Below are 115,343 nucleotides of genomic sequence, written 5' to 3'. Positions count from 1 at the left end.
CTTATATTCGTCATTTCTCTCGTAATGGCTTCCAGGGCGGCAGGAGAACTGCCGTACGGGTTTTCGTTGGAGGCCAGCTTGATGACTTGTTCAAGCCCCAGTTCACATTTCACTTCTTCAATCGGTTTGCCCGGTTGGTACACAGGCAGATTGACAATCTGGGATTTCGGTTTCAACCCGACCGCCTCCTGTTATTGAAATAATGTTAGACACGAATCAGCGTGCACCTCATGTGTCCAAAAGATGTCCTTCAGGACATCTCTATCCCTTTAATTGTGCCACAAAGTTGCGAATTTGCAACAGTCCCGCTGCACGCGTATCCGGATTTTCAAGCAGAGGAATCGCATCTTCCACCTGACGAACAATGGCACTACCTACAACAACGCCATCGCAGATGCGGGAGAAATGTGCCACCTGCTCATGACTGGAGATACCAAAGCCTACCGCTACAGGAAGGTCTGTCAGACTTTTCACCGTCTCAATAAAGCTCTCTACGCCATCAAAGAAAGAAGCTCTCTCTCCGGTTACCCCAAGGGATGATACACAATAGATAAAGCCCCTCGCGCCCGTTACAATCCGCTCAATCCGGGCATTAGATGTAGGTGCAACAAGCGGCACCAGATGCACACCAGCACGATTTGCGCGTTCTCGCATCTCTTCCGCTTCCTCAATCGGCAGGTCCGGAATGATCATGCCACTAATATCGTGTTTGACCAATTCATCAAAGAATACATCCAGGCCTGTCTGCAATACCGGATTATAATAGGTGAACAGAACAAACGGCAGTTTCACACCTGCCTTACGAGCTTTTGCAGCGGTTTCCATCACAGTACGAATGGTAATCTGGCTTTTCAGCGCACGTTCGGAAGCGCGCTGAATGACTGGGCCATCTGCAAGCGGATCGGAATAGGGAACACCCAGTTCCAAAATATCCGCTCCAGCCTGTTCAAGCTCCTTGATGATATCAATCGTTGTATCCACATCCGGGTCTCCCACGGTTAAAAATGGAATAAGTGCCGTGCGATTCTGTTCCTTCAATTGCTGGAAGGTCTGGTCCATCAGATTCATCCCAAGTCACCTCCCGTGTATTTCATGATCGATTCAACATCCTTGTCTCCACGTCCCGACAGACAAATGACTACAATATCATTTGCTGTAAGTTCAGGCGCCAGTTTGACAACTTGGGCAACCGCATGTGCAGACTCCAGAGCAGGAATGATTCCCTCCGTCCGACATAGGAGTTGCAGGGCATCCAGTGCTTCCTGATCCGTGATCGGTACATATTTTGCCCGTTCAATATCCTTGAGATAGGAATGCTCCGGACCAACACCCGGATAATCAAGTCCGGCCGAGATGGAATGCGCTGGCTGAACCTGTCCATACTCATCCTGCAACAGGTAACTCATAGATCCCTGGAATACACCATGCGTACCTTTGGTCATCGTTGCAGCGTGATACTCGGTTTCGACCCCTTTGCCTGCGGCTTCAACACCAACAAGCTTCACATCCTGATCACCGATAAATGGATAGAACATACCGATCGCATTACTTCCTCCACCAACAGCGGCTACAATTACATCCGGCAAACGCCCTTCGATCTCCTGAATCTGACGACGGGTCTCATCACCAATCACACGTTGGAAATTCCGCACCATCATCGGATATGGATGAGGACCAACCACTGATCCGAGCACATAGAACGTATCCTCTACATTGCTGACCCAGTAGCGAAGTGCTTCATTACCAGCATCCTTCAGTGTCCGTGTTCCGGACGTCACCGGAATTACTTCTGCTCCGAGCAGCTTCATCCGAAATACGTTTAACTGCTGACGCTCTGTATCTTCTTCGCCCATAAATACTTTGCATTCCAGTCCAAGCAATGCGGCTACGGTTGCGGTCGCAACGCCATGTTGACCTGCACCCGTTTCGGCAATAACTTTCTTTTTGCCCATCCGTTTGGCAAGCAAACCTTGTCCAATGGCGTTATTAATTTTGTGCGCGCCTGTATGATTGAGATCTTCACGTTTCAGATAAATTTTCGGTCCGCCCAATCGGCGTGACAATTGCTCTGCATGATACAATGGCGTTTCACGTCCAGAATACTCGCTTAGCAGATAGTTCAGTTCCTTGTTAAATTCCTCATCTTCAGAGAAGTGGCTGTATGCCTCCTCCAACTCAATAAGTGCGTTCATTAGTGTCTCAGGTACAAAGCGGCCTCCGAAGTGACCGAAACGCCCGTGTTGATCCGGCAATTGATGTGTCATGCCTGCTTCACCCTTTCTACGAATGCTGTAATTTTGGCAATATCCTTCACACCTTCAGTCTCCACGCCGCTGGATACATCGACGCCGAAAGGTGCATATGTCTGTATTAGTTGTTGTACATTGTCCGGCTGCAACCCTCCTGCAACGAACAGAGCAATTCCGCGACTTTTCGCCCATTCAGCATAGGCAGGGATTCGCTCCCAGGCAAACGTTTTCCCGGAGCCCCCTCCATATAGAGGATCATGGGTATCAAGCAATATCGCATCCACGTATTTATCATAAGTATCAAGAGCCCTTATGGCTGCATCATCAGCTTCCGGTCCCGTTTCATCTTTGGGAAAAGAAAAAACTTTGAACACTGCGGCATTCCACCGCTGCTTCACCTGCTGGCAAAATTCCACAGTCTCCTGTCCATGCAGTTGAATAACATCCAGCTGAGCAATGTCCATAATGTGTTCCAGTTCTTCGAGCGTAGGATTCACAAATACACCCGCAAGCTTCGGCCGATCATAGGTAGACCATTCGAACAACACCGTTCTTAATGCAGCAGCCTGCTCGGGTTCGATTCGGCGGCGTGATTTGGCAAAAACAACACCAATGTAATCCACAGGCAAGTTTATCATCGATTTTAGCACTTCAACGTCCTGAAGTCCACATATTTTTACGGCCGCTGGCAGCGGGTTTCTCAGTTCTGACATACTGTCGCCTGTGCCATCGTGTATGGAAGTATTCATCATTTGGGTCCCATCAGATCATATACAGCCGCCTCGACATCATCCTTGCGCATGAGATGCTCACCTACGAGAATACCATGAACACCGGCCTGGATCAGAGGTACTGTTGATTCTGGTCCGTCAATACCACTTTCGCTAATCAAGGTAACGCCACTTGGAATCAATTCCATCAAATCCAGTGTCGTGTTCAGGCTGGTTTCGAATGTTTTCAAATTACGATTGTTGATGCCCACAAGTGTTGCCTGCGGAATCTCCAATACCTGCTCCAGTTCTGTTCGATCATGGACTTCAATCAAGGCATCCAGCCCCAAACTTTTGGCAAATTCCAGATATTGACGAATCTGTTCAGGTGTCAGAATACTGGCAATCAACAGTATCGCATCCGCACCCAGTAATCTTGCCTCGGCAATCTGTCGTTCATCTATAATAAAATCCTTGCGCAATAGCGGAATGTTCACTGCTTGATGGATAGCCTGCAAGTACTCGTTGCTGCCTTGAAAATACGACACATCTGTTAATACGGAGATGCAGTCTGCACCCGCTCGCTCATAAGCAGCAGCAATCTCTACCGGATGAAAATCCGGACGAATTAACCCTTTGGATGGCGAAGCCTTCTTCACTTCAGCAATAAGGCCGAGTTTGCGATTGCGTCCGCTCGATAGTGCTTGTTCAAACCCCCGAGTTGCGGGTAGTTGTTCGATTTTTTGGATAGCTTCATCCATGCGAAATGTCTGTGCAAGAACTTCAACTTCTTTATGTTTGGTTGCAACGATTCGATCAAGATACATGACTATACGCCTCCGTTGTATGAATTAACTGTTCAAGCTTCCCGGCAGCTTTGCCCGAATCTACCGCTTCTGCGGCAAGTGTCACCCCTTCAGCAATGCTATCTGCAAGACCGGATACATAGATGCACGCTCCGGCGTTCAACAGAACGACATCGCGGTAGGCACTCTGCTCACCCTGGAAGATCCTCTTAATAATTTCGGCATTCTGTGCCGCATCTCCTCCAAGTACCGCTTCAAGCGGGTGCAGAGACAAACCCATATCACGTGGATCAATATCATAGGTGTGCACTTCACCATTGCGAAGTTCAGACACCTGAGTTGGTGCCGAGATACTGATTTCATCCAGACCATCATGGCTGGCCACAACCAACGCTCTTTTGAGACCAAGACGATTCAGTACTTCAGCAATCATCGGCGTCCGGGAACGATCATACAGGCCAAGCAATTGGCGATCTGCTCCCGCAGGATTCGTTAACGGTCCGAGCATATTGAAAATGGTACGAACCCCCAGCTCTTTTCTTGGTCCTGCCGCATGTCGCATGGAAGGGTGATATACTTGGGCAAAACAGAAGCAGATTCCGATATCATCCAGACATTGTCTGGCCTGCTCACCGTTCAGATGGATATTTACACCCAGTGCCTCTAATACATCTGCACTACCCGCTTTGCCTGAAGCTGAACGGTTGCCATGTTTGGCGACCCGAACCGAGACGGCCGAAGCAATGATGGCGGATGCTGTGGAAATGTTGAATTTGTGAATACCCGATCCACCTGTTCCACAAGTGTCCAGCAAGCCGCTGCCATCCGTTAGAATTCGTCCGCCCTGACCACGCATGGCTTCAGCAAAACCGGTGATCTCATCTACCGTTTCACCCTTCATCCGTAGCGCCATCAGCAAACCTCCGATTTGAGCCGGCGTTGCCTCACCTCTCATGATCGAGTACATCAAATCTCTTGCTTCGGCTTGCTCCAGATGGCTGCCCTCTAGAATCTTCGCCAGGCCATTTTTCATGCCTTCCTCACGAGTAATCTCAGCAATAGGGGTTACAGGGTTCTCATTCATTATTGGGTTTATGTTCATCTCCGGTCTCTCCTCTCTCAGTTCTTAGCGGCCGCTGGTGTGACAAAGTAGTCTGCATTCGCCAGTCTCAACGTGCTGTCCTTTTCTTTGGCAGGAAACATTGCTTCTGCTGTTCGAATCGCCTTGAGCAATGCTTTAGCTTTGTTAACCGTTTCCTCATATTCATTCTCAGGCACAGAATCCCATACGATTCCCGCTCCGGCCTGTACATACGCTTTTCCTTTTTTAAAAATAATCGTACGAATCGTAATACAGGAGTCCATGTTACCCGAGAAACCAAGGTATCCGATTGCTCCTGCATAAGCTCCACGTGCCTCTTTCTCCAGTTCCGCGATAATCTCCATTGCACGCAGTTTCGGTGCTCCGGATACAGTACCCGCTGGCAAGCAAGAGAGGAATGCATCGAAGAAATCCTTATCTTCTCTAAGCTCGCCCGTAACGTTGGATACCATGTGCATAACGTGAGAATACCGTTCAATCTCCATGAACATGTCACACTTCACACTGCCGAAACTGGATACCCGGCCCAGATCGTTACGCCCCAGATCAACCAGCATCAGATGCTCCGCGCGTTCCTTCTCATCCTGGAGCAGATCAGCAGCGAGTGCACGATCTTCCGCTTCTGTTGCCCCTCTTGGACGTGTACCTGCAATCGGTCGTGTCTCCACACGATTCCCGTCCACCTTGACCAGCGCTTCTGGCGAAGTACCCACGATAATCTCATCATCCATTTTGAGGTAGTACATATAAGGTGATGGATTCAGGGTCCGAAGCACACGATACACGTGAAGCGGAGAAACTTCCGTATCAATGTGGAAACGCTGGGATAATACCACTTGAAAAATATCACCTGCGCGAATGTAATCTTTGGCTTGCTCCACATTACCGATAAACTGCTCTTTCGTGAGGTTGGAGCGAATATCCCCCAGTTCCACGTCTCCCGGAATGGAACGCGGATTCAGGTTCTCTCCTGGTCCTTGCTGCTGCAAACGTTCTGCCGCCTGCTCCAGCTTCTCCGAAGTCACTGCATACGCTTGGCGTATCTCATCATCCGTTGCACCGTCCTTGACGTGTACATTACCAACGAGCAACATCTGCTGCTTCACATGGTCAAAGACGATAATCTGGTCACAGAACATAAAGCGAATGTCATCCATATTCAGGTCATCCAGCGCGTGGGCTGGAAGCTTCTCATAATAGGACAGCAGGTCATATCCGAAGAAACCAATTGCCCCACCTGTGAATGGTGGCAGTTCATCATCTTTTGGACTGCGGTACTTACGCAGCAGTGCTTTCAGTTCTTCGATCGGTTTGCCTGGCAATTCACGGGTTTTCCCTGCTTCTTCTACAACAATCCGGCCTTTCTTGGCCGAAATCATCAGGAACGGATCTGTACCGATGAACGAGTATCTCGCCCATTGGATACCGCCCTCTACACTTTCCAACAGGAATGCCCGGTCGTTGTCAGCATAACGGCGGAATATTCGAATCGGAGTCTCCATATCTGCCAGAATCCGTTTGACTACCGGAATCAGATTATACTCATTCGACATTTTCAGTACTTGATTAACGTTTGGCGTTATCATCAGATCACGTCCTTTCAGATTTAGGTAGAAGAAAAGGTTATATGTACAAAAAAACCTCTACCATCAGGTAGAGGTTTGGTTATAAGCTGTATTTAACAGGGTGATGCTTCATAAATAACAAGTCCCTATACTTCGCTGTCGGATTATTCACAGGTCGCTGAATTGATGCATCTCACATCATCCAAATCGGGAAAATAAATTAGTTATAACACTTCAACTACTCATTCCAATATTACGTAAAATATAGGAGAGTGCATTGATTGTGTTTGTACCAAAATATATCAAAACAAAAGATGTCCTATGACACGTTTGTTTTCCCTATTCCTGTTACCTATTCCGTAGCACGACGTACCGTGAATCAGTTGACCGGTTTCTGTTGCCCCGGTTACCACCCACTGGACTCTGCTATATACTCCACTAGCTCAGCTGCTCTCAGCTCAATCTCAACTCTACTCAACTGGTTCTCACTATACATCATTATGATCGGTTTGACAACCCACTACTTAAGAGCCGGAAGGTGCTGCCAAATCGGGACGTAATGCCTGTGCACCGTTCAGATACACATGGTTGATTTCATTCTGAGCTTTGTTTGTATTCACATGCACCATGAAACGAATGCACTGCGCCAAGGCACCTTTAACAGGAACCTCCAGTGCACACATTAGTGGTACGAGTTCCCAACCATCCAGTTGACGAATAGCTTTTGCCGGGAAAGCAGCATCCAGATCCCCAGTTAACGTAATCCACACACTGCAGATATCTTCCGGTTGGATCTCATTGCGATCCACGATCTCCTGCAACAATACAGCCGTTTCCTTCAAAATCTGTTCTTCGTTGTTCTGCGTGACTGTTGTAGCCCCGCGAATTCCCCGTGTGACCATTGCTGTTATTCTCCCTTCCTGAGCATTTCAATGACGTCCCGAACTTCCGACACAGGTACGTCCTTCACAATTCTTGCAGCTCCAATCCGATCAGGAATGATAAACACCATATGACCTTCACGGAACTTTTTGTCATGCATCATCGCTTCCATTAATGCATCCGTGTCGAGATGCGCAGGCATCGTTGTTGGAAGGCGAAGTGAACGCAACATGCGGACCGTATCTTCATAGAGCCCTGCTGGCGCACCAAGCTTCTCACCAAGCAATGCTGATCCAGCCATACCGATCGAGATCGCTTCTCCGTGCAGGAATTCTCCATAACCGGCAATCGCTTCAATGGCATGACCAATCGTATGTCCCAGGTTCAACAACGCACGTTCTCCATTTTCACGTTCGTCTCTGGATACAATCTCTGCCTTAATGCCACATCCACGTTCCAAGCCGTATCCAAGTGCTTCCGGATTAAGCGCAAGCAGTTCTTCCGCATGTTCCTCACACCAATGTGCAAAAGCCTCATCACGGATCAGCCCGTGCTTCAGCATCTCTGACAACCCTGCCGATACATCTCGTGGCGGCAAGGATTGAAGTGTGTCCACATCATAGAGCACTAGCTCGGGCTGGTGGAATGCACCAATCATATTTTTGGCCAGCGGATGATTGACAGCCACCTTGCCGCCTACACTGCTGTCATGCGCCAAAATCGTTGTAGGTACTTGAACAAACTTGATTCCACGCATATATGTAGCGGCAACAAAACCAGCCAGATCACCTACGACACCACCACCTAAGGCCAGAATCGCAGAACTCCGATCCAGTTTGCCTTCGATCGCAACGGTCATCATATCCTGGTACACCGAAAGGGATTTCGACGTTTCACCAGAGGGTACAACCGCCGATACGACTGTATAACCAGCCGTACGCAGCGTTTGCTCCAAACCTGACAAGTATTTGGGAGCCACATTTTCATCTGTAATGATGAGCAACGGACTTTTTTTGGTCAACCCATATTGCTCAAAATATTGAGGGGCTTGTGCCAATAGACCGCTGCCAATCAGAATCGGATATGAGCGTTCCTCCAACTGTACCGTCAGCTGACGCATATTAGTAATTCTCCAGTTGAGCATTATAACTAGCAACATTAGCACGGATCTCTTCCATGGAATCCCCGCCGAATTTCTCCAGGAATGCTTTGGCAATTTCCCACGCTACAACATGCTCCATAACCACACTCGCTGCTGGTACAGCACAAGCGTCCGAGCGCTCAACCTGAGCCGTAAATGCTTCTTTTGTATCAATATCGACACTTTGCAGTGGCTTATACAACGTTGGGATCGGCTTCATCACACCACGTACAACGACTGGCATACCGTTTGTCATACCACCTTCGAATCCACCCAGACGGTTGGTTGCCCGGTGGTAGCCGCGCTCATCCGTATGCATGATTTCATCATGCACCTGTGATCCTCGAATGACTCCGGCTTCGAATCCGATACCAATCTCTACACCTTTGAATGCATTAATGGACATTACGCCTTGAGCGATTCGTGCATCCAGTTTGCGATCGTATTGAACATAACTACCCAGACCAATAGGTACACCTTCAACGATACATTCCACTATTCCTCCGATGGAATCGCCTTCTTGTTTAATCTGGTCGATGTAGGCTTCCATCTTCTTCTCTGTCTCAGCATCCGTAACACGTACAGAGGAAGCTTCTGTCACTGCGATCAGTTCATCAATCGGAAGGTCCTGATATGGAGCTTCGATCTCTCCAATGCGAAGTACACGTCCAGCTACCTTGATTCCGAATTCAGCCAGGAATTGACGAGCAATGGCACCACATGCCACACGTACCGTTGTCTCACGTGCACTGGAGCGCTCCAGTACGTTACGCAAGTCTTTAAGATTATACTTGAGTCCACCGTTCAGATCAGCGTGTCCGGGACGTGGACGATGAACGCGACGTTTCTCTTCGTCACTGCCTTCAATCGGCTCAATATTCATAATATTCTGCCAATGTTTCCAGTCGTTATTTTGAACAACCAGCGCTACCGGAGCACCTGTTGTATATCCGTGACGGATACCACCAACGAAATTCGCCTGATCCTTCTCAATCTGCATCCGGCGTCCACGGCCATATCCCTTTTGGCGGCGGTGAAGCTGGAAATTCAGTTCTTCAAAATCAATCGTCAAATTACTTGGCAATCCTTCAATAATAGCGGTCAATTGGGGTCCGTGCGTCTCCCCTGCGGTTAAATAGCGTAAACTCATAATACGTTCCCCCTTTAAACTGTTAAACTTCACATTGCTAAAATCCCATAATTTCTTTGCTTATTATAGTATAGCTGACCGGCTTTGACAAGAAAGTCGGCTCTTTCTTGTACTTGGTATACAAATAACCGCCTGAACACATGTACATGTGCTTCAGACGGCTGAACAACCATTATCATTATTTTTTCCGATAGAAGAATGTCTCTGCTGTCTCCAGACCATATTGTCCCGGGGAGAAGATCTGCTCCGTACTGCCCACAAACAAAATACCGCCTGGACGCAAACTTGCTGCAAATTTGTGATACAACAGGTTTTTGGCTTCCTCGGTAAAATAGATCATGACATTTCGGCACACAATCAGATCGTACCCATCGTCAAAACGGTCCACCAGCAAATTTTGTTTCATGAACTTGATCGAATTTTTGAGTTGCTCATCAATACGGTATACCAAGCCATCCTGCTTGAAGTAACGGTTCGCCGTTTCCTTTGGCACATCCTTAAGCGAGCGTTCCATATAACGCCCTTCCTTGGCTTTGGCCAATGCACCTTCATCCAGATCACTTGCCGTAATGGAGCTGTCCTTCAAAATGCCCATCGTGTCCAAAATCATGGCAAGTGTATAAGGTTCTTCACCTGTTGAACAGGCCGCACTCCAAACTTTAGCACGACGCTTGGACCCCAGCAGCTCAGGCAGGATCTCGTCCCGCAGCACTTCCCAACGATTGGGATTACGCCAGAATTCCGACACGTTAATCGTCATACGATCAAGGAATTCGTAAAACAATGATTTATCTTTCTGCATAGCTTCAAAAAAGTTAGAAAATGTATGAAACCCGTTTTTGTTGCGAAGTGTGGTCAGCCTTCTTTTCATCTGGCCTTCCTTGTATTGAGCAAGATCAATGCCTGTGCTCTCTTTGATTTTACGAATGAATCCGGTGTAATCCGGGTCTAGTAGTTGTTCTTGCTCCAGCATCGTGTATCACCCTTTTGGCTAATAATTACAACCAGGCTGCGATGCTCTTGTCGTATACCACCAGTTCATCTGAAGCAAAGAAATTTGCTGCTTCACGGGAAGCACTTTCCGGTGAATCTGCCCCATGAATCAGATTATGTGGTGTGTGGCTGGCGAAGTCTCCGCGAATGGTACCCGGAGCTGCTTCCTTCACATTGGTTTTTCCGATGACGATGCGCGCAAGCGCCACAATATCGTCGCCTTCCCACACCATGGCAAATACAGGCCCAGATGTGATAAAACGAACCAGATCATCGAAAAATGGTTTACCCTCATGTTCAGCATAATGGCGTTTTGCCTGATCCTCAGACATCTGCACCAATTTGCCTGCCACCAACTTAAATCCTTTGTCTTCCAGACGGCTAATAATTCGACCGATCAATCCACGCTGCACACCATCCGGCTTCACCATCAAAAATGTACGATCCATCAGCTCACTCCTCACTCACGGTTCAAAGTTAATCACTATGTAAACGCAATCCCTCTGATTGTAACATACATGTCCAAATCCTCCCAATGAGGAATCTCACAGTTCTGTTCAACTTTGGGTATGAGTAATCTGAGAGTCGAAGGTCATACATTGTTTAATGCGTACGTTTAACCACAAAATGAGCGATATCACGCAGGTTTTTGGTCGTCTTGATGTTAGGTAGCTGATCGAGAGCATCGAGCGCTTTCTTCATATATCGGTCAGCAAGGGCTTCTGCTTTAGCAATTCCTTGACTTTGTCGAATCATTCCAATTGCATCCGATGCACTTGCCCGTCCTTCTTCATGCTGGACACGGGAAATCTCCTTAAGCAAAGGTTCCCGCAGATCGGATTCTTCCAGGGCATAAAGTACAGGAAGAGTAATATTTCCTTGCTTCATGTCACTGCCAGGTGGCTTCCCAAGTTGTTTCTCGGTACCTACCAGATCAAGTACATCATCTTGAATCTGGAAGGCCATCCCCACATTGTATCCGTACGTATACAGCAGGGAAGATACATGCTCAGGCGCACGTGTAGCCAATGCCCCTAACTGACAGCTAACTGCAATCAGAAGTGCTGTTTTGCGGCGAATCCGCAGCAGATAGTTACGAACACTTTGTCCCGTATTGAAAAAGTCGCGAATTTGCTCCATCTCACCAATGGACATTTGTACCATAGCTTTGGCAAGAATACGATGAATCGCTGGATCGGATAATCCGGCAGTCATTTCAAGTGCCTTACCGTAGATATAGTCTCCAGTGTACATGGCAATCCGGTTATCCCATTTTGACTTCACCGTGGGTTTGCCTCGGCGTGTCTCCGCATTATCAATGACATCATCATGAACGAGGGATGCCGAATGGATGAGTTCCAGCGGAACCGCAACCAGCTTCAGACGTTCAATGTCGTATGTACCAAATTTCCCACCAAGTAACACAAAAACGGGCCGCAACCGTTTTCCTCCTGCTTTGAGCAAATGAAGTGACGTTTCACTCAGCAGCTTCTGTTCTCCTCGAACACTGCGATACAACTCTTTCTCAATGTAATCCATGTCCTTTTTTAACAACCCGAAAATATCCAATAGTTTCATTCGTTCACCCGTATCAGCGTATTGTCAGTCCATAAATTCATGCTTACCTTCCCCTCCAGCAAGTCGGGCCTGCAGGCATTACGAGAAACCCGGCTTACCGTTCTTGCTTGTGTTGTTCTATAAGGTAATCTAACGTGTTTTTCTTCTCCGAATGTCATAGCCAACACCCGAAAATTAAACTCTGCGACTTGTTCTGAAACAAAATACAGAAGTTGCCGGAGCATGGGTCAAGACTGTGGTTCATGAAGACTCACCATCAGTGCTCACCAATACCCCGGGATTCGGGGGACAAATAAACCGAGCAACACTTTGGCAAAAAACAGCCTTGTATCGAACTCAGTCGTTATCCCCGTTCATCCGGTTCTCCCCATCTTGTAAACAGTTGATGTGGGATGCGCAAGCTATCCAGCACTTTACCCACTAAAAACAGAATCAACTCATCCATAGTCTGAGGTTTGTAATAAAAAGCAGGCATAGCCGGTATCATTCGTACACCAAGACGAGAAAGCTTCAGCATGTTCTCCAGATGGATTGCATGAAGAGGCGTCTCACGTGGTACGAGAATCAATGTTCTTCCCTCTTTCATCATAACATCCGCTGCGCGAGACATCAGATTATCCGACGATCCCTGCGCGATGGACGAAAGAGTTCCCATCGAACATGGCATGATAATCATGCCGTCGGCCAGATAAGAACCACTTGCAATGGAGGCCCCTATATCACTCACAGGATGATAGATCAGAGAACCGGCACGGTTGCCGAATTTTTCTTCCAGCACCGCGTCCCGATTCGTCACATCCCAGTCCAATTCTTCTTTCAGTACACGCCACCCTGCATTGGATATGACCAGATGAACGTTATATTCCAAATCAAGCAGCGTTTCAATTAATCGAATGCCATATATGCTGCCACTCGCTCCGGTAATTCCGACAACCAGTCGTTTATTGTCCGGCTGCTGCACCATTTATTTCACCGCCAGATCAATCAGAGTGAACGTAAACACAATTAAACTAAGCAAACTGTTCATGGTAAAAAATGCCGTTTGAACACGGCTCATATCATTAGGCGATACAATATAGTGTTGATAGAACAGAATTCCATACGTCACCAACATGCCTGCGCCATACCACCAGCTCAGATCTGTCATCAACAATAACGCAAGAAAACCAATTGCAGTAATCACATGGAAGAACTTAGCGATCTGCAAGGATTTAACCAGGCCAAAACGGGAAGGTATGGAGTGAAGACCCTCTCCCTGATCAAATTCCAGATCCTGACATGCATAGATAATATCAAAGCCCGCTGTCCAGAACACAATCGTAACGTACAGCACAATCGCTGTCCAATCCATCGTTCCTGTTACTGCTACCCAGCCACCAAGTGGTGCCAAACCAATCGTCATTCCGAGAACAATGTGGCATAACCATGTGAATCGTTTGGTGTACGAATACAGTACCAACATAAACACAGCTATAGGCAACAGCTGCATCGATAATACATTAAGATTGGATGAGGCCCAGAATAACAATATAAATGAGATAATGACAAATATAACAACTTCCCCATTTTTCAACAGTCCTGCCGGGATGGCTCTCATCGCGGTACGCGGGTTTTTGCCATCAATCGCTTGGTCAATAATTCGGTTCAAACCAAAAGCCGCACTACGTGCACCGATCATCGCAAGCAATACCCACATGATCTGCATCCAGCTTGGGAAGGTATCATTCACTACCATGGAGCCGAGGATCGCCCCCATAAATGCAAAAGGTAAAGCAAAAAGCGTGTGTTCAATCTTGATCATTTCTAAAAAGATGCGAATTTTCCTAAACATGCTGATTCTCCTTGGTTCCAATATGCAGTGCCGCGATACCTCCGGTCAGAGGGTAGGCCTGCACTTGTTGTAATCCAGTTTCTGCAAAAATGTCTGCCAGTTCCTGCCTTCCCGGGAAAATGGCCAGTGAGTCCGGCAGCCATTTGTACTGCTCAAAACTTTTAGCAAACACTTTGGCAAGATTCGGTAAAACCTTCTCAAAATAAAAATAATAAATGCCTTTGAACGGCTGCCATGTTGGCTTGGACAATTCCAGGCACACAACCATACCACCCGGTTTGACCACACGTTTCATTTCAGACAACACTTGTCTGAGATCAGGTACATTACGCAACCCAAACCCGATCGTCACATAATCAAACGAATTGTCTTCAAAAGGAAGTGACATGGCATTTCCCTGTGTCAGGGTAATCTGTTTTTGACGTTGCACCGCATTGATCTTTGTCTGGCCGACCTCCAGCATGTTGCTACTGAAATCAAGTCCGTGCATGTGCCCCGTTTCACTTGCCTCTGCCATAGCAAGCGTCCAGTCACATGTGCCGCAGCACAAATCAAGACCGGTATCGCCTTTGGACATATTCATCTTTTTCATGGTGAATTTACGCCAAGCCTTATGCCTGCGGAAACTTAAAATATCATTCATGACATCATATTTTCCGGCTATACTCTGAAAAACCGAATGGACATATTCTTCTTTCGGTTTGGTCTCTCCGCTCCCCATTCGTCTGTCTCCCCCTCAATCTTCCCTTACTGCCGCATGTGAAGGCTGCAAATATGCCAAGTAAGGCTCTAGAATTGCATGTATCTCATGCAAGCCCATCCGCCCTTCCTCATCTTGCAACAACAGTTGAATGCGGTGTGTACACTCGCGAAGCTTGTCCAGCAAAACCTCGCCAACCCTATGCTTCAGCACCATAGCGTTCCATGCACGTGCATCCAATTCAGATTGACGCAACACATTGCGCTCATCGTCATTACCATGCTCGTATATGTGCCAGTATGCATAGCTGTGAAGATATTGTTGTTGGTCATTCATCCGCTTCAGTTCTTCCACGATCGTTTCGCAGGAGCTGAATTCGGTCAACAGGCTGTTCCATAATGACTCTTCCTTATGTTGAATCATGCCTGTAAATGAAAGAAACAGCTGCATTCTCAGCTGTACCGTTTCACGCAAGTATTCGTCAGCCGAAACGAGAAGCTTCTTCATCCGTTCATACAGCGTCATCTTGCGTGCGTTCACTCCGGATACAGCACCACTGAGTTTGCCAATCATTTCAATTCTGCCCGCTTGGGCAAGCAATTGATAAAAACGGCTACTTAAATAATCCCCGGCGAGTACATTCAACTGACGTGAACGCATCTCCTGCTCTTTCCGCTCACCGGAAATGGTATCGATTCGATCATGCGTATCCATGGCCAACTGAACGAGCGAAGTTGCAAGAGCATATAACTCTTGATGCACCTTTTCGTCTGTGCGGCCCACAAATACCTGCAACAGACGTGCTCGGCTATCCGGAAATGATGGGATTTCCGTATGTTGTCGAATCATGTCGTAATCCGTATATTTCTTTGCTAGTTGGGGTACGCGATATGAATTCATTCTCAGCCTCCGAGCCTTAACATTGTTAAACCTTTTCTGCACTACAATCTTATATATTATAGCATATGTTGAACGGGCACGCACTGAATCCTGCTATTCTATTACCCCTGACTTGTCATTTCGAATTGCTTCTTCCACAGTTCGGTCTCCATCAAATGAAACCAGTCCTTCAATTCATCTGAAAAGGCCGCACTTTTCCAGTTCCGTAATGTTTCAATCGCATACAGAGGCCACTCTCCACGCCGAATATCAGCAGCAAGTAACAGATGTCGTTTATGCATCCATTCATCTTCTGCCATCACACGCAGCAGCACCTGATCCACGTTATCCAGACTCCGAAAGCCAAGATCCGCCACAGCTGCCATGTTCTCATAGATTTCAGTGTAACTTGTACCCGTGCCTTTAACTTTGAGGTCCAGTGTCAAAATGGACTGTTTCCATTCCACTCTTGCAATGGGCGTTGATAGTTGCATGGAGCTTAGCACATCAACCAGATTGTCATTCGTTAGCTGAACTGGATGATGTGATGCAGAGGCAGGCTGTACGTTGTCCCCGCCCCATGTACGCATATGTAAGGTTTGTATCGCAACAAGCAGAAAGACCGCCGCAACCGTTGCCAGCATTGAAGCAGTAACAATCATCCGCGGTTTCATATACGCCTCCCTGCCTTTACCTGTTAGTGTAGTCTGTCCGGTAAAGGCTCATACCTCATTGTACAATGAAAAAAAGCAGGCTATGCCTGCAATCTTCATTTGAATGTATTCAATCTGTCCATTACTCCGATTCAATCTGTCCATGCTTGGTAATCAGCGTGGCTTTGCCCCGGATTTTAATAGCTGAAGTATGGGTGGTAAATTGGGCAAACATCACTTCACCCTTGTCCAATTTCTCGGTGTGGTGAAAACGTGTATCCTGACCTCGGGTTAATCCGATCACCTGGACACCATTTTCCTCTGCCTTAATTACAATATAATCATTGCCGGTTGGATGATCCATCACGCATGTCCCCTTCTTTAGTTCGATAGCGTTAATGATGATTAAGATTGTTTCATTTGTCAACCTGCGCCTTATACGAATGAACCGCAAGAATCATCGTTAAAGGGCAAAAGAAAAGGCCGTGAACAAGTCACGGTCTTTTTGTCGACATATGGAATATGTAGAAATCTTATTTAATTCCGTCTTTGAGCGCTTTACCTGGTTTGAATGCAGGAATTTTGCTCGCAGGAATTTCGATTTCTTCACCTGTTTGCGGGTTGCGTCCTTTACGTGCAGAGCGCTCGCGAACTTCGAAGTTCCCAAAACCAACCAATTGTACTTTATCTCCGCTTTGAAGAGCCTCAGAGATTGCTTCGAATACGGCATCAACCGCTTTCGTTACATCTTTCTTGGACAATTCAGTCGCTTCAGATACGTGTGTAATCAAGTCTGATTTGTTCATTTGTTTTTCACCTCCTGTATCAATGTCCTGAATGTTATACTGTGTTTCCGTTTTATAGCGAAATATACGTTCATACGCAAAAAATCTACGTACATCTTGAGCGCTGAACACAAATCTCCGCCTGCGGTCAACAGTCATTTTCGGCAGAATGTCGTCTGAAACCACGGGCATTTCAGACGCCGAACAAATTTCATACTAATACAGACAGCCCACAATTTCAAGTCCGGTTGCGGTTTAAGACGTAAAATGTAACCGCCAGGGCAAGCACGAGAACCCCACCTTTTACAATATCATGTGTGAAATACTGTACGTTCATCATTGTTAAACCGTTCACAAGTACACCAATCAGAACCGAACCAATGAAGGTTCCGATGACATTTGGTTTACCCGCACCAAACACAGAGAAACCGACAAATACTGCAGCTACGGATTCCATTAACAACGGTGATCCCGCATCAATTTGCCCAGATCCTACTTTGGAGGCATAGATGATACCCCCGATTGCTGCAAACACTCCAGCGGCTACATAGGCGAGTGTACGCACCTTTTTCACCTTGATTCCAGACAACCGTGCAGCTTCCTCATTACCACCTGTAATGTACATCTGGCGCCCATATTTCGTATACGTCAAAAAGATATGCACACCTATTACCGCAATAAGTAGCATGATAACCGATATCGGCATACCAAGCCATTTACCCTGCCCTATTAGCAGGAATGTCGGGTCCATCTCTCCCGCAGCTTTGCTCCCATCAGGGAACTGCATGTGATTGTAAATGGTATATCCCTGTGCATACGTTTTGTGAATACCTCCGATAATGTACATCGTGGCAAGGGTGGCGAGCAAATCCGGAATACGCAATTTTACAATGAGCAAAGCGTTAAGTAAACCAATAACAGCGCCAATGATTAGTGGCACAATAATTACAATTGCCAGTGGTTGTTGATACCAAATCATTAACGAAGCAGTAACAACGGTAGTTAATGAGACAGTCGCCCCAACCGAGAGATCGAATCCATCAACAATGAGAGATAACGTAACACCGATCGCTACAAAAGTAACGATAGAGATCGAGCCCAAAATATCGGTCAAGTTACTGTACGTAAAGAAATAAGGCAATTTAATGCCGAAAAATGCGATAACACCTATTATGACTATAATCGCCCCGTAACGGAACGCAAAATCCAGTGATTTATCCTTCATGATTGCACCTCTTGTCCACCGCTTGCATAGTATAGCAGCTGTTCTTGGTTAGTCTCGCCTCGTTTGAACTCTTTTACGATAACACCTTCGCACATGACAGCGATTCGGTCACCAATTCCCATGCCTTCATCCAGTTCACAGGTGAAATAGATTACACCCTTGCCCGCCAAAGCCAGTTCATTAATGATGCGGAAAATGTCACTTTTTGCCCCAATATCTACGCCTTTGGTTGGCTCATCAAATATAAATACATCCGCATCCGCATTAAGCCATTTACCAATGGCTACCTTTTGTTGGTTACCACCGCTTAGATATTTCACTTCCTGTTTCACGGACGATGTTTTAATTCCAAGCTGTTTCACCAATGACTCTGCGTTTAGACGTTCCCTCTTACGGCTTACGAAACCTAATGTACTAAGACGACTTAGCAAAGGTAGACTTAAATTTCGTTCCACGTTCTCCTGAATCAGGATTCCTTGTTTACGCCGCTCCTCCGGTACAGAAACAATCCCCAGAGCCGCCGCATCCGCAGGCTGAGATAGGCGGAGATTACGGTTGTTAAGCCGGATCTCGCCTCCCTCCAGCCGATCTGCACCAATCAGCAAACGAGAGCTTTCCGTTTTACCCGCGCCTACCAGACCCACCACAGCGAGGACTTCACCTCGGCTTACAGAGAGGTTAACACCTTTAACCTTCACTCCACGACGAAGCCCACGCGCCTCCAAAAGCAGTTCCCCCACGGGCGCTTCCGTCTTTGGAAATTCTTCTTCAAATGGTTTGCCTAACATCTGAGTAACCAAATCATTGATCGTCAGTCCCTTTGCTTCACCAGTAAATACATGTTGTCCATCTCTCATAACCGTAACGCGATCACAGTGACCCGTCACTTCCGCAAGACGATGGGTAATGAAAATGCAGGCTACGCCCCGCTCCTTCAGCAGATGTACAATACGGAAAAATGCATCCGTTTCTTCCTGACTCAGCGGTGCAGTAGGCTCGTCAAAAATGATGACCTTGGCATCCTGAATCAAAATCCGTGCCAGCAAAATCATCTGTTTTTCTGCAAGTGTCAGATCGGCCACTTTTTGGTGAACGGATATGTCCGCCCCTAATTGCTTCAATGCCTCAACCGCGCGCTGTTGCAGCTTCCGTGGACTTTTCCACCAACCTCCAGCAGATGAAGCCAACTGATCCAACATAATGTTCTCCGCAGCCGTCAGCTGTGGCACCAGTGCCGCATCCACTTCCTGATAGACACAGTGAATCCCACTTGCCTTCGCGTCTCCCGGAGAACTCAAATGAAGCGCTTGTCCACTTAACTGAATCGTTCCCTGATCCAATGGATAGGCACCGGACAAAATTTTCATTAACGTGCTTTTACCGGCACCATTGGCACCCAGCAGCGCATGAATCTCCCCACCTTTTACAGAGAAATCCACATCCTTCAGTGCAGGAATACCTGAAAACTGCTTGTGGATATGTTCCATTTGAAGCAGAATCGGTGCAGTGCTCATGATGTTAACCTCCAATCGTTCCCATACGGGAGTATCCCATTTCTCATCCAGACTTGCACATCATCTTCATTATGGTGGAAAAAGCGCGCCTTGCGGCGCGCTTCCCTTACGCTGCTTATTTAGCAGTAATTCCGTATTCACTCATCCAGTCCTTGATTCCTTGTGTGCTGCCACCCCAACCTTCAACGAACTCAGACAGCTCCGAAGTGGAGATTTGTTTATCCGGCAGAGCTTCGCGTTGAACATAGACCGGGTTAAGAACAACTGCATCTTCCGTCTCGTCCCCGTTCAATTTCTGATAAGCATAACGTACCTGGACGCGACCAATATCTGTTGGATCCACAGCCGCAGAAGCAACCCAAGGATTTTTCGGGTCCTGAATCATTTGCAGATCCTCGTCACTCATATCGATACCATACACTTTGATCTCATCACGTCCAGCTTGTTGAATCGCACGTGCTGCACCTTTGGCGAACTCATCCCATGCAGTCCATACAGCTGTAATCTCACCTTTAGGATATTGCTTGAGAATAGCTTCCATTTTGGCTTGTGTATCCAGCGCCGGATTCTGTGCAGAACCAAATGTAGCTATTTCCTTGATGTCCGGATTTGCTTTCATGAATTCACCGTATGCAATCTGACGGCGTTCCATCGGTGCGAAACCAGCTACCCATACTTTGACAATATTACCTTGTCCATTGATATCTTTTTTCATTTGCTCCAGCGTCAGTTCAGCCATCTTCTGGTCATCCTGCGACAGGAATGTGGCTCCTGGAACACTGATAGCTGCGTCAAACACGACCACTGGAATATTCTGTTCTACTGCCTTCTTCACGCCTGGCTCTAATAGGGAATCCCCATGATCCGTGAGAATGGCATCAAATTTCTGGTTAATAGCGCTATCAAGCAAGGATACCATTTTTGCTTTGTCATTATCGGCAACAAACGTTGTCAGTTCTCCACCGAATTTTTCGATTTCTTCTTTTACACCCTGTACATATTGCTGCGAGAAAGTACCTGTATTAAACTCCATAATAAGTGCGATCCGTTTGCCGCTTAGAGGGCCTGTAACTGCTTCCGTTTTTGGTGTATCATCTGATGCGCCCGAAGCCGGAGTGGCTGCCGGTTCTTTTTTGATTCCGCAAGCGGACAGCGCCAATGTAAATACTAATAACACACTCAACCATACCCATTTAGTCTCTTTTCTTTTCATCTCTGTATCCCCCTGTCCACTCTCTGTGATCTCGATCACAATAGTTGAATATTAATATAACGGCTAATCCCTAGTATGTAAATGGGTTTTAGCAATTTAAAGCTAAAACTCGCTAAGTTTTTTCGAAAGAACTATTCTTCCTATCCATTTCATCCAAAATAAAGAAATCATATAAAAAAGACCGCGAGGGGATGCCCCCTTACGGTCTTTTGATGTTTTACAGAATGATAGCGATCAAGCCGCCCGAACCTTCGTTAATGATTCTTCCCAGCGTCTCTTGCAATTTGTATCTTGCATTATCCGGCATCATGGCAATCTTGCCCTGGATACCTTCTCGCACGATGGAGTGCAGTGAACGACCAAACATGTCTGAATCCCATACCTTGATCGGATCGTTCTCGAAGTCCTGCATCAGGTATCTCACCAGTTCCTCACTTTGTTTCTCCGTACCGATAATTGGTGCGAATTCAGATTCTACATCAACCCGGATCATGTGAATGGACGGTGCCGTTGCTTTCAGACGTACGCCAAATTTGGTGCCCTGACGAATGAGCTCAGGTTCATCCAGAGCCATCTCGGCGAGAGATGGAGCAGCAATGCCATATCCGGTCGTTTTGACCATCTCCAGCGCTTCTGCGAAGCGGTCGTATTCTCTCTTCGCATGCGAGAATTCCTGCATCAATTGCAGCAGATGATCCTTACCGCGAATCTCGATGCCAACCACTTCCACGAGAATCTGATCATACAGTTCATCCGGCGCGTACAGGTCAATTTCGGCTACACCTTGCCCCATATTCATGCCACTCAGGCCTGCGCGATCAATGAATTCATATTCCATGAACTGTGCGACAACCCGATCCACGTCACGAAGTCTGCGAATGTCCTTAACGGTATCCCGTACGGAATTTTCGTAGTTGCTACGCAGCCAGTGAGTCTCATTGAGTACCATAACCCAGCTCGGCAAGTTTACATTCACTTCATGCACAGGGAACTCATAGAGCACTTCACGAAGTACACCCGTCACATCATCTTCCGTCATGGTCGCTGCACTGAGTGTCATCACCGGAATATCGTATTTGGCAGCAAGCTCACTGCGCAATTGCAGGGCTTCTTCACTGCGAGGACGAGTAGAGTTGATGACCAGTACAAACGGTTTACCCACTTCTTTTAATTCCGCAATGACCCGTTCTTCGGATTCCACATAGGAACTGCGGGCAATTTCGGCGATTGTGCCGTCTGTTGTTACCACAACACCCAGTGTGGAATGCTCCTGAATGACTTTGCGAGTACCAATCTCGGCGGCTTCCTGGAACGGAATTGGTTCCTCGAACCAAGGCGTGGAGATCATGCGTGGACCATTCTCATCCTCGTATCCCTTGGCTCCTTCCACCGCGTAACCTACACAATCCACAAGGCGCACATTGACATCGAGTCCTTCTGCCACCTTAATCTGGACTGCGTTATTTGGTACGAATTTTGGTTCGGTAGTCATGATTGTTTTACCTGCTGCACTCTGTGGAAGTTCATCCACCGCTCGACCACGGTCAGCCTCGTTAGTGATGTTTGGCAACACAATGGTTTCCATGAATCGTTTAATAAATGTTGATTTTCCCGTCCGGACTGCGCCGACAACCCCGAGATAAATATCCCCTCCGGTCCGCTCAGCTATGTCCTTAAAAATGTCCACTTTCTCCAATGAAATCCCCTCCCTAAATTACTCCGAAGGAAAAATGCTAAAGAGCATCCGCTTCGTTTTTTCAATCAGAAGACTGAAATCCCTGCAACGGTAGAGCCGCCTTTGTGAGTGCCCGGAAGTCGTCCGCCGCCGAACGTTGCATTCTGATGAAACCGGCGAGAGCGGCGTTAACTCGTACATGCAATTGGACTAGTATCATCTTATGTATCCGTATGCGGCAATATGACGCGTATTTTTGTTTTTTTATCTTAAGGTGATGACATTAGGAGAATCCCCCGATCTCGGACTGCGCGTCTTTATTTCAATCTACTTTATGTGATCCGCGAAGCTTTTATGACGGTTATTGCTCATACTGACAAAAGAAAAAAGAGATATCCCTTATTTGGAATATCTCTTTTTGAACCATTAGAGCCATGGTGGTCATACAGCTAAATCATTTGAATTGCAACCATGCTTATTTTATGGGCTGGGCAACCGGCGCATTATTTTTCCAAGCGTAGAAAACCGATTTTACAGGTACGAAGTAGGAGTGTTCCACCAGCAAATCCCGAACATCTTCAGTCTCTGCTGGAGACACGTCAGACTTTTCCACTGCCTGCATAATATCAAAAGCATAATCTACATAGACCTTGCCTTCGTCATCCATCATAAACGGTAACGCCTGACCTGAATATACACTATTCAGCGTAATGGATGGAGTACCTGCCTGAGCAGCCTGCTCCATATTCACAGCATATAACCCCGGATACAGTTCTTCCCCGCTTGGCAGCTTATTGTTATGTACGGACTTATATTGATTAACCAATCGTTGCACATCGTTTACTTTCTGTACGGTCAGAAGATCCATCACTTTAATGGTCGGATTCACTTCTTCGTCCTGAATAAGGAAGTAAGCGCTCCCACCACTTTCAAAAGCAGTCCCCGGTATTTCATCCAGATACCCCAGTTGTTTCAACTTGGGCAGGTCCACTCTGAACTTCTCATATTTTGGCGTTTCCATATCTGCATTGATGATTGGCAAAATCCCCTCATCTTGCTGAAATGCCTCGACCGCACTCTGGATGCGGCTCACGCTTTCCCGATAGGCTATCTTAGGGTCTGAATTGCTCTGGGATGGATACATACAACCACTTGCTGTAAAAGCAAACAACAGGAATAACAGCAGACCGCCCGTCTGATGTTTCAGACGCTGCCGTCTGCTTCCTTCCACACATTTTGGCTTGTTTCTAATCATTCGTGTCCTCCTTGAATAACTCATTAGAGAATCAATGTCATAACGCTCAGAACCAGTCGTCTTCCTGTTGTTGACGTTCCAGTTGTTTCCGAATGGCTGCCTTCAGCGGGTCCTCTGGAACATGAACCGATAGAGATCCACACACCTTGGCCTGACAGGACAGTCGTGTACCTGCTTCCAACAGTGAACCTAGCTTGCGCTTTTCTGCATCTGTTGGTGGATACAGTTCCGTCCGATGTTCTTCATCCACGTTCACTTTGCACATCAGGCAAGCCGCTTTGCCATCACATCGGGTCGTAATCTTGACTCCAGCACGTCGTGCTGCATGCAGAAGTGTTGCCCCTGGTTTGAGCACTATCGATTTGTTCATAGGTAAAAAAGTAACTTTATAGTCCATCATTTTCCTCCCTCAACCTACTGGGGCCATGTAAAGCCAACAAGCTCTTCCACTTCGGCTCTGAAGCGGCTTGTCCAGACATTCTGTTGACTTAACAGCATCATTATAGGTTGATGTGCATCTGGCTGCTCGCGCATCTGTTTCGCAATGGGGACATAACGATCTTCACGACCTCGTAGCAGATTAAACAAAAGCTCATGCGCAAGCGGCATCAGTCGCAGGCTATATGAACCCACTTGTGCTACTGGTGCATGCGGAGCAAGTACATGTTCAATCTCAATACGGTACCAACTTTTGCGAGCCCATATTTCGAAACCACCAACCAGTTCCAGCGCACATTCACCCACCTGATAGTGGCTCAGCAGAGAAGCATACGGTCCTGTCTTATCCACTGTAGGCTCGTCAAGCATTCCCCCCGGAGCGCTACGGTGAAGTTCTTTAGCAGCAGCAACATCCGCATAGATATCAATATCTCTCGGAGCCTGTTGCAACTCCACTCCTTGAAGCAGCAACCCACAACTTCCTCCAAGTAACCATGTCTGTGGCTGTGTGTTCCAGGCTTTGGCCGTTTCCAGCAAAGCCGCGTGTAATTCCGGATAACGCTCTGTCCGACCCTCCGTATCATGCGGCCCCATAGGCTCACACTCCCCTCATCCGTGTTCATTGTGTCAGTTCTTATGATGTGCTTATGCGGATGTTATCCTTCAGGCATGGGAAATCAGGTCAGAGAAGCGATTCCACCGAACAAGCCAATCAGCATAATCAAAAATGCAATCAGAGAAAGAATCCCCCGTACAATACCTTTTGTTTTGGCACGAGCAAACGTAATCAGGAATACAGATAGTCCCATAATGAGGATGGCCACCAATGACAGCCACATCTTGTCCATTGCGCTCATAATCCAGCAGTCTCCCCTTCAGTCCGATATTCATCACTGACACTGTGACAATTGCAACCATTATAACACGAAATTCAGCTCAACTTTCCAAAAAAAAGACAAAAAAGCAAGCCGGCAGAAGCCGACTCGTCTTTTTGTCTTACTGGATCACCTGCACATGCAGGTGTGATCTATTATTTTTTCATCATCATTTTCATTAACGATTCCATACTGCTCGGATTCAATCCGCTTTTCTTGACCGCACTCACAATATCCTTAACCGTATCCTCAGATACCGGAACTTTCGCCATGGCGGATACTTGTTTGATCAATTGGCGCAACTGAGCTTCATTCTGAATCGTCGTTGGTTTCACCGTGCTTGCCAATTTCTTAACGGCACCTTCCGTTATCGTTTTACCCGTTTTCTTGTTGATTGCATTCAGTGCATCTTTGGAAATGTTGTTACCCATTCGTCTCCCCTCCTCCGGCAATACTCATGTGTATAGTATGAGTCTGCTACAGAAAAGGTGAATAAGCTTCTTATTTCACAAGGTACGTTTAGGCTGATTACAATCAGGAATGCCACTGCTCCCAGGTTTCAAGCTTCATGACTTCCATTTCAGTCTTCGGGTCACGTCCCATCAAGGCTTCAACCGCATCACGCGGCTGTCTCTCCTGGAATAAAACGTGATATAACTGATCCGCAATTGGCATTTGTACACCGTATTTTTGTGAGATGAAATAGGCAGCTTGCGTAGTTCGAATGCCTTCTACCACCATGCCCATGGACTTCAGAACATCATCCAGCTTCTGTCCCTGGCCTAACATGGAACCTGCTCTCCAGTTCCGACTGTGCTGACTTGTAGCCGTTACAACCAGATCCCCGATTCCAGCAAGTCCCGAAAACGTTAGCGGATTTGCTCCCATCTCAACACCAATACGTGTGATCTCTGCCAAACCGCGTGTTAGCAAAGCGGCTTTGGCATTATCACCAAATTGAAGACCATCGGACATACCTGCACCAAGAGCAATGATATTTTTGAATGCACCAGCCAGCTCAACACCGATCATATCCCGATTCGTGTAAACCCGGAAATAAGCATTCATAAACAAAGCTTGGGCAGATTCGGCAGATGCCTTATCCAGTGAAGCTACAACCACTGTCGTTGGACAACGCTTCACCACTTCTTCCGCATGGCTTGGGCCAGAAAGAACAACCACACGTCCTTCTTCACATTCAAGCTCTTCTGAAATGACTGTGGACATCCGTTTGAGGCTTTCTGTCTCAAAACCTTTGGTTGCATGAATGACTAACATCTCAGGCTTGTAATAAGCCTTAAGCTGGTTCGTAACTGCACGCATGGCTGATGAAGGCGCAACAATTAACACAGCTATAGCGCCTTCCACCGCAGCTTCCATATCAGTTGTTGCTTGAATCCGTGGTGAAAGCTCCGCATCCGGAAGATAGCGAGTATTAGTGTGCTTGTTATTGATTTCGTTAGCCTGGTCTTCACCACGTGTCCACATCATCACATCCAACTGATTGGCGGCGAGTACACTGGCGAGAGCTGTTCCCCAGCTCCCAGCGACTAGAACAGCAACTTTTTTAGACAACTCGTTTACCCCCTCCAGGGTTTTTCGATCCCAATTTATTTTCCTGTCCTTTGGCGAGCTTCGCAATATTGGTACGATGTCTCCAGAACGCAAACAGACAAATAATCAGACTCCCCCAGAAGATATTCATTGAATATCCGGGTAATACCATGATAAAGATGGGTGTAAATGCTACAAAAATCAGAGAGCCCAATGAAACATAGCGTGTCAATACAATAGACAGAATGGCGATCACCCCAGCACATAACGCAGGCAGGAAAGCAAGACTTACCAGAACACCAATGGCTGTGGCAACGCCTTTTCCTCCACGAAAATGGAAGTAAAGCGGCCAGTTATGTCCTGCAATGGCTGCTATACCACTGAGTGCAGGAATCCAGGCAGAACCGTTACTCAGCCAGATTCCAATCCATACAGCTGCAACACCCTTAAGTACATCAAGTAACAGAACAGCAATTGCTGGTCCTTTACCCAAAATACGCAATGTATTGGTAGCTCCCGCGTTTCCGCTTCCGTGCTGACGAATATCGATCCCCCGTATCGCTTTGGCAAGGAGGACACTAAAGCTGATCGAACCGAGCAGATAACTCAGTACAATCGCTGCGATTTGTAAAATCACACACTTCTCCCCTAACTTTCGTCGGACTTCTTCCGAGTAAATATGCGAATTGGTGTTCCTTCGAAGTCAAACGCTGCACGGATTTTATTCTCCAGGTAGCGCTCATATGAGAAGTGCATCAATTCCGGATCGTTCACAAAAACAACCATGGTCGGTGGCTTAACGGCAACCTGAGTCACATAGTTAATTCTCATTCTCCGTCCTTTATCCGTTGGCGGAGGGTTAATTGCAACCGCATCAGACACCACATCGTTAAGTAGATGTGTTTGTACACGTAACGAGTGTTGATCTGCTACCCTTTTCACAACCGGCAACAATTTTTGTAAGCGTTGTTTTGTGAGGGCTGACAAGAATACGACTGGAGCATAAGTCATAAACAGGAAGTGATCCCGAATTTTTCTCTCAAACTCTTTCATCGTTTTGTCATGCTTCTCTACCACGTCCCATTTGTTCACAACAAACAATGACGCTTTACCAGCTTCGAATGCATATCCTGCAATATGCTTGTCCTGTTCAATAATGCCTTCTTCACCATTAATGACAATCAGAACAACATCTGCACGCTCAATCGCACGCATCGCACGCATTACACTGTATTTCTCAGTTGTTTCATATACTTTACCACGCTTACGCATACCTGCTGTATCAATCAGCACGTAACGTTGGCCGTCTTTTTCAAAAGGTGTATCAATTGCATCCCGGGTCGTTCCAGCCACGTCACTTACAATGACACGTTCTTCACCCAGAATAGCGTTCACCAGTGAAGATTTACCCACATTCGGACGTCCGATCAGAGCTACACGAATGACATCTTCATCGTAAGTCTCTTCCTCAAGTTCTGGCAACTTCTCCACAATTGCATCAAGCAAGTCACCTACACCTGTACCGTGACTTCCGGATACGCCGATGGGATCACCGAAACCAAATCCATAAAACTCATAAATGAGCTCACTTCGTCCGATATTATCCACTTTGTTAACGGCTACAACAATAGGCTTGCCTGAGCGGTAGAGCATCTCTGCTACCTCTTCATCCGATTGCGTAATACCTGCTTTTGCATCACACATGAATACAATAACATCCGCTTCTTCAATAGCGAGCTCTGCTTGCATCCGAATCGATTTTAAGATTACATCTTCACCATCAATTTCGATACCACCTGTATCAATGATACTAAATGGTTTACCGTTCCATTCACCGATTCCATATATACGGTCACGGGTAATGCCCGGCTTGTCTTCCACAATGGCCAGTCTGTCGCCGATGATCCGATTGAAAATGGTGGATTTACCCACGTTCGGTCGTCCGACAATTGCCACAACGGGTCTTGCCATACATTCCACTCCTCCTGTCCATACTTACGATACTCATCATAGCAAAAAAGATATATCTTGGCTAACGTTTCATGCCAAATTACTCGCAATAAAAACAATCGGCGAACCCGCCTTGGGCTCGCCGATCTTGCTTTTGTTATTCAGCAAAATATGCAGTATATAACTTAGAACCATGCATTGTTAACTTATTTGAATTTGCTGAGTTTGTCTCCAAACAGTTCGCCAAGCGTAGTGCTCATACCTTGATTGTTCAAGGAAACGTTTGGATTGTTGATTTCTTCACGCGGAGCGTTGTTTCTTGAAGGTCTTTCTGATTTTTGTGGTTGAGCTGGAGCTTCTTCTGTTTCTTTGATGCTCAAGCTTACACGTTGCTCAGAAGGGTTCATGTCCAAGATTTTAACTTGAACTTCTTGTCCTTCTTTCAGCACTTCATGAGGAGTGCCGATGTGCTTGTGGGAGATTTGCGAGATATGCACAAGTCCCTCAACACCAGGAGCGATTTCAACAAATGCACCGAAGTCTACCAGACGTTTTACAACACCTGTTACGATATCGCTGGAATTGAATTTTTCGCTTGCTGTTTCCCAAGGACCTGGTTGAACAGCTTTCATGCTCAGGCTGATTTTGCCTTTTTCAGGGTCAACTTTCAGCACTTTCACACTAACTTTATCACCTTCAGACAGTACGTCGGATGGTTTTTCAACGTGTGTCCAAGCCAGCTCGGATACGTGAACCAAACCGTCAACTCCGCCCACATCAACAAATGCACCGAATTGAGTCAAACGTTGTACTGTACCTTCGATCACTTGACCTTCTTGCAAACCAGCCATTACTGTAGCTTTGTTTGCTTCGAATTCTTGCTCCAGTACGTCTTTTTGGGAAAGGATCACTTTGTTGTTCTCACGGTCGATCTCTTTCACTTTAACACGCAGTGTGCGTCCTTTGTAGTCGCTGAAGTCTTCAACGAAATGGCGTTCAACCATGGAAGCCGGGATAAATCCACGTACGCCCACGTCTGCTACCAGACCGCCTTTAACAACATCACCTACAACAACTTCGAATACGTCTTGGTCTTCAAAATGCTTTTGCAATTGATCCCATGCGTTTTCGCTGTCGATTGCACGTTTGGACAGAACGAGTTTTTCTTTCTCGTCGTCGATGCTAAGAACTTTAGCTTCAACTTCTTGTCCAACTTCTACTGCGTCAGACGCGCTGTCAACATGTAATGAAGACAGTTCACGAATTGGAATGACACCGTCATATTTATATCCAATGCTCACATAGGCTTGGTTATCTTCCAATTTGACGATGGTTCCTTTTACGGTATCTCCTTTTTTCAAGGAAACGAATTGATCCAACTCATCTTGGGTTGCTTCTTGATTTTTCATTTCTTCCGACATGTCAAATACCCTCCTCAATTCAAAAACCCCATTATATTCAAACCTGCCTGTAGCAGAGTTCAAAACACTTTCATCACTGAGTGCTCAAACTTTAGTCTCCCTCAAAAATATGGAAACATGCACTCAGCTACCGACGAAGCCATTACTTGCTTGGCACGCCCGTTTGCACCATCTCGTTAATCTTGGACATAATCTTTTCAGTCGCCTTCTCCAGAGCTTCTCCAGATGGGTCTTCCTTGAACTCGTCCAAACTTACTGGTGCTCCATATACAACTTTCATCTTACGAAAAACTTTGTAGTTACCGATAATAGCAGTAGGAATAACTGTAGCGCCACTGCGGAGAGCAAAACTCGCTGCCCCTTTTTTGCCGATACCTCCATCATTGTGACGGCTTCCCGAGGGGAAGATTCCAAGCACTTGACCATCACGCAAAATATTGAGTGAGGTTTTGATGGATTCCTTGCTGACACCTCCACGTTTAACAGGGAAAGCGCCCACGGCTTTAATAATTCGGCCGAGTACCGGAATTTCAAACAATTCGCTTTTGGCCATGAAACGCACCTGACGGCGAAGTTTGATACCAACGGTTGGAGGATCGAAGTTACTAATATGATTGGAACATAAAAGTACGCCGCCTTCTTTCGGAATATTCTCCCGTCCAACGGCCTCCAAGCGGAAAAGAATGGTATAAATGATCCGCAGTAATGTGCTGCAAAATGTGTAAATCATAGACCGATCTCTCCTCTGACCATTGTGCAATAAGATACGATTTTGTCAACCACTTCATGAATGTTCATCTCCGTTGTATCAAGGACAATAGCATCCTCAGCACAACGCAATGGGGAAATTTCCCGATTCTCATCCAATCTGTCACGGGTGGCAATGTCTCGCTCCAGCTGTTGCAACGTCAGTCCTTCAGAGGGGTCCAGTTCTTTGAAGCGGCGAAGCGCACGCTCTTCCACACTGGCAGTCATGAAGATTTTCACTTCCGCATCGGGCAATACTGTCGTTCCGATATCGCGTCCATCCATGACGACGCCCTTGCGCAAAGCCATTTGCCGCTGAGTATCCACTAATTGCGTACGCAGCCCCTCGATTTGCGCATATCGGGACACGATTCCCGTCACTTCACGGGAGCGGATTTCCGAGGTTACTTCTTCCCCATTACAGAACACTTTCTGTCCGTCGGGATCCGGTTGTAAATCAATGACCAGCTTTTGGGCTTCCTGAAGTACCTGTGTCACATCTTCCGGTGTAATACCTTTCCGAAGCATATGCAAGGTTACCGCACGGTACATTGCGCCTGTGTCGACGTATACATACGCGAGCGCCTCTGCAACCAATCGGGCCACCGTGCTTTTCCCGGCACCGGCAGGTCCGTCAATTGCAACGTTCATTTTCCCGTTCTCTGATGTGTTCTGGCTTGCCAACGGGGCATTCCTCCTCAAACGATAAACCTCAATAAAAAAACAGGCATTGCCTGCATCGTGAAAATTATACCACACTCTACACATGGATGCAAAAACAGACAAATCAACGACGGTTGTAATCATTCATCGTTTGCACTTCAATTGGCGTTCCTTCCAGGCGGTCAATGGTGGTCAAATTCTTTTTGAAGCCTGGTACCAACAGCAGCAATTGATATACCACAAGCAGGATTAGAAGGGCTGCAATCAGAATCGTAACCTTTCGTTCCATTCGCCTGGAGAAAACATAATAAAGTCGTTCATATCTGCGAGTTGCATGACGACGATTCAAGGCAATACCTCCGTTTTTTCATTACGGTACCCGCAGTTCCCTCTCTTTATGCCACAACATTCCTATTTCGTGCGATAGTCAAGTTGCCGCTCAAAACAAAACTTGATAATTTTCTGGCGCTCCGAATCTGAAATCTGCATAAATTTGAGCATGCATAGCTGTCTGCCGGTTTCCAGGGTTTTGATCCGCACAACTTCAGCTTCAAAATTCACATGTTCAATGGTTGAATTCCGGTAGGGAACCAGCAACCAGCATTTCAATTTTTGACCTTCAGCTATTGAGAAACCTGTTTCGCCGTAGATGGACAATCCACCACCGCCAATATCTTCAGTCAATCCGACAGCACGGGTCAGATCTTCACTCTGGATGGCCAATTCGAGGTTTGCATGAACACGAAGAAAGCTACGCCGTTGTATTTTGGATATATCGCTCGGAAGCGGTTTGCGGATACGGACAAGACGGACCACATCTTCCTCAAATCCCGTGATATAGGTATTAAAATAATGCCGGACCCCATCCTCCGTAATATATGAAATGGACAATTCATCTCCGAAAAAGAGCCTTTTCAGACGGCTGCTTCCTTGTTGCATTGGGACCTCAATCAGAAAACTGCTGTCATCCATATCTGCAATGCGTGATTTGTACTCTTTGTGTTCCTCTTTTTCATCTGCAGAAGCAATCTGGATGTATAAAATTTCATTTATTTTCGGAAACAAGCTGTTCACCGCCACTTTATGTATTTATCTTCGTATGTACAAGGACTATTATACCATGACCTTTCTCACATTGAACAAGAAAAAAACAGACCACATCGTGGTCTGCCGCAGTTATTCGCTCAACTTCAAATTCAAATTATCCATCTTTTTATGAGGTTGCATTGACCGGTTTGATCTCTTCAACCGCTTCTTCTATTCCTGTATTCGCATTAATGTATATCCGGTAACGAGAACCGTTAATTTTCCCTCCGAATTCATAACACAATACTTCTTTGCTGTAATCATTCTCAATCAGGGATTTGCGAACATAATTTTCTTCGAACTCCGAATTAAGCTTTTTCCGCGCCTGTTGCTCCGTAAGAGTTGCTTTCGGAATTTTGCGCATGTCATTATGTTCGTAAACAAAGTCACTCGCCTGGAAGCCGGTTACTTCGCCTGTATCCAAACCTACACGAACTGACATTTTCTCGGGATAAATCAAGGTGTCCCCTTGCTTACGCACATAAGTAAGGTTACCCAGATTACCATATTCATCGTAGTTTACAGCCTTCATATCCTTATAGCCTTTGTTCATTAGAAATTGATCTGCTTTAGCCATGGCATTCTGACGAGACACTTTTTTGGTTCCGATTGGACGCGTATCACTGTAAGAGATCAGCATTCCGCCATTACGGGTGAAATCCATCATCAGTTTGCCATTGTTGGCATGATCAATCGTGGCAGTGTAGGACTCCCAGTCTGTTCCTTTGCCGTTCTCCTGCACTTGAATTTTGTTACGATCCGCATCAGAGAATTTTGCAGCCTTGCTCTGAATCTGTTCTTTGGTCACCGGCAAGCCGTCCAGTTTCTTGACTGATCGTTTTGCATAGATGTTGGATACGGAAGGACCCCAATCAAGCTCCGGGTATTCCTGTACCTTTTTGTTTACAGTACGAAAACCATCAACGATCGTGTTGTCCATGGTTTGCTCTTGTGTTGCCATGGCAGTCTCTGCATCCATCCAGCGCAATCGGTCCGTCAGGACTTTCTGCTGCACATCCTGCAGATTCTTGGTAATCTCGGATGAATTCTGATACAGCTTTTTCAGGTTGCCCATTTCCTTCTCACTTAGCGGTTCGTTCGTCAAGTCACGCATCGACGCCCGATAGGCAAAGTTGGAAATACGCGAGAGAAACTCCTCTGTCTCGTTAAATGGTAGCATGGTGAGTGGCAGTTGGTTGATCTCATTCTGCGCTTCACTGGTGAGTCGCCATACATTCATCAGACCTTTGCGATGCATCCCCTGTGATGTAGAGTGAACTGCCAAGGTGTTACCAATCTCCGAATGCAATTTGTCCATATGAAAAGATAAATCGTGAAAGGCACGCTGATATTGATTCTCTGCCTTGATCAGAATTGCATTCTTCTCCTGATTCTCCTGATAGCCCCACACGAGCGCACCGACCAGTAGAACCGCAAATATCGGAAACATAACTGAACTTAATCGTTTATACATCGGTAGAGTCTCCTTTCTTCTAAACCACTACCTCTATTGTGGATCGAAGAAAGATCTCTTATGCATGCGATTTCCAGTCCTTACACAAGCAGGCTGCTAAAGTACTGTCTGGGTCCTCCTTTTAATTCAGCTGGACCCCAGTTGCCATGCCCTCTTCTTCAATTTCGAACTGGTCTCTGTTATCACATAGGCACTGCTTGAATCCCGTCTCAATCCGGCCCCGATCTTTCTTGCCTCGTAATGTAAATCGTTCACCGCATTGTTTGCATCTGATTTTAATTTTAATTCTCATCACAACGATCTCCGTTTCTGTCGGTCATTCCCCGGGAGTTTATCTGTAAAAATAAAAACACACCGGAGTCATAGGCGCAATATGCGCTTTATGTCCACCAGTGTGTCCGTATTTTTATAATTTAACCTCTTCCTCCCGCTTCACAAAACGAAAAGGAGAACGGTTATTAGCTCGTGTGATTTTACCCATTGCCCCATACCACAGGCCCGCCATTAGCGGCGCTATAAACCACAACCAATGATTCACCATGGTGTTCATGATGACATCGTACAATGCATGCCAGAAAAAAGGTAACACCAGAGAAAGAAACAGATACCACCGCTTTTTCTTACCACCGATAAACTTGGCTTTACCCATATAATAACCCATGATTACCGCAAACATAGCGTGCCCTGAAACAGGGAGCAGTGCCCGAAGGAACATGGCTGAGACGGATGCATTCCCCGCAAAGGCATACAACACATTCTCAACAGTGGCAAATCCAAGTGAAACAGCGACTGCATATAAGATCCCGTCATACGGCTCATCAAATTCGGTGTGATTATAGATGATATGATAAAGTACGAACCATTTAACGAATTCCTCCACACCACCTGAGATCATAATGGCCTCAAGATAAGGATTATCCCCGAGCCACATCATCATGCCACGCTGAATAATCATCACAGGCAGTACCATCAGAATACCCATGAGGAAAACCCGCAGTACCATATGAAGTGGCTCATAATCATAACGGTCTTTCAGGTAAAAGTATGTTAACAAGGCGAGACCCGGAGCAACTGCTGCCGCTAAGACCGAAAACAAAAGCACCGAAATTCCCTCCTCTGACTAAAGACGCGATTACAACTAGAGATTAATCCTGGCGTTTGAAGTGGGTGCAGATAACATCAATCGCTTGTGCAGGAATAACAACCTTACCATACTCTTCCATGACTGCTGGAGTAACTGAGGAGCCTTCGCCAAATTCAGCAAGCAAGGCAATCAATGCCGCATGTTTGGTGGAATCTACCTCATCTGGCTCCAAATGCAAGAACCACTTGTCTTTATAGGAATAAAGTCTCCCAGCATCCGTAACATGCTGACGCAACATATGTGCAGCTTCAATGAGCACTTCAAAGTCCTTGAATGCATAAACAATGGAATCGCTTTGCTCGAGTGTAACTTCCATTTCATATACTTCTTCAGGAAGATCATCTTCATGACCTAAACCATATTGTTGCGGATCATATTTTCCACGTGTGACAATGACAACCATCCCTTGAGCGGGAAGTGCGAATACTTCGACAGCGAGTGGACCTGTGGCATCAAATCCAAGTTCGGAATAGGCCTGATCCATCATTTCAGTGAACAGTTCATGAACCTTAGGTATTTCCTGCCACATATCTTCTTTTTGTATTCCGCGCTCGCTCAGATCGTCAAAGGTCAGGAAAATCCGTATCTTATCGTGACTTAGTCGTTCTATTTTCATACAGGATCTCCCCTTTATAAGCAAGTCTTATAACAGATTATGAAGCACAAAACAATATGTGCTGAAAATAAATCTATGTAGTTATGTTATCATTTTATACCTCTAAATGCACGAAGTAAAATCGACAAAAAAAGAATCATTCCACAGCAAATCAAGACTGTGGATGATTCTAATTGGAGGTTTTGGTTTATAAACCCGGTACTGTTGTGTTTGTTTGGCTTAAAATTTGCTCAACTTCATGCTTCACATCGGGATTGGTGCGAATAAAATCTTTGAGCATGCTCATATTCGCTTCTTTTTCCTGCGGTGTGATTGCTCTTGCGGTCTTTGCTGCCGGATTTTTGTGGGATTCACCATGTTGATTTTGCTTGCTTGTGAACCCGTCCATACCCGGGAAAGTCATTTCCATCATCTTATGTTTTGCCTGATCCATCATATTTCTTGATGAACCCGATGACATCATGGGCAATTTGCCTTTGGACAGCCATGAACTGGCTGCAACACCAATGACAATGCCCCAAAAAAAGGATGAAGCCTTCATTACACCAACCTCCTTCAAGTGTTAAAATCATATTTAGTGTTTGCGGTAGTGAGCGATCTCATTCCGTATAATTACAGGAAAGCGAGTTGAAATCATGTTTAGACATACCGCCGCATTGATCATTGCTGCAAGTTTGCTGTTGTCAGCTTGTGGGACAGCGGAAGAAAAAACATCTGATAATTCCACACCAGCGGGCGAATCAACTACCACGGTTCAAGAAGAGCAAGGTAACTCTAACCCAACTGAAACAGGAGAACCCGGAACTGGTGTGCCCGAGTCTTCAACGGAAGATTCAACTGCGACAGAAGAAGAACCTGAATCTTCGGAGAAGGTTTCTACAGAAGAGAAAGTGGAAAAGACGTATCATATGAATGAAAATTATTATATTAAACCAAACGATGAAGCGAGCCCAAGCAAAGTGGTCTTGTTAACTTTTGATGATGGACCCAAAGAAGAAAAAATGATTACTTCACTGATCGACACTTTAGATAAACATAACGCTAAAGCGATATTTTTCGTCAATGGATATCGGGTGAAAAGCCATCCGGAATTACTCAAACTCATACATGATCGGGGTCAGATTGTAGGCAATCATGCCTGGGATCATGAGGATCTCAAAAAAATGTCCAACGCTGAGGCGGCAAAACAGGTTACAGATGTCCAAAAAATAGTGAAGGATACCATTGGTGAGGAACCGCAATTCTTCCGTCCACCTTTTGGTTCGGGAAATGATGCACTGAAGGCTGCTGTGAAGAAAAATGGCATGTTATACATGACTTGGTCTAATGGTTCTCTCGATTGGGATAAAAGCACCAAAGACAACCCGGAAAAAGTCATCCAAAATGTACTCGATCAGTTAAATCCCGGAAGCAATATTTTGATGCACGAGTTGCCATGGACGGTTGAAGCATTGGATGAGTTGCTGACCAAGCTCGAAAAGAAAGGTTATTCCTTTGTTGATCCGCGTGCAATTGAATTGGAAGCTCGTTAAATTGTAATTTTGCGCATTAAAATAAAACAGCCTTGATCCAATGGATCAAGGCTGTTTCTCTGTGAGTGCTTTTTCCGCGGGCACTCTTAACGTGATGATATGCATCTCCGCAGGACAACTTAGTCGGAGAGGAAGATGATTTGTACCGTATCCTCTGCTAACAAGCATTTTGCCTTCTTGGTGAATGTCCTCCGGACTTCGCTTCAGGGAGTACCACCCGTTCGATACCGGACGATACGCTTTGCTCAGGAACACAGGTCCGAAAAATGGCAAAACCAATTGTCCGCCATGTGTATGACCACTTAATATAAGATCTGCATTTTCTTCCAAGCGAAGGGCCTGCAAAGGATCATGGACGATAGCAATTTTGCAAAAACGGTTACCGATCTGCTGTAGTAATACATCGCCCTGTTTGGAACGATAGTCTATGCCGATCAGGCTCAATCTGTCGTTGCCCCTTTGCAGATATTCTACATTATCCTGCAGGAGCCTAACGTCCGATTCCCGAAGGATTCGCGCAAGTTGAGCGGTACCAGCCCTCTTGTCATGGTTGCCATACACCGTAAATGAAGGAGCAATGTTCGATAAAATTTTCATGTTATGTCTAACTAAAGACCATGAGATTCCTTTTTCCGCAACATCCCCACCGATGAGAACCCAGTCCACCTTGTTTTTAACGTTTGCCAGATCCTTCTGCTTCAGCTTGCGCTTGTGCGTGTCGGATACATACAAAATCATGGCCCCGTCAAAGGATGTTGGCAGATTAGGCACTTCAACCTCTTCTTCAATCATTTGATGAATATGGGCTTCACGCCACATATGAAAAAGTAGTAAAACTCCCATCAAAATGATTAAACCTGCGAGTAAAAGCATTACCACGGCAAGGGAAGGAACGTATTCAGAGCGGGTGCCCCTTCAACCCCCCACCAAACCAGACTAATCGTTAACATGACAAAAATAAAAATGAGTGAATTCACAAACCTCTTGCTCAATTTTAACCGACGTGAAGGATGTAATTCTGTCCGTGTAGGAAGCGAACCCGCTTCGGGGATCGATTCTTCCGTTGAATTTGGCGTTTTTTTGGAGCGTGATGGTGCCCTTTGAGGAAGTACTGGACTTTCCAGTTTTTCTGTATAAGGCTTGCGCTGTGATCTAGGTAAAGAAACGGAAGTAATTGGTGTGATTCCGCCAACCTCAGCAGCTGCTGCCGTTTCAGCAACGATGCTTACTTGAGAAGCCACCTGACGCTCGGATTTCTCTTTTTTATCCGATTGACGATGGCGCTGACTGCCATATGTCTTCATTCTACTTAATGGCTGATTCATGATCCCCTCCGAAAACGTATCGCTAATCCGGACACCAAATCAATAATAAAGTGACATAATATAGGTGCCCATAATGTGCCGGACTGCAAGTAAATCCAACCCAATCCATAACTTGAGACAAACACCCAGCCTGTTGGAATCCAGTGGCGCAAATAACGAATATGGATAACTGCAAATAAAATACTTGTCCAGTAAGGACCGATGGCATGTTGGATGGCTCCACGGAATAATAATTCCTCACACACAGCAACAATGGCTGCTATACATACAATGTGCCAGATCGGACGCCCACGGAACAACATCTCGTTAATTCCACCGTCATCCATGCTTTCCTGAGGTATAACATACGACAGTACCAAGTCCATAACAAGCATTATTCCTGCAAGACCCAGACCCCACCATATAAATTGGTAATTGTCAGGCCATGCGAGTACATCTAACAAGTTTCGTTTCTGCAATAAGATCCACACAACTCCGATAATCAGTGTCAGACCTTGTGTAAAGTATAGATTGATTAAAAGCAAACGCTCGGTAAGCTGCTGTGGCTCAGCCTTCTGAATCTTGAACTTGGGAAACTTGAATTTTTTCATCGGATGCGTCTGTCCTCTTGAGTTAAATTTGATGGATAACAATTACGTTGTCCAATCGGATAGTATACTAAATGATAGCCAAAAAACCAATTAGGTTCAAGGCCTGCCCCAAGTCCTGGTTAGATGTCCGTGCCATTACTTCATTAAAGCAGTAAAATTCAGTTCACCAAACAGCTTACTTTCCATCTTCTTGTGGTAGGTATATTAACTATTGTATTACTTATGGTGACTCTGTTTATGTGTGAATCTAAAGACATCTGCAAAACATTTTAAAACATTTAAGCCTATTGACATGCTCATGTCAGCCATGATACATTATGAAAAAATTAGTCACGTTAAACACGATGATGGAAAAAAGATGTTGCTTCGTCTTACAGAGAGCCGGTGGTAGGTGTGAATCGGTGGCAGGCAAATGGTCTTGAGCGCTCCTGAGTTATTGCATTGAAATTGGAGTAGGTGCAATCGGTTTAGACCCGTTATCCTCTTCGGTCTTCATTGACCGCTAAGACTGTCGTTGCGAAACGGCGGTGAATTAGGGTGGTACCACGACAACTCTCGTCCCTTATTGCGCAAGCAGTATGTGGATTGAGAGTTTTTTGATTTATTTTAAAGGATATCTGTGGGATCACTCTATTTGCTTCACCTTCCCCCTCTGTTGCGACACCGCGTTGTTGGGCGGAAGAATCAACCTGGTTTTAAGGAATACCTCTTCGCTGAGGTCAGACCTTGACGATATAGATACACATACCTAAGGAGGAAGAAACCATGTACAAAGTGTTAGTGTCGGACCCAATCAGTGATCTGGGGATCCAGCAACTGGTGGATGCAAATGATGTTGTTGTTGAGAAGAAAACCGGTCTTAGTGAAGATGAACTTGTTGCCATTATTGGTGATTATGATGCCCTCTTGGTTCGCAGCCAGACTCGTGTTACAGATCGTATTATGACGGCTGGTACCAACCTTAAGGTGATCGGACGTGCAGGTGTTGGTGTAGATAACATTGATCTGGAAGCTGCTACACAGCGCGGTATCATCGTTATTAATGCACCTGATGGCAATACCATCACAACCTGTGAGCACACGTTTGCCATGATGATGGCATTGGCACGACACATTCCTCAGGCATACGCTAAGACAATTCAGGGTACGTGGGATCGTAAAACCTTCCTGGGTGTGGAATTAAGAAATAAAACGCTCGGTGTACTGGGTATGGGACGGATCGGTAGTGAAGTTGCCAAGCGCGCCAAAGCATTCGGAATGGACATTCTTGCTTACGACCCGTTCCTCACGGAGGAGCGTGCCGAGAAGCTGCAAGTGAAGCTGGCTAGTGTAGATGATATCATTCGCAATGCGGACTTCATGACCGTTCACACGCCATTAACACCGGAAACACGGCACATGATTTCACGTCCACAATTCGAAGTGATGAAAAAAGGCATGCGTATCATCAACTGTGCTCGTGGTGGAGTTGTAGATGAGATGGCACTTGTCGAAGCCATTGATCAAGGTATTGTTGCTGGTGCAGCATTTGACGTATTCGAAAGCGAGCCGCCAGCCGCTGATCACCCGTTCCTGAATCACCCAAGCATTATCGTTACGCCTCACCTTGGTGCGTCCACAGTAGAAGCACAAGAGAACGTGGCTATCGATGTGTCGGAACAGGTGCTTCACATTTTGCGTAACGAACCGTTTAAAAACGCAGTTAACATGCCGGCTGTTGCACCAACCGTGATGAACAAATTGCAACCGTATTTCAAACTGGGTGAAACGTTGGGTAGTTTTGCAGCACAGATTACACAAAATGCAGTGCAGGAGATTCGGATCGACTATGCTGGTGAACTTTCTGAAGTAGATACTTCTCCTCTCACACGTTACATTGTGAAAGGGATTCTCGCCAGACATTTGGGTGGGGAAGCCAACATCGTCAACTCCATGCATCTGGCCAAAATCCGTGATCTGAATGTGGTTGTAAGCCAAACCTCAACAACTAAAGGATTTACTAACCTGATTACCGTAACATTGGTTACAACTCAGGATGCTGAGGAACGTCGTGTAGCAGGTACATTGCTTGCAGGTTATGGAGAACGTATTGTTCGTCTGGACAAATTCCCGGTAGATATCGCACCGGAAAGTCATCAAATTTTGATCTCCCACAACGATAAACCAGGTATTATCGGACGTGTAGGAACCCTGCTTGGACAAAACGATGTCAACATCGCATCCATGCAGGTTGGACGTAAAATTATTGGTGGTGCAGCGATCATGATTCTGACCGTAGATAAAGCTGTTCCAAAAGATGTGCTTGTGCAGCTTGCTGCGCTGCCTGAAATCAATACTGCTGTTGAAATTGTTCTGGAATAATCAAATATATTTTTAAATGTATAAGGAAAGACGGGACCCTAGTGGTTCCCGTCTTTTTTTCGTGTACCCGCTGAAATATCGGTGAAGAAGTTTGCAAACAAAATATTTGTGGAATTGGAAAAGGGGTGCCCATCACCCCCATATGAACTCCGCTTCTTTTGGCCAATGGAAATAGTCTTAATACGTAATCGAACTATTAACTTAACTGAATAATGTTTAGTGTAGACCCCGGAGGAGACAGAACGGCTGCGCCAACAAGCCCGAATAATTGTAACTGTATTGTAGAACCAGCGGTAACGGTAACCATAAAGTCAGACTGCAGCTGACTGAGAGAAAGTACTGGAGATACTACACTCGCTGGAATTGCTGCACCGTTAAGTAAAACCCGAGATTGGATAGCAAGTGCAGCTGTCAGATTTATTTTGTATGAGATATAGTAACGACCTGCATTGGTCAGTGTGAAGGTGTCATTAGCCCCATTGACGGTTATACCTGTGCCAATATTTTGGTTATTCGGTAATGGAACAAGTGTACCACCCAATATTACAACAATTGTACCATTAGTGTTCTCAGCAAAAGCCGAATTAGATGTTACAGATGTTCCGGTTGCACCGGTTGCACCGGTTGCTCCAGTAACTCCTGTACTTCCGGTACTTCCGGTTACACCGACTCCCGTTGCTCCCGTTATACCTGTGGCTCCTGTTCCACCAGTCGCGCCTGTTACTCCGGTACTTCCCGTTATGCCAACTCCTGTGGCTCCCGTTATACCTGTGGCTCCGGTTTCACCAGTGACACCAGTTACTCCAGTACTTCCCGTTACGCCAACTCCTGTGGCTCCCGTTATACCTGTGGCTCCGGTTTCACCAGTGACACCAGTTACTCCAGTACTTCCCGTTACGCCAACTCCTGTTATACCTGTGGCTCCTGTTCCTCCAGTCGCACCAGTTACTCCAGTACTTCCCGTTATGCCAACTCCTGTGGCTCCCGTTATACCTGTGGCTCCGGTTTCACCAGTGACACCAGTTACTCCAGTACTTCCTGTTATGCCCACTCCCGTGGCTCCAGTTACACCTGTCGCTCCTGTTCCCCCAGTCGCACCAGTTGCTCCAGTACTTCCTGTTATGCCCACTCCCGTTACACCTGTCGCTCCGGTTTCACCAGTCGCACCAGTAACTCCAGTACTTCCCGTTATGCCGACTCCTGTTGCCCCGGTTATACCTGTCGCTCCGGTTTCACCAGTGACACCAGTAAACCCAGTGCTTCCCGTTATGCCGACTCCCGTGGCTCCGGTTATACCTGTGGCTCCTGTTCCACCCGTGACACCAGTTGCTCCGGTACTTCCCGTTACGCCTACTCCCGTGGCGCCCGTTATACCTGTTGCTCCGGTTTCACCAGTGACACCAGAAACTCCGGTACTTCCTGTTACGCCGACTCCTGTGGCTCCTGTTATACCTGTGACTCCTGTTCCACCCGTGACACCAGTTGCTCCGGTACTTCCCGTTACGCCCACTCCCGTTGCACCGGTTATACCTGTGACTCCGGTCTCCCCCGTGACACCAGTTGCTCCGGTACTTCCGGTTATGCCGACTCCCGTTGCTCCTGTCACACCTGTTACGCTTACTCCCGTTGCGCCAGTCAATCCCGTTACGCCTGTTGATCCTGTTTCCCCTGTAGCACCAGTACTACCTGTTACACTTACTCCTGTGGCTCCTGTGATCCCCGTCGCCCCAGTCAACCCTGCAACACCAGTCGCTCCTGTTTCACCAGTTGCCCCGGTTCCTCCAGTTACTCCTGTTGATCCTGTTACGCTTAGTCCCGTGGCTCCTGTAATTCCCGTCGCCCCGGTCAACCCTGTAAGACCAGTCGCTCCTGTTTCACCAGTACTTCCCGTTACTCCAACTCCAGTTGCACCCGTCACACCTGTCGCTCCTGCTCCAGCGATCAACGTGTAATCTGGTGAAGTCCCCGGCGTTCCCGTTGGTGATGCTACATTTGCAATATACGTACTGCCATTGAACGTTACAACCTGACCCGCTGGATATGTCGGGGCTACAGCTGGATCGAATGGTACAATACCACTTAAACCTACACCTGTCGCTCCTGTTTCGCCGGATGCTCCGGTACTTCCTGTTACTCCAACACCAGTTGCACCCGTTGCTCCTGCGCCCGCAAGCAATGTGTAATCCGGTGAAGTCCCCGGCGTTCCGGTTGGCGATCCCACATTTGCAATATACGTACTGCCGTTGAACGTTACAACCTGACCCGCTGGATATGTCGGGGCTACAACTGGATCGAATGGTACGATACCACTTAAACCTACGCCTGTCGCTCCTGTTACGCCGGATGCTCCGGTGCTTCCTGTTACTCCAACACCAGTTGCACCGGTCACACCGGTCACACCGGTCACACCTGTCGCTCCTGCGCCCGCAAGCAATGTGTAATCCGGCGATGTGCCCGGCGTTCCCGTTGGTGAGGCCACATTCGCAATATACGTACTACTGTTGAACGTTACAACCTGACCCGCTGGATACGTTGGGGATACGGCTGGATCAAATGGTACAATGCCACTCAAACCTACGCCTGTCGCTCCTGTTTCACCAGTTGCCCCAGTTCCTCCAGTTCCTCCTGTTGATCCCGTTACGCTTAGTCCCGTGGCTCCTGTAATTCCAGTCGTCCCGGTTAACCCTGTAACACCAGTCGCTCCTGTTTCACCAGTACTTCCCGTTACTCCAACTCCAGTTGCACCCGTCACACCTGTCGCTCCTGCTCCAGCGATCAACGTGTAATCTGGTGAAGTCCCCGGCGTTCCCGTTGGTGATGCTACATTTGCAATATACGTACTGCCATTGAACGTTACAACCTGACCCGCTGGATATGTCGGGGCTACAGCTGGATCGAATGGCACGATACCACTTAAACCTACACCTGTCGCTCCTGTTACGCCCGATGCTCCTGTCACTCCGGTACTTCCTGTTACTCCAACTCCAGTTGCACCGGTCACACCAGTCGCTCCTGTTACGCCCGATGCTCCTGTAGCTCCGGTACTTCCCGTTCCACCAATGCCGGTTGCTCCTGTAACTCCCGTTGCTCCTGCGCCCGCAAGCAATGTGTAATCCGGTGAAGTCCCCGGCGTTCCGGTTGGTGACACGACATTAGTTATATACGTATTGCCGTTGAACGTTACAACCTGACCCACTGGATACGTTGGGGCTACGGCTGGATCGAATGGCACGATACCACTTAAACCTACCCCTGTTGCTCCCGTTACCCCTGATGCTCCCGTTACCCCTGATGCTCCTGTGACTCCTGTAGGTCCTGCACCTGCAAGCAATGTATAGTCTGGCGAAGTACCTGGCGTACCCGTAGGAGAAGCCACAGTCGTTATATACGTGCTGCCATTAAAGGTAACGACCTGGCCGGCTGGGTATGTTGGAGCTACTGCAGGGTCAAACGGAACCGCACCATTGAGACCGATGCCCGTAGCTCCGGTCACACCTGTAACTCCTGATCCTGCTAACAGCGTATAGTCTGGAGAACTTCCTGGCGTACCCGTTGGCGAAGTGACATTTGTAATATAAGTACTGCCACCAAACGTGACGATCTGTCCAGCTGGATATGTTGGTGCTAATGCGGGATCGAATGGCACGATGCCACTTAATCCTGCACCTGTGGCTCCAGTTGCACCAGTCGCCCCCGCAGCAGCGATTAATGTGTAATCCGATGAAGATCCTGGTGTTCCTAGAGGACCAGCTACACTCGTAATGTAAGTACTACCGTTATACGTAATTACTTGACCTGCTGGATAACCCGGGGCGAGCGCTGGATTAAATGCCACGGCTCCTGTCAAACCAGCTCCGGTTGCTCCCGTTGCTCCAGTCGTCCCACCCGACAGCAAAAGAGTGTAGTCTGGAGAACTTCCGGGTGTACCCAAGGGGCCATTTACATTAGCAACATAAAGACTACCCTCGTAGCTTACTACTTGACCTTGAGCATAAGTTGGTCCCAGTGCAGGATCAAATGCAGTAATATTGTTCAAACCCACACCAGGTGCTCCTGCCGGACCCTGTGCTCCCTGTGGACCAACTGGGCCAACCGGTCCTACTGGTCCAATTCCTCCTGGTGTGCCAGTAGCCCCTTTCACTCCAGGGACTCCTGGGACACCAGGTACCCCCGGGACTCCTGGCACTCCCTGTGGCCCGGCTGGTCCGGTAATTCCTCCAGTTCCAAGAGTTGTCGTCGCCCGGCTTAACGATATGGAGATCGATCGAATTAATCCCACAAGTTTATCTTTTTCTGCAGGTGGTACTTCAAGAAGCAGCGTCACACTTAACAAGTCATCCAGTAAGTTTTGCAAGTTACCTGCGAGATTAATAAGAGGAACAGGAACAACCTCTGAACCTGCAATCGTTAATTCCAATACGGCTTGTAATTCTGCCTTTACTCCGGCACGAAATCCGGATTGATTTACAAAAGTAAGTAACTGGCGTAATCCATTCTGTAATGACAGTATATTGGCTGAAGTCGGCTGACTGATTGCAGCAGGAATAGCCACAGCCAAAGAACGCAGTATGGATTCAAACTGCTCCAGTTCGCTTGTGGTTATTGGAATAAACGGAGAGCCTGCTCTAAAAGATCTGCCTTCCAAGAAAGCTTTAATATTGACCCTTTTTCGATCATCGGACATGCTTAACTCAATCCTCCTCTATCTTGCTTGCTTTTCAAGCTTATGTTACATAGGAAGGAAAATTATCTTGGACACTCTTTTTAGTCAAAAAAAGACCATTCTTGTTCCACGTTGAACAAGATTAAACGGTAGTCTTCAACAAAAAAACACCCTCCATAAGAGGGTGTTTCCGCACTTTTTGTATGAAATTCAGGCTATTTCGATGAATCCAAAGGAAATTGCAAAATAAACTCTGTTCCTTCGCCAAGCACACTATTGACGGTAATCATGCCTTGATGCGCATCAACAATATTTTTCACAATCGCTAAACCAAGCCCCGTACCTGCACTTTCTCCCCGAACACGAGCCTTGTCAGCTTTGTAGAATCGTTCGAAAATAAATGGCAAGTCAGATGAAGGGATACCTACACCCTGATCCTTCACAGAAACTCTGACAAATGGAGCACGAAGATAAGTGACCCGCTCTGCTGAGATCATTACATTTTTGCCAGTAGGTGTATGTCTGAACGCATTATCCAGCAAATTCGTAAATACTTGCTCAAGTCGATCCTCATCTGCCTGTTGAAGTTCAATTGTTGGCTGTTCGAACTCAAAGTGCAGTTGAATTCCCTGTTCTTTTGAACGCACCGAGAACTTCCGATATACACGTTCGAGTAGTTCTCCGAGGTCAACTTCCTTCATCACCATGTCCGTGTGTCCAGCTTCCATCCGCGCAAGATCAAGCAAGTCTTTAACCAGTCTGCCCATCCGTAGAGACTCATCATGAATGACTTGGATCAGTTCTTCGCTCTCTTCCGGTGAGGTTGCCATACCGTCCAAAAGGGCTTCACTGTAGCCTTGCATCATGGATAGCGGAGTTCGTATCTCATGAGATACGTTAGCCACGAAATCACGCCGCATTTTCTCCAGACGCACTTCTTCTGTTACATCTCTTAAAACAGCCACAGCCCCTCTGACAACACTGTCAGCGTACAACGGTGCCATCTGAACAGACCAGACACCTTGCTGTACGTGAACATTGGAGTTCTGGTCCCCGCCTTGCTCCATCACCATTCTGAACAAAGGAAGAAGGGGCTCAGGTACATCCCGCGAAGTCTTGTCAGACTGCTCGGATTCTTGTCCTTCGTCCATTTTCGCCCAATCGAGATCATACCATGCCTGCATGATCTTCTCTCCAGGCGGATTCGTCAGAATAACTTTGCCTTCACCATCGAATGTAACAACAGCATCAGTCATGCTGCGAAGCACACTCGCCAAATGTTCCTTCTCATGGTTAAGGTTTCGAATATTATCTTCCAGTTGGGCAGCCATATGATTAAATGTGTTGGCAAGTTCACCAATCTCATCACTCGTTACCAGGGAGAGACGTGTTCCGTAGTTCCCTTTGCGAATCGCATTGGCTGCCTGAATCAATTGCTGCATAGGCTGCGTTATTTTGGTGAATAGAAACAATGCAAAAAACGTGGTTAAACTGAATCCGATAATACAGATATAGGTGAACAACCGCTTAATATCTCTGGATTCGGATTCTGCAAAGTTCGTATCAATGTAGGGCAGCAAAAAGAGACCCAGCGCTATAAGTACACAACCCACAAGGCAGATAATAGTGATCCATAACTTCCCGACCAGTGATCTCCAGAAACTAAAACTACTTCGGTACTTCCAGTTTATAACCCACACCCCACACCGTCGTAATCATGGCCGCCGATTCAGGCGATACCTTGTTAAGTTTCTCGCGAAGACGCTTCACGTGCGTATCCACGGTACGAAGATCGCCAAAGAATTCGTAATTCCATACATCTTTGAGCAATTCTTCTCTGGAGAAAACTTTGTCGGGAGATGTTGCCAGGTAGTGCAGCAATTCATATTCTTTTGGTGTAAGACTAATCTCTTCGCCACCAGCGGTTACCCGGTGGGCATCATGCTCAATAACCAGATGCGGGAACACGATGTTGTTACTCGAATTGCTCTCCTTGGAGAGATAAGCTGTCGCGGAAGCTCGACGCAAAATCGCTTTGACACGATAAATCACTTCACGCGGGCTGAATGGTTTTACAACATAATCATCAGCGCCAACTTCGAAGCCTTGAACCCGGTTAATCTCTTCACCTTTTGCAGTGAGCATCAAAACCGGCGTTGATTTCACCTGACGAAGACGGGTACACACTTCAACTCCATCCATACCCGGCAACATCACATCAAGCAAAATCAGACCGTAGTCCCCTGCTGTTGCTTTACGCAGCGCAGTTTCCCCATCCTCAGCTTCATCGATTTCATAACCTTCTTTTTCAAGATACATTTTCAAAAGCCTGCGGATTCTCTCTTCGTCATCCACGACCAATATTCGATTCTCATGTTCAGCCATGCCTCTCCAGCCCCTTTGCAATAACTCCTCATCACTTCTATTATGTTCGATCTGGCGAACAATATTTGAATACCCTTCAATAAAAAGGTACATTTGTGTTTCCCGCTTCTAAACTCAACCTTTGCAATACGAGTCTGTCCTAGTCAGCTCCAGCATAAGAATGTAATCCGGCAATGATCAGATTCACTCCAACCAGCGTAAACATAACCACCAGGAAGCCAAGAACTGCAAGCCATGCAGACTTCTGACCTTGCCAACCTCTGGATAAACGCAAATGCAGATACACACTATAATATAGCCATGTAATCAATGCCCACACCTCTTTGGGGTCCCAACCCCAAAAGCGACTCCAGGCAATCTGAGCCCAGATCATGGCAAAAATTAATGCTCCCAGCGTAAATATCGGAAAACCAATGGCAATCGCGCGATAACTTATCTCATCCAGATCATCAGCATCGATTCCATCCATCATTGGCTGTAACGCTTGTCCAAGTGGTCTGCGCACAAGAAGTCGTACAATTCCATACAGGATCAGACCTACAATAAGTGACCAAACCACCGTATTCAGCTTGCGCCCGGCATTTACCCCGTTCATCCAGGAAGGCGTCTCAAGTAAAGGTTTTTTCATGCCAAGAAACGGTGTCATGCTCTCCACTTCGCTATTATATGGTGCAAAAATCGGAGGCATGCGATAAATCACTTTCTCTATTGTACTATTTTCCTGTACCTCTGTGTCAATGCTGACCGTTTTCTGTACAAAAACCGCCTCGTAACCAGCTGTACGAAAGGCAAATACCGTTCCTATGAATCCGATGACTACAACGATCGTAACTAGGGTGAATTCAACCCATCCTCGTTGACGTCTTGAAGACTTGTCTTTACCACTGAAATCAACAGTACGGAGCAAATACATGAACCCTGCGGCAAAACCCACGGCGAAGAATGCTTCACCAAGCGCGGCCAACGTCACGTGAATTTTCAGCCAGATGGACTGAAGCGCCGGGATTAATGGCTGTACCTCCTGAGGAAATACAGCGGCATACGCCATAATAATAATGGTAAGTGGTAACGCAAACAAACCCAGTAATGACTTGCGGTATATGGCATATACAACAATAAATGCAACCATAATCATCATGGACAGAAAAGACATGAACTCATACATGTTACTAACCGGGATATGTCCTGCCCCAGCCCATCGGGTTACAAAAAATACGAAATGCGCCGCCAAGGCGACAGTCGAAGCGATAAAAGCTCTTTTACCCCAGCGATTCATATGGTCCAGAGGATCACGATTACTCCATTTTTTGCCCATGACCGCGACAGCATATAACAAGAATGCAGCACAATAGAGAAAGAAAGATACGATAAATGCGTCGCTGCTGAAATCCAATAATCTCATGCCTGATTCCCCCCGTTATCCAACGACTTCTCTTCCACTTCCAAATTCATCTGTTTCAAGACGGCCGCAACTTCACGCCTGAAGCCAAACCAGTTTTTGTTGGTATGTCCACCCAAGGTGAGCTGTTTATCATCAAAACGAATCCAGATGCGGCGATGATGCCAATAAAAACCCATGACCAGACCCAACATAACAATACCGGCTCCTACCCACACAAAAGGCATTGCCTTATCCACTCTTATATTGAGATAACTTACGGACTGAATAATATCGACCTTGTCCATGCTGTCTACTTCCAGCTGTAAAGGAATCTCAGCTCCAATCAGCTGTTGGTTAATTGCATCCTGTTGAAACCGTTGTTTATCAATCTGCTTCGCAAAGTACAGATATTGTATCCCCTCTTCGGGCAGATCCGGTCCCTTGATGAGAAAGAGAAAAGCAGGTGCATTAGGTGAAGGCGATTTTGATTTGGGCTGACCATTCTCATCCAATCCAAAGTCCATAAACTTTTCTTTTACCGTGAGCTTATAAGGACCAGCTTCAAATGTTCTTTGGGTATCTACCATATCGATCTTAATTGGCCCATATACTTCACCCGTCTTTGTATTGACCAGATCAGGCGTTACGGACCGAATGGTGGGTGTTAGATCATAATCAAACTGATATGCTTTCAGACCGTTATAATTCAATGGATGATTCACGCGTACATCATGTCTGGCTACCTCAGCTAACTGAGGTTTCTTCGAGAGATCCGAACAATCTGCTGTACATTCATACAAAACAACTTTTGTTTCGAACAGTTTTGGAACGGTCTTGTTCAGGTTACGGAATTGCTCGGGTACTTCGTCCTCACTGTAGAATTCAACATTAAACTGTTCATTTTGCAGATACATCGATGTATTCGGGATCTTTTTGATCTCACCTTCAGGAAAAGCGACGTGCTCGTCCAAATTCAGACCTGGAAGACCTCGTGCGAGCACCGCCAGCAAAAATATAATGAGTCCAATATGGATGACATATGGGCCCCATCGACTGAATCGCTGTTTCTCGGCGAGTAATGCATCCCCCTGGGTGTGCACGCGGTATCCTTTCTTTTTCAACGGCGTAACCGCTTTCTTAATCCAGTCTTCTGGTGCCTCTTCGATGGTACCTTGGTACACGAGACGCTGTCTTGTCAAAAATTGCGTATGCTTACGTATTCTCTGTTTATTCAGTGCTTTGTAGAGCGGTAGGACGCGATCCAGACTGCATATCACCAATGATGCCCCAATCAGCACCAGCAGTAGAATAAACCACCAGGATTCATATGTATGGGATAAACCCAACAGATAATAGATATGACCCAACTGACCGTATGTTTCTTTGTAGTACACGGAGGGATCGATATTCAGAAATGTACTTTCTTGCGGATAGATCGTGCCAAGCATAGAACCTACAAGCGTAAAAACAATCATATAGACGGCAATTTTAACGGAAGAAAAAAAGTTCCATATGCGGTCAATGATATTAGGATTACTACGCTGTGAACGGCGCGCCATGCCATCATAACGCATTTCCAACACTTCATCCGATTTAGCTTCAGACTCCAGCAGCGGTTTCCCACATGCTTCACATAGTACAGTGCCTACCGGATTCTGGTGTCCGCACTCACATTTGGTATTTTGGAACACGAATAGACCTCCTGTCAGGGCTGCTTCGCCAGTTGCGAAATTTGAGCGTCAAGTGTGTCCAAATCAAGTTGCCCGATATGAATGGTAGAGATTTTGCCCGTGTCGGATACAAAAAATGTCGTTGGCATGGGAGAGATCCCAAAATCACGAACCGAGTTTTTGTCCCGGTCAAGCATGATTGGAAACGTAACGCCAACCTGCCGTACAAAATTATCCACGGTCATCTGGTCTTCTCCAACATTAATCCCGACAAATTGTACTCCCTGGTCCTTCCATTTGTCAGCTTGCGCCTGAAGTGCAGGCATTTCTTTAACACAAGGTTCACACCATGTGCCCCAGAAATTGATCACCATCGCTTTTCCTTTGTACTCATCAGACGTATGAACTTGACCATCCAGGCCCAGCAGTTCAAAAGAAGGAGATTTGTCCCCTTCCTTTGGCTTGCCATTCGAGCCGGATACCGATGTGGTAATCGCATATCCGCCCAACACCAGGATCAATAACAAAATGACGATTTGCACCGTTCTTCTTGATTTCCCCATGTGCTGCTCCCCTTTTAAGTGACTGTAGCATTCGCATCTTATTGGTATAAGACAACTGTGAACATCCTATGAACAATTATAGCGAATTTCGTCACAAAACTGCGGCGGTTTTATGAAAATTATGTGTCCTCACATTACCTTTTTTTCATTTTTTTGGCTGGCTCTGATTGTGCGAGGGTAATCAGGTTGTTGACTTCCTCTTTGGTCAGATGACGTGTCAGACCACGTTTCAGGTTTTGTAGCAAAATACCACCAAACGAAATCCGTTTCAGGCGGGTTACCGGATGGTTGATTGCCTCGAACATACGTCTAACCTGACGGTTACGTCCTTCATAGATCGTAATGGAAATGACCGACTCATTAGCCGCTGTATCCACATCTTTGTACTCTACCTCTGCAGGAGCAGTCATGCCGTCATCCAGCATAATGCCTGTCTTTAATTTCTCCAAAGCTGTACCATGTGGCACACCTTTAACCGTTGCATGATACGTTTTGGGTACGTGATGCTTAGGATGCGTCAGCAAATGTGCAAACTCACCATCATTGGTAAGGATCAATAAGCCCTCTGTGTCATAATCCAGACGACCTACAGGATATACGCGTTCCTTGACACCTTTCAGGTAGTCGGATACAATTTTCCGACCTTCCGGGTCAGATGCACTTGTGATTACGCCTTTTGGCTTGTTTAACATCAAGTACACTTTTTTCTCACTACGGATCGGTTTTCCATTAACCGTAATCATATCCTCTTCGGGGTTCGCTTTTGTACCCAGTTCGGTTACGACCTCCCCGTTAACTTCTACTTTGCCGGACAGGATTAGTTCCTCGCTCTTGCGGCGGGATGCAATGCCTGCCTGTGCGATAATTTTTTGTAATCTTTCCATGTTTGTCATGTCACCTCACACTAATGATACCCATCACGCAAGGAAATCACAAGGATAATCCATGGATTTTGTAAACTGGAGACACGAATATCCATTTCTGGCTACCTTCCTCCCCCAGATTGCCGCAAAAAAAAGCCTACCTTTACACGACCTGTTGAACACAGATGGCGTAAAGATAAGCCTTTTCCTCAAATCATTTAATTGGAAACTTTGCCGGCAACTGCAACCTGTTTTTTGGCAGGTGTGGTACTCTCTTTAATGAAAGTCTGCAATGTCTTGGAAGTAATATAATAGGTACGTCCACCGTACACAAATGTCATCATACCAATGACCCGGTTGTTCTGATCCAGAACAGGGCCACCTGAATTACCTTGGGCCATGGATTTCACAATACTGCCAATTCCCTTTTTACCTGGAACGTCCAAAGCTTGGGAACTAAACACTCTGCTTTTGGCTATCGTATTGAAGGTAGAAGGAAAATCTTCATCCAGGATGACAAGATCACCAGCAGGATTTTTGGGGAATCCAATCGTATAGACGACCTGGTTATCCCTTGCGTTTGTAAATGTGACCGGTTGGGCATCTATTTCCTTGTCCAGCTTCAGCAGTGCCATATCTGTCACCGGGTCTGTCTTAATAATTTTTGCCTTTACAGGCTTACCCAAGGAACCCGGACTCGCAACAGTCAGTGTACCTTCATCACCATCAGACAGTTCAGCAAAACTCTGAACGACATGATAATTCGTGAGTACTTCATCCTTTGAGATCAATATTGAGGTACCAACATCATAATATACCATATCGGGTTCATCCTGCTTAACCAAACGTACATTCACGACTGGAAAAGAATCCGCTGTGACTGCCATTTGTGCACGCAGCTGTTTATCGAAGTAACCTGTAAAATGTATCGTCTGAACGGCTTGAGCTGCCGCCAGCCCCGTTGACCCTGCGAGCATTGCAATAGCAAGCACGCCTGACATTCCGACACGGAGCATTCGTTTCCAACTCTTCTGCATGTCTCACTCTCCTCCGCTATTATTCTAGCATATCTAATATATCGGAAGGAAAGGAGATATCTTTTAACCAAAAACGAGCAAACAAATGGCGAGCGCAGCAATAAAACCAACGACATCGGAAAACAACCCTACTTTGAGTGCATATCGACCGTTCCGTATGCCTACAGCCCCAAAATAAACAGTCAGCACATATAACGTGGTGTCTGTACTCCCCTGAATCGTAGATGCCATACGTCCAATCATGGAGTCAGGGCCATGGGTTTTGATCAGATCGGTTGTAAACGCCAGAGAGCCAGTCCCCGTTAAAGGACGCAGTATTCCGAGTGGCAACACTTCGCCTGGAACACCCATCCAGGACACCAGCGGAGCAAACAGACTAATCACAAAATCCAGTGCACCCGAGGCACGAAATACGCTGATTGCGACCATCATGCCCACGAGATGCGGAATAATACTGATTGCAGTGGAGAAACCATCCTTGGCCCCATCAACAAAGGATTCGTAAACCGGGACCTTTTTGGTAAACGCATATAATGGAACAAACGCGATAATAACCGGGATGGCCCAGACGGAAATCCAGTTGATGAAGGTTAACAAAGGTGCTCATCCTTTCATGCCGGGATTGCCACTTTTCTGTATGCGCGGCGGTTTGTGTAAAGCCCTGTTTCGATACCAGCGATCGGCGATTATAGCAGCAAGTGTAGCGATAATGGTAGCCATCAATGTTGTTCCCACAATCTCTGTTGCATTGGCGGAATGATAGTTTAAGCGGATGGCGATCAGCGTTGTCGGAATAATGGTAATGCTAGCCGTATTCAGAGCCAGTAAGGTGCACATCGCAGGAGAAGCGGTTTGTTTGTCCGGATTAAGCTCCTGCAGCTGTTGCATGGCTTTGATTCCCATCGGTGTAGCCGCATTTCCTAGTCCCAGCAAATTGGCACTCATATTGGAGAGAATATAACCCATCGCCGGATGATTTTTGGGCACATCCGGGAACAGGAAGCCCACAACCGGACCGAGCAGCTTGGCAATCCGAGCCAGGAGACCCGCATCTTCAGCCATTTTCATCATGCCCATCCAGAACACAAGCACACTAATCAGTCCAAAACAGACCGTGACTCCCGTTGCCGCCCCATCAAAAGCGGCTTGCGTGACCACTTCGATATTGCCGTTGACGGCTGCAAAAACAAATCCGATTAAAATCATGAGCAGCCAAATTAGATTAATCATGGATTATATCCTCCCTTCAATGGCGATTTAGCTAAGGAGACAACAGATGGCTTAACACGGCGCGCCATGCAGCTGCCCAGGAAGAGACATCACCGATTCCACCCAGCGTTGCATCTTCTGTCTTCGGTTCAGGAGGAATATAACTGCCTTTGCGATACACGGGAATTGAGCCCACAAGTTTGCCGTCAAGCTGCATATCAATGCGACCTGCCAATCCGAACGAAGGATCTGTCGATTGTTCCTTGCCTTCCGTTTCCGACTGTCCTCGATTTTCGTGTAGGATCAATTTCTTAGTCAATGAGCCTTGTTCACTTTTAGCCAGTGGGTACCAGAATCCCCGACCCGTAACGACATCTGTATTTTGCACAGGCTGTTCTTGCTTCGCGACCTCTACCAACGGGAAGTATTCAAACCCAAAATCAAGCATCCGAGCATGATCGTTCCAATCGTTTCCGTCGTTCAGCGTTACCGCGGCGAGCTGCTGTCCATTACGTGTAGCGGAACTGACCAAACATCTGAAAGCTTTTTTTGTGTAGCCGGTTTTCACTCCATCCGCACCTTCATACATCCGCAGCATTTTATTTTTATTGTGCCAAGAGTATTCCCAGCTTTCATTGGGGTTCGGTGCGGATTTGTCCTCCGTGGCTACGATTCGTTTGAACACCGGATTGTGCAATGCATATGCCGTTAATCGGGCCAAGTCATTGGCTGTAGAATAGTGACCTTCTGCATCCAGTCCATGAGGGTTCATAAAATGAGAATGCGTCAGACCGATTTGCTCCGCCTTTTTGTTCATTAACAGGACAAAGCCTTCTTCCGATCCACCGACATGTTCTGCGATCGCAGAGGCCGCATCATTGCCTGAACGAAGCATTAGCCCGTACAACATGTTTTCAAGCGTCATCTCTTCACCTAACTTGAGATAGAGAGAAGATCCTTCTTTGGCAAAAGCCGTGGGAGACACTTTCACTTTATCATCCAGCTTGCTGTGTTCGATCGCTACGATCGCTGTCATGATTTTGGTCAAGCTGGCAATTCGCAGTTCTTTATCCCCATCCTTGCTGTATAAGATCCTGCCTGATGTGACATCAATGAGAGCAGCGCTTTGCGCATGTGTAGACGGACCTTGAATCGTTGCCTGGGCTTGAGTTGCCCCTAATGAAGACAGCAAGAAGACAGGGATAAGCATGCATGCAATGACTTTCGTTATTTTTCGCATCAATTCATTCCTCCGGGTCACTTGGAATCTTGTACTATCTTATGTCCGGACAACTTGGAGTATGTCCCATAGGGCAAAAACAGCAAAAATCCCTCACGCTTGGATGCGGGAGGGACGTTATGTATGAGACATTATATAAGATATGAAGTGCTTAGCTTAGACGACAATCAAGCCTGATCCTTTTTATCCAGCATTTTAGCTACTTTTCGCATAATTCTAGAGACTCTCATCTGGCTAATGTCTTCCATATCTGCGGTCTGGGTTTGATTAAACCCTTCAACACGATGCTTCAGTACAGTCACTTCTTTCTCACTAAGCTTGCGCTTGACCGAATCAATAACCGCATCAACGTATAACTTGTCCAAAATATCTTCTTCAATATTCTCCCCGCTATAGATGGTATCCATCAACGTCACGGATTGAGTTTGTTGATCATCAGCACCTACAGGCTCATCCAGGTATTTCACACCTTTACCCACTTGAAGTGCTTTATTGATCTTCTCTTCTTCCTCATCAAGCAACAATGCGATTTCATGTGCTGGTGGGAGGTAGCCCATATCGTGCTCAAGTCGATTGATTCGGTTAATTAATTCCGTAGCTGTGCGAGTTGGACGAATAATGCTTGCACTATCTCTCAGAAAACATCTGATTTCTCTGACAATCGCAGTAACACTAAACGAACTGAATTTTACGCCACGCCCCGTATCAAATGCTTTAACCGCTTTGATGAATCCCAGACGGCCCAGTTGAAGAATATCATCCTTCTCCACACAATGATTCTTAATAATCATTTCGGGCTTTCCAATATACTTATGAACAGAATGCCAAATCAAGTTCTCATTGACCAAAATACAATCCCCGAGGAAATGCTCATCGAGCTTACAACGTTCAATATTTTCTACGTCATCCATTGTGTAGTGCTTCTTATCTACCTGCAAATTCGTGCTAATATGTTCTGGAAATTTTCCCATTTGGATCTCCCTATGTAAAATTGATAACCGATATTATAGTATTCAAACTCTATTGTTAACTGATGTCTATTGACCTTTTTTGATTATTCCAAGCATCTTGTTATGATGTTCCTTCACTTGATTGTAGTACCAGGGGCGAGCCTTTCCCTTATCTACATTGCCCTCTCCCTGATTGTACGCAATGGTTGCTGTACGAAGATTTCCGTCGTACTTATGCATAAGATATTCAAAGTATATAATGCTTGTCCTGATATTCGTTTCAGGCTGATGTAGCTCCTGTTTACTCACTCCATACGATTTCGCTGTGCTCGGAAGAATCTGAAGTAAACCAATCGCTCCATGGGATGATACACTTTCCTCTAACATCCTGCTCTCTTGCCACATCATAGCCAGAATCCAGACGGAATCGATATCCGTATCCTTCGAATATTGAACTACCCACCTCACATACTTCAGCAGCTTTGCCCGGCTCACTGTTTTCTCATGGTGGAGTTCTATATACTGTTCAAGCATATCCGTCATTTGTATGTGCGCAGGAGCAACCGATTTAACTTGTTTTTGTTGTTTTTCTTGCTTCATTAGTTTTATTGGCTTTACCTGCTCTGCTTCCGTTGCTTGGTATTGTGAAGCTAATACCACCACCGCAACAACAATACCTATTACTCTTTCTAAAGTGAGCAACAGATTCGCCCACCTCCTTACTGAAAGCCTCTATATTATAGAAGGAATAATCTCATACCTAAGTTAGGATTGGTCTTGTTCACTTGGCTGATATACAATGATTGCGGCAAATTCCAACGTCTTACTGGTTGGTTCAACGGTGGAGGTAAACTCCAGTCCGGTGACGAACGTGTGCGGCTTGGATAACATCCATGCGTTGATTAATTCTTCCACACCTGCAGCGCTAGCGGACACAAACGTTTTTACAGCTAAATCCGAGGCGTAGTTTAACACCTTCATTGCTCTTCACCAGATGAGTCTTGTTCCTCTTCCTTTTTCTCTTCAATGAGTTGATTAAACTCCTCTTCGGTCAGTTCATGAATCTCCAATTCGTAAGCACTTGTCAGAATGTACCCCATACCATCCGTTAAATGAACGTTATAAAATGTTTGTAGTTCTTCATGGAAGGTACCCTCTTCGTAGTTGAATCCAATAATGGCTTTTTCGTAACCAGCTACACGACCAGCAAACCATACGTTCGCTTTTGTTGTTGCGCCAGTTGGCGTCTGGATTTCATGCATATTGGTCGGCGCGTGGATATACTTTCCAATCATACTGGATACGATTTCTTCCGTTAATTTATCATCTTTTGCTTTGATCATATGTGTCATTGAATTATTCCTCCATTAGTTAAAGTCTCGCGAATATGCTTGCCCTTACATTCTCTATACGTGTTATCGGAGCGGCAGTTAAATTGGAGCCGCAGATGAAGTATTGGTTCCGCTGCTTAGGACCATATAGTTCGTCCGCATATGGTGTACAGCCACGTCCAGATCAGCCACTCGTTTGGAGACAAAATCTTCGATGACAGGCTCCAATGGCCTGAAACCTACACTCAAGATCGGTTTTTTATGTATATACGCATGATGCATGATCACAATATCAGTAGAGGTCAAATGATCCATATCCAGATTAACCAAGACAGCATCAGCCTGTAACACTACTTTCTCAATGATCAAGGCATACTCCCTGTTGCTTAAATCAGAAGCTGTCGAAGAATCATGACTTGCCCAAGCGATATCCGAATACCCCTCTAGACGTTCCACAGAAAATCCTAAAACCACCACACTAAGCATCCTTGTTCCGCCTTTCTTTCTGTACTAATCTCTCTATACGACATAAAAAAGCACCCAGTTAAGGGTGCTCTCTCTGTTCTATGTAGGTTACTGAATCTATCTTCATCAAACTTAGGCTATTAATTGCCACTTATGACTACAATGCTTCGTATTTCTCACGAATCGCTTTCCATAACTGGGATATACGTGCCTTGGATACACCTAGCATTCCTGCAATCTCTACAAATTCATACCCCGAAGTCCGAAGCTTAAAGATTTGTTTCTCTCGTTCGTTCAGCCTCATATTTTCCATAATATCTGTTACAAACTCAAAATTCTCATAAGCAAACCCAGCATGACCAAGCGCTAATGCGATGTCTGAGCTTTCCGATTCATCGCCACCACCCTGATCCGTGCACATGATCTGTACAGCGTTAACCACACTCAGATTTTTCTCAGACATGCACTTGCGGTACATGTCCTTAATTTTATTTTCGATAAGATGATCAACAAACGTCGACATTTTGGCCTTTTCTGCATCATACTTGTCCAGGGAATTAACTAATTTGATCATAATCTCCTGGGTCACATCTTCTTTCTCCATCCCGGCAAACGTTTTACCTCTAAGCTTGTGACGACACTTCTCCTGAGCTTTGTTCAGGAACATGTCTATATCCCCAATCTCAAATAAATCATCAAAACCCATAGCAGTTGTAGCAGACATTATTCATTTCCCCCATTAACTATTTAATTATCAGTAATCGTATTCTTTCTTCACAATCTAGTCGCTATCCAGCATGATCTTACTCTACCTTCCCGCTTTTGCTCCCGAAATCTCATATACCATATGTAGTCTTGTTACACACAATTGAAGCTAATGAGCCTAATTACACACAAACAATCAAGAAATCTCCCTTTGATCCGCCTCCCCATTCCCATCCTATTACATTCAGAATAACAAATGCGAACTAATGTTCGCAACATTTATTTATTTCGTTCGCTTATATGCCTTTTACTGACTATATACGAAGTATACAGTGAAAGGTAAAGCAGCATTTTTTACAAACAAAAAGACCAACACAGAGCGCACCACTGGAAAATACCAAAATGGTGGAATGTGTCGGTCTTGGTCTGACATCTATTTCGTCCCAATTACCGAAGATATGGCCTTCAAGTTCTTTAACAAGGTTATAGGCTTCGTCAAGATTATTAATCTATTCGATCGCCATAAGGGTAGTATAAGGAAATATGTAGGATATTGTCAACAACAAAATTAGTTCCTAAGAACCTGTCCAGTATTCAAACGTTAGTTAATAGGTCTTAAGGCATGTTAATCTCATCATTTTTCAGCAGCACTTCAACATCCTTGTTCATCTTGAAGACTGTAATCTGCTCTGCAAAATCATGACCAAAAAATGTTGTTTCGATGTCTTCGATCTTCAGACCCATGTTGATATAGGAGAAAACGGGGTTGAAATCTTCTCTCATCATATGTGCTAGCTTCATCTTGTATTCGGCGAAAATTTGACTTGAGTGTGATTGCATATGTTCCAGCATGAATGCTTCAGGCTTGGTAAATTTTGCTGTAAACTTTAAGATGATAAAATGATTCATGATAGAGACTCTGGTATCTACCGGCCCGCGCTCAGTAAAATCTTTTCTTATTCTGGATGCCAACTTTGCGAGCTCTCTTTCCAAGTCTTTTATCTCAATGTCCCATCCCTCCTTGCCAATCATCCTGACCCCTTCTACTGCCCCTGAACATATGAATTCAACCTAGTTTAATCAAAACTGCTTGTACAAGACAAGTTTCAATGGATGCATTAAATCATGTCACTCTCAACTTTTCATGAAAAAGGAATAGACCCCAGAACTAGGCTTGGGGTATATCACTTTATTAACTATATTTTATAATTATTCAAATAAACTAGCACTTGGTGCTGAAAAGCTAACATTAGTTAGCTTATACGCTTAATTTATCATTTCATTGGTGAGCTCTATTTTGAGCAGGCTAAACGCAACCAGGTTTAAAACGACATTGGCACCGTAGTCTCTTTCGATCAAATCGAACGCTTCTTCCGTTGCTCCAACCAGATCCTCCTTATCCGAGGTCATCTCCGTAGTGACAATTTCCTCATCATTCAGTGCAAAGGTCAGCCTGTACAGCATCTGTATTCCCCTCCTTAGAGGTCAATTCAATATTTCGCACATCAGTAAGATCAATGATATGAACCACATCGTCTGTATCTTCCAACGTAATCGATTTCCCCTCGTTCTTGTGTTTGGTGAAAAGTCGGCGATATTCTTGCTTAACCTCATCCGAAGTTAACGGGATTTCGCGTACGACCTTATCCGAATCTTTCTCTTTCTGTTGTAATCTAGGATTATCTTCCATCCAGTTCACCGTTTTTTTCTTCCCACTTCCCTTGAAATAGAAATGAGCAGTAAGTTCAATATTCATCGTACACTACCTCCCGGAATAATTACGTTCTCATACTACTTTCTCTATACGTCTTGATCAGGTAATTGTTAATGCTAATCTTCAATGTAGATGTGGATTTCATAAATTATTTCGTTGTTAAAAGGAAAAAAGGACAGCATATGCTATCCTTCCGTATTAGTATTTCTTAACCGCTATACGATTGCCGTATGAGTCATATATATATTGGAAGTTAGTTTGAACAGGTGTTGTTCCCAACCTGATGATGGACTTGGCCACCAATCTTCCCTCATCATCATACTGATAGATGACATCAACCAAAGTAGGAAGCTGCACGAAGTCTAGACCATCATATCGATATATCTCACCAATCGAAATGACCAAGAAGGAATCATCCTGTGCATAACCTTCTGGAGAAGCCGGCATGGTAAGTACAGGTTCTCTAACAAGCTGCTCGGTGTAGTTGTCTGTAACGACTTGTCGAATAACTCTTCCCTGCATGTCAAAAGCAAAATATGTAACTACATCTGTATAATCTACCAAATCGCTGATCGATTCCCACGGATCAATGACATTCAGGCGTTTTCGTTCACCCCAAGTCATGCTCACATGTGTTTCTCCATCGCTGATCATATCGGCACTATGTGTGTCAGGATGTGTGTAATAATTGGCCTCAAGCTCGATGTTGGACAACTTTTCACGTTCGTTCAGAGTCATGATAACGTTATGACTTCCATCTGTTAACATATCAGCACTGTGTGTATCCGGATGGCTATAGATCACCGTTTTGGTACCATTAAGATTAATCGTTCCATTCTCAGGATGGTTCGAAACTCGATCACCACCCACCTTTACATATTTCCCACCGCTGTATGTATAGGTCGTTGATTCATTTTGATTGCTTGAGTCTTGGCGTACCAGATATAATCTTCCTGCTTCACCTACGGTTGGAAGTTCTGTTTTCAGTCTGACCGAGACCACGTTTCCTACTGACACTGCGTCCAGTCTGCCATCAAGTGAGGCATAAGAATCCCTGGCTTGTTTAACTTCACGTTCTACTTTGGCAGCTTTGCTGTATGAAACAATATCCATGTGGTGGTCCTCCTCTCACCTTGTAGTCAAACCAACGACCTCAATATCGAAGTTGGCAACATCTGTACCCAGATTTTTTAACGACAAGTGAAGTGTTGAAGTCCCATCTACGTCCTCATATGGCAAATCAATCATATCGTAAATCCCTTCCATAAAATTTCCCGTCGAGTATTGGGCATTGTTGAAATAGAGAACCTCTGGATGTGGACCCGCACTGTTCAAAACATGAACTTCCACATTCGTCTCTCTGGACGGAATGACCCTAATCGTTTTGATCATGAATCGAGGATGTTCCATGGGAATATCAATCATTGCCTTCGCCCCACCGCCAACATACTCTACTCTTTGGGCAAACGATACCGGCAATAGCACTTTTCTCATCTCCTCCATCAGTTTCCATGTCCTGTTCAAGAGCCTTCCCTCCTTCTAGGAATATGTGTATCCGGATACCGTCGTGGACGAAGATGACTATCAGATGTGTTTCCACTTCCGCTGTAGGACCAATCCCCCCACGTTTTCCCCACTAACCCAGCCTGCTGGACAGGAATCTTGACCTTAATACACCAATCGAGCCCCGCATAATTTTGTTTCACTTTGAGGCCTCTTATGGTATCACGAATTAAACCTACTCCACTGGACTGGGTCAAAAATTTATGCTTGAGTATCATATTTTTTTCATTAGGAACTCCCACTCTGGTTCGTGGCCCATAAATATACTTATCCGTAACGTATCCAATCAATTGATCATTATGGTTGTCCAGCATCCTCCATGTACCCCAACGGTAGATGTCAATTAATTCAGCCGTAGTGGATAACGTTCCTAATGAATAGACTATTTCCTTACCTTCAATGGTGACCGGAACAGCATCAAGATCGTATCCAATGCCATGGAGAACTGCCGCCTTACTCTGGGTATAGAGAGAACCGCTCTCGGCGGTCCCTACAACTTTCCCTTGATGTATAGCCATGTCCATCACCACCTTAATTCATCAGGACAGCAACCGTAGCGCCTGATAAAAAGCTCTGTCCACCAATCGACAGCGAGTATACCTTATATGTTTTAGTGCCCACTTTGATCTCATCTCCATGGGAAACCCCAGCAGAAGGTACCGCATAGATATCAATAAGTTCGCCTCTAGGGCCTTCCACACCATTACACATAATAACTGGAGCAAGATGATAAAGAGACCCCCACCCTGGATTAACAGGAAGCATGGCAGAGTAAGCATCATAAATGTTATTCACCATCTGTTTATCTTTATCACGCAACGTCCGAATACCATTATCCCCGTTGTAGCTGAGGCCAACACTCAAACTCGAGGAATCTGTCTCTGTGGCATACCTGTTCAGAATTCCGAAGTAACCCAGATTGGATATACCGGTAACCGAGTTCACATCCCCCTGCAAATAAATAATAATCCGGTTTGGTTGTACTGAAACTTGGTAATCGATTAATAGATTCGTATCAACGGCACTTGTATGACATAGGAAGTCCTTATTCACTTCGGCTCTGCCCAAAGGAATACTACCATCTGTTGCCATCACATCTTCAGCCACACTCACGGTCAATTTGTTTCCCGTAGTTCCCTTCGTGTTTCCAACCTCAAGTCTGAAGAACAGTTTATCTGAACCTGTTGTTCCCACTGATTTGAGCACGATCACACTCGCTGTCTCGTAAAATACGGACCAGGGAGATCCCGCAATCGTTTTAAAACCTTGAACAATATTCGCGAATAATTCATTCATCTTAACTTTGCCTGTGAAATTAACCATTCCTCATAAACACCTCCTATATTTGGAAAAGTAACGCTCTTTGTCCACCACCAAGCAGTCTGGCACCATGGAAGAACTTCGGCCTTGAATACACAGGAGCTAGGTTCGAATTGTAGTAATAACGTCCATAGTCTGTATTCGGATAATCCTGATCTACGACATGAAACACGTAATACTTGCCATCATTGCCAAGATCGAGGATCGATCCGTCCGGGTGCTGCGCACTGTTTTTAAATACAATGGAACGCATACCCTTGAATTCACCCCTAGCTCCTTCAGATGGATGATAGACCATAAAAGGTGTAACATAGTATCTTGAACCTACACCTGGAGAAGGGATGGACTCTGTCCCAAAATTGTACAGTGCGTACTCCGTTCCATTCCGTGAAGTCATCACGACACCTCTCGGTGTATCATATTGATCTGATATGTTGTTATCCGAAGCGGATAAAGGCATATGTGGAAAAACGCCATAAAATTTATTGGCAATCGCCGGGTCCTCTTGCTCTAATGGCTGGCATTTACCTAGGAATATTCGTACCGGGTAAGCTCTTTCCGGATAGTTCAGACTCTCTCCATGGATAAACAGGATATCCTCATTCGTAATTACAGACCACTTATAGTTCACATTATACTGTACGTTATGACACAAAAATGGCGTTTCCGTCATGAATTTATCTGTGTCCACTGGCGAATTTACGAATAGATCTGGTGATGCCACATTGCTTCCCAGGTTCTTCAGTCCCCAGCGAATGTTGACTCCTCTGGCGTGCGCCCATACACACATGGTAAAACGCATGGATGTATTTTTTTTATTGGTAAGCAGCGCATTGCCCCAGTTGGCATAAGTCGTTTCGGCCGTATGTATGGTATCCCAGTAAGGATCGAGTGCATCTTTCAATGTGTTAACAAGCGTTGAAGTAAATAAGCTTAGCGTACTGGTAAACTCGTGTCTGCGAATCATGGTCATGCACTACACCTCCTTCTCGATCTCGAATAGCAGCACCCGTTGTCCGCCACCGAGAAGTAACGCTGAATCGAAGAAGTAGGGTTGACCATTGTAGTAAGCTCCATTAGTTGCAAAAAATCCCTGATGAGTTGCCGGATGCTGCTGAACATTCACATGGAATACATAATAGCGCTCATCCCCCAGGTCAAGAATTGAACCATCCGGGTACATACTCGAATTTCTTAGTACGGCAGTACGTATACCGAAGAACTCTCCCCTTACTCCTTCCGTTCCATGCCAGACATAAAAAGGAGAGATAAAGTACCTTCCACCTAAACCCGGAGAAGGAACTTGAGAACTCGTTGAGAAATGATATAACGCATTACTTGTACCATTTCTTGATGTCCTCACGTAGCCTCTGCCTGTATTATGCTTCAATTCAACACCAGCAATATTCATCCCAACTGGATAATGACCAAAAATTCCCACAAAGTCATTTGCCACAAGTGGATCTTCTTCCTCAAAAGGCTTCATTCTGCCAAGATATAATCTAACAGGATAGGCTGCATCGCCAATGTAATTTTGTGCCTCACCAAATAAATAGATGTAATTAAAATTAGTGAATAGAGTCCACTTCCAGTAAACATTAGGAGCATTAGATAAATTTGAATACGCTTCGTTAATACAAGTATTCAGAGGAATTTCGGTTACAGCTCCTACATTGGTATAAAGATCAGGTTTCACAATCGAACCATTATTTCTCAAACCTGTTCTAAGCATATAACTCCTAGTGCAATCTCTGCTGTAATTGGGTGTATAGAACCTAGAAACATTCATACTAATTGTGAAGAACATACTTGGATCTTTTATATTTTGAGCCGTAAGAGTGCCCAGATTTGCATCACTCCTACTAGGATGAGTCCAACTCCTTGGAATTGAATATTCATTAGATGGTTCATAAGTCCAGTTCCAATGTATATCCCCATATAAATCTTGACTAACTGTTTTGTAAAGCTCTGCAATCAAATTAGAAGAATAAGAATAAAACTCATAGCGACGCAGGGCACCTAACAAAATATTTTCAGCCAACTATCCCACCTCCTTAAGCACCAAATCGGATTTTCATTTCGTGAAAGATGTTCTCTTTAAGTACGGTTAACAAGACTGTTTTCACCATGTCACTTCTCTCTGTTATGAAATTCTCTTGATAAGACTGCTCTTTGTCCCCAGCTCCATCCTCTGTCTCCACACCACTAGCAGCCTCATGAATTTCAGGTAGCCCTTTAAGTGAAGGCAGAAACTTATGAGCCACATTATCAAACAGAATATTGCTTTCAAAAGCAAAGATTAGAATTTCAATTTCCTCTGTACTGAATGGCTCTAAGTGATTGCCCACTAATTTATCCATGATGGTATGTAGTGCAAACTTCACATCCTGCACGGTCCTCGTCACGTCAAATCACAACCTTTCTAATTTTTACTTGTTTGATGTTACCGCTAGCATCATATTCAAATCCCTTCTGAACTCCTTGGCCGTCATAGATCAAGGTCTCAGTCTTAACGGTACCATCTGCATTGTAAGTAAACGATGTTTTCTTCAATAGCTGTGGAGTCAAATCTAATGAGAACACTTCTTCTGACTCAATGTCACCATTAGAGAAGTAGTTATATATGACATCCAGCTCAAGTGTACTTCCTTCAAGAAAGACAAGTCTCCTCCGGATGTCCGTGTCATCGAAGGTAGCACCTCCTTGAAGCACATAATACTCTGCACCATTGTTGATTTCGCGCAGTACTCTACCCGTAATGTCACGCTGATACTCAATGGACTTGATCTGTCCGTTACTCTCAGTAACCTCCTGTCGTTCCAGATTTCCATCCGGGCTATAGAAGTGCTCAATGGTCCGGTTGATCCCTCCATCAATCTTCTCCGTATGCACTTTTCCATCTGGATAATAGGTATATTCGGTTACCGAAGTGGTGTTAATAATTGACCCACGACCAATGACAGTTACTCGGGCTTCCTTGGGCACATCAAAAGTAAACCGTATAAGCGTATCATTATATTCAATGTAATCGTCTCCTGCATCCATGCGTATTCCATCCAGAAATACCTCTGCAGAATTTGAACCAATCACATATCTGGGCACTTGAAAATCTCTAGACATCGACAACCTGCTGTTAGGAGCAGAAGTAAAATGGAATACGGATTGATGCTCCATAGTGCCTTGACTCTCAGCGAGTTCAAGACGACTCTGCATGTTGTCGAGTCTGTCCTTGAGAGCATCATAGACTACTCCATTTTTATCTTTTTTTGAAGCCACAACTTCTTTAGCAGTTGCTTCTAATTGGACTTCCATCGCTTTGATCGCCGTATGATGTGTAGCAATTGTTGTGGTTTGCTCACCAACGTTTTTTTCCAGATCATCTACACGAATTCCCAATGCAGACATGTCATTTTCAACAGAACCCTTTGTTAAGAAATACCTGAAATCCAAAGCCGTGAGTGAAGTTGTTGGAGAAACTCCAACATCGAGTCCACCTATGATCATGGCATCCTTGGGCTCTTTTTGATCTGAGCTATAAGTGTACTCCCCATTTTCATGAAGAAAAATATAATATGTCGTATTGGCTTCAATGTCTGAAATGCTGAATGTCTGAGAAAACTGATCCACAATAACCTTGTTGATACTGGCTCGTCCTGCATTAATCGTAACTTGGACACTGTTATTTGCATCTAGGTACGTGGGGTTGGTAACACTGAGATCCTGAATGGGTTGCTTCACTACAACTTCAATCGCTTTCTCCAACGTGTCAAATCGATGATCTATGGATGCCTCTGCTCCACGTGCTTCTTTTATCTCCGTCTCCGCAAGACTCAATCTCTTTTCATGGTCATCCTGACTCTTGGAAATAGTATTGACATCTGCTCTTGCCGTCACAATATCCTGCTGAACATCATCCAATCGTGAGCTGTTTGAAATAACCTTAGTCTCGACATCGCCTAATCTCTGCTCATGATTTTTTACTGCGTCTCGGCTATCGTGTGCAGATTCTTCTACGAGTGTGATTCGATCACCTAGACTAAGCGCATTCCCTCTGGCTTCATCCAACTCTGCAAGATAGGAATCAATCTCATCATGCGTACGGACCCCAATATCACTTAATTCCTTATGACTCTTGGCGGATGATCGATGAGACTGGTTAATTCTTACTGACATTTGACCACCTCCATTCATGCCTTACATGATCTATACGTAATTACTCCAATACTAATAAGTCATATGTATGTCGAATACATCTGTAGCGAAAATTTGACCTGGGAAGCATACCTGTCTTGAGATTCTTCCCTTTCCATTCGCAGCCAGAATGGATAGGACGCTCCTGGTAGAATGGTAAACGCGGTGATCGAGTAGCTGAAAGACCCCGGAATGCCTTCAACATCAGGCGCAATCTGCACTTTATCCGTCCCGCTTGTGAGCGCAAAGGTTACATTTTTAAAGTCTCCTGATATCATGGGGTTCTTGGCAAACATTCGAACTTCTTGTGTAGCAGAACCACCTGCCGTTAAATAGCCTAGAAACCTATCCGTGTTGGGATAGAGAAGCACATCGAAATCTTCTCCTGTTTCAGGATTTGATTCTTTGTAATATAAATCTGGTGTAACCTCAAAATACATTAGGTCTCCCCTGTATAACTTTATAGAATCCATGGCCTGAAACCGATTTCCATCCGGAAGCCTAATCCCAAAATTGCCCTCAAACGGATATGAATATGGATCCATGTTAAAATGTACAACCGTTTCTTCAGATCGGCATACCCTGGACTCAAGCACAACACCATTCTGATCGATTAGATCAACCACAGTTCCTTTGGTTAGATTGTCTACGGTAATAGATGTTCCTTTGTTGATTCGAATATACTGAATATGCATGGGGTGATCCCCTTCACCCTTCAGATACAGACCAATTTTAGGGGCTCCCACCAGTTCTACAGAACCAATGATGTTCCAAATCATGCCATCATCCGACCAATACGCCGTATAATAGTTATAGTCTCGAATCAAACGTATCCACGGGTAAGTCTTCAGCAAAGGCTTTGGCAAGGACATATCCAAAAACTCTTCAATCTCCATGTAGTTATGTTCATCTACAAACACGATAACTCCACCGTAACATCCCTCTGTATCGGGATTGTAACTGTTCTTCACATCCATGACGAATTGCTTCATATCTGTCAGAGGTTTATAGAACATATACAGCGGATCTTGACCATGTTTGAGCACCAGGCTGCCACTACCCGCTTCATAGCGAGTAGCATCGTTAGGGAGTACTTCCCATTTGGAATCCAGGTTGGAGCTTACGAACGCATCCTCATAAATCCTGCCTGACTCTTTCAATCTCGCAACACCCATACAGAACCTCCTTTCTTTACGTGAATAACCAGATGCGTTTACCGATCACACACATCTTGGGCCTTGCTTTCCAAACTTCCAGCAAACATTTAATAAGCGCTTCAACACACTTGTCTCCCCCACCACCTTCGCAGTAAGGAATGACATAGACGTCATCACAGATCCAGTTGGTCAGTTCCATCCAATCCAGATTAGCGTATTCGTAACTACGCGTACCCACTTCCTGAAGTGAGGTGAACACCCATTTGAACTCATGTTTGCCTTTAGGCACTGGATGTGAAAATGTATAGTATCCACCCTCTTGAGTGAATGTTTTGATAAGCTCATCGTCAATGAAGAAATCCAGTTGACAATCAAACGGCTCAGGCACCCACACCCATCTTTCGTAGGCTTTGAAGTCATGCACCCGGAAGGTGGTCAGATATCGTTTTCCTGTCCAATCGCTGATTTGCCCCTTCTGATCTGTTGTAATCTCCACCTTATACTTGCTATAAGGCTTGGGAGCCAGATCATTCAGTTCGAAGCCACGATACCCATCCCCGTAATACTTTTCATCCCATAACACTTTTCCATCCTCGCGGGTAATTTTCACGCGCATATTACTGTTATCGCAGCCACCCATCCAGATCGGTTTATTATTCCAAACTTCAAAGTGAGTCACCTCAGCCCAGGATGGATCAACTTTGATAATATCATCAATATTCAGTTTCCCTCCCCAGATCATTGCGCCATCTCCCGGGCATCCTCGCTCGAATCGAACACGAACCTCGTAATTTTTTTTCTGATTTGAGGTATTTTCCACTTCAATAGAGATGATCTGGTCCTCTTCAGTTGTTACTTCTTTTATTGGAAGTAGTAATTGGCCGTTCTCAAAAGTTTCAATGACAATCTTTGTGCCAGAACACGCTCTGTGGTTATTCTTGTATAGACGAATAACATCTAGCCAAGCATGACTCCCACCATCTGGTGTTGTGGTATCTGGTGGATTCGATGGCTCTTGGCCTGGGTGAGGAGAATTGCCCTCAAGGAACATGTTTCCACTTGCATCAATACAGTAATTAGGCCATCTCTCGGAAAAACTACCTTCACTTAATGTAAATCCACCTGCATCAAGACCTGTCGCGTTGGTTGAGGTTTTATCTTTAATAAGTGTGTAAACCACTTTATATTTGTGTCCGGGTATTAATGAGTATGGGCTGTTAATGTGATCGCTAACTTTTTGACCATTTTCAACGGATATTTTAATCGGATTAAATTTGTTTTTTTCGTCTGTTAAATCAAACCACTGCACATTCACATAAGTTGTTCGATCCACTAAGACTGGATTTAGCAGTTTATTTTGATTCACACCATCGGGATCATCAGTGCGAACCACAAGGTCTTTGATGGCTGCGTAATAGTAATTACCTTCTCTTCCTCTTTCACGCCCATTATAAGTATCAGTAAGACCTATAATTAATGTATATTTCCCAGGTTTCTCAACTGTAATTGGAATAGAAAACTTTTCCGCTTTTTTCCATTTTGTTTCATCAATGCTTTTGCTATTATATCCTTTTTTATCTCCATAATTATCGTTACAATCAAGAATTGTTACCTCTTGACTTGCTTTGTCTTTAGGATAATAAGCAACCCTAAGTCGCCCTGCTTGAATTGAATCTTGAAACAGGTAACATAAATATTTGAATTTAATATCAAATGATTCAACACAATAGAATTCAAAAGTTATTTTCTTGGTATCTGGACCAAATAAACTATATTCAGGACTTTGAGGGTTGTCACCAGAAACATCCAATGAGTAATAGTCCACTGTACCATTTGATTTGTTGATAGTCTCAGCACGATCATATTTAGCACTCTTATTATTTAGTGCTCTCTTTACAAAGACTCTTCTCTTGGTAACCGGATAGACTGTCAACAATTCAGAATAATTAAAATTTCCAATCTTAGGGGCAGTAAACGTACGAACGATTGTCGATTTTTGCTTAGTAACACCCAAAGCGTACGCTTGACCAGAGGATGAGTAAACTTCACCTCTATTGATTGCATCAAACTTAGCAGCACGTGGCGAATGCCCTCCATATGATTTTTGCGCGTATTGGATGTTATCCGTTTTTGAATCTCCTGTATAACACTTCACTCCATATGGATCTTTCTTTGCACTGCCTTGCTGATCAGTTCCCGTACCTGTTCCAGCGGAATTTTCCGAACCCCCATCTCCGTTACCTGGCGTATATTTCTTACCGTCCCGGTATCTCCATCGGAATTGATGATTCCCCGAAGGTAGAGGATACATACAATTGGTCCCTTCTCTGTCATTCGACTGACTTCCTGTCCATACAGAGATACCATCAATTTGTAATTCCAATTTTTCTCCTGGATCAAATTGCCCTCCATATTGCCAACAGATGTAACCCGAATTGTCTAAATGCGCTTCAAAATCACATATAAAATCCTGATCATGGCCCTGTGCCCACATGACCCCATCGCCGTTAACAATTTTTTTCCACACCCAATTTCCAGAGAATCTCAACGATTCATGATACTTGCCTTCCTCATTAAACAATTCTTCGAAAACGTTAAAATCTCTTGTTACCCCCTTGTCTGGATCGTATGAAGAGTCCATCGCTGGATAGATACGCATATGCTCTTGAATGCTAAACTTAGCTCCAGGATTTAACTCTGCATTATATCTAATGGTATCACCATTTTTTTCAGTTCTAGCACCTGCATCTGTTACATCCCAACCACGTGTCACATCAACGTACGAACCTAAATCCGTTACTGTTCGATATGTATTGCCAGTATTGTTCCCGTACGTGAATAATTTTTCTATGTTATCGATGAAAGGCTGCTCAGTGTAATAATCTCGAATATAGAATTGGATAATGTTTAAACCTTCCTCTAGCGGAATTCGTATCTGCTCCCCCTGGCTATGCATCGTTGAATAGTATTCAAGCATGCCATTTACAGTCACCTCGAACGATTCCGTAGCTCGTAATTGATGAGAATAACTAAACAAAAACCAACCCTCATCTTGCAAGTTCACTTGGGTTTGAGCAATCATATCCCCTTCTATAGGTTCATCCAGTCTTAATACATTCCCTGATCTTACCCATGGCGGGCTGCCCGACATCTGCCACTGATAATTCCCAATCCCTTGACCATAAAGCGACGCTTCCCAATGATCAATCTCATACGTTGGACATATGACTTCAACTACACTTTTTAAATCTACAGTCGCCTCAGGGCCTGTTATAATTTCGTATTCAATTTTGGCTTGATTAGCTGTTGTTTCGGAATATTCCTCATTGAGATTCCACTCTACACCGTGTAAAGATTGAGCATGACTGCCATGACTGCTTTCTCCATGCTGAGTTCTGGATTCAAAAGTGTCATCAAAAAACAATTCATAATCTTTAGCTGGATAAGATTCTTTGTCTACTCCCATGTAGTAAGCAAAAGAAACTGTACCATCACATTCATTATCCAAATTCATTTTCATCGTCTTACTTCGCTCTTCATCTGTAATGAACTGAGCTTGAAAGTGGGCTTGTGCAATGCTTTGTGATGACTTTACATACCAATCACTATCACTTTGTTCCCCATCCAGATCAATATCCAGAGGTGCAGGCGGCTTACGTGTATCCACAATCTCAACGACTTCAACATCCTTAATATAGATGCCATTGTTCTGCCATACTTCAGGTCTCATTTTGCGAATTAACCAGTCGAACTTGTACATCTGTCCTGGCTGCAACGTAAAAGCCGCTTCCTGCCATCCGCTATTCTCGCTCCATTCACCTCCGACTTGCTGCCCATTAATATAGAACAGCATGCCATTACCGCGCTTGGCACTAGCCAGGTACTTGAACCTGATCTGTCCATAACGCTTCACACGCCAGTTAAATGTGATTTTGGATGAGTTGCCAATCTCCAGAAGCCCTAAATCCAGTTTTAAGATCATCTCTGATCCAGATTGTTCATTTCGGCCTACGGAGTGGACAGCTACCCATTCCTGATCCTCCGTCGATGATACATATCTGAAGAAATCAGGGAATTTATTCGAGAACGGGACGTCCTTTTTCATTGAAAAGAGTGGAATCTCATATACGGTTGCATCAAAATGATTAAAGTAATTCCCACTAAAATGATGGTAGTAGGGTGCCGGACAGACGGGCAATGATACACCATGATGACTACCGCCAGGCTTCTGAGCATTTTCAAGAATCTTGTGAATACAATCTTTAATCATCTGCAGTACTCGCTGATATTGTGTTTTATCTGGAGGCTGCTGCTGTTCTACCCACCATTCAATCCTGCGATACATATTCCACAGTGCTTCACGGCATCGTACACTCGCATACCACGACTTATCTTTCAGATATTGCTCAATGATTTGATCAATACTATTTTCCAGTGCATCCAATTGAACCGTCTGCCATCGTCCTATCTGACCGTAACCTGGATCACCCAGAATAGGATTATTTTCTTCACCATGCCGGTCCGTTTCACTCCTCGGTGCATTGGGACTCTGCGGTAAATACGCAGGGTTATTGGGGTTGCCGTAACTTTCGTCCGCAATCTTCGCTCTCATATTGGCGAACAATACACCTTTCTGTGACTTGGAGAACAAACCAAATGTATGACCCATACCAATCACCTCCCAATCTCTCTATACGACAAAAAGAGCACCGAGTTAATCGGTGCCCGTCAGATCATATTGCAATTTCGAATCTGTGTAGATCTGGAGTTTATTTTTCATGACCGACACGGACAATGTATACCATTTTTCCTTCTCCCACTTAAAGGGTTGCATCGGAGAACCCACTGCAGTTGGATTGCCAGCAACGATTTTATATAGCTGCATCGGCGTTCTCATATCCAGACTGTTATCGCTATCTCCTCCGTGAACCATAAACATCCAATAATTATTTTCATCGAAGTATTTGAAAATAATTCCTGCGCCATTCCCATCCGTACTTGCATCCACCTTGAAATCAATGGAGAACTTATACGTCTCAGCCAGGAAATTATTGCGGTACCATCCACTGATGTCCTTCGTATCTGCCTTAGAATAAAACTTTCCAAGCAATTGATCCCGATCCCAATCGCCTTGACCGAATTTAGTCCAATCGTCAGACTGGGATAATTCCAGCGCATCCATATCCTTGGAATACGGATAGTACACATTAAATGGATCATTCGGATCATAGTCCTCCGGCACACCCAAACCACCTTCCCAATCTTCAGGATCCATCCCTCGATCGAGCAGATCTTCCGAGTAATCGAATATGAGACCCTGTGCCATGGTGTCCATCATCGGAATGTAAGCATCAGCGGATTCCCGTTCAGCCACCGGATGATCATTCAGTGTGAAGCTCTCACGTGGTTCCATCTTGGCTTCGTGATACATTTCCATAAGATGAGCTGTTCTCTCGGGAAGAAAAGCGTGCAACTGTTCCAGATACTCTGCTCGTTTCTCAGGTCTTTCAGCGAAAATAAAACCTGTGATGACTTGAGAACAGCGTTCTTCAAATGAAGCCATGAGAGAATCAGGATCTTCAATTTCAGACAATCTGGCGTTTGCTGTTCCAGTCGGCAACTCTCTTGCAATGCTAGATTCACGTTCCTCAGTTATCCCTTTAAAAACATCTTCACTAAGATAACCCGGGTCTATTAACTTACTGCCAAAGCTCTGGCCGTCATTAACAACGTAACTTGTGTATGGCAGACTATTTCCGTAACTTAACTCGTCTCCTGAGAATGCAAACCTCTGAAGCGTGGTCCCGTATATCCCATCGAAATGCTCACCAGCTCGCTCACCCCCAACGCCACTTTCCATTTCATGTGAATGACCATATCGATCTATTTTCTCCGCTGCGAACTGCTCCCAATCCAGAGTCGTGCTTCTTAACAAGTTCATTCCAGAATCCAATTGATGGTTATACGCGTCATAAGAACTTCTGGAGCTCATGAACGAATTATCTTCAATATGAACGTCTCTCGTTTTAAGGTAAGCATATTCGCTTCGGATCAGGTCTAGCTGTTTATATTGGAAGCCAACCAGTTCCATGTCCAAAATGGATTCATTAAATTCCTTGTTTCCGTAGAACATGTCCTGATCCAACGATCCATTTCGCAGTTTCACTACATCATTGATCGTCTCATGGGTATGCGCCCATCTTTCAGCTTTTACCCCCAAAAGGTTGTCATGAAGGAATGCTGACCTATCCTCTTTATTTAACTCAAGCGTTTGGATCAAATCAGCTTCATTACCGTTTTTAAACGCATGAATTTGCTCATCAATAGTGGATTCTTTGGCATTTTTCAGACCGTACATGTTCTCTTCCAAATATCCATATTGCGGTTTGTCGGCGAGCAGATTCTCTTCCATATTGCCGTACTGGGGTTTGTCCGCTGAGAGTACAATCTCTGTTGTTCCATACTTCAAGTTTGTTCCACCAACAATCTCAACCGGAACATCACCGTACTTCAGATTTGTTCCGCCAACAATCTCTACAGGTATATCTCCATAAGTGAGCCCCGTCCCACCCACAGATTCCACTGGAACATCTGCATATTTCAGATTTGTACCGCCTAGTGGTAACGTGAGGTCAAGGTAACCATTTTGCGGTTTATCCGCTATAAGTTGTTCTTCAAGATTAGCAATCTTTTCAATCGTGCTATCAGTTGTCTCATGAAGGTAAGCGTCATGAGTATGCTTGTATGCAAGAATCACATCATGATCCAGTGCTGAATCCTTTTTACTCTTTATCGAATCATAGATCAGTTCGACCAAGTCAGTATCTCTGATACCTTTACCACCGTACCAACCCTCACCATGCAATTCACTCAAGCGTAACTTGACAACTTCACTCTCAATTTCATGAACTGATGCCTCTTTCACGATTCTTGTAAAATGGTTATCTTCAAGCATGAGGGATAATCTGTTCATGTTATCCGAAATGATTTCAACGTTCAATTGTCCTTTGCGCATGATTGAATGAGCCGTCAGCATATCGTCAAGATTCGCAGATTTCATTACAGTAGTGGCTAGAGATATCTCATCTTGCACCGATCCATATTGATCTACCCTAATCGCTTCAGGAGTAATATTTACCAACGTGGATTCCCAAGCTTGCCGCATACCTTCGTTAAACTCAATATCCATCGCACCTTCTCTTGCCCACGATGAACCAAGCGTATATCCAATCTCAGCTACTCCATCTCGATATTTCGAGCTGCTTATGGAATAATCCTCGCTGAGCAGCGCAGATCTCCATTTCAAAGTCGCCAGTGAGTAATCTATATCAATAGCTGCCTGACGTGGTTCAATCATGCCAATAGAATAGCTCTCATTCAAATACAACTGTCTGATCTTGGCTGTGCCTATGGAGTACTCACCACTGATTAAACCTTCTCTTATTGGATTAGTAGCCATAAGTTGTTGATCATACGAGTATCCATCACGAGTCTTTGACGTTCCAATAGCATATTCGCTGTTCAAAAGCATCTGGCGTAAGTTCGTGCCACCCATGGTATATTCATCATCAATTATTCCATATCGATACCGGGAAACCCCGCCCATATTAAATTCGGTATGAATCACACTCTCACGGTTCATGTTGGAACTCACGATATGATGGTCGAGAGCCATTCCGTCCCGTTTATATTTTGCGCCTATCCCGTACTCATCAAAGGTTTGTCCTCTGCGTTCAACTTGACTTCCTTCATACGCTGGGTCATCCGGGAATAATCCCCCTCCAGGATTCAGGTAACCTAATGAATCTTCAAACTCAATAATAGCCGGTCTTGCATTAAAATCTGCGCCGTAAATGACTTCCGTAATTTCGCCATGCTGATCTTCCTTTACTTTCACTCCCTCGAAAACGTCTGTCTCTAGAGTAGAATTACGTCTGTTCAGTTCAGCCGATCGAGATTCATCCTCAAGTACTGTTATGCTCAAATCTTTGGATGCTTCTGAGAGTTCCGTCCCTATATCACCAAGCTGAGATTCCTTCGCACCTTCGAAATTAAAGGAAATGATGCCTGATCTGCTTCCTTCTTTATCAGCTGTTAAGATCCCACAATCGATTAACGCATCTACCCGCTCTCTAACCCCAGCCAAAAACGGTTCATCAAAATAAACCGAAGCGTCTGCATTATTCACAGCTTCCATCATCATTTCCAGGATGACTGCCGGACTGTTCTCCAAGATCTCCCCTACGATAAATTCCTCGTCCAGATATCCAGGGTATGCTTTATTCCCCAACCATCCTCCACCAACCAAATTGTCCAAAAGCTCATCCCGAATCATGGTTGGTCGACTATTATCTCGGATGGATTGCAGGGTCGTTTCCAGATGTAGCTTTTTACGATCTCTATGTGATACAAGTGGTTTCTCTGTCAGATGTACATGCTTCTGTTCGTCGTTCTTTCCATACGAATTTAGCTTTTCGAGCATGGTAGAACGTAATAATTCTTTGTCAGCCAAATGGTCCTCAGACTCAGGTAACCACAAATCATGAGCCAACGCTCTTTCTGCCGTTGTTGAACCAGCCGTATAACTTTCAAAGGATGCTTTTCTTTCTGCACCTTCTTCGCTATTCGGGATGAACAAATTCCTTTTTTCTGTTTTTGCAGTATGGAACTTGTCCTCAATATAGCTATCGAACTTGCTTTCCCTTTCACCAAGTGATTGCTTGTTGAGTATTTCAAGAGCCTCTGCAGTCACTCGTTTGCCTAACCTACTCTCCCTCTCTACATACCCAGGAACCTTACTGATCCTTCTGCTCTCCTGCAAATCTCTGAAAACAAAACCGTGCTCCTTACTTTCACGATAAGCCTGTTCTGCATGACGGTCCACCTCACTATGAACCACATAAATTCGTCGTGCCTTAGGATGCTCGTGCTCAATATACATTTTCTCCAAATAAACTCTTTGCCCCGTAGTCAGATCACCCATGACGTTCATATCTTCCGCTTGATCTCGAACAGCCCAAGGAAATTGCCTTTCCACATCCGTAATAGTCCCTATATCTCTGGATGCCAAAATGATACCGGATGCTGTAGTTGCCGGATGTTTGTCTATAATTCTGTGAGCTTGGAGCGGATGCCAAAGGGTATCACTCGGACGAAAGACTAACGCATTTCGATGTTGGTCACGGCTGCTTTGACTGAGATCATCATGAAAGTAAAGTTGCTTGTTGACTTCTCGCGTACTTCTCATTTCGGTATGTAGAACAGTCGGGTACTGACGATCCTTCAGTTTGGCAAGTACATTCTCGTGAGTTGTCATTTCATTCTTAATAACCCTCGTAGCATGATTCAGTTGTGAAAGAAACATATTCTCTTCGTTGTCTCTCATTGCTTGAACAATTTTGCCTGTAGTCGTTCCACCAAACGTTGTTGCTCGCACAGCTGTTCCCAGTGTCTGCATGAGTGTCAATTGTGAAATGTTATCCACTCTTTGGGCTAACGGCAACGTCCGATCAAGGTGCATATACTTTATTTCCTGAAATCTACGAATATAAGCAGTCGACATATCAGAGAGAATGGATAATTGCTGATGATCATCTACCCTTTTCCCAATCATGGTAGCTTGTTCAGCAAATGTTTCTTTATGAACATCACGTAAACCTAGCAGATCCTGATATAGAATTTCCACGTCTTGTTTGCTTACCTTCCGGGATTGAAGGCTTCTCTCCAGTTCTGTACTTCTGAAGTGGTCTTGAATGGCTTCTAACAAAAAGTCATTTTGTGCCCGGCGTCCAATGATCTTCTCCACTTTCTCGAAAACCTCTGCCACATCCATATCCGGTTTATCGTTTCGAACAGAGTGTATCAATTGTTTAATCACCAGTTCAGAGCTGTTATCTTGCTCTGCACTATCTGCATAGTCCGCAATCATCCCAAATTCACTAACCCTGAAACTGATTTTTCCAGGCTCCAGCTTATCCAGATTCTTAACAAAGTTACGAGTTAAACCCAAATTACGGACAATCTTCAGCTCTTTATCGTTATCTACGCGCCAGCCCTCTGACATATCTTCAGGAATGAATGAGTCCTTTAAACCTCCGGGTCTGTGGCCCTCATCTTGATGATCCATCTCCAAAGCTTCAATTAACGCAGACCGCTGCATTTCAAACGAAAATTCCATGACATCGCCTTGCTTGGTACCTGAGCTCGATCCTTCCATGGAACTGTGCAGAAGTCCTTCTTTATCCTGTTTAGCTTCACTTAGGACAATAAATCGTTCTTCTCCTTCCAGATCCTTGCGAATCGCTTCCACAAGTTGATGATTAAATCCATGTGAGATCGATCTTGCCATGTAAAAATCAAGCATCAGGACACTTGGATACCGGCTGTAAGGCATGTATATAAATCGATAATCCTCAGGCCTGCTTCCTGTAGTTCCGACTGTAAACAGGTAACCGTACTGAGTTGTCGTGTAATCTATAACGGTGAAATCAAACTTATTGACTACTTGACTCACGTTACTGCCCCCTTCCAACTAAAAAAAAGGGAACCCCTGAGTGGAGTCTCAGAAAGTTCCCTCTCACTGAATCTATACGACTCAGTTTTGATTCAGTTTAACTTACGCCGTATAACGGACTTCCTTCAGAATAGCCACACCCATACGTTGGTTGGCAGACAGATTCATGAAATTCTGCGCTGTATCGGTATCGAAGTAACGATACACTTCTTGGTCCCAAGACTTGCCTTCCACATCAATAATTAACTCATCCAGGTGAAGGATATTATGCTTCGTAACCGCGATGCAGTTGTCGAATTGACCGCGGTAGCCCTCGTAAGGGTGAACCACGTAGATCGGAGACAAGTGATATTTGGATGTCCATTTGGACGCCTGGAAGCCTTGAGGCTCCAGTTCCAACCCCGTATCCCCCAATTCCGGATCTTGATAAGCTTTCCCCTTCGGTGGAGCTTGAGTAATAAAGGAAGGATAGTGCTGCTGGAATTCAATACCTGATTTGGTTTTCAACATCTGAAGTGTGTTGTTACCTGCAGAAGTATATTGACCGTAGTAATACGTTCCTGTTGTTGCAATCTGAGAGATATCTGGTTCTTCGATTACTGCTCCAGCTGTCAGCATTACATTTCCGTCTACGTCATTCAGGTTGTATTTGAACGGTTTCAATGCACCTGCATACAGGAAGGATTTTTTGTAATCAAGGAAGTTTACTGCTGGGTCCGCAACGAGAACCATCGCCAAACGATTGTTCATGACATTTACATACATGTATACAGGTTTTTCTTTATTCCGATCCGTTGGTGTATAGTTTTCCAGTGCCCATTGGTAGAGTACCGGATGTCCTGTTAGCTTGAATGTAGGGCGAGTGGTAACTGGTAGTGTAGTTGGTTCGCTGCCTTCCAATCCTTCAAGCAGCTGAACAGTCAACGTACTATGCTCCTCATAGGCTGGAACTGGTGCAACGACGCGTGGTACCAGAGCATGATTAATGAAACTAACATAGAAATGTTTAGTAATCGGTGTTGCTTGTGTTCCAATGGTCATGATCCCGCGAAGAATAAGTTCCTGAATACGGTCACTACTGTCCTTTTCTTCGTAAAATACTTCCCACAGATTTTGTTCCTGAGACTCGCCTGCAGTGGATTCAAATGGGAAACTCTTAAACCCTGTAACTTCCTCTTTCAGTTTTGTCAACACGTCCTGTGAAGTAGTGATTGTTTCTACATATTTAAAATTTGCCATTATGTAATCCTCCTTATTTTATCTCTTTCAAAAATGCAATCGTAATTACATCTGGTGATGGGGAATGCTTGAATAGATTCAACGGACTCTTGATACTGAAAAACTTGTAAACCTCTGTCCACGTACCCAACGCAGGTTTGGAAGGATCTTTCAGAATTTCTGTATCTACGATTAATTCATCGCGATTGACCAAATTATGGTCGTATATCGCAACTACACCGTCCATATAACCCCGATATCCTTCTGCCTGATGCACAAGGTAGATTGGGCTTGCGTGATACTTTCCTGTCCAGAGAGATTTCTGGAACCCATCCGTATCTACAATCAATTTCGAGAGGCCCGGGGGAAGTTTACCCACAGAAGGATAGTTCGGAAGATGCGAAATAAATGCCGGGTAATACCGCTGGAACAAGACATTACTGCGTGTCTTCAACATGGACATGGAGTCCATACCATTTGAAGTGTACTCACCGTATTTGGCATAGATATCCGGATTAAGATCCGTGAGAATATCATTTTTCGTATAACCTGTCATATCTGTTCGCAGATCACCCATGCCAACGGTGACACCAAAGTTTCCTCCATGGTCGTAATCATTGAACGGAACGATCTTGCCTATGTATCCAAAACTGCGGTAATAGCTATGAATATTCGGAGAAGGATCACCTTCCAGAACAAGAACTACTCGATCATTGTTTACCGATAAAGTGTAAGCTACCAGGTAATCCGGTCTGCGTTTTTTGTTAGGCAACCATGACGTGGTAGAATGTCGTCCGTGGAAAAATCGAGCTGCCGGGCTTACGATCTCTGTCTTGCCGTCATAATCCAGCTTCCACTTCGTGGATGGTGGGATGAAAGGTTTAATGGCTGATGAATCATTCCATGTTAAATACATATAATGTGCCTTCAATTGGTCAATGACTGTAGGTGCTTTCCCAATCGTTATGGTTGCAGGATCACAGATCCCATCATACGTTTCGCTCTGGCTTCCTTGAGCAACTTTCCCCTCGAAACCTTCTCCATAGTAGATGTTAATGTAATTCCAGTCATTGGGTGGCTGCTCAAACATGACATAATAATCTCGAACCTGAATCCCTGTGGGAACTGTAGGAGTTGCTTTCACTACGGTCTGAGCAGTTACATTGTTCAATACATCAGCTGTATAGAACAGTTCATCGAACTTGTAAAGTTGCTTTACAGGTTCATAAAAACTATCAACAATTGCTCCCCACGCCCAATACGGACTCCTGTCATAATAATTATCTGGTCTTGAAAAGTTGTATTGAAACTTTCCTTTCGGTGCAAGCTTGATTGCGTACGCCCAATCAGTTGGCATTTCTGTAACAATCTCAAACTGGTTCCACTCTTTTGATGGCTTTGTTGTTCCATCGAGTTTTCCAATTACCTGACGCACCAGATACGCTCTGTACCCGTCTGGAACTGAATTATCTAAAACAACGGTTACCAAGCAGCCAGGAACATCAACATATTTTGTTTCATTTGTCTGAGTGTCTTGGTAATTAAATTGTAAAACCTGAATTTTACGTCCTGTCTTATAATTGCCGTAAGTTTTTCCGATGTTTGCTGTGCCTGGTTGAGTCATGCCTTCCACTGCTTCGTCAAAATAGGTTTGCCTTACTTCCCATAAACATCCATCCGCATCTAGAGCAGAGTCTCCTGTGTAACTTTTGGCTTCCGTCCAATCCGGAATTTTGTATACTTCATACTGATTTCCATCCGAATGGGTGTACATGCCAACAATTCCTTTGTGATAACTTTTACTGTAGGTCACCCACTCAGCTCCGCTAGATTCGTAGACTTTCTCCCAGCGATTGGCGTCAATCCCGCCCTCTACTTTGGGAATATCAGCACCTACGATTTCATCGGCCAGCGTGTTAATTAGTTTTTGTGCTTCCGACTCTCCGTCAATATAAGCGGCAAAGTTCGTCTGCGGTTTTTGCAGTGCCATCGTCACCCTCCTTATCTCAAAAATTTGATGTTGTACCAGACCGACTTGGCTTCAGCCACCGCGTTAAAAAAGTCAAACGTGATGGTCGTTCCCGCCGGAATCGGGTAGACAATTCCGAAACTGTTACCCATGGAAACCGACTCGGGAAGTTCCTTCGTATAGATGGTACGACATACCTTCTCCGTCCCGATCATCAGCTCCCAGTAATCGCCGACACAGTAGTGGCTCGCAGCAAACGCAATGCTCAGGAACTCTGTGTCATACGCCAAGGTGAACGTATCAGACTTGGTGGTCTTCGCCGCCGGAATGTCCAACATCTGTCCCCGAATGAACGGGATCGTCTTTTTACTGAAGTGTGGGTACGGCAGCTCGCGCACTTTGTCGATGACGCCACCCGCGATGTAAGATACATTAAATGCCATGGAACCACCTCCTACATGTTATATACGACTTACGCTCGTTCCAGTTAAGCGTCCTTCGTCATCATAATTTAGACCAATATTGTAAGTGAACATGGACTCTCCAGCTGGATCATATGTACGGGCCGTCACCTGCGTTAGCCTGTAATACTTGTAATAATCATAATCCGGGTGGGAATAGCCCACCCCTGAAGGAAAGTCTTCCTCCTCCTCTGAGCCAAACTTCATCCAGATCGAGACCTTCCATGCTGATTCATACAAGAGGTCTGCCCCTGTCACTCTGTCCGGGTCCTGCATATGCTCCCGATATAATGTAACGGAAGGTTCACCTTCAAGAGGAGAAACATTTGAATTGGAGATACTGCTATATTTGCGAAGCTCCCGGTGGATTAGATCCAGCACGGGAAATACAATATTTTCATTCACAATGCCGGCCATTACACCATCACTCCCTTTCTTGCCCACATCATATCAATGACCTGTAACATGCCACGGTCGACCGAATAACTGGTTTTAATACTTTTAATCGTATATACAGCCCGTGTGGTGGTCGTTTTATCCGTCACAATGACGTTGTCGAGCAGATCAAGCGCAGGATTCGCAGGAATGGATACCTGTAACGTACGGCACATACGTTTCATATCAAAAAAAGCTCGTTCTGCCACCTGTCTTTTGGCTTCAACCGTCTTCGCCCAAGGAACGGCCAGCACCATGGTTCGGATTTCTCCTTTGAGTTCGAGCAAAATCTCCTTGTCTACGAAACTGCTCTGAATATCATTCGAGTCAATAACAACAATGTGGCTTCTTCCTCTGGACCAATCCGTGGATTTGGTAATGGAGATCAGATTGTCATTCTCAGAAAACTCTGTCACGACCGGTTTGTCATAATTTAAGCGCTCCAGTCGGTACGTACCATAACGGTCACAGTAGCTTCGATACGGAATCTCCGAGATCACCTCCTGAACAGCTTCCGTAACTTTGGCAGACCATTGCTCAAACGTCTTGCCATACTCCTCAATAAATGGATTAAGCCATCCGTTCGGTGTCAGCACCGTGCTTGCGTCCTTAACTTCAAACTCACCTTCCTGACCCGGTACGGGGACAATGACCCTGCCCGTCTTTTGATTCACTTCAATCAGATAGGTCTCGTCAATCACGTAGTCAGGATAAGAGCGATCCTTACTGGTTGCCCGCCAACCCACCATACCCGCATGTTTAACCAGATCTAGTACAACCGTTGATTTGACCCAAGCAGGCTTTTCAAATTCTACAGGCTGAGCTGGTGTTGGTGTAACTGCCGGGGTGGAGGTTGCTGTAATGGTCCAGCTTGCCGGATCTGCGAGCATCTCCTGATAATAGGTCCATACCTTGTCCACCCAATTCTCCCGATCTTGACTCCAGGTCATGGGAGCAATGTCTCCACCATTGTGGAAATAAAGTACATCGGCTTTTGAAGTCACTTTTTTACCTCTGGAAGCTAGTGCTTTGGACATCCGTTCTGCTCCGCGCTTCATTTGCTCCTGAATACCTGCGTATTTATCAGTACACGGTCCCTCACTAGGACAGCCATATCCAAGAATAAAGCTTCCGTTCTCATCTTTACCCTTCCCCTGTGTTCCGAGAACGGTCTCGTGCCTGCATATCGCAAGCAAAAACTTATGATCAGGCACACCATACACTGCAGCTTGGGCCTGTGCAGCCTGAATTATGGATGATGTCCGGTCCGTGCCAGCTGCTGCAGGCGGCACCGGATCTGGCACATTATCAATCTCTTCTACCTCTGGATAGGCTTTTTTCTCGGAAATGACTTTCTCGATAATGCGCTTGTACATATCTCGGGCCGTAATCTCCAGCGTGGAGCCTTCGCCATTGATGTCCACCTTGTCAATCAGTCCCGTAAATACCCGCATCATGTGCTGACCATATCCCATATATATGCGTATCGGTGTATTTTCACTCAGAACCCCGATATGGAATCCGTTTGCAAAATAAGACCATGGAGACGGTACACCACCAAGCTCGGGAAAATGAGCAGGATTATAATCCGGAGAGAAGAATCCTCTCGGATTGGAGATCGTCAGTCGTGCTTCCCTGGCTTCAGAATCAAACTGATCATCAATTTCGGCACTAATGATATTGGGAAGAACCTGCGTGTCCATATAGACAAAAGACCCGACCTGAATAACATCCGTCTCTGTCCTTCTATTATTGATAAAATCTCCGTAGCTGTTCGTTTGATAATATCCTTTGGACGGATCTAGCCCTTCTTCACTCTTTTGATTCTTCAACGGAGCAGGCAACAACTCTTGTATGCGAATATAATCAATGGCGAATTTTTTATACTTCTTACTCGAAGCAGGAACAGACCCGGTTGGGACAGTGGAGTTTTGTTTGCCCCCATAGGTCACCTTAATCTTGATACTCTTGGCTTTTGCAGGGATCACAATATTATTCAATTCCGTCAGTTTGGTCAGATCATATGCCCCGTTAAACTTATTCACATAGGCATACGTTTTACCATCAATCACCACCGCGAAAGAATCCCCTTCTGCTTCACTAAAATTAGTCCCCATTCCAATACTAAGCAGCCCTTGCGTGGGCATACTCAGTTTTGTCACGTTAATCTCAAATTCAGCTACGGCGGCTTTGCCTTCAAACGTATACAGTAACTTGCCTCCTGAATCAAACATAGTCCAGCCCGATTCAATCTTGGCATAATCCGAAAATTTCAATCCGGTTGTATAAACGTCTTTCTCATGCCAGTTTCGCTTGTCGAACTTCTCATTCAGTTTAATCTCTCCGGGATATCCCTCGACTTGAACCGGCTTTACATCAGTAAATGTTGTTTTCGCATTTCCATGCAGTTTGCGCTGTCCGCTCAGATATAATCTAGGATCAACTGGCTTGCCGCCCTCTCCGGTTCTCGTTGTTGGATTGACTCCTTCCCAAATTTCAAAATGCAGATGTTTTCCCTTGCCCGCCGCACGTTCTGCCGCAGACACCTTATGACCACCGGTATACACGCCACCTGTATTGCCCAGCGTTCCAATGACAGCCCCTTGAGCTACTTCATCATCCACCGAACAGAGAATTTCTTTCAGATGAAAATATTTGGTGATAACACCATTATCATGTCTTATATTTACGGCATTACCGGCACCTTCTGTTTTATTCAAGGATGTTCGGACTACTTTTCCGGCCCATGCAGCCAAAATTGGCGTTCCGATCTTCTCCGACAAATCGATGCCTCGGTGAATTTTTGACGCGCTATTACGAGGAGCACCAAATTCATCTGTAACAGGAGTGGTAATCAGCGTTTTACCCTTGATCGGAAAACAAATCTCCTGAGCATTCGCTTGAGTAGAACCGTTATATATACCATTACTCGACTCATCTACCCAAACGGATTCTGTACTGATGATGGGTACTTGCTCGGTTACGATATGCCTGAACTCTTCTGTCCGTCCCGGGATAAAGGCCAGCCGATCTACTTCGACACGGATATTGGGAAGTGCTCCTTCCCCCAGCTTCAGACGTTGGGACAGCACATTCATAACCTCATCCGAAATTGGAATCATTTTGTAATCTCCCCCTTACTTGAATCGCTCGATGGTCCATTTCATGAATCGGTCCAGGAAAGCTACGGCTTCAGCCCGGGTCATAGCGGAATTTCCAAGGAACCATAGCTCTGCCTGCTCTGTGCCATTTGTAGGTCTCCCCATATCTGTTACTATCGCTGCACCATCCAGCTTGTTATTGATAGGAATTCCATTAATTAGTGGATCATTGTTCGCAAATGTTTCGTCTTCCATTTCCGAGACGGCTATTTTCCAGAAAGCATCCTTGGACTGTTCTACCCGCTCACCTTTGGTTTGATAATAAATGGCTGAAGCTTTGCCGACATCTGCGAACCTCTCGCTCACATCTTTGAGATAATAGAATGTCACTTCGTCGCCTTCTGAAAAAGGTTGATTAAATACAACCGTGTGGTTGTCAATTTCCGAATAAGCCGGTGTTTCTGGGACGTTATCTTTTTTTTCGTCTTTAAATTTCACTGTAATTTTAAGTTTCTTTTTACCTGCCGGATAATTGCCATTAAGTCTAAACACCCGTTGACCCTGAAATGCCGTAATAGGCTGATTAATCTCCGTCGTTGGTGCTTCCATGTCCGTAAATCTGGCATAGAACACTTTGCGCAACTTGTTAATCAGATGAAATGCTTCTCCCCGCTGTATAATGGCATTAGGAAAAAAACAATTGTTGTATGCTGGTTTGAGTGTTGTCGCTTTGATATCTTCACTCTTGAATTTGTTATTCTTCGTCCAATAATTGAACTTGCAAGTGACACCGTTCAGATTAAAAGGAAGAAACACCGATCCCCCCGGGCTGACACAATATACATCCGTTCGGTAACCAATAGCCTTTGTTGCAATTTTGGTTACCGCCGCGGCATCCCCCTTGGTATCACCCCATACCTCGGAAGGAATACTGAGTCTGCGAAGCGGTTGGCCTGCTGCATACAAATATTCCTGATGATTACGACTGAATGGATCGTAGAAATAGGTCGTCGCTGCACTAAGTTCAGCTCTGGGCAGATCTCCAGTCCAGGAGACGGGCGGCCTTTTCCAAGCACTGTCCAGCAACGGTTCACCATAACTACAGAAGGACACCACCTGTCCTGCTTTTACGCCCGTATACAACTCCACATCAGTTAATCCCTTACTATTGGTTTCAGCCGTTTGGTAGATCGTTTGAACACCGTCAATAAACACATACAGTGGATTGTCATCTGTTGGTTTAATCAGCACAGGCAGACTAAATGAGGTTTGCCCCGCTTTCCCTTTGATTTCTTCATATACAAAAGGCTTGCCTTCCTCAAACTTGTTATAGTTGATTCCGGCCACAAAGACTTCACCATCTTCCAAAACCATATTCGTGGCTTCCATAACATCGTTATAGAACCAGTCCCCTTCGTTTACATCAACCCATTTTCGTATGATAAACACCTCCTATCTTTAGAATAGACAGAAAAGAGAGTAGGTCACCCTACTCTCGAATTGTTCGTTCCAGCAAACGTTTAGTACGCATCAGGAAAGTAACAAACTCTGCTCTGGTTATGAAGTTTTCCGGTCTGAAATATAGAATGGGTTTGCCATCCAATTGTGTTATAACCGTCAGTCCCAAATCAGCCAAGCGTTCAATGGAATCTCTTGCCCAGTGGTCCTTCCCTTCTGTTGTCTGTAAATCCTGAAACTGTATTGCACTCTTACGGTCATATCCATCTTTTTTGATCAGGGTCATGGTCAATTCGACCTTGTACCCCTTCTGATCTTTATCCATCGTATCCTGATGGTAGAAAATAGGGTCAACTTTGATGGACTCTACAACACCAACATAGATATTACCCTTCTCATCATAAAATTTGTGCGTCCAGCCTACGTACATGACGTAGTTGTGATAGGCCTGCTTGTCTTTAAATAGAAAATTAATAATTGCCTTGTATGAAGACACTCCCATTTGATGAAAATGTGAGGGTGCATTAATCATTTTAATTTCCCTCACTTGCGGATTGGGCGAAGGTGAAGAGTACGGATCAATAATTCTTCCGTTCACTAGCTCGAACTTCATGCCTGTATCTACATACAGCTTTCTTTTATACCGGTCATTAACTAAGCCAAACGGATCTTGCTGAGTCATATCAGATGCCCTCCTAACCTATTTTATCTGGGGTAATTCCTTCCCATTCCCGCACCAACATTGCTGGCCATTCGGTTTGCAATACCAGGACTGTTCTGCCGCAGTGTCTTGTCCAACGTAGATGTCAGTCTCTCCACATCTTTTGTACTGCCTGTCATATTATCGATGTTCACATGAACCGTGACATCACCTGAGCCAACCATCACACTTTTATGTGTATTGTTCGTCGTCATGTAGTCAAAGTAATCCATGACCTTAAGACCTGATGGAATGTTGAATGAAGATATCGGTTTATCCATTTTTTTGCTAATTTCATACAAATTTTTGGACTGTTCTACACCCAATGCTTGGATTTGTTTAAAAATCTCCATATATTCATTTGACCCTGGTTTAAACACACCACTATTCAGCAGATTCTTCCAATCTTGCTTGATCGAACTTATTTGTGAATTCATTTCAGATGCACGGGATTTGTTCAATGCAATTAATTCTGGTGCATCTTCCTTACCCCCATTAGCCGCAAGAAGATCATACATTCGTTTATCATAATCCAACTGTGTCAACTCAAACTGATCATTCATCTTGCGTCTAAGCTCATCAATCTGGCTGTTTTTAACACCATTCAGTTCAAGCTCTGATTGTGCCTTCTGCTGTTTCTTCTCATTGATCTCCAGGCCCAGTTCATCTTTATCCTTACCTTCAGCCATCTTGTCGTACGTCTTCTGTAAACTTGCAATGGCCTTATCGAAGAACTTGATATTCTCTTGCAAATATTTCTCCATTAGCGCGCGCATCTGACCAGAATCTTCGCGAACACCACTAATCAACAGGCGGGATCGAGTGACTTGGTAATTGGTTTCGTTATCACTTGTCGATTTGTTAAGCTGCCGATTAATCTTGGCGATCATTTCATCAATACCATTGCTTTGCGGCTGTGGCCTATAACCGTTAGCAATAGTTCCTATTCCACCCGCAGCAGGAATATACTGCATTTGAGGTTGAATATATTGTATCTGCGGTGGTTGTTGTTTGTTGTCCCCAGGCGGTTTTCCAGACTCTTTATCCATTTGAATCTGGGCTTCTTTTTTCTCCTGCTTATAGTTGTATTCCTTGCCCAGTTTCTTCTCAACTGCATCTCCGCCGTCTTCGCTCCATACCGCCTTAAATCCCTTCCAGTAATCCCCGAACTTGTTATTGGTAGCACTTTTTCCGAATATTGAACTCATTGTGCCAGACACAGCAGCATCCATCCCCAGGTTTAACCCTTTCCACACTTTCCCTACAAAAGATGACTGCTCCATATCCTTGAAATCTTTGGCCAACTCTTCTTTATTGGTTGCGCGAATACTCTGCTTCTCCGCTTCTGACTTCCCCATGTTGTTTAATGGATCGACAAGACCAGAGACGACATCCATAGCGGTCATCGCTAACCCAAGTGCTGGTACAGCTTTTAAAGGCCTCAATAATCTCCCGCCGGATTTGACTAATTTCGAAAATTTTCCGGGTGTTTTAATCCCACGGGCAGCTTGCTCCGCATTGATGTCACGCTGAGTAATCGAGTTGCCTTGTCTATCTCGAAGAATATTTCCATCTTTATTACGGATCGGGGCATTGCTATCAAAAAATGCTTTGCGATTGCCTGTATCTTTCATATCCTTAAATCTGGAAAGAAGACCTCTTTTGGGTGTGTTTTTATTCCCTTTTTTCGAGTCGCCCCCCGGATTGAATTCATCCATTATCGCGTCTTTCATGACATCTTTGATCAGGTCTTCATGACGAGCTACAAAGGTTTTGTTCTTGGGTTCTTCCTTGTCATCCTTAACAGGGGATCCAGGGGATCCAACGCTTCCTGCACCTTGAGTAACTAACAATCCTCCTGGACCACTCATCATACTCGCGAGCTGAACCTGTTCAAGTTCCTTCAGTTTGGATATGTATGCTGTAGCATCGATCATGCCTTGTCTAAAAGAAGCATTTAACTCATTGACTTCGGTTCTCAATGTGGAGAGAACATCATTCAATAGAGTTGACTGTTTACGCAGCTTCTGGATCTCGGATTCGTACCGTTGAACATCGGTTGAACCGTATGTAAACTCAGCATTAAGGAAATACAACTTATTTCGTAGTTCAACCGCATCGAGGTCCATGTCATCCATCGCCATCATCAAAACTCTAGCTTGGTGTTCAAGTTGCATCATTGCTCTACTCGTGTCATCCAACTCTCGCCCTAGAAACTCAAGGCTTCGCTTCGTCTTTGCAATCTGAATATCGAGTGAATGCATTTCTTCTCGCAACAGAAGAAGTTCTCGACTATACGTTTTGACTCGCTTCTCAGCTTCGTCACGTTCTTCTGCATGAATGGAAGAAGCCGCTGTATCCCCATCTTGTATAGCCTGATTGTACATTTTATGTTGATGATCTCGGTTAGTCCGAGCCTGAAGTACCTCACCTTGCTTGGCTGCGGCCCTACTTTGAATTTCTGTTCTGCGATGATCCAGAGTCTGTAGACGACTCTGCTGTCTGCCCATTTCTTGCGCTACACCAGCACGTTGCACATCCGTGACTCGAAGTGGCTCGGGAACGTTGCTCCCCGTATTTTCGACTTCCCCTGGATCCGTATTTGTAGCACCGTATCGCTTCTGATCGCCTTCATTCATCACTTCACCGAACTTATCCCACGCAACCTGAACTCCGACTTCATCCATAATTCGGTTAAGCACTTCCATATGATCAACAATGCCACCCGTACGATCTCCAATTAACCGCATGACTGCGATAAGATAATCGCCCAGCTCGGCAAATTCCTCTTTCAACCCTTGCATCGCCTCATGTGTTGCAATCTGAAATGCGATTTCGATCTGTCGTTGTCGGAATTGAAGGTTGTCTCTGCTTCCAGTGCGCTGATGGACCGACGCGTTTGCATCCGAAGCCTTCAATTGTTCAGCAAGAAGATCGAATCTAACTCGATTCGATGCAAAGCCCTGCTGAGGATGATCTCCTTTTGACTGAACCAACAATCCAGCCTTGCTAATCCAGTTGGCTAATGCATCCTCTTGTGCAAGCGTTCCATCAGGGTTACCAGCCATTGGAAGGGTCTGACGCATCATATCCATCAAGTCCTGAATGCCAACATCCAACATCGTTGAAGCTCTGATCATCATGTCTGTGACTTGGGACAGATCAAAGCTACTGCTTCCCCATGCCGGAGTAACAGCTTCCAGACCTGTTGCCGTCTGTTCTACATCCATATTGCCCACTGAATGCAGCTTGGCTACTTCTTCAGCAAACGCGACAGCTTCAGATGAATGATCATAATTACGAGAACCAATACGATAGGCAAGACCTACATCTTCCTGATCCATACCATGTTTCAGTGCAATTCGTTGCAGATTTTTGACCGTTCCGGTTTGTGTGAATTGCCCACTGCCATTTGTAGTCCCAGACGATCTAAGCTCCAAATTTTGGTCGGCCCGGCTTATCTGTTGATCCATCTGCTGCGACGAGTCAAGGGATTTCTTAAGTAATGTTGTTGAATACCCCTTGGTTTCACCTGCTGAAATATATTTCATCGTATTCATCACGGAGTCTATCAACCCCTGTGAGCCAGCTGCAGATACATCCTTCATTTCACTGAACGCTCCACGATAAAAGTGCTCCAAATCGGTAGTCAATGTTTCAATCATTTGCGACTGCATATCACTTCTGATTGTCTCCACTCGTCTAATCAGTGTGCTAACGCCTGAAGGGGAACTCTCTTTCAGTACTGCGTTTTGTCCAGTTAATTGATCCTTATCCGTTAATATTTCTTGTGTTAAGGAATGTTTATCTCCTTGTCCTTCTGTTTCAGTCAAAAGAATCACCGCCTTTATGCATAAATCCCGTTCTACCTTCATTTAGGCAAAACGGGATATCTCTCTCTTATCCTCCGAGCGCTTGTGCAAGCATACCGATATCATCTTCTGATATCTCTGCGTAATCCTCGTCATTGAAGGTTCTTTTACGTCTGACGGTCCCATCTTCTTCGACTTCCTCGCCCCCACCGCCACCGAACATGCGAAGAGGTGCTGTCATAAGCTCAACCTCAAATTGAATATATTTCTCGGCTGACTTGCACAGCTCCGCAACCTGAGGGAGTGTGTACTCCCAAATCTCCCACTTGTTCAGCCCACAGTGTTTATGGAGGGTGAAGAAGATTTCTCCCCAGTGAACAGGTTCCTGTGTTTCCGTATCACGGATTTCGGTTCCCTCCAAAGACTCCCCCTCGGTGCGTTCTACTTTTTTAAACCATTGAGTCCAATGAGCATATCAATGACTTTGCGAGCTGTGTTCAGATCAAGGTACTCATCCAGATACTCTCGATTGATGGTATACTCACCATGCTCATCTTTGGTCACGATATGTGGATAGTTTTTGAATGCCATTGCCAATACATCAAATAAATCCTGCTGCCGCTTTTCATCCAGTTCATCATTCTCAGTCGGAATGAAGTTAAGAATAATGGCATCGATATTCACCGTTTTTAGCAACTTCATCAGACGGCGGGCATCCTTCAGGTTACATGGCGGAATACGATATTTCCGTCGATCCCTCAGCGTAATAATCTCATCATCTTCAAAGAATGCACGCTCAGCAGCTTCCACTTCCTCCGGAGTCACCCGTTTGTTTTCCGGATCATCTTTGATTCGTTTCGCCGCTTCCTCATTCAGCTTTTCCGCAAGCTCACGCTCGGCTTTTTCTTGTTCTGTTTCCATGAATTTAAAGACCTCCCCAGGACATTCTCCCCCATATAATAAAAAACCTGGCAAGGCAAGGCTCTGTGAAGGGGAGGACACAGATGCCGTTTGATACCTTGCCAGGAGCAATCAACTTTATTTAGATATTAGATCTTGCTTGGTGCGCTGAAGCGTTTGATACTGCCGATTTTTCCATCAGCACGTTCAGGGTCAAGAATCTGCAAAGAGATTGCAGATGCAGAAGCGGCAGCGCGCTGGGCATTGATGCTGAATGTACCTTTTGCACGGCACATGTACAGCTCGGTTTCAACACCTGCATACGAACCATCTTTTTGCTGGAACGTCCCGTGATGAACGACAGAGATTGGGAATGGTACTTCGTCAACCAACAGATCAACCATGTCTACAATTTGATCTCGCTTGTAGTTCAACACAATCTCTTTACCGATATGGAACGCATTCAGGATGACTACACCGTTCGCTTCGTCGTAGAAGAACGCATTGGGTTCCACGGCTGTTCCTTTAGTAGTGAGTTGTTTCAGCAACGTGTTGGAATCTTTGAGACGAACCGTAATGTCACCGTTACTTCCATAGATATCACTTACATGCTTCGGTTTGGCTTCCGCAAATCCAGAATTGGAAACGCCTGCAGCCACTGTAGACTGCTCATTCAGCACCCATACATAAGACTTCACTTGCTCTTGTACCGTTGAACCCATCATCAGCTGGATCGCATCCAGATCGAATTTAGCATCTGTTGCCGATACTTCGATCGATTTCGACTTCACCAGTACATCAATGGCGAACAGACCGTCACCACCAAAGATGTCCTCAAGCTCCACGTTAAGGTCAATTTTCAGATCTTGCAGGGTGCCCAGGGTAACTACCTCAATTTCGCCCATCGGATCTTTTGGAAGGCGTTTAGCCATAAACGTACCTACACCTTTGATAATCATTTTTTTAGCCATTGAACAGTCCACTCCTTAGGATAGTATGTATTTTTAGCTACGGAGACTTGCTTAAGCCGGGATCAGGTTAAAGGACTTGATGATCGGGAGATCCTTCTTTAATCCGTCTGGCTATTCACCGTCTCTGCTTTTTATAGTGTAGAACGCTATCTTCAATCCCTAACGATAATGTAAACGAAATATATTGAAGCACGATTAGCAACCGTCATCTTTGCAAAAGGAATAGTCCAATAAAGGTCAAAGAAAAGACCCCTACATTAGAGGGGTCATTCTGTTTGGCAAAGCATCTATAATTTGCGCTACCTGTTCTGCACGTTCTTTGATCTCAAATTCATCGGCAGTAACCAGATGAACATGTGAGCAGTATTTGCCATGCTCATAGATTCTCTCGGGTGTAATGAAGACAACGTCAGCAACAGCTTCCATCTTGTGTTTGTGCTTCTCGTACTGATCCGGATCGGTCAACGAATCAAATACGACCAGATCAGGATAGGCTGTCTCGACAGAACTTGCCAGCCGGCTATCGTTCACCCAATAGATTACGCGATCACCTTGAAACAGCGTACGGACATTATGGCCCACACGGGCTACGACAAAGTTTGGAAGCTCCGGATGGGGATACTCCAAGGCATCTACCTGATAGAACTCATCACTGGAGTTGATATATATTACATTGTAGCCTACTTCCGCGAGTGCTTTTAACAGCCGTTGTGGTCGACGCCCGAATCGTTCACTATGGAAATCGATCGCAGGCAGATATACAATCGTTGTATCCATGTTTGGAGTGTATGTCGTAACATTGAACTCCGTCGCGTCAATCTCTATTTCTTCAAGCTCAATTGTCGGTGGTGAAGTCGATTGGCTACCAAACATTCGTTTAAATACCTTTTTCATTTCTCATACCTCCTATGACCTGATTAATCATCTTCACGGCATCCATTGCCCTGCCATCCCAACTATTAGACTTAGCCACCCTTACTCTTGCCGCAATTTTGGAAGCACTATTCTCACGAATCGCTTTCTCCAACATCACCCCGCAATTATGCTGATTCATAAAGTAAGTTACATCGCTGTACTTATGAACAATTTCCTCCATACGCGTCGTCAACACAGGTTTGCCCGCAGACAAATATTCATAATACTTGATCGGATCGCAGCCCCGGATCATCTCTGTCAGCTTGAATGGCACGATACAGACATCGAATTGAGCAATGTAGGCGGGAAGCACTTTATAATCTTTGTGCGGAAGACAAGTCACACTGGGATGCACAATATTTTTTTGATAGAGGGCATTGTTTCCAATCAAAACAACACGATAACCTTTATCTGCAATAGCGGTAATCAGCGAATAATCCACCCACGATGCCATTGCACCGTGGAAACCCACAATCTTTTGCCCATCATGAACATCGGGGAAGTCCGCCGGTTTGGGCAGAATTGCCCGCGCTTTCTCAAAATGTTGGTAATCTGCCCCGTTAGGGCACATAAAGATTGGTTTGCCGTCATGTTTATGTGCCTCGTACATCACCTTGGCAGTCGTGGCAATAAGATCTGCACGGTCGAAACATTTCGGGATGTAGGATTTCCACACAGCAAACTCATCAGCCGAATTATCAAGGTAATCAAATACGGTAAAATCAAACTTCCGTCCATCCGAATAATTGTACTGACCTGGATTCGAGAACCAGAGTACCTTCTTTCCTTTCACCAGGTGATCGTAGTTCACACCTTTTTGCACAAGGAACAGATCCTCATTTAACTTTTCAATCGGGCGGGTCTGCTTTCTGTACGTTTCTTCATTGATAAAGATAGCCCTTATACCTGGAATATTAGAGAAGGCGGTCATCAATTGCTGAGGACGTTGGAACAAGAGGTTCCAGTCAAGTGCGGGCGGGTAGACAATGGTCATTTCTATACTTTCAAAAACCGGATTTTCTCGTTGTTTTCTACGAAGCAGCCAATTGAGCAATCAACTCCACCCCTTCCGCATAGGCATGAACGGGACGCAACCGAGTATCTACAAACAGTTCAAACCCCAATCTTCTAGCTTGCTCACAGAATGGTGCATCTTCACCTGTTGGATGGGAACCATATCGAACCCCTGCTTCGATCACTTCACGCTTAATCAAATATACGGCACCTGTCAGTTCTACTGGGAACAAACCCGCTTTGAATTCAGGTATATGTTTTCCGCCGCTCATGGCATTATGAGCCTTCAATTTTGGGTGATTCCGTATAAGCATTGCGCATATATCTTTGTCATTATCCATTAACTGCCGTAGGCTACCCTCAGGAATGATGATATCCGTATCAATTGAGAACAGATAATCACAGTCCGATTCCAGAAACTCATCCAGAAGCATATTCCTCAACAACGCCAGGTTGTGATAGGAATATTGTCCACGTATATGACCATATGTTCTCCCCAGATGATGAGTCAGATAAGGAATCTGATGACAATCAAGGATATGCTCCGTCTGATCTTCACTATCATTCAGGATGTACATATAATGCTTCTGCACTGCTTGTTGCTCAAGTGATTGCAAGTGCCGTTCCATAATCCAAGCCCGGTTTCGTACAGGACTACCTATAAATACGTTTTTCACAGTCCATCCCCTCTCCCTTTTTACATAGTCTAGACTGTTGCTCAATAACCTTCGCACATTGAACAAAAAAAGAGTGATTCCTCAAAAGAAGAGAGAGAACGAAGCGTTTTTCCTATTCTAGTACAGAAGGAGTTGATGAATATGTATACCAAAGAAACCATTATTCACACATGGAAAGAAGGTGACCTGCATGCTGGGGAGTGTAGAATTAATCCACAACTGGTTCCAAATGGCCTCTGATGGAGAAGCCCATGCTTCTGTTCGATTTGGGGATGCTTCCAACACCATTCTGGCCCACGATACCGTTCTGACTATGGATTTCATTAAGTCTCATTACGGCTGGTTGAACGATCCTACCTATTGCGGGATAACCTTACCCAACGCGAGTGCGAGAGAAATTATTGTACACTGCCTGCGAAAAGCGGATTACGTCGGACATCTGATCCAGACAGATCACTGGTATTTCAAGCCGTTATTTGATATGTGCCTTGCCTATTACAAGGTGGAACCCAAAGAGACCTTCTATGCTTTTGAGAATAATTACATCGCCAGATTCAGGTTATTCTATGAAACATTCAAGACCATGCCTATTCTGCTCTGCGGAGCCAAGGCCGAGCAATATCGAGAAGTTCTGGAGCGGAGATACGGGTGGACAAGCATCGTGGGAACGGTGGACTGCCCCTCGTGGTCTCATGTGAGCACAGCATCCAAACAAATGGAACATATCTACCAACAGACACCGTGGAAGCTTGCTCTGGTGTGTGCAGGTGCACCCGGCAAGGTACTGGTTATTAAAGCGAAAGAACTGCACACCGTAGGTGTTGACTTTGGTTCCGGAGCAGATGTTGCCATTCAAGCCGACAGCGAAAATCTGAACGCATGGGATTACAACGGATTTCCTGATTATTGGGAAGGCAGACCCAAAAAATGACCCTCTCCGGGTCTTTTTGCTGGATAAAACTGTGATTCCAAATCCGATTTTATTGACTTAGTAGCTGTTGATAATTTAAACTATCTGCCTTATTATTGTTAAGATAACTCCTAATCTAACCTGGTTTAAACTTGCATGAAGAGGAGCTCTGCTAAGATATTCAAACCGTTGGAGGGAAATGTAATGGCGTACTCGCAGTCAAAGACCGAAATAGTAGCGACTCATTTACGAACAAGATTTATGGAAGGTAACGTGGAGGGACATGAGATCGTTGTTGCCTTGATCAGTATGGTCAAAGCTGAGAAGATTAATTTAGATGAGGTTGCCCCTATTCTCTCTACAGTCTTTTTTGAACAACCGCAAGGTATTCTGTTGGCACTCGAAAAAGCTAGCACCCTGATTGATGATGAATTAATTGATTCCATTCTCCACGAAGTAAACGAAAAAGCTTAATCTTACATACAAAGGGAGAGCTTATCATCAGATTTTAATTTACAACAACCAGTTATTCTCTCCACACTTTTAGATTGAATAGATTCATCACTGAGAAATTGGAATTTCTCGTTATTTTCTGTCCTCCTCCGCTTATTCTAGTAGTATTACGAAGGAGGGGACACCAATCGAGACAGTGAATAAAGCCATTTTATTTTTAGCAGTTATTGAAACCATGCTTGAAGCGCTCCACCATACAGAAGTAGATCAGACAGAACTTGTGGATTCGCTTGTCATGTTAGGTTTTGATCCCATTGAGATGTTGTACGAGACAAATACCATTAGATCTTTCCAAAAGATATGCAGGGCTTTCGCAGAACTCCATCTTACAGATGAGGCCCTGGACACGTTCTCAAAAGAGTAGTTACATAACCAGAACCCCACATCACATTCGACGTGGGGTTCTGGTTTTTTTTGAATTTGAACCCGTTTTGAACCGGATCATCTTAACCTTCCCCATCCTGCCTCGTATAGGTCATCTAGGGACTATGGACATCTCCATCGCCCCTGTTGACTCTGACTTAATTAACGAAAGGACGGTTGTATGAGCTCACCCACACCAACACATGTGATCGAAACAAATCAACTCGCTGTTATTGGAGTCGTCGATGAATTCTCGATTCAGACCCAATATGAACTTGAGTATCCTGACCATATCGTGATTATACAACATTTTTATTTTTTGAAAGATCCAGCACACTTTAACTCTTGGTTAACCAGCAGACAGGCATAACCTCTATCTGAGATGTACTTTGGGTCAGGACTTTTTACGTCTGCGCTCATCAATTAAAACCTTCAGTAACAGCAACTCTCCATAGGTTAACTTCTTCTTGCGTACCTTCTCTACCCATGCCCAATCTTCAATCACCTTGTCGTTGTAGGCATCTCCAATATACTGATCAAGTTCATTCCAGGCCCATTGTGCATAATCCAGAACTGTATTCATATCATCATCCTCCGTGACTGCTATTTCTTGCAGTGGGTTTAATTTTATATGTACTGCTTGCTTAAATCTTTCATATTCACCTGGTTGTTTAATCCATGGCAGCGGGCATTCCTTCCATCCAACCACTTCTTTATGTGTGAAGAAGACGGGTGGAAAGCCCCGTTCCCTGATTAGGTATACCGCGAGGTCTACAACGTTGTTAAATGTATCTTCATGGATACTGCCATCCTTTTCAATGCACATCTCAATGCCCACTGTACTATTGTTCGGATATGTCCCAAGTTTGGCTAGCGCTTCCTTCGTGTATGTTGCACTCCCACAGTGATAGGCTAGTTCATCATCCGGGAGACTGTTATATATCGAAGTGCGATCTACCGAGAAGTGTGCGCTTGCATAACGACCTTTCACTGCTTTATTGGAATCCTGCTGTGCCAGACTTGCAAAGTATTTGCTAATGTTCTTCGCGGGCGCTCCGGGAGAAGCCGTATAATGCATTACAATTCCACATTTCGCTTTTAATTTAAGTCCGGCCCGACTGTATTTATTCACAGGTATGTAATCCTTGGTGATCTGTATCATGACATCTTCTCCTTATCTTCAACTTGATCTTCATTCCCTCGAAGCTTAAAGAGTGCTGAAGTGATAAACTTCGGTACAGGCAGGCCCAGTTTTCCCATGTTCTCCAATATACTGATTCCTTCGGTACCAATGATGAACATTAACATTGCATCTCGCATAAAATCATTGGAATTGCCTGCAACCATATCCAGTTGATGTGCAATAATGACAAAAACAAATGTCAATGACTTACGAGCAAGCCCCCACCATCCAACCCTGCTGGATAACTCCTTCCTATACCATGCAGACAGCACCCCTGTGATGTAATCCAGCCCCACAAAGATGGTCACGGCAATAAACAGGTGATCAATTCCTCCTACCAAATACACGACTGCCGATAGCAGCCAGCCAAACAAAACCATAAACACGGTATCTCTGTGCATTAACGTTCCCCCTTTAATAACCTATTTCATGTCTAGGTTAGGCGGATCATAGACATAAGTCTCATGCAATACGGAAACCTCCGAAAAAACACTCACCATCTGCTATACAAACAGCAAAAATCCCTCACGCTTGGATGCGGGAGGGATCATGACGAAATGATTCAGCTATAGGTTGATGGATCTGGTGTAACTGGTACACCTGTTGTATTCGTTGGTGTTGTATTCCGTTGGAACATGCCTTGAATTCGGTCCAAAACATAAGGGGTGGAGTCAATGAGTTTCTCAAACAGATGTGTGGAGTTATCGAGTGGTACAATGTGTACCCCCTGTTTACCTACCACCAGGAACGCAATAGGACGTATGGATACACCGCCGCCACTACCGCCACCAAATGGAGAAGCTACTTTAGCTGAACTCGCATGTTCAGCAGAGGTACCCGTAGCACCACTTTTGCCACTACTTTCTCCATTAACGTGAAAATCACTACCACCGGCAGCAAATCCGAATCCCACCTTACTGATTGGCAGAATCACGGTACCATCTGGTGTTTCGACTGCATCGCCAACAATTGTATTGACATCCACCATGGCCTTGATATTTTCCATTGCGGTTTCCATTAAGCCTTGAATTGGATGATCTGACATTTAAATTCCCTCCAGTTTCAATGTAAGCTAGGTTTGATCTAACCATATCATCCCCAAACTTGAAGGGACTTATGTAATAAGCATTTTAAATACACTCACCAAATCCCAACCTTACATTCTCAAAAACAGACCGACTATGATGGGTTTTTATACTGTTGTCCCACTAAGTTTCTTCTTTTGCTTCTCCTTATGCCTGCGGCGCTGTTCCTGAAGAAGCTTGAACCACATCCGCCATCCGCCTTCGACTTGAAACACACGGGTGAGTAGTGTAACTCCAGCGATCAGAACGGCTGTAATCCGAATTTTCACTCTGAAATCAAGTTCCGTTCTAAATTCCATTTCATCGGACCATACCGGCATAACCTGAAGCACAGGTGTTTCATCAAAGCGGATCTGATAGGTGAGAAAACCAATAATAATGGACTTGATACTCCACACCCAGCCCGTCAGCACCGCTGTATATGCTGCATCACCAACGCCGATGTGGGTAGCCCAGGACAGTTGGGTCATATGTACGCGTGTAAGTGTTTGCTTCAGCCACAGCTTGAGCGCGTCCGTTGCCCTAAGCATAATTTTCACATCTTTAGCCCACTTCTTGACTTTGCGTTTGTTGACCCGCTCGCTTCCTTGGGCCTCGCCTCTCGAATGATTCATGGATTGTTCGGTCTTGACCAGAAAACCTTCCTTCATATTGCGAAAAACAATACTCGGGATCTCATAGTTAATCCGCACAATTCCATAGAGAAGACGAACATTAATATTGGCGTAATCATCACTTTTATGTTTACTGAATGTAAAATGTACATGAACATTTGAGATGAGGACTGCGGCAATCAGCAATGCGAACAACAAACCGATTCCTCCAAGCCAAATCCACACAGGCCTTACCTCCAAGCCCTCAATTCTTTTCTCGTCTAGTATGGCACTCTGAATAGGAAAAAATTCACGTCTGACCTAAAAATCCCATTTGATATTTGTTTGGAAACTGTTTTATTCACCATTTATCTAAAAACAATGCGCAAAAAAACCGACTCCACTGATGGGTGTCGGTTAGTATGAGCTTGCAAATTAGAGTGAAGAGTCCGTATTATCGTCTTCGTTGTCAAATTGACTTAGATCATCCACCGGATCAGCACTTTCCGGTTCCAGTTGTTGCAAATCCAGTTTGTTGAATAATAGTTGTGTCTCTTCCTCCAGGTTTTCGGAATCTTCGAACAAGCCCGGTTCCGGAAGGTCTTTAATTGAAGCCAGTCCGAAATAATCCAGGAATGACTTGGTTGTTCCGTACAGAATTGGTCGTCCGATCGCCTCGGCTCGTCCCACTTCAATAATCAGATCCTTATTCACAAGCGTATGGATGGCCCGCTCCGATTTTACACCGCGGATTTCCTCAATCTCTACCCGTGTAATGGGCTGCCGGTACGCTACAATAGCCAGCGTCTCCAGAGCCGCTTGGGATAAGGACGTACGCGCGGGAGAGTATGCCAGTTTCTCGAAATATACAGCGTGGTCAGGCAAGGTGCCCAACTGAACTACACCAGCGATCTTGAGAATCTGTACACCTCGTCCCTGCTGTGAAAATTCATGAATCATCTCCTCAATCGCGTCCGTTACAAGCTCCACTCGCTGGTCAACGATCTCGGCGATTTGTTTGATACTCAGACCTTCTTCTCCGGACAAAAACAGCAGGCCTTCAATAATCGATTTCAATTTCGGAAAATCCATGATTCTTTGTTTCCCCTCTCCACTCCATAACGATATCCTCAAACATCCGTTCCTGATAACAGACAATCTGCTTCATCTTCATCAGTTCCAGCACCGCCAGAAAAGTGACAACAATCTCATGGCGATAGATATGTTCATCCATCAACTTGGAGAATAACAGTCTGCCACCCGGCCCCATACTTTCCAAAGCGCCGATGACATCCCGTATCCGATCCTTAACCGAAATCTCATCCCGTTTGATCCGGGTTACGGTTGTACGCTTCTCAGCCTTGCGTAGCGCCTTCTGAAATGCTGCAATCAGGTCAGAGGTGTGTAAACCCTCAACCGGGTTCGATTGGGCTTCTACGGGCATATAGGGGCGCAGATCCTCGGGCTCTTTGGAAAATATAAGACTGCGTTCCCACTCCCGTTCATGAAGATGACGCGCAATTCCCTTGTACTTGCGATATTCTATCAGACGCGCAATCAGCTCTGCACGTGGATCATAATCTTCTTCTTCCATATAATCATAATCCTCGAAGTCCTCAATGACCGGTGGTTTGGGCAATAAAAGTTTGCTCTTGATCGACAGCAATGTTGCTGCCATGACCAGAAATTCACTCGTAATATCCAGTTCCAGTTCCTGCATCGAATGCAGATACGCCATGTATTGATCGGTAATATCGCTGATGGGAATATCCTGGATATGAATTTCAGCCTTATCAATCAGATGAAGCAGCAGATCCAAAGGCCCTTCAAAAGTCTCCAGTTTGTATGTAACTACCGTCACTAGACGAATCCTCCCGCCAGAAAAATACAAAACCCTGCTAAGCCGTCCGAATCGGTTTCCCGTGTTCGTCTGCGCAAAGCAGGGCACTACTATTAAATAAGCACTATTTTAGCTGTTTCGTCAAGTTTGCCATCTCAATTGCCGCCGTAGCTGCATCCCAACCTTTGTTACCCGCTTTGGTTCCAGCACGTTCAATCGCTTGTTCAATATTTTCTGTTGTAACCAGTCCAAAGATCGTAGGCACGCCAGTTTTCAGATTAATTGCTGCTACCCCTTTAGCCATCTCGTTGCACACATAATCGTAATGCGTAGTGGATCCACGAATGACAGTTCCCAAGGTAATCACCGCATCATACTTGCCGCTCTCTGCCATTTTCTGCGCAATCAAAGGGATTTCGAACGCACCTGGAACCCAGGCTACATCCACTTCATCATCCTGAACGCCGTGACGTTTGAATGCATCGAGCGCTGCGCTAAGCAATTTACTGGTAATGAATTCGTTGAAACGTCCAACGACAACTCCATATCGTGATCCTTCTGAAACTAAATGTCCTTCAAAAAATTGTGGCATTCAAGTCATCTCCCTAACGGTATAATGTAATGTAAGTAACGGAAATTCCTAATTAATCTCTTCCATAAATTACATGGTGAACATTGTTCATCTAAAATATATTTACTGTTCGTTTTGCTCGATATCATCAAACTTGAGCATATGCCCCAGCTTGGCTTGCTTGGTATGAAGATAAACCGTATTGTCCTCGTTCTCCTCCATCTGGATCGCGACACGCTCTACGACTTCAAGTCCATATCCTTCAAGACCTTTAATTTTACGAGGGTTGTTAGTTAACAGCCTGATCTGACGAATCCCAAGGTCTTTCAGAATTTGGGCACCAATTCCGTAATCACGCAAGTCAGCAGCAAAACCCAAACTCAGGTTTGCATCAACAGTATCCATACCTTCCTCTTGCAACTTATAGGCTTTGAGTTTGTTGATCAGGCCAATACCCCGACCTTCCTGTCTCATATAAAGCAGTACACCATTGCCTTCCTCGTGGATCTGTTTGAGTGCCGCATCAAACTGCGGACCACAGTCACAACGATGCGAATGGAATACATCACCTGTCAAACATTCAGAGTGCACACGTACAAGTACGGGTTTCGAACCATCAATTTCTCCTTTGACCAAAGCCACATGTTCCTTATTGTCCACAGCGTTTGTATAAGCCACCGCTTGAAACTCACCAAAGTCCGTTGGCATACGCACAGCCACTTCACGTTGAACCAGCTGCTCTTTTTCGTTACGGTAACGAATCATGTCCTGAATACTGATCAGCTTCAGATCATGCTTCCGGGCAATCTCCTGCAGATCCGGAAGTCTGGCCATCGTGCCATCTTCCTTAATCACTTCACAAATAACGCCAGCAGGGTAGGAACCACACATAATGGCCAAATCTACCGCCGCTTCTGTGTGCCCGGCACGACGAAGTACTCCGCCGTCTTTTGCAATCAACGGGAACATGTGACCAGGCTTACGGAAGTCCCCGGCTTTCGCCTCAGGATCAATTAGACCTTTCACGGTAATAGAGCGTTCATGTGCCGAAATACCTGTTGTCGTATCTTTGTGGTCCACAGAAACGGTGAAGGCTGTTCCATGGAAATCCGTATTTTGTTGAACCATCGGTTTCAGGTTAAGTTCGTCCGCACGTTGTTGTGTAATCGGAACACAGACCAGACCTCTACCTTCAGTAATCATGAAATTAATGACTTCAGGTGTCGCCTTTTCGGCCAAAGCGATAAAATCGCCTTCATTCTCCCGATCTTCATCATCCACAACAATGACGGGTTTACCACGCATGAGATCATATATGGCTTCTTCTATTGTGTCCAGAATGGATTGTTCTGACATTGGTCCACCTCCAGTTAATTTCTGTTCTCTATTTATGCAAATCCGTGATTGGAGAGAAAATCTTCACTGATACTGCGCGGCTTGCCAGCACCCGTCTCCCGATGTCCTCTCCCATACTGGAGCAGATGATCCACATATTTGCCCAAAATATCGCATTCGATATTAATGGTATCCCCTGTCTTTTTCACATTTAGTACAGTTTCACCAATGGTATGCGGGATAATGGAAACCGTGAATGCGGTATCCGATGTATGGACAACGGTTAAACTAATGCCATCCAGTGTAACCGATCCTTTGGGGATCAGATATTTGAACAACTGGTGATCATCAGGCTTGATCTCAAACACAATTGCATTCTGATCACGTGTTATACTGCCAATCACTCCAGTACCATCGACATGACCCTGAACGATATGTCCGCCAAAACGACCGCCTGATTGCATGGCCCGCTCCAGATTAACTTTACTGCCAGATTGCAGCTGACTGAGATTGGTATGGCGATAGGTTTCAGGCATTACATCGGCGGTAAAACCTCCACCTTCGAGCGTTGTCGCAGTTAAGCACACACCGTTCACTGCTACACTATCACCAATCTTCAGATCGTCCATGATGGCGGAAGCTCCGATATTCAGGACCATCGCTTCGCCTTTCCGACCAATACGCCGGATCTGACCGACTTCTTCCACCAAACCGGTAAACATGCTGCCGCCTCCCTTTTTCAAGTATAAAGAACCTAACTTTCTACTTTCAAATCCATTTATTTATTCAGGCCACACCGGAATACCGCCAATGCTGATATTATCTCCAACTTGTTCAATCTCCAACTGATTCAATTGAATCGCCTGATTCATACGTTCCACACCCTCGAAGCGGAAGCTTCCAGGTGTATCATAACCGCCTACAATCTTCGGAGCGATAAACATGAGCAGTCGATCGACCAACCTTGCCTCCAGCATGGCTCCATTCAAGGTGCCTCCACCTTCAAGCAAAATTGAACCAATGTCACGCTCACCCAACTTGCTAAGTCCGTTTAACAGATCCACACGTGGTCCAGGACCACAGCGTATAATTTCGACGCCGTAGGCTTCCAAACGTTCAGCAGCTTCAGGACTGGCTTCGTCTGTTGTCAGCACCCATGTTGGAGCAAGACCATCCTTAACCATTTTGGCACCTACGGGAAGACGTAACTTGGAATCCACTACAATGCGCACTGGACTAATGCCTTCGACTTGCAAACGGGTTGTTAGTTCCGGATTATCGGCGATTACCGTGTCGACGCCAACCATGATTCCCTGGTGACGATGACGAAGGGCATGCACAATCTCACGAGCGGGCTCGTTAGAGATCCACTTGCTGTCTCCGCTGCGAGTAGCAATTTTGCCATCCAGAGTAGTAGCCGTCTTCAGTGTCACAAAAGGTAGACCCGTTGTGATAAATTTAATGAACTTTTCATTCATGCGTCTTCCACGCTCACGCAGTACGCCAACTTCAACTTCAATGCCTTGTTGACGAAGCATGCTTATACCCCTGCCGGATACTTGCGGATTTGGATCTTCACAACACACCACAACACGTTTCACCTTTTCATGAATCAGGCGTTCACTACAAGGTGGCGTCTTGCCATAATGACTACAAGGCTCAAGTGTAACGTATACCGTACTTCCCTCTGCATCACTGCCTGCCATGTTAAGTGCATGCACCTCTGCATGACCGGTTCCACGTTTCAGATGGCTCCCCAGGCCTACAATACGGCCTTCTTTCACAACTACACATCCAACAACCGGATTAATCCCCGTCTGTCCCTGTGCTCGTTCCGCCATATCCAATGCCAGTGCCATATAAAATTCATCATTGATCATTTCCAAATCCGTTCACCCCGCGGTTTAAAGTCTTGTTTATTAAAAAATCCCCGTCGAACAATCAGTTCGATGGGGATGATGAGAGACAAATGTCACCAGCAGGAGTGAAATGGATACAGCACGCCAACACTTTGCCCAAAACTTCATTTCGGGCAAGTGAAAATAGACACATACCTTAATGAACATCAATTACAGGTAAAGAGCTTTTATAGTGCGGCATATGTATGGAACTGTCCGACGTAACCGGATCTTCCCTGCACAGTGCAAGACAATACAAATTGTGACTGTGCAGCAATACTCCTGCTGAATGCAAACCTGTTAGGTCTGCACCTCTCCTTCTCCCATCCAGACTATACTGTCGGTTCTGGAATTACACCAGATCAGCCATCTGCCAATGGCAGACAGGTCACGGACTTTGCATCAAGTGCTGGACACCATAGGTCCTTACACTTCCTGCATCACCGCCGGTAGGGAATTACACCCTGCCCTGAAGGATTGCTTTCGTTATTACTTGGATGTTAGCACTTTAATGCCAAAAAATCAATTGTTTTTTGTTCCTTTTTGTCACATACTAACTTTTAATAAGCTAAGAAACAACAAAAAACCGCTTCCTCTCAAAGAGGCACGGTTTTGGCTTGGAGGCCTATTTCACATCCATCGCATCATTCTACATATCAGGAAAACACCAGCTCGCCATATGCTTTAATTCTTTGGCATTATGGAATGGAGTGCGATCAGGTTCTTGCAGGGGCGAAGTCGGAAGCGGGAACTCTCTTGCCACCCTTCTGACCCAACTTGTGGAATCGATCGCAATAGCCGAGCATTTCCAGCGTCCATTCGCTCTCGGTCGAAACGTCCCATGCAAATCTGCTTTTCCCGGCATCTCTGGGAAGACTCCATCCAGATATTCAACGATGACGCGCTTGTCTCTGACTTCATGACAATATACAGTCACCCATACACCTTCCCGGACCCGAACAGCATACACATCTCCAGACTGTACCTCCCCGGTACCTGCATCAGGTGATGCCTTTGGTACTTTTCCGCGAACACTTCTCTTCTTCTCCAATGCCCCTAAGATCGTGTCCTTTACAGCTGGACTCTCACCAGGCTTATCCGCAAGTGATATATTATTCAGATCAAAATCATGAAATATCTTGTTCAGGTTGTTCTCATTAATTCCGACAGATGAATCCCACCACGCCAGAGGGGCCTGCACTTCAACCCGCACATTGGGGCGTGCGTCACGCTGCATGTATGAGGTGAATTCCGTGATCATTCCAGGATGTTCCTGCGTATCCAATATGCCAATCAGAGCTAACGTCTCAAGTAAATCACGGTAGGCATATTCCTTCTGTGTAGGCAAAAGACGTTCCTTCTTGAGCGCTACTGCTGCCTTGCTGTAACGTGTTTTGGGAGGTAATTCGCGCAGCACCGTTAACACCGCACGGAATGTCCAGCGGTCGTACTCATTGGGTATTGGAAGCTCCTGCGCGGTAGCCAGCTCTCGAAGTGCCAACACGCATCCAAAAGGATCACCGTCCAACGGGGTTCCATTGGTCATCCGCCAATACCATTGCAGCGTTGTGTCAGTTGCTTGATCCACACTTAATCCGCAGATCTTACAAGTGTTCGAAGATGGATATGGCGTATGTTCATGACTTGGCATACTGCTCGCAATAAGCTTGCCTGTAAGCAACGAACGCCAGATCATGGGTGCTGACCACAAAGAGGATACAAAGGCCTGCGCTGCATCATTGATCGTCCATTGGTTCGCAACTTTTTTCAGCTCAGTAATCGTTTCATCATGTTGCGGACGTACAAAGCGATTCGGTTCATGCCCGGCTGCCTCAAGCGCTTCTCGATCCTTTACGGATAGACTATCCGGAACGACATGGCGCGATGCCTGCAATTCTTCATCCCACAACGTGCGCTCACTATAAATTTGTTTTAACAAGCTTAGCTGAGTAACCATATCCAAGGTTATATTCATCCTTTCTAATTATCGATTTGAAGTATGTAAAAAATAAAAAAAGTGCTTCTATTAAAAGAAGCACTTCATGTTTGGATCCAGTTAAGGTGAAGGTATTAAGCTTCTACAACTTCAACAGTTTCCATTTTGTCTTTACCTTCTAAAGCGTCCACGAACTCCATACCTTTAGTTACTTTACCAAATACAGTATGTTGTCCATCCAAATGTGGTTGCGGTTGGTAGCAGATGTAGAACTGGCTTCCACCTGTGTTACGGCCAGCATGTGCCATAGCAAGTGTTCCGCGCTCATGTTTGTTCGGGTTAATTTCACAGTTGATTGTGTAACCTGGGCCACCTGCACCGGAACCGTTAGGGCATCCGCCTTGAGCTACAAAGCCCGGGATAACGCGGTGGAAAGTAAGACCATTGTAGAAACCGGAGTTAGCCAGTTTCTCAAAGTTTGCTACTGTGTTTGGAGCTTCTTGATCGAACAGATCGATCAGAACTTCTCCGCCGTTTGCCAATTTAATTTTCGCTTGTTTCGCCATATGTAAATGACTCCTTTCGTATTGACCATCGTTAATGGTGCCAGAACGCATGACCCTGGGCCAAGCATTACAGCACTTTTCTTAGTGTACACCGAAAATGTCTGGATCGCAAAAAAAACGGCAACTTTTTTTCATGATTTAGCTCAAATACGCAAAAAGCAGACAAAAAAGGAAGTTCCCTTTTCATCTGCTTCAACTGCAAAATCCCTATATCTTGAATAATGCAGAATCGCATTATCTTTTGACGAATTAGCGAGTTACTGGCTGTTTTCCAATGCGCGCTGGTACCAGGTCATTCTGGATGATATCTTGATACGTCTCACGGCGTACCACGACATCCCCTTGACCGTCTTTGACAAAGACAACAGCTGGACGACGAATCCGGTTGTAGTTGCTCGCCATGGAGTAGTTATACGCACCTGTGCAAGCTACAGCGAGCAGATCGCCGCTTTCCACTTTTGGCAGGTCCAGATCCCAGATCAACATATCGCCACTCTCGCAACATTTACCCGCAACAGATACTGTTTCCTGAGCAGCCTCATTCGCACGGTTGGCAAGCACAGCTTCATACTTGGATTCATACAAAGCAGGACGTGGGTTATCGGTCATACCACCATCAACGGCAACGTATTTACGCACGCCTGGAATGTCTTTGCTTGTTCCAACGGTATACAGCGTTGTTCCCGCTTCACCCACGATGCTGCGGCCTGGCTCAACCCAGATCTCAGGTACGGCATAGCCGATTTGAGCAAAATGATTTTTAACGGCATCTGTAATAGCCTTCACGTATTGTGCAACTTCAAGTGGCGTATCTCCATCGATATAACGGATTCCGAATCCACCACCAAGGTTAACCACTTTGAAAGCAACATTAAGACGCTCATATACACTTGCTGCAAATTCAGCAACACGTTGAACCGCCATCTGGAAGCCTTCAACTTCGAAGATCTGGGAACCGATGTGGGAATGCACACCGAGCAATACCAGATTAGACTGCTTGGAAGCCAAGTCAATCGCTTCAAATGCCGTACCATTACCGATATCGAATCCAAATTTCGAATCCGTCTGACCTGTGGAAATATATTCATGCGTATGTGCCTCAACACCAGGCGTCACACGAAGCAAAATGTTTACTTTACGATTTTTGTCCGCTGCTACAGCCTGCAACAGATGCAATTCATTGAAGTTATCAACAACAAAGCATCCAATCTCTGCATCAAGAGCCATTTCGATCTCTTCCAGCGTTTTGTTGTTACCGTGGAAGTGAATGCGCTCAGCCGGGAATCCTGCTTGCAGTGCAGTAAACAGTTCACCGTCAGATACGACATCCAAGGAAAGTCCTTCTTCAGCTGCAAGGGCACACATCGCCATTACACAGAATGCTTTACTTGCGTAAGCAACCTGGAAGCCAAGTCCGGAAGCACGGAATGCTTCCATGTACTCTCTGCAACGCTCACGAACCAATTGCTCGTCCACAACGTACAGGGGAGTTCCAAATTGTTCTTTCAGATCTGTTGCATCAACTCCGCCAATCTCTAGATGCCCTTGCGCATTTATTTTACTTGTACCATGTAAATACATAATCTGCATTCCTCACTTTTTATATACTGGAACAATTGATATTCCAATGATTTTACACCAGTATATCAAATTAGGCAGCGAGATGAATGGATTTTTCGGAAGATCATTTGTGTTTTTTACTTTTTTGCAGTTCCCCGTCCGGATCATCGGACATTTTGGTGTTGTCACGGGTTTTATTGAATGATGGACGTTTTTTATTTTCCAGCAGCGGAAGCCGGAATAAAAAGTTGCCCAAGGCCTTTGCATTAAACGGTATAAAAGGCCAGAGATACGAAGAATTGTACGACCGGTGAACGGTGAGCGCCAATATGAGTAATGTACAGCCCACGACCAACCCCGGAACCTTGAATATCGCAACAGCGACTAGCAGAACCAGCCTGACCAGCCTATTGGCGAGACCCAACTCGTAACTCGGCGTGGCAAACATACCGATGGCTGCTATGGCCATATAGAGCACAACCTCATTGACAAAGTATCCTGTTTTCACCGCGATATCCCCGACTAGAATGGCCGCGATTAAGCCCATAGCCGATGCCAGAGGTGTAGGCGTATGGACCGCTGCCATCCGTAATAAATCGACGCCTAGTTCGATCAGTAGAAACTGTAGAATCAGTGGTAACTTTACATTTTCCTGCGGACCAATGAAGTCGAGTCCCATCGGTTTAATCGAAGGGTCAATAACCATCAGAAGCCATAGTGGTAGCAAAAACAACGAGATGAGAATCCCTGCAAAACGGACCCATCGTAAATACGTTCCCATTAAGGCCGTCTGTCTGTTCTCCTCCGCATGCTCACATAGGTCGAAAAAGGTCGTAGGCAGAATCATCACACTCGGGGAAGTGTCTACGAAAATGACGACTCGCCCTTCCAGCAAATGGGAGGCTGTAACATCCGGTCGTTCCGAATATCGAACGAGTGGGAACGGATTCCAGCCCTTGTTGATAATCGCTTCCTCCAGCTGCTTGTCGGCGGCCGGAATACCATCGATATCCACTCGCTGAATTTTTTCCCGGACTGAATCCACCTGCACTTTATCCACAATATCGTCAATGTACACCACGCAGACATCCGTTTGTGTTCTCCGACCCACCTGCATGATCTCAAACTTCAGTCCAGGGTCGCGTATTCTGCGACGCACTAAGGTCACGTTGGTCAGGAGCGTTTCTGTAAAGCCGTCTCTGGAACCGCGGACCACCCTTTCCAATGAAGGTTCTTCTGGTGAACGAACCGGGTAACTCCGTGTATCCATAATTAAGACCGAGCGATCTCCTTCAACGAACATTGCGCTCATACCGGTAAGGACCTTGTTGATGACAGCACTCATCTTCTCGACTTTTTCCACCTGAATGTGGGGAATGTAACATTCAAAATAGGATTTGAGTGCATGTCCTGAGACGTCATCCGGCGTGAGATAGGTTAATCTTTTCAAGACTTCAAGCAAAATCTCATCCTTGGCGAAGCCGGTGATCATCAGCAATCCAACGTGCTTACCACCTAGGACCATTTCCCTCATATTCACGTCGAACGATTCTCCAAGCCCCAGCACCTGTTGCAGTGTATATCTGTTCTCACTCATGCGTGGGGAGATATCATCGTTTTCCTGCCAATATTGTACGGATTCCTCAATGCTGTCGGACATCTCATTTTGTTTTTTCTTATTGTACGCTTTCTCCTCTTCTTCCTTCTGAATCTCATAAGCAGACTTGTGTAACATCTCTTCCGTTATACCTTCACTATTTTCCTGGCCTGTGTGCTCCGTTCGTTCATCCATCTTCCATCCTCCTATGGCCACGAGTTACCGCTGATATATGAAAAAATCAAACAGGGAACCTGTCATTTTGCCCAAAATCATGGCGAGCAGTAATCCAAATAAATAAGGTTTCATGCCCAATCGTTTGGCTAGCACGGGCAGTACATTGAGTACCTCAGTGAGCGCTGCGGCGAGCAGACCGATGAACACGCCACAGAACAAACCAACGATCGGGCTGAGCAGCAGCACCCCATGCATTTTCCAATGCCAGAAGTCCGCCACCGTCCCGAGCAGTGAACCACCAATTAGCGCCCCTTCGTACCAGTGAGTTTTGTCATACGATTGCGTAAGTTGAGCCAACCTGGGAATCATATCGAGCACCAGAATGAGCGCAATTACGCCGCTCCCTACGGCAATCCCCCCTGCAATACCCAATACAATGCTGATTGCTCCATTAAGAACGCTCATCCGCATTCATCTCCCTGCGTTCCTGCTCGTGCATCCGTTCACTTTCTTCAATCACCACATATTTATCTACATTTTGCTGGTATAGGAACATCTCTACTTCCAGCGGGGTAGGTTCCTCATTCCATTTTTTCTTAAACAAATGATTAAAAAATACTGCCATTCCGAATCCAATACCAATAGAATACGCCACTTGGAACAGATAGGGATGTTCGTCCCGATGCCCAGTGAGCATCTCCACAATTCGAATCTGTACTTCCTGCATGTTCACATCGGCATGAAAATTCATAATGGTTAAGGCCGATCCGAAGAACAGCAGCAGCCAAACCAATATGAACAGAGACTTGGAAGGTTGACCATTTCCCGCAATGACTTCAACCAACGTATGGCCTGATCCTATCAGTTCCACACTTACCTCCGGCAAGATGTGCCGAATTTGGGGAATAATCTGCAATATATCAATGAGGATCAGATTGCCATCCTCTGGTCCAGGGCTTAGCAGTTCAAGCTCCAATAGCCTG

112 protein-coding genes, 1 riboswitch and 1 other annotated feature (2 of these 114 only partly in view) are annotated in these 115,343 nt (G+C 45.2%); of the genes, 6 read left to right on the top strand and 106 right to left on the bottom strand.

Annotation, left to right across the window (positions count from 1 at the left end; translation table 11 throughout):
* The 42 genes from hisC to CXK86_RS09020 all read right to left on the bottom strand — a co-directional run.
* A protein-coding gene (gene hisC / locus CXK86_RS09220; protein WP_076250005.1) for a histidinol-phosphate transaminase crosses the window boundary here: on the bottom strand, positions 1–176 show its 5' end (the start). Its footprint begins 925 nt before the window's first position; the window shows 176 of its 1,101 coding nt (coding positions 1–176); the start codon lies at positions 174–176; the stop codon falls past the left edge of the window.
* A gap of 85 nt (positions 177–261) precedes the next feature.
* Positions 262–1,068, bottom strand: coding sequence for a tryptophan synthase subunit alpha (gene trpA, locus CXK86_RS09215; RefSeq protein ID WP_076250004.1), 807 nt, complete (start codon positions 1,066–1,068; stop codon positions 262–264).
* A complete protein-coding gene (trpB, locus tag CXK86_RS09210; protein WP_047843556.1) occupies positions 1,065–2,264 on the bottom strand; it encodes a tryptophan synthase subunit beta in 1,200 nt (399 codons plus the stop codon). The genes trpA and trpB overlap by 4 nt, the downstream gene beginning before the upstream one ends.
* A complete protein-coding gene (locus CXK86_RS09205; RefSeq protein ID WP_076250596.1) occupies positions 2,261–2,962 on the bottom strand; it encodes a phosphoribosylanthranilate isomerase in 702 nt (233 codons plus the stop codon). The genes trpB and CXK86_RS09205 overlap by 4 nt, the downstream gene beginning before the upstream one ends.
* 35 nt (positions 2,963–2,997) lie before the next feature.
* On the bottom strand, positions 2,998–3,786 hold the full coding sequence (gene trpC, locus CXK86_RS09200; protein WP_076250003.1) for an indole-3-glycerol phosphate synthase TrpC: 789 nt from the start codon (positions 3,784–3,786) through the stop codon (positions 2,998–3,000).
* A complete protein-coding gene (gene trpD, locus CXK86_RS09195; RefSeq protein WP_091034830.1) occupies positions 3,776–4,816 on the bottom strand; it encodes an anthranilate phosphoribosyltransferase in 1,041 nt (346 codons plus the stop codon). Before trpD ends, trpC begins: the two co-directional genes overlap by 11 nt.
* A gap of 68 nt (positions 4,817–4,884) precedes the next feature.
* A complete protein-coding gene (gene trpE, locus CXK86_RS09190; RefSeq protein ID WP_036607674.1) occupies positions 4,885–6,453 on the bottom strand; it encodes an anthranilate synthase component I in 1,569 nt (522 codons plus the stop codon).
* A 503-nt stretch (positions 6,454–6,956) separates the two neighbouring features.
* Entirely contained in the window at positions 6,957–7,334 is a 378-nt protein-coding gene (gene aroH, locus CXK86_RS09185; protein ID WP_047843558.1) for a chorismate mutase, read from the bottom strand.
* A gap of 5 nt (positions 7,335–7,339) precedes the next feature.
* Positions 7,340–8,434, bottom strand: coding sequence for a 3-dehydroquinate synthase (aroB, locus tag CXK86_RS09180; protein ID WP_074095641.1), 1,095 nt, complete (start codon positions 8,432–8,434; stop codon positions 7,340–7,342).
* A 1-nt stretch (position 8,435) separates the two neighbouring features.
* The gene (gene aroC / locus CXK86_RS09175) at positions 8,436–9,605 is read right to left on the bottom strand and encodes a chorismate synthase (RefSeq protein ID WP_017687707.1); all 1,170 of its coding nucleotides are present in this window, start codon (positions 9,603–9,605) and stop codon (positions 8,436–8,438) included.
* A 178-nt stretch (positions 9,606–9,783) separates the two neighbouring features.
* Complete coding sequence (locus CXK86_RS09170) at positions 9,784–10,578, bottom strand: CheR family methyltransferase (protein ID WP_047843560.1); 795 nt, start codon at positions 10,576–10,578, stop codon at positions 9,784–9,786.
* A 25-nt stretch (positions 10,579–10,603) separates the two neighbouring features.
* On the bottom strand, positions 10,604–11,047 hold the full coding sequence (ndk, locus tag CXK86_RS09165; protein ID WP_017687704.1) for a nucleoside-diphosphate kinase: 444 nt from the start codon (positions 11,045–11,047) through the stop codon (positions 10,604–10,606).
* A 154-nt stretch (positions 11,048–11,201) separates the two neighbouring features.
* Positions 11,202–12,176, bottom strand: coding sequence for a polyprenyl synthetase family protein (locus CXK86_RS09160; protein ID WP_017687703.1), 975 nt, complete (start codon positions 12,174–12,176; stop codon positions 11,202–11,204).
* Positions 12,177–12,519: 343 nt separating this feature from the next.
* The gene (locus CXK86_RS09155; protein ID WP_017687702.1) at positions 12,520–13,140 is read right to left on the bottom strand and encodes a UbiX family flavin prenyltransferase; all 621 of its coding nucleotides are present in this window, start codon (positions 13,138–13,140) and stop codon (positions 12,520–12,522) included.
* Positions 13,141–14,007, bottom strand: coding sequence for a UbiA-like polyprenyltransferase (locus tag CXK86_RS09150; protein WP_076250002.1), 867 nt, complete (start codon positions 14,005–14,007; stop codon positions 13,141–13,143).
* Positions 14,000–14,728 carry a demethylmenaquinone methyltransferase gene (locus CXK86_RS09145; protein WP_036607690.1) on the bottom strand — a complete coding sequence of 243 codons (729 nt, stop codon included), beginning with the start codon at positions 14,726–14,728 and terminating at the stop codon, positions 14,000–14,002. The genes CXK86_RS09150 and CXK86_RS09145 overlap by 8 nt, the downstream gene beginning before the upstream one ends.
* Positions 14,729–14,743: 15 nt before the next feature.
* Positions 14,744–15,607: a heptaprenyl diphosphate synthase component 1 gene (locus CXK86_RS09140; RefSeq protein WP_076250001.1), complete on the bottom strand. Its 864-nt coding sequence runs from the start codon at positions 15,605–15,607 to the stop codon at positions 14,744–14,746.
* 101 nt (positions 15,608–15,708) lie between these two features.
* Positions 15,709–16,260 (bottom strand): hypothetical protein, encoded by a 552-nt coding sequence (locus CXK86_RS09135; protein ID WP_076209915.1) that lies wholly within the window; start codon positions 16,258–16,260, stop codon positions 15,709–15,711.
* Positions 16,261–16,381: 121 nt separating this feature from the next.
* On the bottom strand, positions 16,382–16,603 hold the full coding sequence (gene mtrB / locus CXK86_RS09130) for a trp RNA-binding attenuation protein MtrB (RefSeq protein ID WP_017687697.1): 222 nt from the start codon (positions 16,601–16,603) through the stop codon (positions 16,382–16,384).
* A 169-nt stretch (positions 16,604–16,772) separates the two neighbouring features.
* Positions 16,773–17,045 (bottom strand): HU family DNA-binding protein, encoded by a 273-nt coding sequence (locus tag CXK86_RS09125; protein ID WP_024630670.1) that lies wholly within the window; start codon positions 17,043–17,045, stop codon positions 16,773–16,775.
* A gap of 217 nt (positions 17,046–17,262) precedes the next feature.
* Positions 17,263–18,249 (bottom strand): ABC transporter permease, encoded by a 987-nt coding sequence (locus tag CXK86_RS09120; RefSeq protein ID WP_017687695.1) that lies wholly within the window; start codon positions 18,247–18,249, stop codon positions 17,263–17,265.
* Complete coding sequence (locus CXK86_RS09115) at positions 18,246–19,763, bottom strand: sugar ABC transporter ATP-binding protein (protein WP_076250000.1); 1,518 nt, start codon at positions 19,761–19,763, stop codon at positions 18,246–18,248. The genes CXK86_RS09120 and CXK86_RS09115 overlap by 4 nt, the downstream gene beginning before the upstream one ends.
* 115 nt (positions 19,764–19,878) lie before the next feature.
* Positions 19,879–20,976 (bottom strand): sugar ABC transporter substrate-binding protein, encoded by a 1,098-nt coding sequence (locus CXK86_RS09110; protein WP_101313629.1) that lies wholly within the window; start codon positions 20,974–20,976, stop codon positions 19,879–19,881.
* 217 nt (positions 20,977–21,193) lie between these two features.
* Positions 21,194–22,672 (bottom strand): stage IV sporulation protein A, encoded by a 1,479-nt coding sequence (gene spoIVA / locus CXK86_RS09105; protein WP_036607700.1) that lies wholly within the window; start codon positions 22,670–22,672, stop codon positions 21,194–21,196.
* Positions 22,673–23,126: 454 nt separating this feature from the next.
* Positions 23,127–23,906, bottom strand: coding sequence for a hypothetical protein (locus CXK86_RS09100; protein WP_101313628.1), 780 nt, complete (start codon positions 23,904–23,906; stop codon positions 23,127–23,129).
* A gap of 46 nt (positions 23,907–23,952) precedes the next feature.
* Entirely contained in the window at positions 23,953–24,303 is a 351-nt protein-coding gene (locus CXK86_RS09095) for a 2Fe-2S iron-sulfur cluster-binding protein (RefSeq protein WP_076249998.1), read from the bottom strand.
* Between the two features lie 17 nt (positions 24,304–24,320).
* Positions 24,321–24,938, bottom strand: coding sequence for a hypothetical protein (locus CXK86_RS09090; protein ID WP_076249997.1), 618 nt, complete (start codon positions 24,936–24,938; stop codon positions 24,321–24,323).
* Between the two features lie 83 nt (positions 24,939–25,021).
* Positions 25,022–25,201, bottom strand: coding sequence for a DUF2768 family protein (locus CXK86_RS09085; RefSeq protein WP_036607705.1), 180 nt, complete (start codon positions 25,199–25,201; stop codon positions 25,022–25,024).
* A 173-nt stretch (positions 25,202–25,374) separates the two neighbouring features.
* Positions 25,375–25,650, bottom strand: coding sequence for a stage VI sporulation protein F (locus CXK86_RS09080; RefSeq protein ID WP_017687687.1), 276 nt, complete (start codon positions 25,648–25,650; stop codon positions 25,375–25,377).
* Positions 25,651–25,753: 103 nt separating this feature from the next.
* Positions 25,754–26,794: an NAD(P)H-dependent glycerol-3-phosphate dehydrogenase gene (locus CXK86_RS09075; protein ID WP_036607707.1), complete on the bottom strand. Its 1,041-nt coding sequence runs from the start codon at positions 26,792–26,794 to the stop codon at positions 25,754–25,756.
* Entirely contained in the window at positions 26,787–27,410 is a 624-nt protein-coding gene (gene plsY, locus CXK86_RS09070; RefSeq protein ID WP_076249996.1) for a glycerol-3-phosphate 1-O-acyltransferase PlsY, read from the bottom strand. Before plsY ends, CXK86_RS09075 begins: the two co-directional genes overlap by 8 nt.
* Before the next feature lie 11 nt (positions 27,411–27,421).
* Positions 27,422–28,744, bottom strand: coding sequence for a ribosome biogenesis GTPase Der (gene der, locus CXK86_RS09065; RefSeq protein ID WP_017687684.1), 1,323 nt, complete (start codon positions 28,742–28,744; stop codon positions 27,422–27,424).
* Between the two features lie 185 nt (positions 28,745–28,929).
* Positions 28,930–30,144, bottom strand: coding sequence for a 30S ribosomal protein S1 (gene rpsA, locus CXK86_RS09060; protein WP_036607712.1), 1,215 nt, complete (start codon positions 30,142–30,144; stop codon positions 28,930–28,932).
* 142 nt (positions 30,145–30,286) lie between these two features.
* Positions 30,287–30,874 (bottom strand): lysophospholipid acyltransferase family protein, encoded by a 588-nt coding sequence (locus tag CXK86_RS09055; RefSeq protein WP_036607713.1) that lies wholly within the window; start codon positions 30,872–30,874, stop codon positions 30,287–30,289.
* Positions 30,871–31,575, bottom strand: coding sequence for a (d)CMP kinase (gene cmk / locus CXK86_RS09050; protein WP_036607714.1), 705 nt, complete (start codon positions 31,573–31,575; stop codon positions 30,871–30,873). Before cmk ends, CXK86_RS09055 begins: the two co-directional genes overlap by 4 nt.
* Positions 31,576–31,678: 103 nt before the next feature.
* A complete protein-coding gene (locus CXK86_RS09045; protein WP_036607715.1) occupies positions 31,679–31,903 on the bottom strand; it encodes a hypothetical protein in 225 nt (74 codons plus the stop codon).
* 62 nt (positions 31,904–31,965) lie between these two features.
* Positions 31,966–32,619, bottom strand: coding sequence for a flagellar brake protein (locus CXK86_RS09040; protein ID WP_076249995.1), 654 nt, complete (start codon positions 32,617–32,619; stop codon positions 31,966–31,968).
* A gap of 148 nt (positions 32,620–32,767) precedes the next feature.
* Positions 32,768–34,114: a germination protein YpeB gene (ypeB, locus tag CXK86_RS09035; protein WP_047843571.1), complete on the bottom strand. Its 1,347-nt coding sequence runs from the start codon at positions 34,112–34,114 to the stop codon at positions 32,768–32,770.
* 121 nt (positions 34,115–34,235) lie between these two features.
* Entirely contained in the window at positions 34,236–34,406 is a 171-nt protein-coding gene (locus CXK86_RS32015) for a hypothetical protein (RefSeq protein ID WP_179087834.1), read from the bottom strand.
* Between the two features lie 114 nt (positions 34,407–34,520).
* Positions 34,521–35,216 carry a glutamic-type intramembrane protease PrsW gene (gene prsW, locus CXK86_RS09030; RefSeq protein ID WP_076249994.1) on the bottom strand — a complete coding sequence of 232 codons (696 nt, stop codon included), beginning with the start codon at positions 35,214–35,216 and terminating at the stop codon, positions 34,521–34,523.
* A gap of 43 nt (positions 35,217–35,259) precedes the next feature.
* The gene (locus tag CXK86_RS09025) at positions 35,260–35,874 is read right to left on the bottom strand and encodes a genetic competence negative regulator (RefSeq protein WP_017687675.1); all 615 of its coding nucleotides are present in this window, start codon (positions 35,872–35,874) and stop codon (positions 35,260–35,262) included.
* Between the two features lie 187 nt (positions 35,875–36,061).
* Positions 36,062–36,415: a hypothetical protein gene (locus CXK86_RS09020; RefSeq protein WP_036607724.1), complete on the bottom strand. Its 354-nt coding sequence runs from the start codon at positions 36,413–36,415 to the stop codon at positions 36,062–36,064.
* A 94-nt stretch (positions 36,416–36,509) separates the two neighbouring features.
* Here CXK86_RS09020 and CXK86_RS09015 point away from each other — a divergent pair, with 94 nt between their 5' ends.
* A complete protein-coding gene (locus CXK86_RS09015) occupies positions 36,510–37,406 on the top strand; it encodes a polysaccharide deacetylase family protein (protein ID WP_076249993.1) in 897 nt (298 codons plus the stop codon).
* A gap of 45 nt (positions 37,407–37,451) precedes the next feature.
* On the opposite strand, the gene CXK86_RS09010 is transcribed toward CXK86_RS09015, so the two are convergent.
* From CXK86_RS09010 to CXK86_RS09000, 3 genes are read right to left on the bottom strand one after another with little or no spacing between them, the layout of a single operon-like run.
* A complete protein-coding gene (locus CXK86_RS09010) occupies positions 37,452–38,225 on the bottom strand; it encodes a metallophosphoesterase (protein ID WP_179087833.1) in 774 nt (257 codons plus the stop codon).
* A 53-nt stretch (positions 38,226–38,278) separates the two neighbouring features.
* On the bottom strand, positions 38,279–38,731 hold the full coding sequence (locus CXK86_RS09005) for a hypothetical protein (RefSeq protein ID WP_017687671.1): 453 nt from the start codon (positions 38,729–38,731) through the stop codon (positions 38,279–38,281).
* A complete protein-coding gene (locus CXK86_RS09000) occupies positions 38,728–39,321 on the bottom strand; it encodes a CPBP family intramembrane glutamic endopeptidase (RefSeq protein ID WP_036607728.1) in 594 nt (197 codons plus the stop codon). Before CXK86_RS09000 ends, CXK86_RS09005 begins: the two co-directional genes overlap by 4 nt.
* Positions 39,322–39,656: 335 nt before the next feature.
* Positions 39,657–39,887: a binding site (T-box leader), on the top strand.
* Positions 39,888–40,086: 199 nt separating this feature from the next.
* On the opposite strand from CXK86_RS09000, the gene serA reads away from it, so the two are divergent.
* Complete coding sequence (gene serA / locus CXK86_RS08995) at positions 40,087–41,682, top strand: phosphoglycerate dehydrogenase (protein WP_047843574.1); 1,596 nt, start codon at positions 40,087–40,089, stop codon at positions 41,680–41,682.
* Positions 41,683–41,878: 196 nt separating this feature from the next.
* Here serA and CXK86_RS08990 read toward each other — a convergent pair whose 3' ends face one another.
* The 45 genes from CXK86_RS08990 to CXK86_RS08765 all read right to left on the bottom strand — a co-directional run bounded on the left by CXK86_RS08990 (position 41,879) and on the right by CXK86_RS08765 (position 98,233).
* On the bottom strand, positions 41,879–46,366 hold the full coding sequence (locus tag CXK86_RS08990) for a BclA C-terminal domain-containing protein (RefSeq protein WP_101313627.1): 4,488 nt from the start codon (positions 46,364–46,366) through the stop codon (positions 41,879–41,881).
* Between the two features lie 194 nt (positions 46,367–46,560).
* Entirely contained in the window at positions 46,561–47,958 is a 1,398-nt protein-coding gene (locus CXK86_RS08985) for an ATP-binding protein (RefSeq protein ID WP_235193867.1), read from the bottom strand.
* 55 nt (positions 47,959–48,013) lie between these two features.
* Positions 48,014–48,730: a response regulator transcription factor gene (locus CXK86_RS08980; protein ID WP_036607918.1), complete on the bottom strand. Its 717-nt coding sequence runs from the start codon at positions 48,728–48,730 to the stop codon at positions 48,014–48,016.
* A 139-nt stretch (positions 48,731–48,869) separates the two neighbouring features.
* A complete protein-coding gene (gene ccsA / locus CXK86_RS08975; protein ID WP_036672251.1) occupies positions 48,870–50,132 on the bottom strand; it encodes a cytochrome c biogenesis protein CcsA in 1,263 nt (420 codons plus the stop codon).
* On the bottom strand, positions 50,129–51,802 hold the full coding sequence (gene resB / locus CXK86_RS08970; RefSeq protein ID WP_036607737.1) for a cytochrome c biogenesis protein ResB: 1,674 nt from the start codon (positions 51,800–51,802) through the stop codon (positions 50,129–50,131). Before resB ends, ccsA begins: the two co-directional genes overlap by 4 nt.
* A gap of 14 nt (positions 51,803–51,816) precedes the next feature.
* Positions 51,817–52,344: a redoxin family protein gene (locus CXK86_RS08965; RefSeq protein WP_036607739.1), complete on the bottom strand. Its 528-nt coding sequence runs from the start codon at positions 52,342–52,344 to the stop codon at positions 51,817–51,819.
* A 134-nt stretch (positions 52,345–52,478) separates the two neighbouring features.
* On the bottom strand, positions 52,479–53,228 hold the full coding sequence (locus tag CXK86_RS08960; RefSeq protein ID WP_036607741.1) for a pseudouridine synthase: 750 nt from the start codon (positions 53,226–53,228) through the stop codon (positions 52,479–52,481).
* 197 nt (positions 53,229–53,425) lie between these two features.
* Positions 53,426–54,244, bottom strand: coding sequence for a S1 family peptidase (locus tag CXK86_RS08955; RefSeq protein WP_076251197.1), 819 nt, complete (start codon positions 54,242–54,244; stop codon positions 53,426–53,428).
* A 63-nt stretch (positions 54,245–54,307) separates the two neighbouring features.
* A complete protein-coding gene (locus tag CXK86_RS08950) occupies positions 54,308–54,841 on the bottom strand; it encodes a spore maturation protein (RefSeq protein WP_017687658.1) in 534 nt (177 codons plus the stop codon).
* Between the two features lie 6 nt (positions 54,842–54,847).
* Positions 54,848–55,474 (bottom strand): nucleoside recognition domain-containing protein, encoded by a 627-nt coding sequence (locus CXK86_RS08945; protein WP_036607746.1) that lies wholly within the window; start codon positions 55,472–55,474, stop codon positions 54,848–54,850.
* Positions 55,475–55,505: 31 nt separating this feature from the next.
* Entirely contained in the window at positions 55,506–56,693 is a 1,188-nt protein-coding gene (locus tag CXK86_RS08940; protein WP_076251196.1) for a D-alanyl-D-alanine carboxypeptidase family protein, read from the bottom strand.
* Between the two features lie 167 nt (positions 56,694–56,860).
* Complete coding sequence (locus CXK86_RS08935) at positions 56,861–57,664, bottom strand: sigma-70 family RNA polymerase sigma factor (RefSeq protein WP_076251194.1); 804 nt, start codon at positions 57,662–57,664, stop codon at positions 56,861–56,863.
* A gap of 66 nt (positions 57,665–57,730) precedes the next feature.
* Positions 57,731–58,345 carry a lytic transglycosylase domain-containing protein gene (locus CXK86_RS08930; RefSeq protein WP_076251192.1) on the bottom strand — a complete coding sequence of 205 codons (615 nt, stop codon included), beginning with the start codon at positions 58,343–58,345 and terminating at the stop codon, positions 57,731–57,733.
* Positions 58,346–58,408: 63 nt separating this feature from the next.
* Entirely contained in the window at positions 58,409–58,624 is a 216-nt protein-coding gene (locus CXK86_RS08925; protein WP_076251190.1) for a hypothetical protein, read from the bottom strand.
* Positions 58,621–58,995 (bottom strand): hypothetical protein, encoded by a 375-nt coding sequence (locus CXK86_RS08920; protein ID WP_051447052.1) that lies wholly within the window; start codon positions 58,993–58,995, stop codon positions 58,621–58,623. The genes CXK86_RS08925 and CXK86_RS08920 overlap by 4 nt, the downstream gene beginning before the upstream one ends.
* A gap of 78 nt (positions 58,996–59,073) precedes the next feature.
* Positions 59,074–59,460, bottom strand: coding sequence for a hypothetical protein (locus CXK86_RS08915; protein WP_076251188.1), 387 nt, complete (start codon positions 59,458–59,460; stop codon positions 59,074–59,076).
* Positions 59,461–59,596: 136 nt separating this feature from the next.
* A complete protein-coding gene (locus CXK86_RS08910) occupies positions 59,597–60,163 on the bottom strand; it encodes a sigma-70 family RNA polymerase sigma factor (protein ID WP_051447053.1) in 567 nt (188 codons plus the stop codon).
* Positions 60,164–60,759: 596 nt separating this feature from the next.
* Positions 60,760–61,176: a Na-translocating system protein MpsC family protein gene (locus CXK86_RS08900; RefSeq protein WP_036607758.1), complete on the bottom strand. Its 417-nt coding sequence runs from the start codon at positions 61,174–61,176 to the stop codon at positions 60,760–60,762.
* Positions 61,177–61,410: 234 nt separating this feature from the next.
* Complete coding sequence (locus CXK86_RS08895) at positions 61,411–61,608, bottom strand: hypothetical protein (protein WP_076251186.1); 198 nt, start codon at positions 61,606–61,608, stop codon at positions 61,411–61,413.
* Positions 61,577–61,900 (bottom strand): hypothetical protein, encoded by a 324-nt coding sequence (locus CXK86_RS08890; RefSeq protein WP_101313626.1) that lies wholly within the window; start codon positions 61,898–61,900, stop codon positions 61,577–61,579. The genes CXK86_RS08895 and CXK86_RS08890 overlap by 32 nt, the downstream gene beginning before the upstream one ends.
* A gap of 156 nt (positions 61,901–62,056) precedes the next feature.
* The gene (locus CXK86_RS08885) at positions 62,057–62,971 is read right to left on the bottom strand and encodes a hypothetical protein (protein WP_076251182.1); all 915 of its coding nucleotides are present in this window, start codon (positions 62,969–62,971) and stop codon (positions 62,057–62,059) included.
* 15 nt (positions 62,972–62,986) lie between these two features.
* Positions 62,987–63,382 carry a hypothetical protein gene (locus tag CXK86_RS08880; RefSeq protein WP_036672279.1) on the bottom strand — a complete coding sequence of 132 codons (396 nt, stop codon included), beginning with the start codon at positions 63,380–63,382 and terminating at the stop codon, positions 62,987–62,989.
* Positions 63,379–63,939, bottom strand: coding sequence for a hypothetical protein (locus tag CXK86_RS08875; protein ID WP_076251180.1), 561 nt, complete (start codon positions 63,937–63,939; stop codon positions 63,379–63,381). The genes CXK86_RS08880 and CXK86_RS08875 overlap by 4 nt, the downstream gene beginning before the upstream one ends.
* A gap of 13 nt (positions 63,940–63,952) precedes the next feature.
* The gene (locus tag CXK86_RS08870; RefSeq protein ID WP_076251178.1) at positions 63,953–64,744 is read right to left on the bottom strand and encodes a hypothetical protein; all 792 of its coding nucleotides are present in this window, start codon (positions 64,742–64,744) and stop codon (positions 63,953–63,955) included.
* Positions 64,745–64,760: 16 nt separating this feature from the next.
* Complete coding sequence (locus CXK86_RS08865) at positions 64,761–65,714, bottom strand: hypothetical protein (protein WP_076251177.1); 954 nt, start codon at positions 65,712–65,714, stop codon at positions 64,761–64,763.
* Between the two features lie 3 nt (positions 65,715–65,717).
* Complete coding sequence (locus tag CXK86_RS08860) at positions 65,718–66,782, bottom strand: hypothetical protein (protein WP_143781244.1); 1,065 nt, start codon at positions 66,780–66,782, stop codon at positions 65,718–65,720.
* A 13-nt stretch (positions 66,783–66,795) separates the two neighbouring features.
* Positions 66,796–67,101: a hypothetical protein gene (locus CXK86_RS08855; protein WP_179087859.1), complete on the bottom strand. Its 306-nt coding sequence runs from the start codon at positions 67,099–67,101 to the stop codon at positions 66,796–66,798.
* Between the two features lie 46 nt (positions 67,102–67,147).
* Positions 67,148–68,914, bottom strand: a complete 1,767-nt coding sequence (locus CXK86_RS08850; RefSeq protein ID WP_076251175.1) for a hypothetical protein — start codon at positions 68,912–68,914, stop codon at positions 67,148–67,150.
* Between the two features lie 59 nt (positions 68,915–68,973).
* Positions 68,974–70,107: a hypothetical protein gene (locus tag CXK86_RS08845; RefSeq protein ID WP_076251173.1), complete on the bottom strand. Its 1,134-nt coding sequence runs from the start codon at positions 70,105–70,107 to the stop codon at positions 68,974–68,976.
* Positions 70,108–70,123: 16 nt separating this feature from the next.
* The gene (locus tag CXK86_RS08840; RefSeq protein ID WP_076251171.1) at positions 70,124–74,758 is read right to left on the bottom strand and encodes a hypothetical protein; all 4,635 of its coding nucleotides are present in this window, start codon (positions 74,756–74,758) and stop codon (positions 70,124–70,126) included.
* Positions 74,759–74,803: 45 nt separating this feature from the next.
* On the bottom strand, positions 74,804–80,602 hold the full coding sequence (locus CXK86_RS08835) for a hypothetical protein (RefSeq protein WP_076251170.1): 5,799 nt from the start codon (positions 80,600–80,602) through the stop codon (positions 74,804–74,806).
* 102 nt (positions 80,603–80,704) lie between these two features.
* Positions 80,705–81,841: a hypothetical protein gene (locus CXK86_RS08830; RefSeq protein ID WP_036607790.1), complete on the bottom strand. Its 1,137-nt coding sequence runs from the start codon at positions 81,839–81,841 to the stop codon at positions 80,705–80,707.
* 13 nt (positions 81,842–81,854) lie between these two features.
* The gene (locus tag CXK86_RS08825) at positions 81,855–83,810 is read right to left on the bottom strand and encodes a hypothetical protein (protein WP_076251168.1); all 1,956 of its coding nucleotides are present in this window, start codon (positions 83,808–83,810) and stop codon (positions 81,855–81,857) included.
* A gap of 11 nt (positions 83,811–83,821) precedes the next feature.
* Positions 83,822–84,232 (bottom strand): hypothetical protein, encoded by a 411-nt coding sequence (locus CXK86_RS08820; protein ID WP_076251166.1) that lies wholly within the window; start codon positions 84,230–84,232, stop codon positions 83,822–83,824.
* 18 nt (positions 84,233–84,250) lie between these two features.
* The gene (locus CXK86_RS08815) at positions 84,251–84,667 is read right to left on the bottom strand and encodes a hypothetical protein (protein WP_076251164.1); all 417 of its coding nucleotides are present in this window, start codon (positions 84,665–84,667) and stop codon (positions 84,251–84,253) included.
* Complete coding sequence (locus CXK86_RS08810) at positions 84,667–87,807, bottom strand: M23 family metallopeptidase (RefSeq protein ID WP_076251163.1); 3,141 nt, start codon at positions 87,805–87,807, stop codon at positions 84,667–84,669. Before CXK86_RS08810 ends, CXK86_RS08815 begins: the two co-directional genes overlap by 1 nt.
* Before the next feature lie 15 nt (positions 87,808–87,822).
* Complete coding sequence (locus CXK86_RS08805) at positions 87,823–89,175, bottom strand: hypothetical protein (protein ID WP_076251161.1); 1,353 nt, start codon at positions 89,173–89,175, stop codon at positions 87,823–87,825.
* 100 nt (positions 89,176–89,275) lie between these two features.
* On the bottom strand, positions 89,276–89,926 hold the full coding sequence (locus CXK86_RS08800; protein ID WP_076251159.1) for an S-layer homology domain-containing protein: 651 nt from the start codon (positions 89,924–89,926) through the stop codon (positions 89,276–89,278).
* A gap of 23 nt (positions 89,927–89,949) precedes the next feature.
* The gene (locus tag CXK86_RS08795; protein WP_143781243.1) at positions 89,950–93,777 is read right to left on the bottom strand and encodes a hypothetical protein; all 3,828 of its coding nucleotides are present in this window, start codon (positions 93,775–93,777) and stop codon (positions 89,950–89,952) included.
* 67 nt (positions 93,778–93,844) lie between these two features.
* A complete protein-coding gene (locus CXK86_RS08790; protein WP_235200726.1) occupies positions 93,845–94,177 on the bottom strand; it encodes a hypothetical protein in 333 nt (110 codons plus the stop codon).
* A 20-nt stretch (positions 94,178–94,197) separates the two neighbouring features.
* The gene (locus CXK86_RS08785; RefSeq protein ID WP_076251155.1) at positions 94,198–94,677 is read right to left on the bottom strand and encodes a hypothetical protein; all 480 of its coding nucleotides are present in this window, start codon (positions 94,675–94,677) and stop codon (positions 94,198–94,200) included.
* A gap of 128 nt (positions 94,678–94,805) precedes the next feature.
* Positions 94,806–95,627: a hypothetical protein gene (locus CXK86_RS08780; protein WP_076251153.1), complete on the bottom strand. Its 822-nt coding sequence runs from the start codon at positions 95,625–95,627 to the stop codon at positions 94,806–94,808.
* A gap of 252 nt (positions 95,628–95,879) precedes the next feature.
* Positions 95,880–96,521, bottom strand: coding sequence for a hypothetical protein (locus CXK86_RS08775; RefSeq protein ID WP_101313625.1), 642 nt, complete (start codon positions 96,519–96,521; stop codon positions 95,880–95,882).
* Positions 96,505–97,536, bottom strand: coding sequence for a glycosyltransferase (locus CXK86_RS08770; RefSeq protein ID WP_180361740.1), 1,032 nt, complete (start codon positions 97,534–97,536; stop codon positions 96,505–96,507). The genes CXK86_RS08775 and CXK86_RS08770 overlap by 17 nt, the downstream gene beginning before the upstream one ends.
* Before the next feature lie 37 nt (positions 97,537–97,573).
* On the bottom strand, positions 97,574–98,233 hold the full coding sequence (locus CXK86_RS08765; RefSeq protein WP_076251147.1) for a glycosyltransferase family 2 protein: 660 nt from the start codon (positions 98,231–98,233) through the stop codon (positions 97,574–97,576).
* 190 nt (positions 98,234–98,423) lie between these two features.
* Here CXK86_RS08765 and CXK86_RS08760 point away from each other — a divergent pair, with 190 nt between their 5' ends.
* From CXK86_RS08760 to CXK86_RS31830, 4 genes are all read left to right on the top strand, one after another.
* Positions 98,424–99,164: a GT-D fold domain-containing protein gene (locus CXK86_RS08760; protein ID WP_076251146.1), complete on the top strand. Its 741-nt coding sequence runs from the start codon at positions 98,424–98,426 to the stop codon at positions 99,162–99,164.
* 183 nt (positions 99,165–99,347) lie between these two features.
* The gene (locus tag CXK86_RS08755) at positions 99,348–99,617 is read left to right on the top strand and encodes a hypothetical protein (RefSeq protein ID WP_036607821.1); all 270 of its coding nucleotides are present in this window, start codon (positions 99,348–99,350) and stop codon (positions 99,615–99,617) included.
* Between the two features lie 175 nt (positions 99,618–99,792).
* Complete coding sequence (locus CXK86_RS08750) at positions 99,793–100,020, top strand: hypothetical protein (RefSeq protein ID WP_036607823.1); 228 nt, start codon at positions 99,793–99,795, stop codon at positions 100,018–100,020.
* A gap of 180 nt (positions 100,021–100,200) precedes the next feature.
* Positions 100,201–100,389: a hypothetical protein gene (locus CXK86_RS31830; protein ID WP_076251145.1), complete on the top strand. Its 189-nt coding sequence runs from the start codon at positions 100,201–100,203 to the stop codon at positions 100,387–100,389.
* Positions 100,390–100,413: 24 nt separating this feature from the next.
* Here CXK86_RS31830 and CXK86_RS08745 read toward each other — a convergent pair whose 3' ends face one another.
* From CXK86_RS08745 to CXK86_RS08670, 16 genes are all read right to left on the bottom strand, one after another.
* Complete coding sequence (locus tag CXK86_RS08745; RefSeq protein WP_076251143.1) at positions 100,414–101,181, bottom strand: peptidoglycan recognition protein family protein; 768 nt, start codon at positions 101,179–101,181, stop codon at positions 100,414–100,416.
* Entirely contained in the window at positions 101,178–101,603 is a 426-nt protein-coding gene (locus CXK86_RS08740; protein WP_036607828.1) for a phage holin family protein, read from the bottom strand. Before CXK86_RS08740 ends, CXK86_RS08745 begins: the two co-directional genes overlap by 4 nt.
* 161 nt (positions 101,604–101,764) lie before the next feature.
* Positions 101,765–102,247 carry a GerW family sporulation protein gene (ytfJ, locus tag CXK86_RS08735; protein ID WP_036607830.1) on the bottom strand — a complete coding sequence of 161 codons (483 nt, stop codon included), beginning with the start codon at positions 102,245–102,247 and terminating at the stop codon, positions 101,765–101,767.
* A 147-nt stretch (positions 102,248–102,394) separates the two neighbouring features.
* A complete protein-coding gene (locus CXK86_RS08730; protein WP_076251141.1) occupies positions 102,395–103,126 on the bottom strand; it encodes a DUF2953 domain-containing protein in 732 nt (243 codons plus the stop codon).
* A 189-nt stretch (positions 103,127–103,315) separates the two neighbouring features.
* The gene (gene scpB / locus CXK86_RS08725) at positions 103,316–103,972 is read right to left on the bottom strand and encodes an SMC-Scp complex subunit ScpB (protein ID WP_076251139.1); all 657 of its coding nucleotides are present in this window, start codon (positions 103,970–103,972) and stop codon (positions 103,316–103,318) included.
* Positions 103,941–104,741 carry a segregation and condensation protein A gene (locus tag CXK86_RS08720; RefSeq protein WP_036672308.1) on the bottom strand — a complete coding sequence of 267 codons (801 nt, stop codon included), beginning with the start codon at positions 104,739–104,741 and terminating at the stop codon, positions 103,941–103,943. Before CXK86_RS08720 ends, scpB begins: the two co-directional genes overlap by 32 nt.
* Positions 104,742–104,844: 103 nt before the next feature.
* Positions 104,845–105,312 (bottom strand): 6,7-dimethyl-8-ribityllumazine synthase, encoded by a 468-nt coding sequence (gene ribH / locus CXK86_RS08715; protein WP_017687651.1) that lies wholly within the window; start codon positions 105,310–105,312, stop codon positions 104,845–104,847.
* A 102-nt stretch (positions 105,313–105,414) separates the two neighbouring features.
* A complete protein-coding gene (locus tag CXK86_RS08710) occupies positions 105,415–106,647 on the bottom strand; it encodes a bifunctional 3,4-dihydroxy-2-butanone-4-phosphate synthase/GTP cyclohydrolase II (protein WP_036672311.1) in 1,233 nt (410 codons plus the stop codon).
* 32 nt (positions 106,648–106,679) lie between these two features.
* The gene (gene ribE, locus CXK86_RS08705) at positions 106,680–107,348 is read right to left on the bottom strand and encodes a riboflavin synthase (protein ID WP_036607839.1); all 669 of its coding nucleotides are present in this window, start codon (positions 107,346–107,348) and stop codon (positions 106,680–106,682) included.
* A 60-nt stretch (positions 107,349–107,408) separates the two neighbouring features.
* Positions 107,409–108,512 carry a bifunctional diaminohydroxyphosphoribosylaminopyrimidine deaminase/5-amino-6-(5-phosphoribosylamino)uracil reductase RibD gene (ribD, locus tag CXK86_RS08700; protein ID WP_036607842.1) on the bottom strand — a complete coding sequence of 368 codons (1,104 nt, stop codon included), beginning with the start codon at positions 108,510–108,512 and terminating at the stop codon, positions 107,409–107,411.
* 323 nt (positions 108,513–108,835) lie between these two features.
* Positions 108,836–109,005: riboswitch (FMN riboswitch) on the bottom strand.
* A 168-nt stretch (positions 109,006–109,173) separates the two neighbouring features.
* Positions 109,174–110,463, bottom strand: coding sequence for a hypothetical protein (locus CXK86_RS08695; RefSeq protein ID WP_256720018.1), 1,290 nt, complete (start codon positions 110,461–110,463; stop codon positions 109,174–109,176).
* 131 nt (positions 110,464–110,594) lie between these two features.
* Positions 110,595–111,026 carry a peptidylprolyl isomerase gene (locus CXK86_RS08690; RefSeq protein WP_017687646.1) on the bottom strand — a complete coding sequence of 144 codons (432 nt, stop codon included), beginning with the start codon at positions 111,024–111,026 and terminating at the stop codon, positions 110,595–110,597.
* A gap of 249 nt (positions 111,027–111,275) precedes the next feature.
* Complete coding sequence (gene lysA, locus CXK86_RS08685) at positions 111,276–112,607, bottom strand: diaminopimelate decarboxylase (protein ID WP_017687645.1); 1,332 nt, start codon at positions 112,605–112,607, stop codon at positions 111,276–111,278.
* Positions 112,608–112,710: 103 nt separating this feature from the next.
* Entirely contained in the window at positions 112,711–114,378 is a 1,668-nt protein-coding gene (locus tag CXK86_RS08680; protein ID WP_017687644.1) for a spore germination protein, read from the bottom strand.
* A gap of 24 nt (positions 114,379–114,402) precedes the next feature.
* Positions 114,403–114,831 (bottom strand): stage V sporulation protein AB, encoded by a 429-nt coding sequence (locus CXK86_RS08675; protein WP_026080996.1) that lies wholly within the window; start codon positions 114,829–114,831, stop codon positions 114,403–114,405.
* On the bottom strand, positions 114,812–115,343 hold the 3' portion of the coding sequence (locus CXK86_RS08670) for a stage V sporulation protein AA (RefSeq protein WP_017687642.1). It continues 125 nt past the right edge of the window; 532 of the gene's 657 nt are visible here — the last part of the coding sequence; the start codon falls outside the window, past its right edge — the gene reads right to left on this strand; its stop codon occupies positions 114,812–114,814. Before CXK86_RS08670 ends, CXK86_RS08675 begins: the two co-directional genes overlap by 20 nt.

The sequence above is a fragment of the Paenibacillus sp. BGI2013 genome (assembly GCF_002843485.1).
GTDB lineage: Bacteria > Bacillota > Bacilli > Paenibacillales > Paenibacillaceae > Paenibacillus > Paenibacillus amylolyticus.
Note: the sequence above shows the minus strand (reverse complement) of the source record. Positions and strands in the feature narration are given on the sequence as shown.

What these genes read in the sequence shown, in the direction of transcription:
- CXK86_RS08955 (WP_076251197.1), bottom strand. Translation starts at nt 54,244, where the DNA reads ATGCAGAAGAGTTGGAAACGAATGCTCCGTGTCGGAATGTCAGGCGTG.
- CXK86_RS09110 (WP_101313629.1), bottom strand. Translation starts at nt 20,976, where the DNA reads ATGAAAAGAAAAGAGACTAAATGGGTATGGTTGAGTGTGTTATTAGTA.
- CXK86_RS08990 (WP_101313627.1), bottom strand. Translation starts at nt 46,366, where the DNA reads ATGTCCGATGATCGAAAAAGGGTCAATATTAAAGCTTTCTTGGAAGGC.
- mtrB (WP_017687697.1), bottom strand. Translation starts at nt 16,603, where the DNA reads ATGGATCATCCAACCGGCAATGATTATATTGTAATTAAGGCAGAGGAA.
- CXK86_RS09010 (WP_179087833.1), bottom strand. Translation starts at nt 38,225, where the DNA reads ATGTGGCGTGAAGCCCATATTCATCAAATGATTGAAGAAGAGGTTGAA.
- CXK86_RS09020 (WP_036607724.1), bottom strand. Translation starts at nt 36,415, where the DNA reads ATGAAGGCTTCATCCTTTTTTTGGGGCATTGTCATTGGTGTTGCAGCC.
- ypeB (WP_047843571.1), bottom strand. Translation starts at nt 34,114, where the DNA reads ATGTATAAACGATTAAGTTCAGTTATGTTTCCGATATTTGCGGTTCTA.
- CXK86_RS32015 (WP_179087834.1), bottom strand. Translation starts at nt 34,406, where the DNA reads ATGAGAATTAAAATTAAAATCAGATGCAAACAATGCGGTGAACGATTT.
- CXK86_RS08745 (WP_076251143.1), bottom strand. Translation starts at nt 101,181, where the DNA reads ATGATACAGATCACCAAGGATTACATACCTGTGAATAAATACAGTCGG.
- CXK86_RS08810 (WP_076251163.1), bottom strand. Translation starts at nt 87,807, where the DNA reads ATGATTCCAATTTCGGATGAGGTTATGAATGTGCTGTCCCAACGTCTG.
- CXK86_RS08895 (WP_076251186.1), bottom strand. Translation starts at nt 61,608, where the DNA reads ATGCTGTACAGGCTGACCTTTGCACTGAATGATGAGGAAATTGTCACT.
- serA (WP_047843574.1), top strand. Translation starts at nt 40,087, where the DNA reads ATGTACAAAGTGTTAGTGTCGGACCCAATCAGTGATCTGGGGATCCAG.
- CXK86_RS08980 (WP_036607918.1), bottom strand. Translation starts at nt 48,730, where the DNA reads ATGGCTGAACATGAGAATCGAATATTGGTCGTGGATGACGAAGAGAGA.
- CXK86_RS08910 (WP_051447053.1), bottom strand. Translation starts at nt 60,163, where the DNA reads ATGTCTGCTACAACTGCTATGGGTTTTGATGATTTATTTGAGATTGGG.
- CXK86_RS08890 (WP_101313626.1), bottom strand. Translation starts at nt 61,900, where the DNA reads ATGAATATTGAACTTACTGCTCATTTCTATTTCAAGGGAAGTGGGAAG.
- CXK86_RS08840 (WP_076251171.1), bottom strand. Translation starts at nt 74,758, where the DNA reads ATGGGTCATACATTTGGTTTGTTCTCCAAGTCACAGAAAGGTGTATTG.
- CXK86_RS08785 (WP_076251155.1), bottom strand. Translation starts at nt 94,677, where the DNA reads ATGGAAACAGAACAAGAAAAAGCCGAGCGTGAGCTTGCGGAAAAGCTG.
- CXK86_RS08850 (WP_076251175.1), bottom strand. Translation starts at nt 68,914, where the DNA reads ATGTCAGTAAGAATTAACCAGTCTCATCGATCATCCGCCAAGAGTCAT.
- ribE (WP_036607839.1), bottom strand. Translation starts at nt 107,348, where the DNA reads ATGTTTACCGGTTTGGTGGAAGAAGTCGGTCAGATCCGGCGTATTGGT.
- CXK86_RS09115 (WP_076250000.1), bottom strand. Translation starts at nt 19,763, where the DNA reads ATGAGCACTGCACCGATTCTGCTTCAAATGGAACATATCCACAAGCAG.
- der (WP_017687684.1), bottom strand. Translation starts at nt 28,744, where the DNA reads ATGGCAAGACCCGTTGTGGCAATTGTCGGACGACCGAACGTGGGTAAA.
- CXK86_RS09145 (WP_036607690.1), bottom strand. Translation starts at nt 14,728, where the DNA reads ATGGGGAGCGGAGAGACCAAACCGAAAGAAGAATATGTCCATTCGGTT.
- CXK86_RS08675 (WP_026080996.1), bottom strand. Translation starts at nt 114,831, where the DNA reads ATGCGGATGAGCGTTCTTAATGGAGCAATCAGCATTGTATTGGGTATT.
- CXK86_RS08770 (WP_180361740.1), bottom strand. Translation starts at nt 97,536, where the DNA reads ATGACCATTGTCTACCCGCCCGCACTTGACTGGAACCTCTTGTTCCAA.
- CXK86_RS08755 (WP_036607821.1), top strand. Translation starts at nt 99,348, where the DNA reads ATGGCGTACTCGCAGTCAAAGACCGAAATAGTAGCGACTCATTTACGA.
- CXK86_RS08935 (WP_076251194.1), bottom strand. Translation starts at nt 57,664, where the DNA reads ATGGGAAAATTTCCAGAACATATTAGCACGAATTTGCAGGTAGATAAG.
- CXK86_RS09005 (WP_017687671.1), bottom strand. Translation starts at nt 38,731, where the DNA reads ATGAATCAGCCATTAAGTAGAATGAAGACATATGGCAGTCAGCGCCAT.
- CXK86_RS08960 (WP_036607741.1), bottom strand. Translation starts at nt 53,228, where the DNA reads ATGGAAAGATTACAAAAAATTATCGCACAGGCAGGCATTGCATCCCGC.
- CXK86_RS08865 (WP_076251177.1), bottom strand. Translation starts at nt 65,714, where the DNA reads ATGACCATGATTCGCAGACACGAGTTTACCAGTACGCTAAGCTTATTT.
- CXK86_RS08965 (WP_036607739.1), bottom strand. Translation starts at nt 52,344, where the DNA reads ATGGGGAAATCAAGAAGAACGGTGCAAATCGTCATTTTGTTATTGATC.
- CXK86_RS08940 (WP_076251196.1), bottom strand. Translation starts at nt 56,693, where the DNA reads ATGCGAAAAATAACGAAAGTCATTGCATGCATGCTTATCCCTGTCTTC.
- trpB (WP_047843556.1), bottom strand. Translation starts at nt 2,264, where the DNA reads ATGACACATCAATTGCCGGATCAACACGGGCGTTTCGGTCACTTCGGA.
- ndk (WP_017687704.1), bottom strand. Translation starts at nt 11,047, where the DNA reads ATGGATCGTACATTTTTGATGGTGAAGCCGGATGGTGTGCAGCGTGGA.
- CXK86_RS08815 (WP_076251164.1), bottom strand. Translation starts at nt 84,667, where the DNA reads ATGGCCGGCATTGTGAATGAAAATATTGTATTTCCCGTGCTGGATCTA.
- CXK86_RS08775 (WP_101313625.1), bottom strand. Translation starts at nt 96,521, where the DNA reads ATGAAAAAGGTATTTAAACGAATGTTTGGTAGCCAATCGACTTCACCA.
- aroH (WP_047843558.1), bottom strand. Translation starts at nt 7,334, where the DNA reads ATGGTCACACGGGGAATTCGCGGGGCTACAACAGTCACGCAGAACAAC.
- CXK86_RS08760 (WP_076251146.1), top strand. Translation starts at nt 98,424, where the DNA reads ATGCTGGGGAGTGTAGAATTAATCCACAACTGGTTCCAAATGGCCTCT.
- CXK86_RS09170 (WP_047843560.1), bottom strand. Translation starts at nt 10,578, where the DNA reads ATGCTGGAGCAAGAACAACTACTAGACCCGGATTACACCGGATTCATT.
- CXK86_RS09120 (WP_017687695.1), bottom strand. Translation starts at nt 18,249, where the DNA reads ATGAAGGATAAATCACTGGATTTTGCGTTCCGTTACGGGGCGATTATA.
- CXK86_RS08780 (WP_076251153.1), bottom strand. Translation starts at nt 95,627, where the DNA reads ATGGCTAAAAAAATGATTATCAAAGGTGTAGGTACGTTTATGGCTAAA.
- CXK86_RS09085 (WP_036607705.1), bottom strand. Translation starts at nt 25,201, where the DNA reads ATGAGCGCAATGGACAAGATGTGGCTGTCATTGGTGGCCATCCTCATT.
- CXK86_RS08915 (WP_076251188.1), bottom strand. Translation starts at nt 59,460, where the DNA reads ATGCTTAGTGTGGTGGTTTTAGGATTTTCTGTGGAACGTCTAGAGGGG.
- CXK86_RS09055 (WP_036607713.1), bottom strand. Translation starts at nt 30,874, where the DNA reads ATGATTTACACATTTTGCAGCACATTACTGCGGATCATTTATACCATT.
- CXK86_RS09000 (WP_036607728.1), bottom strand. Translation starts at nt 39,321, where the DNA reads ATGAAAAAATTCAAGTTTCCCAAGTTCAAGATTCAGAAGGCTGAGCCA.
- CXK86_RS08845 (WP_076251173.1), bottom strand. Translation starts at nt 70,107, where the DNA reads ATGGGTGTTGCGAGATTGAAAGAGTCAGGCAGGATTTATGAGGATGCG.
- CXK86_RS08680 (WP_017687644.1), bottom strand. Translation starts at nt 114,378, where the DNA reads ATGGATGAACGAACGGAGCACACAGGCCAGGAAAATAGTGAAGGTATA.
- CXK86_RS08855 (WP_179087859.1), bottom strand. Translation starts at nt 67,101, where the DNA reads ATGGATAAATTAGTGGGCAATCACTTAGAGCCATTCAGTACAGAGGAA.
- CXK86_RS08800 (WP_076251159.1), bottom strand. Translation starts at nt 89,926, where the DNA reads ATGACTCAGCAAGATCCGTTTGGCTTAGTTAATGACCGGTATAAAAGA.
- CXK86_RS08710 (WP_036672311.1), bottom strand. Translation starts at nt 106,647, where the DNA reads ATGTCAGAACAATCCATTCTGGACACAATAGAAGAAGCCATATATGAT.
- trpC (WP_076250003.1), bottom strand. Translation starts at nt 3,786, where the DNA reads ATGTATCTTGATCGAATCGTTGCAACCAAACATAAAGAAGTTGAAGTT.
- CXK86_RS09160 (WP_017687703.1), bottom strand. Translation starts at nt 12,176, where the DNA reads ATGAAACTATTGGATATTTTCGGGTTGTTAAAAAAGGACATGGATTAC.
- CXK86_RS09125 (WP_024630670.1), bottom strand. Translation starts at nt 17,045, where the DNA reads ATGAACAAATCAGACTTGATTACACACGTATCTGAAGCGACTGAATTG.
- CXK86_RS09205 (WP_076250596.1), bottom strand. Translation starts at nt 2,962, where the DNA reads ATGTCAGAACTGAGAAACCCGCTGCCAGCGGCCGTAAAAATATGTGGA.
- lysA (WP_017687645.1), bottom strand. Translation starts at nt 112,607, where the DNA reads ATGTATTTACATGGTACAAGTAAAATAAATGCGCAAGGGCATCTAGAG.
- CXK86_RS08690 (WP_017687646.1), bottom strand. Translation starts at nt 111,026, where the DNA reads ATGGCGAAACAAGCGAAAATTAAATTGGCAAACGGCGGAGAAGTTCTG.
- CXK86_RS08825 (WP_076251168.1), bottom strand. Translation starts at nt 83,810, where the DNA reads ATGGCACTGCAAAAACCGCAGACGAACTTTGCCGCTTATATTGACGGA.
- CXK86_RS09025 (WP_017687675.1), bottom strand. Translation starts at nt 35,874, where the DNA reads ATGAAAATAGAACGACTAAGTCACGATAAGATACGGATTTTCCTGACC.
- CXK86_RS09155 (WP_017687702.1), bottom strand. Translation starts at nt 13,140, where the DNA reads ATGGTGCAGCAGCCGGACAATAAACGACTGGTTGTCGGAATTACCGGA.
- CXK86_RS09090 (WP_076249997.1), bottom strand. Translation starts at nt 24,938, where the DNA reads ATGGGGCCGCATGATACGGAGGGTCGGACAGAGCGTTATCCGGAATTA.
- scpB (WP_076251139.1), bottom strand. Translation starts at nt 103,972, where the DNA reads ATGGATTTTCCGAAATTGAAATCGATTATTGAAGGCCTGCTGTTTTTG.
- ytfJ (WP_036607830.1), bottom strand. Translation starts at nt 102,247, where the DNA reads ATGTCAGATCATCCAATTCAAGGCTTAATGGAAACCGCAATGGAAAAT.
- CXK86_RS09095 (WP_076249998.1), bottom strand. Translation starts at nt 24,303, where the DNA reads ATGGACTATAAAGTTACTTTTTTACCTATGAACAAATCGATAGTGCTC.
- aroB (WP_074095641.1), bottom strand. Translation starts at nt 8,434, where the DNA reads ATGCGTCAGCTGACGGTACAGTTGGAGGAACGCTCATATCCGATTCTG.
- CXK86_RS08820 (WP_076251166.1), bottom strand. Translation starts at nt 84,232, where the DNA reads ATGGCATTTAATGTATCTTACATCGCGGGTGGCGTCATCGACAAAGTG.
- CXK86_RS08875 (WP_076251180.1), bottom strand. Translation starts at nt 63,939, where the DNA reads ATGGCTATACATCAAGGGAAAGTTGTAGGGACCGCCGAGAGCGGTTCT.
- CXK86_RS08870 (WP_076251178.1), bottom strand. Translation starts at nt 64,744, where the DNA reads ATGGTTAATTTCACAGGCAAAGTTAAGATGAATGAATTATTCGCGAAT.
- CXK86_RS08740 (WP_036607828.1), bottom strand. Translation starts at nt 101,603, where the DNA reads ATGCACAGAGATACCGTGTTTATGGTTTTGTTTGGCTGGCTGCTATCG.
- CXK86_RS08900 (WP_036607758.1), bottom strand. Translation starts at nt 61,176, where the DNA reads ATGATTGGCAAGGAGGGATGGGACATTGAGATAAAAGACTTGGAAAGA.
- CXK86_RS08885 (WP_076251182.1), bottom strand. Translation starts at nt 62,971, where the DNA reads ATGGATATTGTTTCATACAGCAAAGCTGCCAAAGTAGAACGTGAAGTT.
- ccsA (WP_036672251.1), bottom strand. Translation starts at nt 50,132, where the DNA reads ATGAGATTATTGGATTTCAGCAGCGACGCATTTATCGTATCTTTCTTT.
- trpA (WP_076250004.1), bottom strand. Translation starts at nt 1,068, where the DNA reads ATGAATCTGATGGACCAGACCTTCCAGCAATTGAAGGAACAGAATCGC.
- CXK86_RS09150 (WP_076250002.1), bottom strand. Translation starts at nt 14,007, where the DNA reads ATGTTTAGGAAAATTCGCATCTTTTTAGAAATGATCAAGATTGAACAC.
- CXK86_RS08925 (WP_076251190.1), bottom strand. Translation starts at nt 58,624, where the DNA reads ATGAAGGTGTTAAACTACGCCTCGGATTTAGCTGTAAAAACGTTTGTG.
- aroC (WP_017687707.1), bottom strand. Translation starts at nt 9,605, where the DNA reads ATGAGTTTACGCTATTTAACCGCAGGGGAGACGCACGGACCCCAATTG.
- CXK86_RS08920 (WP_051447052.1), bottom strand. Translation starts at nt 58,995, where the DNA reads ATGACACATATGATCAAAGCAAAAGATGATAAATTAACGGAAGAAATC.
- trpE (WP_036607674.1), bottom strand. Translation starts at nt 6,453, where the DNA reads ATGATAACGCCAAACGTTAATCAAGTACTGAAAATGTCGAATGAGTAT.
- CXK86_RS09135 (WP_076209915.1), bottom strand. Translation starts at nt 16,260, where the DNA reads ATGAAACCGCGGATGATTGTTACTGCTTCAATGCTGGCAACGGTTGCG.
- CXK86_RS08945 (WP_036607746.1), bottom strand. Translation starts at nt 55,474, where the DNA reads ATGATTAATCTAATTTGGCTGCTCATGATTTTAATCGGATTTGTTTTT.
- CXK86_RS09140 (WP_076250001.1), bottom strand. Translation starts at nt 15,607, where the DNA reads ATGAATTCATATCGCGTACCCCAACTAGCAAAGAAATATACGGATTAC.
- CXK86_RS31830 (WP_076251145.1), top strand. Translation starts at nt 100,201, where the DNA reads ATGAGCTCACCCACACCAACACATGTGATCGAAACAAATCAACTCGCT.
- CXK86_RS08805 (WP_076251161.1), bottom strand. Translation starts at nt 89,175, where the DNA reads ATGGAAGCCACGAATATGGTTTTGGAAGATGGTGAAGTCTTTGTGGCC.
- CXK86_RS09100 (WP_101313628.1), bottom strand. Translation starts at nt 23,906, where the DNA reads ATGATTAGAAACAAGCCAAAATGTGTGGAAGGAAGCAGACGGCAGCGT.
- CXK86_RS09015 (WP_076249993.1), top strand. Translation starts at nt 36,510, where the DNA reads ATGTTTAGACATACCGCCGCATTGATCATTGCTGCAAGTTTGCTGTTG.
- CXK86_RS08830 (WP_036607790.1), bottom strand. Translation starts at nt 81,841, where the DNA reads ATGGCAAATTTTAAATATGTAGAAACAATCACTACTTCACAGGACGTG.
- rpsA (WP_036607712.1), bottom strand. Translation starts at nt 30,144, where the DNA reads ATGTCGGAAGAAATGAAAAATCAAGAAGCAACCCAAGATGAGTTGGAT.
- CXK86_RS09080 (WP_017687687.1), bottom strand. Translation starts at nt 25,650, where the DNA reads ATGGGTAACAACATTTCCAAAGATGCACTGAATGCAATCAACAAGAAA.
- ribH (WP_017687651.1), bottom strand. Translation starts at nt 105,312, where the DNA reads ATGCCACAATTTTTTGAAGGACATTTAGTTTCAGAAGGATCACGATAT.